The following is a 114221-nucleotide window of genomic DNA, read 5'->3' as shown; positions in this document are numbered from 1 at the left end:
CTGGACGTCGAGCGCGGCAGGCTCACCCACGTGCTGGTCAACTCCTGGATCGGCGACGTGCCCAGCGTCAACATCTACATCGGCAACAAGTTCAACGAGGGCGGCTACCTCAAGACCAGGCTCTCCGGTGACGTGATCCGCGCCTACCCCTACGAGCCGTGACGCCTCGTCGTGTGACTGAGTCCACGGGGCCCGTAGCGCCCGTCGGGCGGCGTGCTGCGGCACGATGGCCCGCATGAAGACGAACCCCGGCAACTTCTTCGAGGACTTCACCGTCGGGCAGGTCATCGACCACGCCACGCCCCGCACGGTCACCGAGGGCGACCGGGCGCTCTACGGTGCGATCTACCCGACCCGCTTCGCGGTCCCGTCGTCGGCGGAGTTCGCCGCGTCGGTCGGCCTGGCAGACCAGGAGCGAGGGCACCCGGTCGAGGAGCTGGTCGGCTTCCACGTCGCCTTCGGCAAGACCGTGCCGGACGTCTCGCTCAACGCCGTCGCCAACCTGGGCTACGCCGAGTGCCGCTTCCACGTCCCGGTCGTGCCGGGCGACACCCTGCGCACCCGCTCGGAGGTCATCGGGCTGAAGGAGAACTCCAACGGTCGCACCGGCGTGGTGTGGGTGCGATCCACGGCGACGAACCAGCGCGGCGAGGTCGCGATCGACTGGGCGCGCTGGGTGATGGTGCACAAGCGCTCGACGGAGTCGCCGGCGCCCACCACGGTGGTGCCCGACCTGGCGCCCGCCGTCGAGGCAGCCGACCTGGTCGTGCCCGCCGGCCTCGACTTCTCGTCGTACGACGATGTTGCCGCCGGCTCCCCGCACCGGCTCGGCGACTACGAGGTGGGGGAGCGCATCGACCACGTCGACGGCGTGACCCTCACCGATGCCGAGCACATGATGGCGACGCGGCTGTGGCAGAACACCGCCAAGGTGCACTTCACCACCGACGCGCGCCCCGACGGTCGGCGGCTCGTCTACGGCGGCCACGTGATCTCGCTGGCCCGCGCGCTGTCGTTCAACGGCCTGGCCAACGCCCAGCTCGTCGCCGCGATCAACGCCGGCGCGCACGTCGCGCCGGCCTTCGCCGACGACACCGTCCACGCATGGTCCGAGGTGCTGGACACGGCGACGCTCGAGGCGCCCGGTGTCGGCGCGCTCCGGCTCCGGCTCGTCGCGACCCGGGGCCGGGACGAGTCCATGACCCTGCGCTCGGAGGACGGGACGTACGCCGACGGCGTGCTGCTCGACCTCGACTACTGGGCGCTCATCCCGCGCTGAGCAGGTGCTCGGCGAGGGCGTCGAGCGCCGCGCCGAGGTCGCTCGCGGCTGGCAGGCCCAGCCGCTCCAGCACGGTGCCGGCAGCGGCCATCAGCTCGGCCTCGCTGACCTGGTCGGGAGTCCGGCCGTCGGGGGCCAGCGCCGGGAGCAGGTCGTCGAGGTCGCCCACCACGTCGTACGGGCTCGCGCGCAGCGTGGCAACGACGCTCGCGGCGGACTCCTCGACCCACGCGACGTGGTTGTCGGGCACGGCGAAGGAGTCACGCGGGGCGCTGCCCACGAGCGCCGTCGGCACGAACGAGCCCTTGACGTGGCGTGAGTAGGCCAGCGTGCGACGGTCGCGGGGGACGGCGTCGTTGACCCGACGGAGCAGCTCGGCCTCGACCACGCCGAGGGAGTCGTTGGGCCTCCGGGCAGCGGTGTCGAGACCGGCGACGTCGAGGCCGAGCACCGACGCCGTACGCACCCAGAGCTCGTCGCGCGGCGCCCCCGGAGCGGGTACGACGACCACGTGCACGCGCTCGCCGGGAAGGCCGGCGGACCAGACGTCGAGGATGCCGGGGACATCCTGGTAGCGCCAGAACTTCTGGTCGCCGTCCTCGCGCCGCACGCTGCCGAGGAACTTGCGGTAGGGCATCCGGGCGCCCATCTTGACCCGCTGCTGCCACGCCGATGGGAGCACCCGCCCGAGGTCGCGCGCCGTGACGAGCACGTGCACCTCGTCGGCGGCGGACCCCAGGTCGGCGAGCGCCGCCCGCGCTGCGGCGGCCGGGGAGTCGGCGAAGTGCTCGTTGCTGACGAGGACGTCGCCCGGCCACGCGCTCGTCTCCTCGACGATCCGGTCCCACACGTCGCGGTCGCGCTCGCCCAGGTCGTCGACGACGGCGCTCATGCCCTTGACGAGCGCGGCCGCGGTGAAATGGTCGCGGCGCCGGCGACCGGGCAGCAGCAGCCCCCGGTCGCGCAGCGCGTCGCGGTGCTGCCACCACAGGTCCTGGAGGAAGCTGGTCCCCGACTTCGCGGTCCCGACGTGGAGGAACGCGCGGCGGGCCATGGCGGCGACCCTACTCAGTGCTGATCCCGGCAGGGCAGACTCGCCCCGTGGCCTGGGACCGTGACTTCTTCTACGACCGCTACCCGCGCATCGAGGAGGCGTTCGGAGAGCGGCTCGACGAGAGCCTGTCGCCGCGCGGCCCGTCGGTGCTGCTCCAGGTGGTGCGCGAGCTCGACCTGCCGCCCGACAGCCGGGTGGTCGACGTGGGCTGCGGCGAGGGCGCGCACGCCTTCCGGCTCGCGACCCACTTCGGCTTCCGCGTGCTCGGCATCGACCCCGTCCAGCGACACCTCGACCTGGCCCGTGAGTCGCGCCGGTCGGAGGCGCCGGACATCGCCTCGCGGGTCTCCTTCGAGCGCGGCACCGCGACCCGCATCCCGGCGCCCGACTCCTCGATCGACCTGGTCTGGTGCCGCGACGTGATGGAGCACGTCGAGGACCCGGCGGAGGCGATGCTCGAGTACGCGCGCGTGCTGCGCCCCGGGGCGTACGTCGTCGGCTACACGACGGTCGCCACCGACCTGCTCGCCCCGGAGGAGGCCGACCAGCTGTTCGACGTGATGGGCGTCGTGCCGACCTCGGCCGACCCGCGCGTGCTCGACGACGCGATCGCCGGGTCCGGTCTCGAGGTCGTCGAGACGATCGACCTCTCCAGCGAGTGGGGCGAGTGGTCGCAGGAGCAGGACGGCCAGGCGGCGCGCTCGCTGCTGCACCTCGCGCGGCTGCTGCGCGATCCCGAGCGCTACCGCGGCGAGTTCGGTGACGCGGCCTACGACGTGATGGTGGGCGACTGCCGCTGGCACGTCTTCCGGATGTTGGGCAAGCTCGCCGGGCGCATCGACGTGCTGCGGCGATAAATACCCTCGACCCGGCTTGACGGGTTTGGCAGGGTGGCGGGGCAAGCAGATCCGCTTCGGATGGAGGACCCATGGCTGACCAGGACCCCAACGCAGACCTCAAGGCGAAGATGCGGGAGGCCCTCGATCGCAAGAAGGGTCATCACCACCCCGACGACAGCGCCGACTCGCGCGAGAAGGCGCACGGCTCGGAGGTCAACGACAAGAACGTCGCCAAGCCGATGCACCGCCGCAAGGCCGGTGGCGGCGGCGCCTGAGGCCTACTGCCCCGTCCGGGCAGGCGCGCCGGCGGACAGCTCGTCCGCCGGCGCGAAGGCCTTCGCCAGCCAGAACAGGGCGAGCACCAGCACCAGCGGGACGGCGAAGCCGATGCGCAGCGAGCTCGCGCCGACCGCTCCCGTCATCACCGCGCCGAGCAGCGCACCGGCGTAGTTGAACTGGTTGAACCGCGCGACCACCGCGTCCACCCGTGCCTGACGGGTGGCGGGATCCGCGTCCCGGCCGGCGAGCGCGGCGGCCGCCGAGAAGCTCAGCGGGGCGACGACAGCGACCCCGCAGCCGAGCAGCGTGAAGCCGAGGACCGCGACCGGCCACGACGGCGCCGCGACGATCACCGCCAGGGACACGAAGGCGACGAGGGCGCCGACCCGCAGCAGCCGCACGGCACCGACGCGCTCGGTGAGGCCGTCGCCCACGAGCCGCACCAGGCCGCTCGCCACGAGGTAGGGGAGCGTCGCCAGGGCGACCAGCTCCTCGGGGGCGGCGAAGACGTCGTCGAGGTAGACCGGTCCCCAGGTCGCCGCCGCGGTGTCGACCGTGTAGAACACGACGAGCGCCAGGCCGACCATCACGATCGCCCGCCACGGCACGTCGGTCTCGGTCGCCGTGGCCGCCTCGCCGTGGTCGCGGGCGAGGTAGGGCGCACCCGCCGCGAGCAGCGGGAGCACCGCGACGAGCGCGATCGCCGACCACGGGACGTCCGTGGTGACGAGGGTGAGGACCGCGCCGATGACCCCGCCCAGCGTCCATGCGCCGTGGCACGACGGCAGCACGACCCGGCCGATCCGGTGCTCGAGCGCGACGGCCTGCATGTTGCCCGTCGCGTCGACCAGCCCCAGCCCGACGCCGTACGCCGCCAGGCCGAGGACGAAGACCACCGTCGTCGGGGCGAGGATCGCGACGGCCACCGACCCCGCGACCACCAGCAGCCCGGCGCGCAGCACGACCGCGCTGTCGAGCCGCGGCGCGAGGCGCTCGGCCACGAGGGAGCCGGCTCCGGCCAGCAGCACCATCATCAGCAGCACGCCGGAGAGGGCGAGCTCGCCGAGGTCCCACCGGTCCTGGATGCGGGGGAGGCGGGTGGTGAGGCTGATGAAGACCAGGCCCTGGGTGAGGAACGCCGCCGCGATCGCCAGCCGTGCCCGGTGCAGGCCCGTGCTCACATCTGCACTCATGCCGAGCATCGTGGCAGGCCACCGGTCCGCCCGTGGCAGACTCGCGGGCATGGTCTCCGGAGTGCATCGCGAGCTGTGGATCGTCCGGCACGGCGAGACCGAGTGGAGCCGCGACGGCCGGCACACCTCCACCACCGACCTCCCCCTCACCGACGTCGGCGAGGAGACGGCCACCTCGCTGGCGCCGCGGCTGGCCGAGGTGTCGTTCGACCTGGTGCTGACGAGCCCGCGCCAGCGCGCGCGTCGTACGGCCGAGCTGGCGGGCTTTCCCGACGCGGTGGTCGACGACGACCTGGCCGAGTGGGCCTACGGCGACTACGAGGGCATCACCACCGACGAGATCCGCGAGACCGTGCCGGGCTGGTCCGTCTGGACACATGAGTCGCCCGGCGGAGAGACCGCCGACGAGGTGTCCGCGCGCCTGGACCGGATCGTCGATCGGGCGCGCGAGCACGACAGGACCCTGGTCTTCGCCCACGGCCACTCGCTGCGGGTCCTCACCGCGCGCTGGCTCGAGCAGCCGGCCGACGAGGGCCGGTTCTTCCGCCTCGACACCTCCACCGTGTCGGTGCTGGGCTTCGAGCGGGAGACCCCGGTGCTGCTGAAGTGGAACTCCTGACGTGCGGATCGACCTCCACACGCACAGCTCCGCCAGCGACGGCACCGACACCCCCGCCCAGCTCCTGCGGGAGGCGGCGGCCGCCGGGCTCGACGTCGTCGCGCTGACCGACCACGACGCGATGTCGGGCTGGGCCGAGGCGCAGCAGTCGGCCGACGAGGTCGGCATCACCCTCGTCCCCGGGCTCGAGATCTCGACGAACTTCCGCCATCGGGGCGTGCACCTGCTGGCGTACCTGCCCGATCCGGCCTACGCGCCCCTCGCCGACGAGCTGGACAAGGTGCTCGACGGGCGCACCTCGCGGACGCCCGCGATCGTGTCCGGACTTCGCGGGCACGGGATCGAGATCACCGAGGAGGACGTACGCCGCGAGGCGGGCGGCTCCGTCGCCGCCGGCCGACCGCACGTGGCCGACGCACTGGTGCGGCTCGGCGTCGTCGCGGACCGCACCGAGGCCTTCGCGACGCTGCTCAGCCCGGGCCAGCCGGGCTACGTCAACCGCTACGCGCCTCGGCTCGAGGACACGATCCCGCTCGTGGTCGGCGCGGGTGGGGTTCCGGTGATCGCGCATCCGTGGGGCAGACGGGGCGCGACAGTGCTCGACGCCGCCGCCCTCTCCGGCCTCAAGGACCTCGGGCTGGCCGGGATCGAGGTCGACCACCAGGACCACCCGCCCGAGGTGCGCACCCGGCTCCGCGCCATCGCAGCCGAGCTCGACCTCGTCGTCACCGGCAGCAGCGACCACCACGGCCTCGGCAAGGTCGACCACGACCTCGGGGTCAACACCACGGACCCCGAGCAGTACGAGCGGCTGATCTCCCTGGCGCGTTCGTGAACCTTCCCGACCGGATCCTCGTCTACGGGGTGACGGGCAGCGGCAAGAGCACCGCCGCCGTCGCCATCGGCGAGCGCACCGGCCACCCGGTGACCCTCGTCGACGAGATGACCTGGCTGCCCGGGTGGGTGCCGGTCCCCGACGAACGGCAGCGCGAGGTGATCGGCGAGATCGTCGCGGGGGAGCGGTGGCTGCTCGACTCGGCGTACGGCGCCTGGCGCGACGTCGTGCTGCCGCGTGTCGACCTCGTGGTCGGGCTCGACTACCCGCGCTGGCTCTCGCTCGCGCGCCTCGTGCGGCGGACCGTCACCCGGGCGGTCACGAAGGAGCCGATGTGCAACGGCAACGTGGAGACGTGGCGCAAGGTCGTGGCCCGCGACTCGATCATCGTGTGGCACTTCCAGTCCTTCGCCCGCAAGCGGCAGCGGATGCGGGAGTGGGCCGCCTCGCCCGACGGGCCGGAGGTGCTGCTCTTCACGCACCCGCGCGAGCTGGAGGCCTGGCTCGCGACCCTCGGCTGAGGTCGTAGCCTGCTCGCGTGCTCGACCACGACGAGATCGTCCGGCTCTACGGCCCGTGGGCGGCGCGGACGCCGCTGGACGCGGCGGAGCTGTTGGCGGGCTACGACCGGCCGTGGTGGATCGCCGGCGGCTGGGCCATCGAGGCGTTCACCGGAGTGCCGCGCGCCCACGGCGACGTCGACCCCAGCATCCCGCGCTCGGACGTCGGTGCCCTGCGACGCCACCTCGACGGTCGGCTCGACGTGTGGGAGGCGCACAGCGGAACCCTCCGCCCGCTGCTCGACGGTGACGACGAGGTCACCGACGAGTGCGAGAACCTCTGGCTGCGCCCGAGCGGCGCGGAGCCGTGGGAGTACGACGTCATCCTGATGCACACGACCCCGACGACCTGGACCTTCAAGCGCGACGCCCGGATCAGCCGGCCGCTGGCCGACATCCTCTGGGAGCGCGACGGCATCCGCTACCTCAGGCCCGAGGTGCAGCTGCTCCACAAGGCGCGGGCGCTGCGGCCGCAGGACCGGGCCGACTTCCACGCGTGCGCACCGCTGCTGGACGACGCCGCACGCACGTGGCTGGTGGACGCGCTCGAGCTGGCCCACCCCCATCACCCATGGCTGGAGTCGCTGCGCTGAGGTGCCCGGACGTCAGACGGACGTCGCGCGGGTTTCGGCCGAGCGCCGCACCATTCGTCGCTCGAGCCCGACGTCCTCGGGCTTGGTCACCCCGTCGAACCTGAAGCCCTGCCGCTCGTAGAACGCGATGGCCCGGGCGTTGCCGTCGAGCACCCAGAGGTAGGCGTCCGACGCCCCGATCGCCGCGTCGAGCAAGGCCGGCCCGACGCCGGTGCCGTACGTCGTCGCGCGGACGTAGAGCGCCATCAGCTCGAGCGGTGGGAGACCGACGTCGTCGTCCCGGCCGGTGCTTGTGCTCGAGAAGCCGACGAGCCGATCACCCGACCACGCCAGCAGGGTGGAGCTGGAGCCGGCCGAGGCGATGTTGCGCCACCGCTCGATCCGAGCGTCGCGACCCGCTCGCCGAGCAGCGAGGAGGTCCGCCGGCACCAGGTCGGCGTACGCCTCCTCCCACACGTCGAGGTGGAGGTCGGTCAGCGCCTCGGCGTCGTCGGTGCGGGCGGGCGCGATCCTGCTGCTCAGCGGCGCCCCATCGACTGGGTCAGCCGGAGCACCCGGTTGGGGATGGCCTTGGTCAGCACGGCGATCGTCTTGTACTGCGCGCCGGGGATCGAGTAGGCACGGCCCTTGTCGAAGTCCTCGAGCGACGTGTGGACCAGGAACTCCACGTCGAGCCACATGAAGCCGTCGCCGCGCTTGACCTGCATCCGCTCGTGGAACTCGGTCTTGGTGAAGCCCGGGCACAGTGCCATCACCTTCACGCCGCGAGGGCCGTACTCCAGGTGGGCCCACTCGGAGAAGGAGTTCACCCAGGCCTTGGCGGCGGAGTAGGAGCCGCGGGGGAGGAAGGCGGCGACGCTGGAGACGTTGATGATGCCGCCGTGGCCGCGCTCGGCCATCGCGCCGAGGGAGGCGTGGGTGAGCCGCAGCACCGCGGTGACGAGCACCTCGAGCATCGCGGTCTCCTCGTCGGCGGTGTTGTCGAGGAAGCGCTTCTTGAGCCCGAAGCCGGCGTTGTTGACCAGCAGGTCGACCGGCCGGTCGTGGTCGGCGAGGCGGGCCTCGACGCGGGCGAGGTCGGCGCGGTCGGTGAGGTCGGCAGACAGCACCTCGACCTCGACCTGGTGGGCGCGGCGCAGGTCGTCGGCGACCTGGTCGAGGCGCGCGGTGTCACGTGCGACGAGGACCAGGTCGTGGCCGCGAGCGGCCAGCTGGACGGCGTACTCGTGTCCGATGCCGGCGGTGGCGCCGGTGATGAGGGCGGTAGGCATGCGACCAGCATTTCAGGACACCGGCTGCGACCGCGACCCCGTCCTGCACAATGGGCCCCGATGAGCACCCAGACCCCGGCTTCCGTCACCCTGGCCGTCGCCAACCAGAAGGGCGGCGTCGCCAAGACGACCTCCGTCGCCTCCATCGGCGCCGCGCTCGCCGAGCTCGGCCACCGCGTGCTGCTGGTCGACCTCGACCCGCAGGCCTGCCTGACCTTCTCGCTCGGGATCGACCCGGAGGACCTCGAGGTGTCGGTGCACCACGTGCTCACCCAGGGGGTGGACCCCGCCGAGATCATCATCGAGACCGAGGACGGGGTCGACCTCCTCCCGGCGACCATCGAGCTCGCCCGCGCCGAGGCCGACCTGCTGACCCGCACGGGGCGCGAGCACGTCATCAAGGGGGCGCTGGAGCAGCTCGCCGAGGACCTCGGCGACGAGGCGTACGACTGGGTGCTGCTCGACTGCCCGCCGTCCCTCGGCGTGCTCACCGTCGCCGCGCTCACCGCCTCCGACGGCGTGCTCGTGCCGCTGCAGTGCGAGACGCTGTCGCACCGCGGGGTCGGGCAGCTGCTCGACACCGTCCACGACGTACGCCGCTTCACCAACCGCGGCCTCGAGGTCTGGGGCGTGCTGCCGACGCTCTACGACGGCCGCACCAACCACGCGCGCACGGTGCTGGAGACGATCAGCGAGACCTACGACCTCGAGGTCGTCGAGCCGCCGATCCCCAAGACGATCAAGTTCGCCGAGGCACCGGCCGCCGGCCGGTCGATCCTGTCGACGAGCCGGAGCAGCAAGGGCGCCCAGGCCTACCGCGAGGTGGCCAAGAACCTCGTCGAGCGGGCCTCCCGCCCCAAGAAGAAGGCGACGAGGAAGCCCGCTCGCACGAAGAAGTAGCTCAGCCCTCGGTCAGGACTTGGGCGCCTCGACCGACGAGCCGCCACGGGTCCGACGACGGTTGCGGTTGCGGCGGCGCGGGGCGTCGCCGGACTGCTCCGACGAGCCCGAGTCCGCGCGACCGGAGTCCGCGCGACCCGAGTCCGAGCGGCCCGAGTCGGAGCGACCGCCACCGGAGCGACCGCCGGAGCGCTCGCGCGGCGCGCGGTCGGCCTTGGGGGCAGGCGGGGCCGGGTCGACGATGCGGCCCTTGGTGCCCTCGGGGATGCCCTGGTCGTGGAACAGGTGCGGGGACGTCGAGTACGTCTCCTCGGGCGAGTCGAACGGCAGGTCGAGCGCCTTGTTGATCATCTTCCAGCGGTGCAGGTCGGCCCAGTCGACGAACGTGATCGCGGTGCCCGAGGCGCCCGCGCGGCCGGTGCGGCCGATGCGGTGGACGTAGGTCTTGTCGTCCTCGGGGCAGGTGTAGTTGATGACGTGGGAGACGCCGCGCACGTCGATGCCGCGGGCTGCGACGTCGGTGCAGACGAGGACCTGGATCTTGTCCTCGCGGAACCGGGCGAGGGCCTTCTCGCGCGCGACCTGCGCCATGTCGCCGTGCAGTGGCGAGGCCTTGAAGCCGCGCTCCTGCAGGTCCTCGGCGATCCGCTGCGCCTGGCGCTTCGTGCGGGTGAAGACGATCATCTTCTCGGCGTCCTCGGCCTGCAGGACGCGGCCGATGATCTCGGGCTTGTCGAGGTCGTGGGCCTGGTAGATGAACTGGGCGGTCGCCGGCACCATGGTGGTGTCGTAGGACGACTCGGCACGGATGTTCATCGGGTGCCGCATGTGGGTGCGGGCCAGCGCGACGATCGCGGACGGCATGGTGGCCGAGAACAGCATGGTCTGGCGGGTCTCGGGCGTCTTGGAGAGCAGCGTGATGACGTCGGGCAGGAAGCCGAGGTCGAGCATCTCGTCGGCCTCGTCGAGCACGAGCGCGTGCACGTGCGAGAGGTCGAGGGCGCGGCGGTTGGCCAGGTCGATGAGGCGACCGGGGGTGCCGACGACGATGTCGACGCCCGACTCGAGGGCCTCCAGCTGGGTGTCGTAGCCGACGCCGCCGTAGACGGTGAGGACCCGGAGGCCCAGGTCCTTGCTGGCGAGGGCGAGGTCGCTCGACACCTGGAGCGCGAGCTCGCGGGTCGGGGCGACGATCAGGGCCTGCGGCTTGCCCTGCGGCATGTCGGCGTAGGCCGGGTCGCTCGGCGCGACGCTGCGCTGGAGCACCGGGATGCCGAAGGCGAGGGTCTTGCCGGTGCCCGTGCGGGCCTGGCCGATCAGGTCGGTGCCGAGGAGGGCGACCGAGAGGGTCATCTCCTGGATGGCGAAGGGGGTGGTGATGCCGGCGCGGTCGAGCGCGTCACAGATCTGGGCGTGCACGCCCAATTCACGGAAGGTGGTCACGGAGGTCGCTTTCAAGAGGTCTCAGAGGAGAGTCGGATGTCCCACGCGTATGCGGTCAGCCACTCGAAAGGACCCTCTGGGGCTCTGCCAACCGCGCACATACAGGCGGCCACCGGCAGCATTCACCGGGGCTCGGTCCACATCATGCTATCGCTAGGCTGCGAACATGACTGAATCCCCCGACGAGGACTACCGCCGCGCCGCAGTCGACCTCCTCGGGGCGATCGCCTACGGCGAGCTCTCGGCGTTCGAGCGGCTCGTCGAGGACGCCAAGATGGCTCCGGGGATCGACGACAAGATCGCGATCGGCGCGATGGCCACGGCGGAGTTCGCGCACCTCCAGAAGCTCGTCGGCCGGCTCGCCGAGCTCGGCGCCGACCCGGCCGAGGCGATGCAGGCGTTCCGGGCCAGCTTCGACGGCTTCCACGCCCACACGGCGCCGTCGGACTACTACGAGGGCCTGATCAAGGCCTACGTCGGCGACGGGCTGGCCGCGGACTTCTACCGCGAGATCGCCGCCTACCTCGACCCCGAGACCCGCGAGGTGATCATCAGCTCGCTGGAGGACTCCGGGCAGACCGCCTTCATCGTCGAGCGGGTCCGCGCCGGCATCGCCGAGGACCACCGCCTCGGCGGTCGGCTCGCCCTCTGGGGCCGCCGCCTGATGGGCGAGGCGCTCACCCAGGCCCAGCGGGTCGCCGGCGACCGCGACTCGCTCACCGCGCTGCTGGCCGGGGGAGTGGACCGGCCCGGTCTCGACCTGGCTGCGCTCGGGAGGATGTTCAGCCGGCTCACCGAGCTGCACGCGGCCCGGATGGCCGAGCTGGGGCTCGACTCCTAGGTCAGGACGTACGACGTGACGAGGCCCCGCACCCGGACCGGGTGCGGGGCCTCGTGCGTGAGGTGCGGTGGGTCAGACGCGGGTGCGGCTGCCGCTGTTGCGTCCGGTGAGGGTCGAGGCGATCACGACGAGCACGGCGGCCGTGAGGATCGCGACGATGCCCTGGGTCCAGTCGAGCCCGTCGCTGCCGTCGCCGCCGAAGGCGCTGTAGATGACGCCTCCGAGGATCATGCCGCCGATGCCGCACACGACCGTGAGCCAGAGGGGGATGTTGTCCTTGTCGCCGGGGGCGACGAACTTGCCGAGGAGACCGACGATGGCGCCGACCACGATGTAGAAGAGGATGGTCAAGAGCATGGTTGCCCCACCTTTCATTGCCACGAAGCCTCCGTGGCCTGAGTGCCGGCAGGGTGTGCCGGCACTCCCATCATGACGCTCGCGCAGGGCGCGAGCAATTACGGGGCGCCCACAGGGGTGAGCGTGTCAATAGCCCCTTCGGGGCATCCGTCGACGGCAGGGCCAGCGGTCGGTGTCAGCGGAAGCCGACGGTGCTCGAGGTGGGGGAGCCCAGCTCGACGTAGGCGATCTTGTCGGCCGGCACCACGACGGTGCGGCCCTTGACGTCGGAGAGCCGCAGCACACCGTTGCCGGCGATCGCCTCGGTGAGGCGCTGCTCGACGTCCTCGGGCGTGCTGTCGGTGTCGACCACGAGCTCTCGCTGCGCGTTCTGCACGCCGATCTTGACCTCCACGGTGATGCTCCCTTGCTGGGTTGGTGTGCTGGGTGACGGGGGTGAAGCGATGTGTCAGTGGTCGTCGGTCATCGGGTAGCCGCGGATGCCGCGCCACGCCAGACCGGAGATCAGGGTCGCGGCGTCCTCCCGGGGGATGGTGCCGCCGCCCGCGAGCCAGAACCGCGCGGACACCTGGGCCATTCCCACCAGCGAGACCGCCAGCAGCTGCGACGGCTCGTCGGGCAGGCCCGTGTCGGTGCGGATCACGTCCGCGATCATCGACGCGCACTCCGTCGTCACCCGGTCGACGCGCTCGCGTACGTCGGGCTCGCTGGTGAGGTCGGACTCGAAGACCAGCCGGAACGCGCCCTCCTCGGAGGCGACGTAGCTGTAGAAGACCTGCATGGTCGCGGCGACGCGGTCCTTGTTGTCGGTCGTCGAGGCCAGTGCCGCCCGGCAGTTGTCGATGATCAGGTCGCACGACGTGTCGAGCAGCGCGAGGTAGAGGTCGAGCTTGCCGGGGAAGTGCTGGTAGAGCACGGGCTTGGAGACGCCGGCGCGCTCGGCGATGTCGTCCATCGCCGCCGCGTGGTAGCCCTGCGCGACGAACACCTCGAGTGCCGACTCGAGGAGCTGGGCGCGGCGCTCACGCCGGGGCATCCGGCCGCCGCGCGGACGCGGGGTGTCGGTGTCGGTGGTGCCGGTGGGCGTCACGTCGTGCTCCTGCTGCTGGGTGTACTGCTGAGTAGTGAGGGCCGAGCCTATCCGCCCCGCCGGACGCGCCGAGGGACCCGGGCGGCGAAGCGTGCCTGCGGTCCGGATGCCGGGACGTCGTACGACGATCGTTGGGTGCGGCGGGAACATGGATGGGGTCCCACTGGTTGTCACAGGACCAGCTCAAGACCGTGTCGTCCACGAAGGAGTCACCCCGTGTCGTTCCCGCCGCTCGTCGAGCCGGCCGCCGAGCTCACCACCGACGAGGTGCGCCGCTACAGCCGCCACCTGATCATCCCGGACGTCGGGATGAGCGGGCAGAAGCGCCTGAAGAACGCCAAGGTGCTCGTCATCGGCGCCGGCGGTCTCGGCTCGCCCGCCCTCCTCTACCTCGCCGCCGCCGGCGTCGGCACGCTCGGGATCGCCGAGTTCGACACGGTCGACGAGTCCAACCTCCAGCGCCAGGTGATCCACGGCGTCAGCGACATCGACAAGCCCAAGGGCCTCTCGGCGAAGGAGTCGATCGCCGAGATCAACCCCTACGTGCAGGTCGTCCTGCACGAGGAGCGCCTCGACAACGACAACGTGATGTCGGTCTTCGAGGGCTACGACCTCATCGTCGACGGCACCGACAACTTCGCCACGCGTTACATGGTCAACGACGCGGCGTACTTCCTGGAGATCCCCTACGTCTGGGGCTCGATCTACCGCTTCGACGGCCAGGCCAGCGTCTTCGCGCCGTCGCTCGGCGAGGACCTGCCCTGCTACCGCTGCCTCTACCCCGAGCCGCCCCCGCCGGGCATGGTGCCGAGCTGCGCCGAGGGCGGCGTCCTCGGCGTGCTGTGCGCGTCGATCGGCTCGATCCAGGTCAACGAGGCCATCAAGCTGCTCACCGGCATCGGTGACCCCATCGCCGGCAAGCTGATGATCTACGACGCCCTCGAGATGGAGTACCGCAAGCTCAAGGTCCGCAAGGACCCCAACTGCGCGCTGTGCGGGGAGAACGCCACCGTCACCGGGCTCATCGACTACGACGCCTTCTGCGGCGCGGTCTCCGACGAGGCCGCCGAGGCCGCGGCCGGCTCGACCATCTCGGTCAAGCAGCTCGAGCAGATGCTCGGCGAGCGCGAGGCGGGGGAGCGCGACTTCGTGCTCGTCGACGTCCGCGAGCCCAACGAGGCCGAGATCAACCACATCCCCGGCGCAGTGCTGATCCCGAAGGGCGAGTTCCTCAACGGCAACGCGCTCTCGCAGCTGCCGAGCGACAAGCAGGTCGTCATGCACTGCAAGTCGGGCGTGCGCTCGGCGGAGACGCTCGCGATCGTCAAGGGAGCCGGGTACGCCGACGCGGTGCACGTCGGCGGCGGCGTGGTCGCCTGGGTGACCCAGATCGACCCCAGCCAGCCCTCGTACTGACGCACCACCCCTCGCATGGCGTGGCCCACTCACCTAGGGTCACGCCATGCGTGCGCTCGGACCGACGTCACCCGCTGCGCGCGCGGTCGTGGCAGTGGCGGCCACCAGCTTCTTCATGGTGCTGGTCGCGTGGGCGACGCTGATCGGTCCCGACCAGGTCTTCACCGGGCCGGGTCCGCGCCCCGCGACCGACATGACGACGGCGGAGACGTGCATCCCGCTGCCGGAGACGACGGCCCCGGACGGCACGGTCACCTACGGGGTGCCCGACGACATCAACGAGCGCAACTACTGCGAGCCACCGGGCGCGAGCATCAGGGACTACCGCGACCTCGTGCAGGACCACCCGGCGCCCTGGTGGGTCAAGGTGCTGATCTACGCCTTCCTCATCGGCCTGATCGTGGTGGTCGTCGGTGGCGTGCTCGGGCTGCTGTTCCTCCTCGTGCGCGCGGCCCTCTCGCGACGAGCCGGCGAGCAGCGGGTCGATCTCGCGCTCACCGCGCTGGAGGAGCCCGAGCTCGCGGCTGCGGCGGTGGTCGAGGACGCGCAGGAGCAGGACGCGCTGCTGCGTGACGGTGACGCCCGCAACGCCATCGTCGCCACCTGGCACCGCTTCGAGGTCCAGGGCGAGCGCGCGGGTGTCCCGCGGCGCGCAGCCGAGACCTCGTCGGAGTACGCGCTGCGGTTGCTCGACCTCGCGGACGCCGACAGCGGACCGGTCCAGCGCCTCGCCGAGCTCTACCGCGAGGCCAGGTTCAGCGAGCACGAGATCACCGAGCGCCACCGGGCGGAGGCGGTGGACGCCCTCGCCGCGATCCGGCGCAGCCTCGGGGTGAGGGCATGAAGACCACCCCACGACGTTCTCGTCCCCCGCTTCGCTCCTCCCGACAACGCCTCGGGGACCCCGGATGAGCCGGCTGTCGAGCCGCTGGAGCGGCCGGGTCGGCGGCGGGGTGGTCCTCGCCGCGATCGGCTACGCCGTCGCCCTCTGGCTCGACTTCGAGCCCCGGCCCTTCCCGTACGCAGTCTGGGCCGTCGTCGTGATCGCGATGACGTACCTCGTGATCGACACCGCCGAGGCCCCGGTCTCGCACTGGCAGCACCCGATCCCTCGACGCTCCGACCGCGTCGACCAGGTCACCTCCGACCTGCGGGTGCTGTCCAGCCACCAGCACGCCGACCACCCCTCGGCGGCCCTGGCCGAGCGGCTGGTCGCCCTGGCGAGGGGCCGCGACCCGGACCTCGCCGCCGAGATCCAGCGCGAGCTCGCCGGCCGCGACCGCATCCGGCCCGCCGACATCGACACCATCCTGACCCGAATCGAGGAGTCCCGTGACCGACGCTGACCACGACCCGACCGCAACCGCCCCGGAGGTCCCGGCCGACCCCGCGGAGGTGGCCCGGTTCGCCGAGCGGGTCCTCGACGAGGTGGGCAGGGCCGTCGTCGGCAAGCGCGAGGCGTTGACGCTGGTCCTCGCCGGCATCCTCGCCAAGGGCCACGTGCTGCTCGAGGACTTCCCCGGCCTCGGCAAGACCCTGGCCGCGCGGTCGTTCGCGGGCGCGCTCGGGCTGGAGTTCTCGCGCGCCCAGTTCACCCCCGACCTGCTCCCCGCCGACCTCACCGGGTCCTACGTCTACGACCAGCGCAACGGCGAGTTCGACTTCCGGCCCGGGCCGGTCTTCGCGGGCCTCCTGCTCGCCGACGAGATCAACCGGACCCCGCCGAAGACGCAGGCCGCGCTCCTCGAGGCGATGCAGGAGGGGCAGGTGACGGTCGAGGGCCAGACCCACCGGCTGCCCAGCCCCTTCCACGTCCTCGCGACCGCCAACCCGGTCGAGTACGAAGGCACCTACCCGCTGCCCGAGGCCCAGCTGGACCGCTTCCTGCTCCGGGTCGCGTTCGGCTATCCGTCGGCTGGTGAGGAGCACGACGTCCTGCGGCGCCGGCTGGACCGCCAGCGCGAGGAGGTCGACATCCAGCGGGTGACCGATGCCGGGGGCCTCGCCGCCGCCCAGTCGGCCGTCGAGAGGGTCGCCGTCGACGACTCGGTCGCGCGCTACTGCGTCGATCTGGTCGGGGCGACCCGCTCGCACCCCGACGTGCTCACAGGCTCCTCGCCCCGCGGCAGCCTCGGGCTCGTGCTCACCGCGCGGGCCTGGGCCGCGATCCGGGGCCGCGACTACGTCGTGCCCGAGGACGTCAAGGTCGTCGCCCGGGCCGTGCTCGCCCACCGCATCACCATCAAGCCCGACCTCTGGATGACGCAGGCCTCCGGCGCCCGGGTCGTCGACGCGGTCCTGTCGTCGGTCGAGACGCCTCGCACCCTCGAAGCCCGCGGGGCCCGGTGACCTCACGATGACGTCCTGGCGGCCCACGCCCGCGCTCGTCCGGGCCTGCCTGCTGACCCTGGGCGGGGTGACCGGCGGCGTCGTGCTGGGCCAGGAGGTGCTGGTCGTGCTGGCCGCTCCCTTCGCGGTCCTCGCGGTGATGGGGCTCGTCGCTCGACCGCGCACGGCCCCCCGGGTGTCCGCCCAGCTCGACCACGTCCGGCTCCACGAGGGTCAGTCCACGACCTCGCGGCTCGCGATCGACGACCTCGAGGGGGTCGAGCACGTCACCCGCGTCGCCTTCGAGGCGCCGCACGTCGCCACCCAGCCGGCGTACGGCGCCGCGGGGGCGCTGGTCGAGGCGGACCTCCCGACGATCGTCTTCAGCCCGCGCCGCTGGGGCCGCCGTGCGGTCGGCGCCGAGCGGGTGGCCCTCACCTCTGCCTGGGCAGGGTGGGTCTGGGGTCCGCTCGACCTGCCGGAGCGCGGCTTCAACGTCCTGCCGCAGACGGCGCCGTACGACACCCGGGCGGAGGTGCCGCAGCCCGACGGGCTGGTCGGACGGCACCGGTCGCGGCGGATCGGGAGCGGCACGGAGTTCGAGGGGATCCGGCCCTTCGCCACCGGCGACCGGCTCAAGCGCATCACCTGGCCGGTGTCGCTGCGCACCGGAGAGCTGCACGTGATCACGACCCGGGCCGAGCAGGACGCGGGTGTGTGGCTGGTGCTCGACGGACTCGGCGACATGGGTGTCTCGGGTGGCATCGACGGGGCCGCGAGCACCCTCGACCTCACCGTGCGCGCGGCGTCGGCGCTCGCCGAGCACCACATCCGTACCGGCGACCGGGTGGGCATGCTGGTCGTGTCGGCCGACGGCACCCGGGTGCCGCTGGGCTCCGGTGCGCGGCACCTCCAGCGGCTCCAGGGCACGCTCGCCCGCGTCCGCGCGGAGGCGCGGGGTGTCGCGCCCGAGCGCCTCGACCTCGGGGCAGGCGCCGGCAGCGTCGTCTACGTGCTGTCGCCGATGTTCTTCACGCCGCTGGTGACCGCCACCGCGACCCTGCAGCGCGGTGGCGGGTCGGTGGTGGTCATCGACACCATCGGCGACGCGGTGGCCGCGCGCGACGGGGATCCTCGCGAGCTCGCGTCGCTGGCTGCCCGCATGCAGAAGATCGAGCGCGACGACCGGTTGCAGCGCCTGGCCGGGCTCGGCACGCCGGTCGTGCCGTGGCGGGGCCCCGGAACGCTCGACACCGTCCTGCAGCAGCTCGCGCGACGCGGTCGCGCGCCCCGGGTGCGTGCGTGATGGCGACGACCGGTGGACTCATCGCTCCCGGCACCACGCGTGCGGTGGTCGTCCTGCGGGTGCTGGTGGTCGCGCTGCCGTGCGTGGCGCTCGCCCTGGCGATCCCGGAGGTGCCGCACTGGTTCGTCCTGGTGGCGGTCCCGCTGAGCGCCGCGGCCTGGGCCAGGGTCCCCGACCACGCGGTGGGCATCGTCCCGCTGGTCCTGGTCGCCGGCTGGTGGGCCTCCCGCGGGGTCGTCGACTGGCGGGTGCTGGTGGTCGCCGTCCTGCTCCTCGCGGCGCACCTGTCCGCGGTGATGCTGTCCTACGGTCCGGGCGCCCTGCCGGTCGACCGGGGGCTCGTCCGGCTCTGGCTGCGTCGCGGCCTGCTCGCCCTGGTGCCGGCGCTGGTCGCGTGGGTCTCCGTGCGGGGGATCGACCCCTCGCTCGCACCGCCCTGGCTGTGGCTGACGACCGCATCGATGACCGCCGTCGTGCTGCTGGTGACGGCCCGGCTGACCCGGTCCGACGCGCGGTGACGACCACCCCCGAGGAGCGGGAGCTCTACATCGAGCTGGTGCTCCAGTGCGCCGAGTCGGTCCCGCGCGGCCGGGTGACGACCTACGGCGCCATCGCCGACGTGGTCGGCCACCGGCTCGGGCGCGGTGGACCCCGTCTGGTCGGCAACGTGATGGCCACCCACGGCGCGGCCGTCGCGTGGTGGCGGGTGGTCCGGGCGGACGGGTCGCTGCCGCCGTCGCACGACGAGGAGGCACGCCAGGCCTACCTCGAGGAGGGCACCCCGCTGCGCCCGAGCGGTGCGGTCGATCTGGGCAGTGCGTTCCACCAGCCGACCCTCCGGGCATGATGATCCCCATGCTCTACACGGTCGCGCACGGAGTCATCCCGCCGGTCGCGCGTGCCGTCTGGCGCCCCCGGGTCGAGGGCCTGCACCACGTGCCGACGTCCGGTCCCGTCATCGTGGCGAGCAACCACCTGTCGTTCTTCGACAGCGTGGTCATCCCCGTCGTGGTGCCGCGCAAGGTGGTCTTCCTCGCCAAGTCCGACTACTTCACCGGCACCGGCGTGAAGGGCACGCTCGTGCGCGCGTGGTTCGAGGGACTCGGCATGCTGCCGGTCGACCGCGACGACACCAGGGCCGCCATCGCCAGCCTCGACACCGCGCTCGCCGTGCTCGGCAAGGGCGAGGCGTTCGGGATCTACCCCGAGGGCACCCGCTCCCGTGACGGCCGGCTCTACCGCGGCCGCACCGGCGTCGCGCACCTCGCCCTGACCTCTGGCGCGCCGGTCGTGCCGGTCGGGCTGACCGGCACCGAGGACATCCAGCCCGTCGGTTCCAACCGCCCCCGCCTCGGCCGCGTCGACGTCACCGTCCGCTTCGGCGAGCCGATCCGGGCCGCGGGGGAGTACGACGGCGTACCCACCGGTCGCGCCCGCCGCGAGCTCACCGACCGGATCATGGCCTCGATCGCCGGGCTCACCGGCCAGGAGCTCGCCGGCGGCTACAACGAGCGCCCGGCCGACGCCTAACCTGCCCCGCCCCTCGTCGGAGTCCCCGCACGTGCGGGGAGTCCGACTGTTGGAGGGGGTTGCAACGGCCTCCAGGTGTCGGACTCGCCCACCCAGTACGCCGTTATGTCGCGGCCGGGACCTCGGCCGCCAGCGCCGCGAGGGCCTTCGGGAAGATCTCCGCGGGAGGGGTGACGAGGCCGGCACCGACCTGGCCGACGCCGGCGACGGCCCCGGCCATGCCGGTGTTGATCTGCGGCAGGATGCCCGTGCGGCACACCTTCGTCACGTCGATGCCGGTCGGGGTCCCCTGGAACTCCAGGACGGGCACCGACCAGCGGGGGTTCTCGGCGAGCGTGATCTCGTGCATCCGTCGCGTCGTCGCGAGCGCGTCGGGCACCGAGCCGCCGACCAGCCGGACGATCGCTGGGGCGGTCGCCATCGCGAAGCCGCCGATCCCGGCCGTCTCCGTGATCGCCGAGTCGCCGATGTCGGGGTTGGCGTCGTCGGGGCCGTAGTCGCCGAGGAAGAGGCCCTCCGCGACCTGCGCCGGACCGGTGAACCACTCGTCGCCCGTGCCCGAGACCTGGATGCCGAAGTCGGTGCCGTTGCGGGCCATCGCGACGACCATCGTCGAGCCGGGGACGCCCCGGCCCGCGTCGAGCGCGAGCTTGCAGGCGGGCATCGCGAGGTTGAGGAAGAAGTGGTCGTTGCCGCCGACGAAGCGCAGCACGTCCGCGACGTCCGAGCTGTCGAAACCGGAGGTCACCATCGCGGGGGAGAGGTCGCGCAGCAGCATCAGCGTGCCGGCGCGGTTGCGGTTGTGGGCCTCGTCGCCCATCTGCAGCATCTGGGTGAGGATGCCGGTGACGTCGGTGGCCTCCTCCGTGCCGCGGACCGCGGCCTGCAGCAGCGGGCCGAGCACGTCGCCCATCCAGCGCAGCCTCGTCAGCACCTCCGGGCCGTACGCGCCGTAGCGCAGCACCTTGCCGAGGCCCTCGTTGAGGGAGCAGTACGTCCGGGCGCCGGTGGCGCGGTCCTCGAGGACCCACATCCACATCGACGGCGTGACGACGCCCGCCATCGGGCCGACGGCGCTGCGGTGGTGGCACGGCTCGAGGCTGACGTGGTCGCCGGACTCGAAGAGGGCGACCGCGTCCTCGGGGTCGTCCACGAGTCCCTCGAGGGCAGCGCCGCCCATCAGCGCGCCGCGGAGCGGACCGGACGTACGGTCCCACTCGATCGGCGGGCCGGCGTGGAGGAACTGGCCCTTCTCGAGGCCGAGCACCTCGCTCGCCGGTGCCACGTCGACGAGGTGGGCGGTGACGCCCAGCATCGCTGCGACGGCCCGCGCGTTGGCATCGAGCCTCCTCGGGTCGGTGGCGACCCGGGCGAGGTGTTCCTGCGTGCCGGGCATCGGCGGTCGCCAGTCGACGCGCTCGACCTCGACGGCCTGGCCGGCGACGGCGTCGGCGAACATGTCGGCGCCGACGGTCACGACGGTGGTCTCGCTCATGCGCGGGCTCCTTCGATCAGCTGGATCGCACGGCGGGTGGCCGAGGCGTTGGAGACGTGGACCTCGGCGCCGGCCGCGGTGAGCGCCTCGACCTGGGCGGACAGGCCCTGCGGGTCGAGGTCGGTGCCGACGAGGCTGACGATGACGGGGATCGCCCGGTCCGTGCGCGCCGCGGTGATCGCCGGCCCGAGCAGGGCCGCCGGGTCGGGCTCGGCGCCGTGGCCGAGCACCAGGTCGAGCAGGATGACGCCTGTCGACGGGTCGGCGGCGGAGCGCGCGAGCTGCTCGTTGCGCAGCGTCGGGTCGATCATCGGGTGCGCGCGGCCCTGGGTGAGGGCGTCGTCGCCGAAGTCGATCATCACGTGGTCGTCGACCAGCAGCTCGTCCCCGAGGGCCAGCTCGTCGCTCAGCGGGATGTTGGACCGGATCGGTCCGAGCACCTCGGTGGCGATGAGCATCGACTCGTCGCACAGGGTGCCGCCGACGAAGAGGCCGCGCAGCAGCGGTCCGGTCGCCACGCCCGTGTTCCGGGTGCCTGCGACGGGCCACTCCGGCGCGGCGTGGCCGAGCCGGGCGAGCACCGCCTCGGCGACGGCGGTCAGGTCGCGCTGGCCGCGACCGAGCAGGCCGAGCTCGACGGGGGTGGCCAGCGTGTCGACGTAGGACGCGAGGTCGCCGGCCACCTCAGCGGCCGGTGGCTTGGAGACCACGACCACCAGGTCGACGTCGGGGTCGGCGTCGAGGCGACGCAGCGCCTCGCGGGTGGACAGGCCGCCCACGGCGGACGACAGGTCGCGGCCGCCGACGCCGAGCGCCCAGCGGACGCCCACGTCGTCGTACGTGGACCCGGCGAGGTGGAGGAGGGAGAGCAGCTGCTGGCAGCCGGTGCCGGACGCGGCGACGATGCCGATGCGACCGGGGCGGACGGCGTTGGCGAAGCCCAGCCCCACGCCGTCGACGACGGCCGTGCCGCAGTCGGGTCCCATCACGAGCGCGTGGCGGGAGGCGGCGTACGTCTTGAGCGCGACCTCCTCGGCCACCGGGACGTTGTCGCTGAAGACCATCACGTCGTGGCCCGCCTCGAGGGCGTCCATCGCCTCGACGGTGGCGCTGGCCCCCGGCACCGACACGAGCGCGATCGCGCCCGTGCTGCCCCGCCGAAGGGCGGATCCCGTGGTCCGCGCCGGGGCGACGGTGGTGTCGCCGGACGTCGGCCGGGTCGGGGCGAGCGCGGCGTCGACCGCCGCCAGCGCGGTGGCGACGTCGGCGCCGTCGTCGAGTCGCAGCGCGACGACCATGTCGTTGGGCGAGGAGGCGGGGATGTCGAAGCCCATCCCCTCGAGCACCTCGAGGTTGAGGCCGGTGGCCATCGCCACCTGCGCGGCGACGACGCCGGGGGAGGCCTGCACGGCGCGGCTGACCTGCAGCAGCGTCACCGAGTCGGCGTACGCGCCGCTGCGGAGCTCGACGTGGTCCTTCATGCGACAACCCTTCGGGACAGTTCGGTGGAGACGGAGGTGAGCGCCAGCGAGGCGCCGGTGAGCAGCCCGGCGCCCGAGGTGGCGCCGACGGCGAGCAGTGCGTCGCGGGCGGTCGGGGTCGGCTCCGCCAGCCAGGCGGACAGCTGGGGCAGTGCCTCGCCGCGGATCGCGCAGTCGATGAGCGTGGCGGACAGCAGGGTGGTGACGCCGAGACGACGGCGTACGGCACCCGCGAGCGCGGGGTCGGGGTCGCCGAGCGCGGCACGGGTGGCGAACCAGCCCGCTAGGACGTCGTCACCGAGCGGCGTGAGGCCCGGGCCGCGGCCGAGCAGCCGGTCGAGGTGAGCGGTCGTGAGCCGGCCGTCGCGGGGAAGGTCGAGCTGGTGCGACAGGAGGACCTCTTGTGCGGACGGAGGGTTCTCGTGCCGTCCGACGGTCGTGGCGCGCGGGTCGGCGAGGCGGGTGATCCGCAGCTCGTCGTCGCCGAGGACGAGGACACCGTCGCGGACGGCGACCGGGCTGCCGGCGTGGGCCACGAGGTCCGGCAGCGTGGACCACAGCGCGCAGGGGACGCGGGTCGCGGTCGCGGAGACCAGGCCGAGGCACCAGCCGTCGAGGTCGACGTAGATCGCGCTCGCGCTGGCGTGGACCACCTCGCGCGGTCCGGGCGCGGCCTCGAGGAGCCGCTGGCGCACGCGGGCCGGTGCGGCCACCGGGACCTGGCGGGGGATCACTCGTCAGACGCTATCGGCCCGTGTCACACTCCTCCGATGTGAGTTTGTGACAGGGAAGAGGCAGAAGTGGGCCAAGACTTGATAAGTGACCCCGAGGCTGTTGCGGCGCTGGAGCGGGCCGACGCGCTCCACACGGCGCTCACGCACATCGTGCTGGAGGGCGGCGACCTCGCCGCGATCGCGGAGGCCGTGGGCGACGCGCTCGGCTGCGGCGTGGTGTTCACCTCGACCGACGGCCGCGAGCGCGCGGCCCACCTCGACGAGGCCCAGCGCGAGGCACTCGCGGGCCACGACCTGGTCGACCCGTCGGGTCGGCTGCGGGTGGAGCGGATCGATTCCGAGGGCACTGCGGTGGGCGGGGGCGAGGCGCTCGTACGCCGGGTGGTGGCGGCCGGCGTCGACCTCGCGCGGCTGGTGGCGCTGCGCCTCGACGGCACGATCCACTCCTCCGACGTGCACGCGCTCGAGCGCGCGGCGATCGTCGCGGCGCTGCTGGTGACCCGCGTCGAGGCGATCACGGCGGTGGAGAACAAGTACCGCGGCGACTTCCTGCGCGACGTGTTCCTCGGCCGCGCCGGGGAGGACGACTACGTCGCCGAGCACGCCCAGGCCTTCGGCTGGCACCTGGACCGCCCGGTGATGGTCGTCGTCGCCGTCCTCGACCCCGACGCGATCGCTGCCCTGGCTCCGGGCCCCAACGAGCGGCGGGCGTGGCAGGACCGGTTCGCGAACGCGTGGCGGCAGGTGTGCGCGACGGTCGACGAGAGCATCGCGTCGGTGGCCTTCAGCCGCGAGGTCGTCACGCTCGTGCCGGTCGACCCGGATGCGGGGCTCGCCGACGGCCACGTCGCCGTCGACCGGATCGTCCAGGCCGTCCGCGGTGACCGCGGCGGCGGCCGGATCTCGTTCTCCGCCGGGGTGAGCCGGATCGCGACCGACCTGAGCGAGCTGCCGGAGGCCTTCCGGCAGGCGCAGCGGTCGGTGGAGATCGGCCGTCGGGTGCACGGCACCGGATCGGTGACCCGCTTCGACCAGCTCGGCCTGCACCGGCTCCTCGCGCTCGTGCCCGACGGCGCCGAGCTGACGGCGTTCGCCTCCGACGTCCTCGGCCCGCTCGCCGAGCGGACCCCCGAGGCCGCGGACCTGCGCGAGACGCTGCAGGTGCTGCTCGACACGAACTTCAACGTCGCGGAGGCCGCCCGCGCCCAGTTCTTCCACTACAACACGATGCGCTACCGCGTCGGCAAGCTGCAGCGGCTGCTCGGGCCGGTGGCCACCGACCCCCACCTGCGCCTCGACGTCGCCGTCGCGCTGCGGGCGCTGGAGATCGTCGGCTGACCTCCCTGCGCCCGGACGTCGTACGGACGGGGCGAGCGGTGGCCCCGTCCGTACGACGTCGCGAGCAGGGGGGTCAGGAAGCGGTCGGCGCCTCGGTGGCCGGCGGGTTCTCGGTCTGGCAGGTGGTGAGGCGCTCGGTGGCCTTGGCCAGGCGCATCTGCTGGGCGCGCTTGGTCACCTTGGTCTCGGACTTCGCGGCCTTGGCGGCCTTGAGGGCCTTCATCGCGGCGGCCTTCTCCTGGCCGACCTCGGCCTCGGCGACCGCGTCCTGCTTCGCCTCGACGCGCGCCTGCTGACGGGCGAAGACGGCGGTGACGCGCGCGAGGGCCTCGGTGGCCTTGTCGACCTTCGCCTGCTGCGACGCGCACGGGTCGGTCGCGGGAGCGTCGTCGGCGTAGGCGGTGCTGCTGAACGCGGCCAGGGTGACGGCGGCGGACGCGGCGGCGCCGGCGAGGCGGATGGTGAGGGACATGGGGACGGATCCTCCCGGTCGCGGCGAGCCCCTGCGGCCACACCTGTCACTGGATTCAGCGGCGGCCAGTCGGCGCCCGTTACGGCCGCACCGGACAAATCTTCGAGAAGCCCTGACGATTCCTTGAGAGAGTCAGCCGGCCACCGGCTTCGCGAAGAACACCCGCTCCAGCCCGTGCTCGCCGGCGCGGTGGGTCTCGACGTAGCCGAGCCGCTCGTAGAGCCGCTGGTTCTCCGTCATCGTCACGTGCGTGTAGAGCCTGATCCACCTCTGTCCCAGGGCGGCCGCGCGTCCCTCGGCGAGGGTGAGGAGCGCGCGTCCGATGCCCGTGCCGTGGTGCGCGGGGAGCACCGCGACGTTGTCCAGCAGCAGGGCGTCGTCCTCCTCGACGAGGAGCAGGTAGCCGACGACCGCGCCGTCGCGCTCGACCACCCACGCCTCGCTGTCGGCGACGGCCCGGTCGTAGTCGGTGTCCAGCGGCCCGGGCCGCAGGCCGTCCATCCGTTCGAGGTAGGGGGTGTACGCCGCCTCGGCGACGCGCGCCATCGACGTCGCGTCCGCCGGGGTCGCGCGACGCACGCCCGGGTGTCGTACGCCGATCCACTGCTCCGCGCCGAACTCCTCGAGCCGCGCGACCTCGGTGAAGCCGAGCCGACCGGCGAGGGCGCGGGACCGCACGTTGCCGACCTGCGTGCAGACGACCACCGGCTCGCCCAGGACCGCGTCCGCCCAGGCGAGGACGGCGGTGGCCGCCTCGGTGGCGTAGCCGTGGCCCCACGCGGACCGTGGTGTGACGTAGCTGAGCTCGAGGTCGGGGTGCTCGGCACCGGGGCGGGACGGGTCGCGGCGACCGAGCCCGACCCACCCGACGAAGACGCCGTCGTGCTCCAGCACGAACTGGCCGGGCCGGTCAGCCGGCACCTCCGGCAGCTCGGCGTCCAGCGCGGCCCGGTCCCGACCGCCGCCGAGGTGGCGGTTGACCTCGTCGTCGGAACCCAGGTCGAGGAACGCCTCCCGGTCGCGGGCCCGGGGCGCGCGCAGGACCAGCCGGGCGGTGCGGATCGGCGCGACCGGCCAGTCGTCGACGGTGAGAGGCACGGCCATGCACGCAGGCTAGTGACCGCGCCGAAGTGGTCCGAACCGCGCAAGAACTTGTCATCGGGACCGGCGTTCCTTCGGCAGATCTCGCCAGTGAGGGTGTGAGATGTAGCGCACTAGTTTGTGGCTTCTCGGGTAACCACCCCTGCGAAATCTGGAGGCCTGCACATGTCGATGTTCAAGTGGGACGTGGTCGATCCCGGCCCGGGTGAGGCCGTCGCGCCGCACCAGCGCCTGGCCTGGGGCAAGACCGTCGGTCTGGGTGCCCAGCACGTCGTGGCGATGTTCGGCGCCACCTTCGTCTTCCCGATCGTCATGGGGCTCAACGCCAACCTCGCCATCATGATGAGCGGCATCGCGACGATCTGCTTCCTGCTGATCGTCAAGGGCAAGGTCCCGAGCTATCTCGGCACCAGCGCCTCCTTCGTCGGTGGTGCCGCGGCGATCTACGCGCAGGGCGGCGGCCCGGCCGACGTCACCGGCGCGATCATGGTCTCCGGCATCGTGCTCGCCCTCGTCGGCGTGGCGATCCACTTCGCCGGCCCCGGCTTCGTCAACAACCTGCTGCCGCCCGTCGTCACCGGCGCGGTGGTCATGCTCATCGGCTTCAACCTCTGCCGCGTCGCGACCGGCATCTACATGCCGGCCGACCGCTGGGTCGCGCTGCTCACGATGTTCGCGGTGATCCTGATGGCCGTCGGCCTCAAGGGCTTCTTCGGCCGCATCGCGATCTTCCTCGGCCTCATCTTCGGCTTCGTGCTCTCCCTGCTCTTCGACGCCATCGGCGTCGGCGGGGTCGAGGGCGACCGCGTCAACTGGGACAACGTCAAGTCCGCCGACTGGCTGGGCTTCCCGCCGCACACCGCGGAGGGCCTCGTCGGCAACCAGAGCCCGTTCACCGGCGGCGAGAACTACGCGCTGGTCGGCTGGCACCTGCCGAGCCTGTCCATCACCTTCACGCTGCTGGCCCTGCCCGCGGTGATCGCGCTGGTCGCGGAGAACATGGGTCACGTGAAGGCCGTCTCCGGCATGACCGGGCAGAACCTCGACCCGATGATGGGCAGGGCCGTCGCGGCCGACGGTGTCGGCACCACGCTCGCCTCGTTCGTCGGCGGCTCGCCCACCACGACGTACGCCGAGAACATCGGGGTCATGGCGGCCACGAGGGTCTACTCGACGGCGGCCTACTTCGTCGCCGCTGGTGTCGCGATCCTGTTCGGCTTCGTGCCCAAGTTCGGCGCACTGGTCGCGACGACCCCCAGTGGCGTCCTCGGCGGCATCACGCTGGTCCTCTACGGGATGATCGGCCTGCTCGGCGCGAAGATCTGGGTGGAGAACAAGGTCAATTTCGCCAACCCTGTCAACCTTGTGCCCGTGGCTGCCGGACTGACGATGGGCATCGGCCTGGCCGACAACGCCTTCTTCAACATCACCTCGGACTTCCCGCTCGGCGGCATCGCGATGGGCACGCTGATCATCGTGTTCGGCTACCACCTCGCCCGTGTCGTCGCGCGGGCCGCGGGCACCGACCACGACGCCGGCGCCGTGATCGCGGTCGGCGACGAGGGTGCTCACCGGACCACCGGCCACGCCCACGACCACGCGCACGACCACGCGCACGACCACGCGCACGACCACGCGCACGGTGACCACTCGCACGACCACGCGCACGACCACGCGCACGACCACCCGCACACGCACGACGACGAGACGAAGTAGCCCGTGAAGCCAGCACCTTTCGCCTTCCTGCGTCCCGCCACCCTCGAGGAAGCCCTCGCGGCCCTCGCGGGGGAGCCGGGGGCGAAGGTGCTGGCCGGCGGTCAGTCCCTCGTGCCGCTGCTCTCCATGCGGCTGGCCGCGCCGTCGATGCTGATCGACATCAACGCCCTGCCGGACCTCGGCCACGTCACGCCCGACGCGACCGGGGTCCGGGTCGGGGCGCTCGCCCGGCACGCTCACGTCCTCGCGTCCGCCGAGGCGGCCGAGGTCCAGCCGCTGCTCGCGCTGGCGCTGTCCCACGTGGCGCACCCGACGATCCGCAACCGCGGCACCACCGTCGGCTCCCTCGTGCACGCCGACGCCGCGGCCGAGATGCCGATGGTGCTCCGGCTGCTGGAGGGATCGGTCGACGTCGAGTCGGTGCGCGGTCGACGTACGGTCCCGGCGGGGGAGCTGTTCGCCGGCCCCCTCGAGTCGACCCTCGCGCACGACGAGATCGCGGTGGAGGCGTTCTTCCCGGCCCTGCCCGCAGGTGCCGGCGTCGCCTTCCAGGAGATCGCCCGGCGCCACGGCGACTACGCCCTCGTCGGCGTCGCCGCGCTGGTCGAGACCGACGGCGGGGAGGTCACCCGCGCCCGCCTCGGCTACGTCTCGGTGAGCGACGTGCCCGTCGTCGTCGACGTCACCGACGCGCTCGACGACCCGGCCGCCGCCGCGCTCGCCGAGCTCGAGCCGGCCGACGACATCCACGCCACCGCGGCCTACCGCGCGCACCTGGTCAAGGTGCTGACCCCCCGCGTGCTGGCCGACGCGGTCCACCACGCCCGCCAACGATCGGCTCAGAAGGACGAGAAGGACATGGCATGAGTGCCCCCACCCCTGAGGAGCTCCACGACGTCCGGCTGCACGTGAACGGCTCCGTGCACGAGGTGCAGGTCCCGGCGCGGCGGCTGCTGTCCGACGCGCTGCGCCACGACTGCGGCCTGACGGGCACGCACGTCGGCTGCGAGCACGGAGTGTGCGGTGCGTGCACCGTCCTCGTGGACGGGGCGCCTGTGCGCTCGTGCCTGATGTTCGCGGTCTCGGCGGTCGACGCCGAGATCACGACGGTGGAGGGGTTGACCGAGGCGGAGGACACGCTGAGTCCCGTCCAGCAGGCGTTCTCCGACTGCCACGGCCTCCAGTGCGGCTTCTGCACGCCCGGCTTCCTCACCACGATCACCGCCGGCCTGAAGGACAACCCCGACCCGACCGAGGACGAGGCACGGGAGATGATCGCGGGCAACCTCTGCCGCTGCACGGGCTACCAGAACATCGTGAAGTCGGTGCTGCGCGCTGCGGAGATCGAGCGGGAGCGCGCATGACCACGAAGCTCTTCGGCACCAAGGTCCCGCGGGTCGAGGACCAGCGCTTCCTGCGCGGCCAGGGCCGCTACGTCGACGACCTGCTCACCGACGACCCGCGCCTCCTGCACGCCGCGGTGCTGCGCTCGCCGCACGCGCACGCGCGGATCACCGACATCGACGTCTCCGGGGTGCTCGACCTCGACGGCGTCGTCGCCGTCTGGACCTTCGACGACCTGACCGGCCCGATGGCCGAGCCGCTCCCGCTGCTCATCCCGCACCCGGCGCTGACCCACGGCCGTACGCAGTACGCCCTGGCGAAGGACGAGGTCAACTACGTCGGCGAGGCGATCGCCTTCGTGGTCGCCGTCGACCGCTACGTCGCGGAGGACGCGGTCGCGCGGATCCGCGTCGACTACGAGCAGCTCGAGCCCGTCGTCGGCATCGCCGCCGCCCGTGCGGCCGCCCGCCTGGTCCACGACGACGTACCCGGCAACGTCGGTGCCCGGATGGAGCAGGAGAACGGCGACGCCCGCGCCGCGATCGCCGACGCACCGCACACCCTGACCCTCGAGCTCGACGTCGAGCGCTCCGCCTGTACGCCGATGGAGGGCCGCGGCACGGTCGCGAGGTGGGACCCCGACACGTCCCGCCTCACCGTGTGGAGCTCGACCCAGACGTCGACCGGCGTGCGGGGCTGCGTGGCCGCCAAGCTCGGCCTCGACCTGGCGAAGGTCGACGTGATCACGCCCGACGTCGGGGGCGGCTTCGGGGTGAAGATCAACCACCCGTGGCCCGAGGAGCTGCTCGTCCCGCTGGCGGCGATGACGCTCGGCCGTCCGGTGAAGTTCACCGAGGACCGGCGCGAGCACTTCATCTCCTCCGCCCACGAGCGCGCGCAGGTGCACCACGTCGAGGTCGGCTTCGACGACGACGGCCGGGTGCTCGGCCTCAACGTCGAGTTCTGGCACGACCACGGCGCGTACACCCCCTACGGCCTCATCGTCCCGATCATCACCTCGACGCAGCTGCTCGGCCCCTACAAGCCGCAGAACTACCGCGTCGTCTTCGAGTCGCTCTACACCAACACCGTGATCGTCACGCCCTACCGCGGCGCCGGCCGGCCACAGGGCTGCTTCGTGATGGAGCGGACGATGGACGCGATCGCGGCCTACCTCGGCAAGGACCGCACCGAGGTCCGCAGCACCAACTTCATCCAGCCCGACGAGTTCCCCTACGAGCACGGTCTCGTCTTCCAGGACGGCCGCCCGCTGACCTACGACTCGGGCGACTACCCGGCGTCGCTGGCCAAGCTCAAGGAGCTGGTCGGCTGGGACGAGTTCGAGGACTTCCGTGCCGAGATGGCCGCCCAGGGACGGCGCGTCGGCATCGGTCTCGCGTGCTACGTCGAGGGCACCGGCGTCGGCCCCTACGAGGGCGCCCACGTGCACGTCGAGACCTCCGGCAAGGTGAAGGTCGCGACCGGCCTGACCACCCAGGGCCAGGGCCACCAGACCGCCTTCGCGCAGATCGTCGCCGACACGCTCGGCGTGCGGTTCGAGGACGTCGAGATCACCACCGGCGACACCCGCAAGATGCCGTACGCCGTCGGCACGTTCGCCTCCCGCGCGGCCGTGATGAGCGGCTCGGCGATCCACCTCGCCGCGCTGCGGGCCCGGGAGAAGGCGCTCCGGATCGCTGCCGAGGCGCTCGAGGCGGCGGAGGACGACCTCGAGATCGTCGACGGCGTCGTGTCGGTGAAGGGCACCGACGCATCCATCGACCTCGGCACCGTCGCCGTCCTGTCCAACCCGCTCCGCTACGCCTTCGACGAGGCGTCCAAGGCCGCGACGCAGTTCTCCGTCGGCGATCCCGGCAAGGCGCCGGTGGCCGAGGACGACGAGCCGGGCCTCGAGGGCAAGGACTTCTACTCTCCCGAGCGCTCGACCTTCGCCAACGGCATGCACGCCGTCATCGTGGAGACCGACCCCGACACGGCCGAGATCACGATCCTCAAGTACGCCGTCGTCCACGACTGCGGCCACCTGATCAACCCGATGATCGTCGAGGGCCAGATCCACGGCGGCGTCGCGCAGGGCGTCGGCGGCGCGCTCTACGAGCGGATGGCGTACGACGAGTCGGGGCAGCTGCTCAACGCGTCGTTCATGGACTTCCTGATGCCCTACGTCACCGAGGTCCCGACGACGATCGACATCGACCACCTCGAGACCCCCTCGCCGCTCAACCCGCTCGGCATCAAGGGCGCCGGCGAGGCGGGCGTGATCCCGTCGGCCGCCGTCTTCGCGGCCGCCATCGAGGACGCCGAGGGCTTCCCGATCACCGCGATGCCGATCTCGCCGTCCGAGCTCTTCGACCTGCGTCTCGCGCACGCCGACAACTCATTCGCTGGTTGAGGAGGGCGCCCCGCGCCCGTCTCGAAACCCCTTCCAAGGAGCAGACAGATGAAGTTCACCGGAGAGAACGTCCTGGACGCCCCCGTCGACCAGGCGTGGGACGCCCTGCTCGACCCGGCCGTGCTGGTCCGGACGATCCCGGGCTGCGAGCGGCTGGAGGCGACCGGCGACAACGCCTACGCCATGACCGTCACCGCGGGCGTCGCGTCGATCAAGGGGACCTATGCCGGCTCGTGCGAGCTGCGCGACCTCGTCGAGCACGAGTCGCTCGTGATGAAGCTCGACGGCGCCGGCGCGCCCGGCACGATCGGCGCGACCGTCAACGTCCGCTTCTTGCCGGAGGGCTCGACGACGCGTGTCTCGTACGACGCCGACGCCGTCGTCGGCGGGATGATCGGCGGCGTCGGGCAGCGGATGCTCACGAGCGTCTCGCGCCGGATGGCGGGGGAGTTCTTCGGCAACGTCGACGCCGCGATCGCGGGTGGGCCGGCGGCCGCAACTGCGGCAGTGGGCGCACCGGTCGCTGCTGCCGCCGAGCCGGCCGCCGTCGGCCAGGTCTTCACCGTGCCCGCGCCCGCCGCATCTGCCGCCTCGAAGCAGGAGTTCCTCACCGGCATCGCCGTCGGCGCCGGACTGGTCCTCGCCGGGGTGATCGTCGGCGGGATCTTCGGGCGTCGCCGGTGAGCGGCTCGCCCCTGTCGGAGTCCCCGCTCGTGCGGGGAGTCCGTCACTTGGAGGGGGTTGCAAAGGCCTCCAGGTGTCAGACTCGCCCTCCCAGCTCGGAGCGGAGGCCGGCGTGATCACCGTCGACTCGACCGCGCGCGAGCAGGCGGCAGCCGTCCGGGCGGGCGAGATCTCGGCGGCCGAGCTGCTCGAGCTGCACCTCGACCGGATCGAGGAGCGCAATCCCGAGCTCAACGCGATCGTGTCGCTCGACGCCGAGCGCGCGCGGGTGGCCGCCGCCGTTGCCGACCAGGCCCAGGGGTCGGGCGAGGAGCTGGGACCGCTGCACGGCCTGCCCTTCGCGGTGAAGGACACCCACGCGCTCGACGGGTGGCGTACGACGTACGGCTCTCCGATCCACGCCGACCACGTCGCCGACCACGACGACCTGCTCGTCGAGCGGATCCGCCGCGCCGGCGCGGTGTTCGTCGGCAAGACCAACGTGCCGGAGTTCGCGGCCGGGTCGCACACCTTCAACAAGGTCTTCGGGGTGACCCGCAACCCGGTGGACCCGAGCCGGTCGGCCGGCGGCTCGAGCGGGGGAGCGGCGTGTGCGCTGGCCTCCGGGATGGTCCCGCTCGCCGACGGCTCCGACATGGGCGGCTCGCTGCGCAACCCGGCCTCGTTCTGCGGTGTCGTCGGGATGCGGCCCTCGCTCGGCCGGGTGCCCGAGTGGCCGCTCTACAACCAGTGGGAGTCGACGTCGGTCGGCGGGCCGATGGCGCGCAACGTCGGCGACCTGGCGCTGCTCCTCTCCGTCATCGCCGGACCCGACCCGCGCGCCCCGCAGGCGCTCGGCGACCCCGGGACGGCCTTCGCCCCACCGCTCGCCCCGGCGCCTCTCGCGGGGCTCCGGGTGGCGACGAGCGTCGACCTCGGCGGGGCCTTCGCGGTCGACCACGAGGTCGCGGACGTCGTACGCGCGACGGCGGCGCGGCTGTCCGACGCGGGAGCCGCGGTGAGCGAGGCGCACCCGGACCTCTCGCTGGCCGACGACACCTTCCGCACCCTCCGGGCCTGGCACTTCCAGGCCAAGCTCGGTCGCCTGCTCGCCGAGCACCCCACGTCGTTCAAGCCCTCGCTCGAGGCCAACATCCGAGCGGGGGAGTCGCTGACCGGTGCCGACGTCGCGCGGGGATACACCCAGCGCACCGCCCTGTCGGAGACGATGCGGCTGTTCTTCGCCGACCACGACGTGCTGCTGCTGCCGACCTCGCAGGTGTCACCGTTCCCGGTGGAGCAGGAGTTCCCCGAGACGATCAACGGGCAGCAGATGCCGGACTACCTGGCGTGGATGCGGTCGGCCTACTTCATCTCCGTCACCGGGTGCCCGGCGATCTCCGTGCCTGCGGGCAGGACCCGTGACGGCCTGCCCGTCGGCGTCCAGCTCGTGGCGCCGCACGGCTCGGACCGGAAGCTGCTCGAGGTCGCGGCGGCCGTCGAGGACCTCCTCGCCTGACCCCGCACGACCGGGGCCGGGTGTGCACGAACCTGTGGACGAACATGTGCACAACCCGGGTGTGCTGGGGATGAACCACGGGCGATCTGTGCACGACGCGCCGGAACCCGAAGTATGTGAAAAAGAGCTGCGGAAAGCCCTTGCGCAGCTGTTCCCCGAGGGCATAGAACTCTCCCTACGCAGCCCCGCAAGGGGAGGCGGGATGGCTCCGGAAGGACGATCCACACGACGACGAACCAGCGTGCTGGGGAGGAGTCGCAGACACCGGGTGATGCGGTGACTGGGACCGGACACAGGGAGCGATCGATCAGGACATCACCAGAGAGATCACCTCGATGACCTGGACGCTTCGGCGACCTGGACATCACGAAGGGCCCTTGGCACTCATACTGCCGAGGGCCCTTCGGTCATTCCCGGCGCGTCCGCGGACCGGTGATCCCCCGGGCTGGGAGCATCCGCCCATGAGCGAGGTGGACGAGGGGGCGCCGGTCGAGCCCCCGGTGCCGGCCAGCATCTGGTGGTTCGCCTGGACGTTCGTCGTCGGGCAGGTCCTCGAGCTCGCCAGGCGGGGTGCCCAGTCCGAGGACGCCTGGATCCTGTCGGCACTGCTGGGTGCCGTCCTCGTCTCGTTCATCTCCCACGGCGTGGTCCGCGCGCGCTGGGTGCGCTTCTGGCTGGTCGTCGCGCTGATCGGGCTCGCCGGTGTGTTCGAGGTGGTCTCGCTGATCGACTCGCCGTCCGGGTGGACGGCCGCAGCCCTGGCGCTGACGATCGGCCAGGCGTTCCTGTTGCACCGCTACACGAGGAGCGACCTGTTCGAGCACCACAGGCAGCGCCGTGAAGGTGGTCCCTCGCTGGCTCCGCTCGTGGCGGTGGCCGCGCTGGTGGGGGTGCTCGGCGGCGTCCTCGGTGCCGAGCAGTCCACCTTCGGGCCGGGCGTCGACCAGACGTACGACGACGACCCGTTCGGTGACCCGTTCGGTGGCCCCTCCGGACAAGCGTTGTGAAGCAGGTCTTGCCGATGATCGGGCGTTTCGTCGGCAATCTGTGCCGTGGCAACGCGAGTGCCGGAATCGGTTGAATCGTGCCCATGACGCAGCGGCGGATCAGGATCGGGATCGACACCGGTGGCACGTTCACCGACGTCGTGGCCTTCGACGAGGACTCGGGTGAGCTGGTCACCACCAAGACCCCCAGCACGCCGGGCAACCCGGCGGACGGCTTCATCGCCGGCATCGAGAAGATCCTCGACATCGTCGGCGCCGAGGGCAGCGACATCACGGCCGTGTCCCACGGCACGACGGTCGCGACCAACAAGCTGCTCGAGGGCAAGGTCGAGGCGCTCGGCTTCATCACCACCGAGGGCTACGAGTTCATGCTCGAGATCGCCCGCCAGTCCGTGCCCGACGGCTACGGCAACTCCTACTTCTGGGTCAAGCCCGAGCGCATCGTCCCGGCCGACCGGGTGCGCACCGTCGGCGGTCGCCTCGACTTCACCGGGGCCGAGATCCGCCCGTTCGACGAGGACGCCGCCGTCGCCACCGCCCGTTGGTTCCGGGACCAGGGCATCACCACGATCGGCGTCTGCCTGATCCACGCCTACGCCAACGACGACCACGAGCTGCGGATGCGCGAGATCCTGCGCCGCGAGCACCCCGAGGCGGTCGTCTCGATCTCGAGCGAGGTGCTGCGCGAGTACCGCGAGTACGAGCGCGCGATGACCACGCTCGTCGACGCGGCGGTCAAGCCCAACGTCAGCCGCTACGTCACCAACATCTCCGAGCGGCTCGTGGCCGTCATCAGTAAGCACAGAACGGGCAACGTTCCGTTCTACGTGATGAAGTCCAACGGCGGCGTGCTGTCGGCCGACGAGGTCGTCCACCAGCCGATCACGACGGTGCTGTCCGGCCCGGCTGCGGGCGCCCTCGGCGCCGCACTGATCGCCAAGGTCGCCGGCTTCCCAAAGATCCTCACCTGCGACGGAGGCGGCACGTCGACCGACGTGTCCGTCGTCCTCGACGGCGAGCCGACGCTCACCACCGAGGGCACCGTCGGCGCGTACCCCAGCAAGATCCCGATGATCGACGTCGTCACCGTCGGCGCGGGCGGCGGCTCGATCGCCTGGCTCTCGCCCGAGGGGGCGCTCAAGGTCGGCCCGCACTCGGCCGGCGCCGACCCCGGCCCGCTCTGCTACGCCAAGGGCGGCACGCAGCCGACCATCACCGACGCCCACGTCACCCTCGGCCGGATCCCGCCCCACCTGCTCGGTGGCGAGATCCCGCTCGACGTCGAGGCCGCGCGCGCGGGCATCGCCGACCTCGCCGACCAGCTCGGCCTCGACTTCGAGCGCTGCGCCACCGGCATCCTCGAGATCTCCGCGTGGAACCAGGCCAACGCGCTGCGTCAGGTCTCGGTCAAGCGCGGCCTCGACGTGCGTGACTTCATGCTGACTACCTTCGGCGGCTCGGGGTCGCTCCTGGCCTGCCGGCTCGTCGACATCCTCGACCTCGCCGGTGTCGTCGTACCGCCCAACCCGGGCAACGTGAGCGCGTTCGGCCTGCTGACCGTCGACGTCAAGAACGACTACGTCCAGACCCACGTCGCCAAGGAGTCGGTGCTCGACCACGCGGCGGTGCAGGGGATCCTCGACGACCTCACCGGCCGCGCCCGCGAGGCGCTGGCCAAGGAGGGGTTCGAGCCGGCGGACCACCGCTTCCAGCGGACCATCGACGTGCGCTATGTCGGGCAGGCCTTCGAGGTGCGGGTCTCCGCGCCGGAGGGCACCGTCGACGCGGCGTACGTCGCGCAGGTGGCCGAGACCTTCCACGCTGAGCACCACCAGCTCTACGGCTACGACTTCCGCGGCGATGCGACCCAGCAGGTCGAGTGGGTCAACCTCCGCGTCACCGGCATCGGCCCGATCACGCGACCTGAGATTCCGACGCTGGCCAAGGCCGAGGGCGGCGTCGACCGCGCGCTGCGCGGCACCCGCCAGGTCTGCTTCGACCCCGACACCGGCTACGTCGAGACCCCCGTCATCTGGCGCACCGACCTCGGCGCCGGCGACACCTTCAGCGGCCCCGCGATCGTCGAGGAGTTCGGCTCGACGATCCCCGTCCACCCCGGCTTCGAGGTCGTGGTCGACGACTGGGCCAACCTCGTGATCCGGAAGGTCGTGTCCTGATGGCCGCCAACCCGACCAGCTCCGTCGACCCCGCCTACGTCACCGCCAAGCCGGTCAACCCGGCCGGCCTGCCGACGGCGTACGAGCACGGCGGACGCCTCACCCCGGAGGGGTCGAGCGTCGACCCGATCCTTGTCGAGATCGTCCAGGGCACCCTGGCCAGCGTCGAGATGGAGGTGGAGACCGCCATCGGCCGCACGTCGCGGAGCCCGATGATCCGCGACGCCCACGACTTCCGCGCCGGCATCCACGACCGCCAGCTGCGCAAGCTCACCGGCCGTTCCTACAGCGCGCTCGTGCACCCGATCGTGCGCGACTACCCGATCGAGGAGATGGTCGAGGGCGACGTCTTCTTCCACAACGACGTCTACGAGTCGGAGGGCGGCATCGGCCACCTGCCCGACCTCTGCGTCACCGTCCCGGTCTTCCACGACGGCGAGGTCGTGGCGTTCGTCCAGGCCTTCGGCCACCACGACGACATCGGCGGCGCGGTGCCGGGCTCCATGCCCAGCAACGCGACCACGGTCTACGAGGAGGGGCTGGCCGTCCCGCCGATCAAGCTGTGGGACGCCGGCGTGCCGAACAGGTCCGCGCTGCGGATCATGACGCGCAACTCGCGGATGCCCGACAGCCTCGCCGCCGACCTCGACGCCGAGTGCTCGGCCTGCCTGATGGGTGCGCGCCGGCTCGGTGAGCTGTTCGAGCGCTACGGCCGCGAGGCGATCGAGACGTCGTTCGACGCGATCCTCGACACCACGACCGAGACCTACCGCCGCGAGATCCTGTCCAAGATCCCCGACGGCACCTACGTCTGGGAGGACTACGCCGAGCACGACGGCGTCGACGAGCCGCAGCTGCACACGCAGCGGATCACGTTGACCAAGGTGAGCGACGCGCCCGCCGACCCGGAGAACGGGCGTCCCGCCGGGCCGCGGCTGATCATCGACTTCACCGGCACCAGCGCCCAGGCGAAGGGACCGATCAACCACTGTGGCGACTACGTCGGCGGGAACTTCCTCAAGAAGTGGCTCGCGCCGATCCTGCGCAACCTTGCCGACACCCCCGAGCGGATGGCCGAGCTCGACGTCAACGAGGGCATCGTGCCGCTGATCGAGATGCGCTTCCCCGAGAAGGGCACGCTCCTCACACCGATCCACCCCGGCCCGACCAACGCCCGCACCTTCGTGATCCTGCGGCTGCTCGGCGTGCTCGCCGGCGTCGTCGCCAAGGCGGTCGACGGCAAGATGCCGGCCGACCAGGAGACGATCCGCTACACCGGCGTCTACGGGAAGGACCTCGACGGCAACGACTACCTCATGCGCGAGGTGCTCGGCGGCGGATCCGGCGGGCGCTACTACGCCGACGGCGAGGACACGATCCACGTCGTGCCCGACTCGCGCAACCTGCCGACCGAGTTCACCGAGTCGCGCTTCCCATTCATCGTCGAGCGCCTCGGCCTCGCCGTCGACTCCGGCGGCGCGGGGGAGTTCCGCGGCGGCCTCGGCTACGAGAAGCACATCCGGATGCTCAAGGACGGCCACTTCATGTCCATCGCCGACCGCTCCATCCTCGCCTGCTGGGGCGTGCGCGGCGGCAAGGCCGGCATGCCGTTCCAGGTCGTCATCGACCCGGGCGGCCCCGACGAGCGCGAGGTCGACGCCCTCGCCGACGCCGAGGAGATCAAGGCCGGCCAACTCGTCCGGATCCGTACGACGGGTGGCGGCGGCTGGGGCGACCCGCTGTCCCGCGACCCGGAGTCCGTCGTCCGCGACGTGGTCTGGGGCAAGGTCTCGGCCGAGGCGGCACTCCGTGACTACGGCGTGGTGCTGACCGGATCGAAGGACGCTGGCGACCTGGCGTTCGACGAGTCCGCGACGACCGCCGAGCGCGGTTCACGCGCTGCGTGGAGCAAGGACGACGACGCCTTCTTCGACCGCGGTCCGGGCTACGCCTCGCTCGCCGAGGGTGCCGCGCACGCGGACGTCGACCGGATCTAGTCGTGCGGGTCGCGGTCCTGGGTGGGCACGGCAAGACCGGTCGCGCGGTCTGCGCCGCCCTCGACGACGCGGTGCCGCTGGGACGGGCCGAGTGGCCGGACCTCGCCCGGGCGCTCGACGGGTGCGGGGCGGCGTACGTCATCGCACCCAACCTCCACCCCGACGAACCGGCGTACGTCGCCGAGGTGCTGCGCGCGCTGACCGACGCGGGCGTCGGGCGGGTGGTCTACCACTCCGTCGCCTCGCCCTACGTCCCCGCGATGCCGCACCACCTCGGCAAGGCGGTGAGCGAGGACCTCGTCCGGCGCAGCGGGCTCGACTGGACGATCCTCCAGCCCGGCGCCTACCTGCAGAACCTCGACCTCACCGGACCCCTGGAGGTGCCGTACTCCCTCGACGTGCCGTTCGGCTTCCTCGACCTCGCCGACCTCGGCCGGGTCGCCGCGATCGTGCTGGGCGAGGACGGCCACGTCGGGGCGACGTACGAGCTCGCCTCCCGCGTCGCGATGGTCCGCGAGCTGGCGGCCGAGGCGGGCGTCGAGCCGCGGCAGGTGCCGGACCCGGGGACCCATCCGTGGCTGTCGGCGATGTTCGCCTACTACGACGACCACGGGCTGCCGGTCGGGACGAGGGTCTTGGAGGCCCTGCTCGCGCGGCCCGCGTCCTGACGGCAGTGGGGCGACAGTGATGCGACAGCGGGGAAGATCACTCCTGACATGTCACGGAGATCCTCCCCCTGATCGAGGTGGCGGCGGGGGAGCCACCCCGGGCCGCTAGGGTCCCGGCGTGCGAGTCCTCGGCATCGACGTCAGCCCCGACCTGGTCGCGAGGTGGTCGCGGTGGTTCGCGCCGGAGGCGCAGCCGTTCCTGGCCGACGACGCGCTCGCCGCGGCGGTCGGCGGGCGAGAGGAGGAGCTGACCGACGAGGTCCGCGACACCTTCTGCCTCTACGGCCCGCCGGAGGGGTTGCGGCACCTCTGGCTCGACGAGGAGCAGTTGCTGGCGCTGCCGCGGGTGCTCCGCGCCCGGCTGGTGCGCGAGCAGGTCGTGCACGAGCGCGAGGTGGTCCCGAGTGTCCGGGCGTGGGAGCACCTGGTGCCGCGCGCCCGGGAGCAGGCGGACGGGCATCGGTTCGTGTGGTGGCCCTCGCTGCTCGCGGGGCACGAGCGCGAGGTGCTCACGGCGTACGTCGAGGAGGGCCGGCGCGCGAGCCGCCACGAGGAGGTGCCCGACCAGGTCTGGGCAGGTGCGGGCGACCTGATGCCCGGCGCACGCCGGATCGCCGGCACCTTTCCCGCGGCGAGCGGCCCGAACTGCTTCGGCGCGGTCATGGCCGCGGCCGGGGTCCCGGGCGCGGACGAGGTCTGGATGCTGCGCGAGCCCTTCGAGGAGTGGCTCGCGGCAGCCACCCGTCCCGGCGGGCGTGACGACGGGCCCGGCACCGTGCTCGTCTGGCGCTCGCCGGACGGCCTCGTCCAGCACGCCGCGGTCACCCTCGGCGGTGGCTGGGTGCTGCACAAGCCGTCGCAGGGCTGGATGAGCCCGACCAAGGTGCTGACCGTGGTCGAGTGCCGCGCGAGCGCACGCGCGAACGGCCGGCGGCTCGAGCGCCACACGGTCGGAGGCTGAGCGGCGCGTCACTATCGCGCATCGACCGTTGCGCGGGACCGTCGCCCGCCGCGATGCTCCGAGCCATGGGACGGGGGCGGCGACAGGGGCTGATGCAGGCGAGCGTGCTCGCGCCGGTGCTGGTGGCGGTGCTGGCGGGCTGCGGTGACCGGACGGCGCCGGTGCGTGAGGACCCCGCTGCACCGCCACCGCCACCGCCCTCGCCCGCGGCCTCGCCGACCGCCATGCTGCCCGCGAGCGGGCCGGTGCGCGCCGTCGGCACCGTGCTCGACGACGGGGACGGACCCGAGCTCTGCCTCGGTGGCGTGGCGCAGTCGCTCCCGCCGCAGTGCTCCGGACCGTCGGTGGCGGGCTGGGAGTGGGACGCCCACCCCGACCACGAGTCGGTCGCCGGTGTGCAGTGGGGCGAGTACACGATGACCGGCGCCTGGGACGGCACGTCGTTCACACCGGGCGACGTGCGCGCCTCCGAGCCCGGCGACCTCCCCGCCGAGGACCTGTCCGAGCTGTTCGCGGCTCCGTGCGCGGAGCCGGACGGCGGGTGGCAGGCGCTCGACCCGGCCACGACCTCGGTCGCCGCCCTCTCGGCCGCACGGCGGGTCGCCGACGAGCTGCCCGACGAGGTGCTGACCTGGACGGACCGCTCGCCCAACCCGGCGTGGCGCGCGTACGTCGACGGCGACTCGGGCGAGGACGTCCTGCGGCGGCTCGAGGACCCCGACCTGATGGTGCTCGTGGTCACCGTGACCGACGACCCCGCGCGCGCTGAGGCCGCGCTGCGCGAGGTCTGGGGAGGTGCCCTGTGCGTGGCCCGCGTGGCCAACAGCGCCGCCCGCCTGCGGCAGGTCCAGCGCGACCTCCTCGACCTCCCGGGCTTCCTCACCAGCGGCGCGGGCAGCACGAGCAACACCCTCGAGCTCACCGTCGTCCTCGACGACGGGTCGATCCAGGCCTGGGCCGACGAGGAGTACGGCGCGGGCGTCGTCACCGTGTCGTCGGCGCTGACGCCCGCCGGCTGAGGCTCACGGCTCGATCAGCCCCGCCCGGATGGCGTACCGGGTCAGCTCGACGCGGTCGCGCATGCCGAGCTTGCCGAGGATGTTGGCGCGGTGGCCCTCGACGGTCTTCAGCGCGATGTGGAGGTCCTGGGCGATCTCGCGCGACGAGCGTCCCTCGGCGATCAGCTTGATGACCTGGTCCTCGCGCGCGGTCAGCACGGACGCGGGCACCCGCTCGCCGCGGCGCAGCCGGTCGAGGTAGTCGCGCACGAGCGTGCTCTCGGCACCGGGGTAGAGGAACGTCTCCCCGCGCATCGCCGCGCGGCACGCGCCGACGAGGTCCTCGTCGGCGACGGACTTGAGGACGTAGCCGCTCGCGCCGGCCTTGAGCGCGCCAAAGAAGTACTGCTCGTTGTCGTGCATCGACAGCATCAGGATCCGGGGCGGCGTACGGCGTCGGGCGATCTCGGCGGCCGCCTGCAGGCCGGTCATCCGGGGCATCGCGATGTCCAGGACGACCAGGTCGACCTCGGTGTCGCGGACGCGCTCGACGGCCTCGAGCCCGTCGGCGGCCTCCGCCACGACGGACAGGTCCGGCTCCTGCTCGAGGATCAGGCGTACGCCGCGACGGACGAGCGTGTGGTCGTCGGCCAGCAGGATGCGGATCACGGGACCGGCACCCGCAGCCGCACCGTCGTGCCTCGACGCGGCTGGCTGATCACCGACAGCTCGGCGCGCACGAGCGCGGCCCGCTCGCGCATCCCCATGAGTCCCGACCCCTCCTCGAGCCCCTCGAACCCGCGGCCGTCGTCGGTCACCTCCAGCACGACGGACTCGCCGTGGCGGCGCAGTGACAGCTCGACCGAGCGGGCGTCGGCGTGGCGGGCAGCGTTGGTGAGCGCCTCCTGCGCGACGCGGTAGACGACCACCTCGACCTCCGGGGTGAGCGTGGGCAGGCCCGGAGCGAACGACCTCCGTACGGCTGCCGCGCTGTGGTCGGCGAAGTCCGTGGCCAGCGCGGCGAGCGCGCTCGTCAGACCGAGGTCCTCGAGCACGCCGGGGCGCAGCCGCCGCGCCACCCGGCGTACGTCGTCGAGGCCGGTGCGGGCACTCTCCCGCACGGCGGCGAGCTCCGGGACGAGCGAGGCGGGCGCCTGGCTCTCGACCTGCTTGAGGCCGAGCAGCACGACGGTCAGGCTCTGGCCGACCTCGTCGTGCAGCTCCTGCGCGATCCGGTGGCGCTCCGACTCCTGGGCGGCGAGCGCCCGAGCGTCGCCGGCCCGCCGCTCCTCGGCGAGCCGCGCCAGGAGCGCGTTGACGCCCTGCGCGACCCCGAGGACCGGCCCGGAGCCCTCCTCCGGCAGGTGGGTCGGCTCGAGCCGGTCGATGTCGCCGACGCGCGCGATGAGCCGGGTGAGGGGGGCGAGTGCCCACCGGATCAGGAGGGCGTTGAGCAGCAGGATCGCGACGAGCCCGAGCGCGACCACCACGACCTCCGAGCGCACGGCGTCGGACGAGACGCTGGCGGGGGAGAGCACCAGCACGACCGCACCGAGCACGAGGACGACGCCGTTGATCAGGCAGATCGTCCAGAAGAGCGGGAGGTGCAGGCGCATGCCCCAGCCTCTCATCGCGACCCGGCGGACCAGATGGGGTGCGGACCCCATGGGTCGCGGCCGGGGCCCGCCGAAGACTGGGCGCATGCCCCCGCCGGACGAGAACACCGTCGTCGACCCGACCGGCACGGCCTGGGTCGTCTGGCTGGTGATCGTCGGGCCGGGGCTGCTGTTCGCGACCTTCGCCTGCGTACGTCGGGCAGGTCCCGGCGAGCTCGTGGTGGTCGTCCGGCACGGCCGGGTGGTCCGCGCGCGACGCGAGGGGTTCATCGCGCGGGTGCCCTTCCTCCAGACCTTCGCGACCGTCACCGCGGGGCCGCACGTCGTGCCGCTGGTGATCCGGTCCCGCACTGCCGACGGCGTCGACGTGGTCGCGATGGCCGACCTGACGCTGGAGGTGCAGCGGGTCGAGCCGGGCGTCGAGCACGTCCCGACCGCGACCGTCGTACGCGTCGCGGAGGAGGCGGTGGGCGCCGCGGTCGCGCAGGTCGAGGTGTGCTCGCTCGTCGACGACCTCGCTGCCCTGGAGTCGCGGTGGCCGTCCGAGGTCGGTCGCCGGCTGCCCGACGGCACGGAGGTGGCCGCCCTGGCCGTCACCGAGGTCGAGGCGAGGCTGACGTGAGGGAGACGCCGTACGTCCTCGAGGTCGCCGTCTCGGTCGCGCTGATCGCGTCGGCCATCGGGTTCGCGATCGGCCTCGCGATCGGCCGCGGCCGGCAGCCGCGCTGGCAGGAGAAGGGCAGCTTCGTGCACAAGGTGTCGATCGGCTTCGCCACCCTCGACCGCCTCGACGCCGTGCTGCTGCGCTTCGAGGTCGAGCCGGCGTCGCGCCTGTCCGGCGTCGAGGTCGGCGAGCTCCGGCTGCCGTCCGGGTCGTCGGTGGCCCTCGTCGCCCGCGGCACGGACGTGATCGTGCCGCAGGACCGCAGCGTGCTGCGGACCGGTGACCAGGTGCTCGTCGTCGCCGCCCTCGGACAGGTCACCGAGGTCGAGGACCGGCTGCGGTCGGTCAGTCGCTACGGCCGGCTGGCGGGCTGGGCCGCGTGATCCTGACCTCCGCCGCGCTGGCGGTCTTCATCGTCGCCTATGCCCTGATCGCGACCGAGCGCGTCCACCGCGTCGCCGCCGCGCTCGGCGGTGTCGCCGGCATGGTCGTCATCGGGCTCGTCGACGCCGAGACCGCCTTCTTCGAGGAGCACACCGGCGTCGACTGGAACGTCATCTTCCTGCTCTTCGGGATGATGATCATCGTCGGCGTCCTCAAGCAGACCGGCCTCTTCGAGTTCCTCGCGCTCTGGGCGGCCAAGAAGTCCGGCGGGCACCCCTACAAGCTGCTGGTCCTGCTCGTCCTCGTCGGCGCCGCGGTCGCGCCGATCCTCGACAACGTCACCTGCGTGCTGCTCGTCGCACCGGTCACGCTGTCGGTCTGCCGGCGGCTCGACCTGCCCTCGGCGCCGTACCTCATCTCCCTCATCCTCGCCTCCAACATCGGCGGGATGTCGACGCTGATCGGCGACCCGCCCAACATCATCATCGGCAGCCGGGCAGGGCTGAGCTTCACCGACTTCCTCGTCCACTCGCTGCCGCTGACCGTCATCCTGCTGGTGCTCTTCGTGGTGATGGCCCGGTGGTTGTTCCGCAAGGACCTCACGCGGATGGGCAACGTGCACGGGCTCGACGACCTCCGCCCGGCGGACGCGATCACCAACGTCCGGATGCTCCGTCGCTCGCTCGTCGTGCTGGTCCTGGTGATGATCGCCTTCAGCCTCCACACCGTGCTCCACCTCGACCCGTCCGTGGTCGCGATGATGGGCGCCGGCGCGACCGTGCTCGTCTCCCGCACCGAGCCCGAGGAGTTCCTCGAGGAGGTCGAGTGGGACACCCTTGCGTTCTTCATGGCCCTCTTCGTGCTCGTCGGCGCACTCGTGCAGGTCGGCGTCATCGGGGCGATCAGCGCGTGGGCGGCCGGGGCGATGGGGGACCGTGAGCTGCTCGGTGCGACGGCGCTGCTGTTCGGCTCGGGCATCATCGGCGCGTTCGTCGACAACATCCCCTACACGACCGCGACCGTCCCGGTGGTCGAGGAGATGGTCGCCACGACGGGTGCGAGCGGCGCCGACAGCCCGCTGTGGTGGGCCTTCGTCTTCGGCGCCGACCTCGGCGGCAACGCCACCGCGGTCGCCGCCGGCGCCAACGTCGTGGTGCTCGGGATCGCGGCGAAGGCGGGGGAGCCGATCAGCTTCTGGGGCTTCACGAAGTACGGCGTGCAGGTGACCGTGATGACGCTGGTCGTCGCGTGGGGCTGGGTCTACCTCCGCTACTTCGCCCTCGGGTGAGGTAGACACCTCCCATGCGCACCCTGGTCACCGGCGGCACCCGCGGCATCGGCGCTGCGGTCGCCCGGCGGCTCGCCGCCGACGGGCACGACCTCGTGCTCGGCCACGCCCGCGACGAGTCGGCCGCGGACCGGACGGCGTCGGCGTGCCGCGAGCTCGGCGTCTCGTGCACGACGGTGCGTGGCGACCTCACCACCGACGCCGGGATCGACTCCTTGTTCGCCGAGGCCGGCGACCTGACCGGTGTGGTCAACAACGCCGGCGCGACGCTGCACGTCGGCCCGCTCGCCGACACCCCACCCGACGTCGTACGCGCGACGGTGGACCTCAACCTCACCTCGGCGCTGCTGGTCGCGCGCGCGGCCGTCCGTGCCCTCGGCCGTTCGCACGGTGGCGGTGGCGGGGTGCTCGTCAACATCAGCTCCGGCGCCGCGACCATCGGCTCGCCGGGGGAGTACGTCCAGTACGCCGCCGCCAAGGCCGGTGTCGACGCGCTCACCCTCGGCCTCGCGCAGGAGGTGGCGGGCGACGGCGTCCGGGTGGTGGGTGTGGCGCCGGGCATCATCGAGACCACCATCCACGCGGACGCGGGCGAGCCGGGCCGCGTTGAGCGGGTCGGACCGCTCGTCCCGCTGGGTCGCGCGGGGTTGCCGGACGAGGTGGCGAACGCCGTCGCCTGGCTGCTGTCCGACGAGGCGTCCTACGTCACCGGCACGACGCTGCGGGTCGCGGGCGGCCGCTAGCGGGAGAGCCGCTCGATCTCGTCGACGACCTCGGCCAGTGGCCGCGTCGAGTCGATCGGGACGGCGTCGGCGGGGATGTCCTCGCGGGACCTGTGGAGCCGCAGCACCAGCGCCGTCTCCTCCGGGTCGCCGCCCCACTCGTCCGCCGGCCGGGCCGCGAGCCGCTCGACCAGGGTCGCCTCGTCCAGCTCGAGCACGAAGACCTCGTCGAAGAGGTCGATGAAGCGGGCGAAGTTGCGGGACCCGCCGCAGAAGTACGTCGCCGGGGTGCCGTGGTCGGCGACGATCCGCCGCACCTCGGCCACGTCCCACACGTGGTGCTCGTGGACGTGGCCGGGCAGCGGCTCGCCGGTGATGGGGTCGCCCTGGTATGCCAGCACCCGGTCCCCGTGCACGACGTGGTGTCCCCGGCGCTCGAGCTCGGTGGCCACCGTCGTCTTGCCCGCACAGGAGACGCCTTCGACGAGGTAGTTGCGCACGCCCATCGGCCCAGTATCAAGTATTGCCAGCGAAACCCTCTGTCGTTGGCCGAATCTGCCGTGGGGACGGAGTGGCCGCGATCACTACGGTTGCGCCATGAGGGTCCTGCTCGCGCTCGGCGGCAACGCGATGACGAACGCCGACGGCCGCGCGCGCCCGGAGGACCAGATCGCCGCCGCCCAGGTCGCCATGGCCGCGGTCGCCGGTCTCCTCGAGCACGACCACGAGGTCGTCATCACCCACGGCAACGGTCCCCAGGTCGGCAACCTCCTGGTGAAGAACGAGCTGGCCGCGGCCGTCGTACCTCCCGTCCCGCTGGACTGGTGCGGTGCGCAGACGCAGGCCACGCTCGGCTTCGTGCTGATGGACGCGCTCGACCGCGAGCTCGCCGTCCGGTCGGTCGACCGCCGCAGTGCCGCGGTCGTGACCCGCACGCTCGTCGACGCCGACGACGAGGGCTTCACCACGCCCACCAAGCCGATCGGCCGCCACCTCCCCGAGGCCGAGGCCAAGGTCCTGATGGGCCACGGCGAGACCTGGGAGGACCGCGGTGAGAAGGGCTGGCGCCGCGTCGTCGCCTCGCCCGAGCCGCGGGAGATCCTCGACGCGCCGGCCGTGCTCGCGCTGATCGAGTCCGGCTTCGTCGTGATCGCCAACGGGGGTGGCGGCATCCCGCACGTACGCCGTCCCGACGGCTCGCTCGTCGGTGTCGAGGCCGTCATCGACAAGGACCTCGGCGCGTCGCTCCTCGCCGACACGACGGGCGCCGACGTCCTCGTCATCGCCACCGACGTACCCCACGCCGTCGTCCGCTGGGGCCGTCCCGACGCCGAGCCGCTCGGCCGCCTCACCGTCGCCGAGCTGCGGGCGTACGCCGACGAGGGCCACTTTGCGTCCGGCTCGATGGGGCCCAAGGTCGACGCCGTCTGCCGGTTCGTCGAGACCACCGGCCGCACCGGCGTCATCACCAGCCTCGACCAGATCACCGCAGCGGTCGCCGGCGACGCCGGCACCGTCGTCGTACCCGCCTGACCCGTCCCGAAAGGAAACCGCATGCCCAGCGCCATCGAAGTCCGCAAGGTCCCGATCCACTCGGTCGCCGACGCCTCGGAGCTCACCAAGCTCATCGACGAGGGCACCATCGCGGCCGACCGCGTCTTCGCCATCATCGGCAAGACCGAGGGCAACGGCGGCGTCAACGACTACACCCGGATCATCGCCGACCGCGCCTTCCGCGAGGCGCTCGTCGCCAAGGGCGCCGACCCCGAGCAGGTCAAGGGCGTCCCGATCGTGTGGTCGGGCGGCACCGACGGCGTGATCAGCCCCCACGCCACCATCTTCGCGACCACCGACGTGCCCGAGGACGACCCGTCGCGCGAGGAGATGCGGCTCACCGCCGGCTTCGCGATGAGCGAGCCGCTCCTGCCCGAGGAGATCGGCTACGTCGCGATGATCGAGAAGGTCGCCGCCGGTGTGAAGGTCGCGATGGAGCGCGCCGGGATCACCGACCCCGCCGACGTGCACTACGTGCAGACCAAGACCCCGCTGCTGACCATCCACACCATCCGCGACGCCAAGTCGCGCGGCAAGACCGTGTGGACCGAGCACACCCACGAGTCGATGGACCTCTCCAACGGCACCACCGGCCTCGGCATCGCCGTCGCCCTCGGCGAGATCGAGATGCCCACCGACGCCGACGTCATGCACAACCGGGAGCTGTTCTCCTCGGTGGCGTCCTGCTCCTCGGGCGTCGAGCTCGACCAGGCGCAGATCGTCGTCGTCGGCAACGCGTTGGGCGTCGGCGGCAAGTACCGCATCGGCCACTCGGTGATGAAGGACGCGCTCGACGCCGACGGCATCTGGGAGGCGATCCGCTCCGCCGGCCTCGACCTGCCCGAGCGCCCCCGCACCGACGACCTCGACGGCCGGCTCGTCAACGTCTTCCTCAAGTGCGAGGCCAGCCAGGACGGCATGGTCCGCGGGCGCCGCAACGCGATGCTCGACGACTCCGACGTGCACTGGCACCGCCAGATCAAGGCGTGCGTCGGCGGCGTCACCGCCGCCGTCACGGGTGACCCGGCCGTCTTCGTGTCGGTCTCCGCGGCCCACCAGGGTCCCGAGGGCGGCGGCCCCGTCGCCGCGATCGTCGACCTGTCCTGATCCACCACCCTCCGCGGGGCCGGCAGCCAACTGTCGGTCCCGCGTGATGGGGTGTCGCCTGTGAGTACGACGACCCGCTACCGGCTGGTGGCCCCCGACCGCTCGGTCGTGGTGCCCGAGCTCGACGAGCACCAGCAGCGCGTCGTCGACCACGAGGGCGGCCCGCTCCTCGTCCTCGCCGGTCCCGGCACCGGCAAGACGACGACCCTCGTCGAGGCGATCGTCGACCGCATCGAGCACCGTGGCGCCTCGCCCGACGCGGTGCTCGCCCTCACCTTCTCCCGCAAGGCCGCCGAGCAGCTGCGCGACCGGGTGACCGCACGTGTCGCGCGCACGACGGCCGCCTCCTCGTGCTCGACGTTCCACTCCTTCGCCTACGCCCTGGTGCGCAAGTACGCGCCGGCCGAGCTCTACGAGGGCGCCATCCGGCTGCTGTCCGCACCGGAGGCAGACGTGGTGCTGCGCGAGCTGCTCCGCGACAACCCGGAGTCGGTCGTCTGGCCCGACCAGCTGCGCCGGGCCGTCGGCACGCGCGGGTTCGTGCGCGAGGTGCAGGCCGTGCTGGCGCGTGCTCGCGAGAAGGGGCTGGACCCCGCCGGTCTCCGCGCGTTGGGCATCGAGCACGACCTGCCCGAGCTGATCGCCGCCGGTCTGTTCCTCGAGCAGTACCTCACGGTCCTCGACAACCTCGGCGCCACCGACTACTCCGACCTGATCCGCCGCGCAGTGATCGAGGCCGAGACCCACCGCGACGAGCTGCGGGCCCGCTGGTCACACGTCTTCGTGGACGAGTACCAGGACACCGACCCCGGCCAGGTCGCCCTGCTCCGGGCGCTGGCCGGCGACGGCCGCAACCTCACCGTCGTGGGCGATCCGCACCAGTCGATCTACGGCTTCCGCGGCGCCGACGTCCGGGGCATCCTCGACTTCCCGGCCGCCTTCCCGACGAGCGCGGGCACTCCGGCGCCGGTGGTGGTGCTGCGACGCACCCGACGCTTCGGTCCGCGGATCCTGCTCGCCGCCGGTCGCGTGGCGGCCCGGCTCACGCTGACCGGCAGCATCAGCGCGGACGCGCGCGACGCCTTCCTGTCCCCGGAGGCCGTCCCCGGCCCGCAGGGCGACGGTCGCGTCGAGGTGATCACCTACGACACCGAGCGGGCCGAGGCGGAGCGGCTGGCCGACCTGCTGCGCCGCGCGCACCTCGAGGACGGCATCGCGTGGGAGCGGATGGCGGTCCTCGTCCGGTCGGGCCGCACCAGCATCCCGCCCCTGCGCCGCGCGCTGGCCGCGGCAGGCGTACCCGTCGAGGTGGCCTCCGACGACCTGCCGCTCGTCCGCGACCCGGCCGTCATCCCGCTCCTCGACGCGCTGCGTGCCGTGGTCAACCTCGACAACGACGACCCCGACTCACCCGACTACCTCGACCCCGGTCGGGTCGAGTCGCTGCTCCTGTCGCCCCTCGGCGGCCTCGACGCCTCCGACCTGCGCGCCCTCGTCCGCCGCCTCCGCACCCGCGAGAAGGAGCTGGCCGACCCCGACGCGCGCCGCACCTCGCGCGAGCTGCTGCGGCTGGCCGTGGTCGAGCGGGGCTTCCTCGACGGGATCGAGGGACCTGACGTGGAGCGGGCCGCGGCCCTCGCCGACCTGCTCGCCGAGGGCGCCCGGATGCTCACCGAGCGGGCGGGTGTCGAGGACCTGCTCTGGCACCTCTGGTCGTCGACGTCCTGGCCCGAGCGGCTCCGTCGCCAGGTCGACGTCGCCGGCGCCGGCGCCCGGCGGGCCCACCGCGACCTCGACGCGATCGTCGCGCTCTTCGAGCTCGCCTCGCGCGCCGTCGACCAGCGCGACCACGTCGGCGTCGGTGCGTTCTTCGCCAGCGTCGTCGCCCAGCAGCTCCCGGCCGACACCCTCGCCGAGCGCGGGGTCCGCGGCGCGGCCGTCCGGCTGCTGACCGCCCACCGCTCCAAGGGCCTCGAGTGGGACCTCGTCGTCGTCGCCCACGTCCAGCAGGAGGGCTGGCCCGACCTGCGTCGTCGGACGACCCTGCTCGGCGCCGACCGCATCGGCGTCGACGGTGCCGGGCACCCCGACCTCGTACCCCCGGTGACCTCGCGTGCGCTGCTGATGGAGGAGCGCCGGCTCTTCTACGTCGCCTGCACCCGCGCCCGCCGCCGCCTGGTCGTGAGCGCGGTGAAGTCGCCCGACGACGACGGTGAGCAGCCGTCCCGCTTCCTCGAGGAGCTGGGCGTGACGATCGAGCACCAGGACGGCCGCCCGCCGCGACCGCTGTCGCTGGGCGGACTCGTCGCCGAGCTCCGCCGCAACGCCGCCGACCCGCTCGTGCCGCCCGCCCTGCGTGAGGCCGCCGCACGGCGGCTGGCCGCACTCGCGGCAGAGGAGGTCGACGGCCGCCAGCTGGTGCCGGCCGCAGACCCGTCCACGTGGTGGGGCACCCGGAGCGCGACGCGGTCGGTCGAGCCGATCCGCGACCCCGAGCGACCGGTCCCGATCTCCGCCAGCATGCTCGAGTCGATCCTGGTCTGCCCGGCCCAGTGGTTCTTCGAGCGCGAGGCCGGCGGGGTGTCGGCCGTGCACCAGTCCGCCAACCTCGGCCAGGTCCTCCACGCCCTCGCCGAGCGGGTCGCCGACGGCGAGCTGCCCGCCGAGGTCGATCCGCTGATGGCCGAGGTCGAGGCGATCTGGGACCGGCTCGCGTTCCGCACCCCGTGGTCGCGCCAGCGCGAGCTCGCCCGGATCCGCAAGGCCGTGGGCCGCTTCGTCCAGTGGCACACCACCAACCCGCGGGAGTTCCTGGGCGCCGAGCAGCGCTTCCAGAGCGTCGTCGACGTCGACGGTCGCCCGGTCATGCTCACCGGTTTCGCCGACCGCCTCGAGATCGACGACGCGGGGCGCGTGGTCGTCGTCGACTTCAAGAGCGCCCGCGCGGCGCCGACCGGGCCTGCTGTCGCGGCCAACCTCCAGCTCGCCCTCTACCAGTACGCCGTGGATGCGGGCGCCGTCGACGAGGCGGCGGGCCGGTCGGTCGCCTCGGGCGGCGCCGAGCTGGTGCAGCTCGGCATCGACGACGAGTCCGCCGTCGCCAAGGTCCAGGCCCAGCCGGCCCACGACGACGCCGGCGCCGAACGCCTGGTCCTGCGCGCCGGTCTCGCCCGCGCCGCCCAGCTGGTGCGGGACGAGACCTTCCCCGCGGTGGCCGGCCAGCACTGCCGCGACTGCCCGTTCGTCGCCATCTGCCCCGCCAAGGGCGCCGGGAGCGTGACCGTCCAGTGACCGAGCCGCGCGACACACCCACCCGTGAGCCCCTCCGCATCGACACCCCCGAGGACCTGCGGGTCCTCATGGGAGCCGAGCACGCCGCCAGTGACGAGCAGTGGGCGGCGATCACTGCCCCGCTCCGCCCGACCGTCGTGGTCGCCGGCGCCGGCAGCGGCAAGACGACCCTGATGGCGCAGCGCGTCGTCTGGCTGGTCGCCACCGGCAAGGTCCGTCCCGAGGAGGTCCTCGGCCTGACCTTCACCACCAAGGCCGCCGCCGAGCTGCGCCACCGGGTCACGGCTGCGCTCGGCGCCGCCGGACTGCTCGACCGGTCGGTCGTGGCCGAGGGCGAGGACGTCCTCGAGCCGACGGTCGCGACCTACCACGCCTACGCGGCCGCGCTCCTCACCGACCACGGGCTGCGGATCGGCCACGAGCCCGACACCAGAGTCGTGTCCGACGCCTCGCGCTACCAGCTCGGCGCCCGGGTGATCGAGCGGTTCACGGGCCACATCGAGCTGCTGACCGACCATCCCGCGACCGCCATCCAGAACCTCCTCGCCCTCGACGGCGCGATGAGCGAGCACCTCGTCGACGAGGACGACGTACGCCGCACCGACGAGGAGGCACGCCGCGGATTCGAGCGTGCGATCGCCGAGGAGCAGGCCGGCAAGGCCCGCAAGACCTACCTCGAGCCGCCCGCGAAGGCGATCAACGCGATCGACCGCCGGGCTGAGCTGCTCCAGCTCGTCCGCGGCTACCGCACCCTCAAGGCCGACCTCGGGCTGATGGACTTCGGCGACCAGATCGCCCTCGCCGCCCGGCTCGTCGACGACCAGCCCGAGGTGGGCGAGCTCGAGCGGGCGCGGTTCAAGGTCGTCATGCTGGACGAGTACCAGGACACCTCCGTCGCCCAGGCCACCATGCTCGCCCGGCTCTTCGGCGGCGGTCACCCGGTGATGGCGGTCGGCGACCCCAACCAGGCGATCTACGGGTGGCGCGGCGCGTCGGTCTCCAACATCCTCAACTTCGCCGAGACCTTCCCGGCCGCCGACGGTGAGGCCGGGCGGCTCCCGCTGACGGTCAACCGCCGCTCGGACCGCCGCATCCTCGAGGTCGCCAACCGGCTGGCCGAGCCGCTGCTCGCGGCCTACGGCGACAAGGTCGCCCGGCTCCGCGCGTCCGAGATCGCGGGGGAGGGCCGCGTCGAGGCCCGCGTCTTCGAGCGGGCGTCCGACGAGCTGGCGTGGCTCACCGCATCGGTGCGCGAGGTCCACGAGTCGGGGACCGCGTGGTCCGACATCGGCGTGCTGAGCCGCGACAACGCGCAGGGCGAGGAGGTCTACGACACCCTCACGTCTGCCGGGATCCCGGTGGAGATCGTCGGCCTCTCGGGCCTGATCCGGCTGCCCGAGGTCGCCGAGGTCGTGGCGACCCTGACGCTGATGCACGACGTCACGGCCAACTCGTCGATGCTCACCCTGCTGACCGGCCCGCGGTGGGCGATCGGTCCACGCGACCTGAGGTTGCTGGCGATGCGTGCGGCCGAGATCGCCGGCGTACGCGGCCGCAAGGAGGCCGCATCCGTCGCCGACCACCTGCTCCAGATCGCCGACGGGATCGACGCCTCGGAGCTGCCCGCGCTGAGCGACGCCGTCGAGTCACCCGGCGAGGCGGCCTACTCCGCCGAGGCGCTCGACCGCTTCGCCCTCCTCGCCACCGAGCTGCGCAGGCTTCGGTCCCATGTCGGCGACCCGCTGCTCGACGTGGTGCGCCGGATCATCGACACCACCGGCGTCGACGTCGAGCTGGCGTCCGCGACCTCGCCCGCCGCGGCGGCGCGCCGCGACAACCTCGACCTCTTCGTCAAGGCGGTCGCGGAGTTCCAGTCCGTCGACGGCGACGTGACGCTCCCGGCGCTACTGGCCTACCTCACCGCCGAGGACGACCAGGGCAACGGCCTCGACGTCGCGACGCCGACCGCCGCCGACTCGGTCAAGCTGCTCACCGTCCACCGGGCCAAGGGCCTCGAGTGGTCGTCCGTCTTCTGCGTCGGCGTCGGCGAGACGAAGTTCCCGAGCAACCGCTCGCGCACCCTGTGGACCTCCTCACCCGCGGTCCTGCCGGCGCCGCTGCGGGGCGACCGAGCCGACCAGCCGCAGCTGACCGGCCACGACAAGGGCGCGCTCGACGCCTACCGCGCCGCCACCAAGGCCCACGACGCCGAGGAGGAGCTGCGCCTCGGCTACGTCGCGTTCACCCGCGCGGCGCACCACCTCTCGGTGACGTCCTACGTCTGGGGCCAGCGGGCGACGCCGTTCGGTCCCTCCGACTACCAGGCCGTGGTCCGCGACCAGCTCGAGGAGTGGGGCGAGCCGGTCGAGCACTGGCTGGACAAGCCGCCGCCGAAGTCGCCCAACCCCAACGACGACGTCGACCCCTCCCGCCCGTGGCCCGTGCCGGGCCCGGGGGAGGAGGCGAGCAGACGGCTGGCCGCCGCCGAGCTCGTCAGGCGCGTCGACCCGACCGCACCTGACGAGGACCTCGACATGGTCGAGGCCGCACGGGTCGCGGAGTGGGACGAGGACCTCGCGCAGCTGCTCACCGAGGCGCGGGCCGAGCGTGCCGCGATCGTCGACCTCGAGCTCCCCGACAGCCTGTCCGCCACCTCGGTGGCGCGCCTGCGCGACGATCCCGAGGCCTTCGCCCGCGAGCTCGCCCGTCCGATGCCGCGACCGCCCGCTCCCGCTGCCCGTTTCGGCACGGCGTTCCACGCCTGGGTCGAGCACCGGTTCGGCCAGCAGGCGCTCATCGAGCCCGACGAGCTGCCCGGTCGCGCCGATGCCGGGATCGACGACGAGGCCGACCTCGGTGAGGTGGTCAAGCGGTTCGAGGACGGCCCGTTCGGCGATCGTGCGCCCCACGCGGTCGAAGCACCCTTCGCGCTCGTCCTCGCCGGCCAGGTCGTCCGCGGCCGGATCGACGCGGTCTACACCGAGCCCTCAGGTGGCTTCCTCGTCGTCGACTGGAAGACCAGCCGCCACGAGACCTCCGACCCCCTCCAGCTCGCCCTCTACCGTCTCGCGTGGTCTGAGCTCACCGGCACGCCGCTGGAGGACGTCCGCGCCGCGTTCCACTACGTCCGGAGCGGCCGTACTGTCGAGCCCCCCGACCTGCCCGACCGCGCGGCGCTCGAGACCCTGCTCGCCCTCTGAGCCGTCGGCGCGACCTCCCCGCGCCCCTGTGCGTCGGTGAGTGGCGGCGAACGACAGTGCCGGGTTGGTGGGTGGCGGCATACGAACAGTCCCCGGGATGTTGGGTGGCGGCATACGACAGCGAAATGCCCTTGGGGGATGTCGTGTGCCGCCACCCAGCCGGGAGCGGGTGTCGTGTGCCGCCACCCAGCCGGGAGCGGGTGTCGTGTGCCGCCACCCAGCCGGGAGCGGGTGTCGTGTGCCGCCACCCAGCCGGGAGCGGGTGTCGTGTGCCGCCACCCAGGCGGACGGAGCGGAGGCCGAGAAGGATCAGGCCAAGGCAGCGGTGAGCGCGATCTCGACCATCTCGCCGAAGGTCTGCTCGCGCTCCTGCGAGGTCGTCTCCTCGCCAGTGACGATGTGGTCGGAGACGGTGCAGATCGCGAGCGCCTTGCGGCGGTACTTCGCGGCGAGCGTGTAGAGCCCGCTGGCCTCCATCTCGACGCCGAGGACGCCGTACTTCACCATCTCGCCGAGGAGCTCGGGGCGGGCGGAGTAGAACGAGTCGCTGGAGAAGATCAGGCCGACGTGGAACGGCGAGCCACCCTCGCGTGCCTCGGCCGCCTCCACGGCGCCGCGCAGCAGCCCGAAGTCCGCGACGGGTGCGTAGTCGAGGCCGTGGAAGGCGATGCGGTTCATCGAGGAGTCGGTGCAGGCGCCGGAGGCGATGATGACGTCGCGGACCGCGACGTCGTCGGTCACCGCGCCGCACGAGCCGACCCGGACGACGGACTGCACGTCGTAGTCCTTGAACAGCTCGTTGACGTAGATCGCCATCGACGGCTGGCCCATGCCGGATCCCTGGACGGAGACCGGCTGGCCGTTCCACGTGCCGGTGAAGCCGTACATCCCGCGCACCTCGCTGTAGCAGCGGGCGTCGTCGAGGAAGGTCTCCGCGATCCACTTCGCCCGCAGCGGGTCGCCGGGCAGGAGGACGGTGGAGGCGATGTCGCCGGACTGGGCGCCGATGTGCGTGCTCACGCCGCGCACGCTACCGACTAGCGTGGGAAAGCGTGAGCTCCGAGCGCCTCCTCCCGCACGCCGCACTGTCGGCCCACGCACACAACCGCATCGGTCTGCGCCGCACGGACCAGGACTGGCTCGACGAGCGGATGTCCGACCCCGCGACGCGGGTGCTGGTGGTGTCCGGCAACCGCCTCCGGCCCGTCGACGGCGCGGTCGACTGGGTCTCGCCCGACCAGGCGCCCGACGGCACGCTGGTGCTCCTCGGCGACCGGGACGACACCGTCCACGTCGCGGTCATCGTCAGGCCCGAGGACGCTCCCGGCGACCCGGCGGAGTGGGTGCCCCTGAGGGACGTGCTGACGCTGCTGGCGGACGGTACGCCGGACCAGGCGCCGCTCGTCATGCACGCGATCGGGCTGGCCGAGTGGCACCACGCGACGCGCTTCTGCCCGCGCTGCGGAGGCACCCTGGTCAGCCGGGCCGCCGGTCACGAGCTGCGGTGCACGCAGTGCGACCGTCCGCAGTTCCCACGCACCGACCCGGCCGTGATCATGGCGATCACCCACGGGGACGGTGACGACGAGGCGATCCTGCTGGGCCGCAACCGCGCCTGGCCGCCCGGTCGCTGGTCCACGCTCGCCGGGTTCTGCGAACCGGGGGAGACCCTCGAGGACGCCGTACGCCGCGAGGTCGACGAGGAGGTCGGCGTACGGGTCGGCGAGGTGAGCTACTTCGGCAGCCAGCCGTGGCCGCTGCCCGCCAGCCTGATGCTCGGCTTCATCGGGCGTGCGACCAGCACGGAGATCGACGTGGACGGCGCCGAGATCGAGGAGGCTCGCTGGTGGACGCGCGCCGACTTCGAGGCGGCGGGCCGCTCCGGCGAGCTCGTGGTGCCGCGCGGCATCTCGATCTCGTCATCGCTCATCGAGTCGTGGTTCGGCCGCCCGCTGGACGGGCCGGGCTGGGACTAGCCGGTCAGTCGCACTGGTCGCAGATGCCCGTGGCAGGCATCGCGATGAAGCAGCGGGGGCACAGGTTGTCGACGATCCGGTCGCTCGCGGCGACCCGGGGGCGCGGGGTGGCGCGCGGCGCCGCTGCTGCCCGCGGCATGCGCGGCGTCGTCGCCTTCGTTCCCGGGACCCGCTGGGGAGCCGGCGGCGAGTCGTCGCGGATCTGGAAGCCCAGCCGCGTCAGCGCCTTGCTCGCCCCGGCCGAGCCGCCCGGCACCTCGGCAGGCGTCAGCGTGTTGCCGGTCGCGAGTCCGTGGGCGATGCCCACGATCGCGGCCGCGTCGTACTCCCGACCGGCGTGCAGCAGCACGTGGGTCGACACGCCGCCGCGTACCAGCATGTAGTTGGATCCGCCGGCCTTGTCCCACGTCTCGATCGCGGTGAGGACATGGGGGCGGTCGATCGAGTTCAGCAGTGACACGACGTCAGGCTAACCCCGGTTGCTTCCCGGCCCTCAGGCCAGGGCCGCGAGCTTGTCCTTGACCGCAGCCACGGAGGGGTTGGTCAGGGTGCTCCCGTCGGAGAAGAGAAGGGTCGGCACGGTCTGGTTCCCACCGTTGGCCTGCTCGACGGTGAACGCCGCGTCGGGCTGCTGCTCGATGTCGACGATGTCGAAGGTGATCCCCTCGCGATCGAGCTGGCTCTTGAGGCGGTGGCAGTAGCCACACCACGGCGTGGTGAACATCGTGAACTGGTTCTCGGACATGCCTGGTCCAACGACGCCGTCGGCGCGGGCATTCCCGTGCGACGGGTCGCAGTCGGCCGGGTCCGGGCTGTGGAGAGCGGCCGGCCGGCTGTCGGTCGCGGCGCATAGGGTTGACGCGTTCGTCCACCCACCCCCGCCAGGAGCCGACGTTGCTCGATGCGCTCGATCCCGAGCAGCGACAGGTCGCCGAGGCGCTGCGCGGTCCGGTCCGCGTGCTGGCGGGTGCCGGCACGGGCAAGACGCGAGCGGTCACCCACCGCATCGCCCACGGTGTCGCCACCGGGGTCTACGCGCCCACCGAGGTCCTCGCGCTGTCCTTCACCACGCGGGCGGCGGGCGAGATGCGCGAGCGGCTGCGGGCCCTGGGTGCGCCCGGAGTGCAGGCCCGGACGTTCCACTCCGCCGCCCTGCGCCAGCTCCGGTTCTTCTGGCCGCGCGTCCACCAGCGTGAGCTCCCCGAGCTGACCCAGTCCAAGCTGGGCATGCTCGCCCTCGCCGCGCGCCGCCAGCGGCTCGCCACCGACCAGGCCACCCTGCGCGACCTCGCGAGCGAGATCGAGTGGGCCAAGGTCAGCAACGTCTCCCCGGACTCCTACGCCGCCCTGGCCAGGGCGCGCGGCCGCTCGGTCGCCGGGCTCGAGCCCGAGGTGGTCGCGCGGGCGTTCGGCGCCTACGAGGAGGTCAAGCGCGACCAGGGCCGGATGGACATGGAGGACGTGCTCCTCTTCGGTGCCGGCCTGCTCGCCGACAACGAGGCTGTCGCCGCGCAGGTGCGCCGCCAGTACAAGTGGTTCGTGGTCGACGAGTTCCAGGACGTCTCGCCGCTCCAGCACGCGCTGCTCGACCTGTGGCTCGGTGGCCGTGACGAGCTGTGCGTCGTCGGCGACCCGGCCCAGACGATCTACTCCTTCGCGGGAGCCGACGCGCGCTACCTCCGCGAGTTCGGCACGCGCTTCCCGTCGGCCACCAGCGTCGAGCTGGTCCGCAACTACCGCTCCACGCCCGAGGTCGTGGCCGGCGCCAACACGCTCCTGGCCGGCACGGCCAGCCAAGGCGTCGCGCTCGTCGCCCAACGACCCGGCGGCGCGAAGATCACCTTCCGCGAGGCCACCGACGAGGTGGCCGAGGCAGACGCCGTCGCCGACCGCGTCGCCGCGCTGCGTGCGCAGGGCATGCCTGCCAGCCGGATGGCGGTGCTGCTCCGGATCAACGCGCAGTCCGAGCGCTTCGAGGAGGCGCTCGCCGCCCGCGGGCTGCCCTACGTCGTACGCGGTGCGGCACGGTTCTTCGACCGTCCCGAGGTGCGGCAGGCGATCACCCTCGTCCGCGGTGCCGCGCGCAGCGGCGAGGCGTCCGGACCCGTGGCCGAGGCGGTGGTCGCCGTCCTGTCGCAGATGGGCCACTCCGTCCAGCCGCCGGAGGGCAGGGGAGAGGTGCGCAACCGCTGGGAGTCGTTGCAGGCCCTCGTCGACCTCTCGATCGACTTCGCGCGCGAGCAGCCCGAGGCCTCGCTCGGCGACTTCGTCGACGACCTCGACCGCAGGGCCGGCGAGCAGCACGCGCCGGTCGCCGACGCCGTCACCCTGGCCACGATCCACTCCGCCAAGGGCCTCGAGTGGGACGCCGTCTTCGTCGCCGGCATGCACGAGAAGATGATGCCGATCTCGCAGGCGCAGACCCCGGCCGAGGTCGAGGAGGAGCGCCGCCTGCTCTACGTCGCGATGACCCGCGCCCGCGACGAGCTCACCGTCTCGTGGGCGAGCGCCCGCGAGCCCGGCGGCCGCGGCAACCGCGGTGCGTCGCCGTTCCTCGCACCCCTGCTCGACGGGGTGCCCGGCGTCTCCACGCAGCGCCGTGAGCGCAGCAAGCGCAACCGCGCGGCGATGCACTGCCGCGAGTGCGGACGCCCCCTCTCGAGTGCCCAGGAGAAGAAGATCGGCCGCTGTGGCGACTGCCCTGCCTCCTACGACGAGGCGCTGTTCGAGCGGCTCCGCGAGTGGCGCCTGGCCCGGGCGGCTCAGGACAGCGTCCCGGCGTTCGTGATCTTCACCGACGCGACACTGCAGCTCATCGCCGAGCACACCCCGGCCGACGAGAAGGGTCTGCGGTCCATCAGCGGAGTGGGTCCGAGCAAGCTGACCAAGTACGGCGACGAGGTGCTCGCGCTGGTCGCCGACGGGTCCAAAGGATGAATCCGGAAACTTTTTGAAGTAATACCCACAAAATCGTTTGCCCCTGACGCGGAGCAGGGTCTAGCGTTCCTCTCACAACCCACGCGCATGGGATCCCTGACAAGGATCCGCGCCCTATGCCCCGAAGGAGGTGGCCCTGATGGAGAACTACACGAAGACGATGACGGCTTGGACGCCGTCCTTCGGCATGTCCACCCTCGGCCGCCCCTGCGCGCACTCGCGTGCACTCGGTGCCGGCGTGGTGGCTGTCCAGGGCGACGCCGCCATCGTTCGGATCAAGGGCGATTTCCCGGGTTCTCCTACCTGGAGTCCGTCGACATAGGTGACTCACCTACATCGGCAGCCTCCAGGCCGCGGAACCCGACACCGGGATCCGCGGCTTTTCTGTTTGTCCAGTCCATCAACACCCGCGATCAGGTCAACGAGTAGGAGGTGAATACACATGACCATCAGCGTTCTCGACCGCAACCGAGCTGCCGACGCCACCCAGGCACCCCTGGGAGCACTGCACGACGCAGCCGCCGGAGTGGATGAGGAGTTGCTGCCCTGCCGCGTCAACGACGCCGAGCTGTGGTTTGCCGAGTCCCCTGCGGACGTGGAGCACGCCAAGGCTCTCTGCGTCGACTGCCCCGTGCAGGCGCTGTGCCTCGACGGAGCCCTCGAGCGGCGTGAGCCGTGGGGCGTCTGGGGAGGCGAGCTCTTCCTCCAGGGCGTGGTGATCCCGCGCAAGCGGCCGCGAGGCCGGCCCCGCAAGTCCGACCAGGTTGCTCACGCGGCCGAGCAGAAGCAGAAGGACGGGGCCGCCGCGTAGGCGCCACCGCACACCTCCCACTCAGGAAACACAAGGAATCACGACCGACATGAAGACCTACCGAAACGGAAGCAACGACATGAATCTCATGCATGAAGAACTCGCACGCGCGCAAATGTCCGCGCGCCTGGGAGAGGCGCACGAAATGCGTCGTGGCCACCAGCTGGCCATGGCACGTCGGATGAGCCGCAAGGCCGAGCAGGCCGCGCAGCAGGCGCGTCTCGCCCTCGCCCGCGCGATCTGAGCCCTCGCCCTGATCGCGGGTGAGCACCACGAGCCGGTACGTCGTCACGGTGACGACGTGCCGGCTCGTCGGCATTTCCGCACCCGGGCGGGGTGTGACGGGGAGTAGCGTCGCTCGCGTGAACGACGACGAGACCGTCACGTGCAGCTACTGCGGGACCCAGGCGCCGGCGGCCGAGGCGTTGAGCTGGACGACGGCCGTCGAGCGCGGTCGTCAGCAGCGGTTCTGCGTCACGTGCTCGCGGGAGAACCTGCGGGCGATGGAGGGCAAGCTCGACAGCGAGTGGTGGTGAGCCCGTGCCGAGCGGGTCAGGCCGTGTCGAACCAGGCGCACCCGCAGTAGGGGTGGCGCTCCCACCGTCGCTCTGCCGGCAGCGGGTGGTGGTCGTGGCGCCACGACGTCAGCCACGTGTGCGGCGGCTCCCCGGCCGACCAGGCGGCGAGGTCGCGCGCAGCCGCGCCGGCTGCCAGGGCGAGCAACGGTCGCGGCATCTCCGGGACAGGTGTCGTCGGGCGGTCGTCGAGCACGGCCGCTGCGACGCACCGGGCGCACGGACCCACGCCCGGTGCCGCCCACGGGCCGACCTCGATCGCCCACGGCGTGACGCCGACGAGCAGGTGGGGGAGCGAGTCGACGCTCCAGCCATCGACGACGGCTGAGACCGTACGGCCGGGCGCGAGGGCGATCCCCACGGGAGCGGAGTCGTCCACGACGATCCCGGCGACCGCGAGGGCGGCCAGCACCTGCGTGTGCCACGCGGCCGGGCAGTCGAGCTGGGCGCGCCGGCCGACGGCGTACGGGCTGGGGGAGAGCGGGCGGGACATGCCACGGACGGTGCCAGACGCAGAGCCGCCGTGGAGCGTCGTGCACAGGGGAATTCACGTGCCACGAATGCAGCAGCGGCGCCACCCGGTGGGTGACGCCGCTGCTAGATGCTCAAGGGGTGAGTCTCACGCCTTGCCGAGGATGCGGTTCAGGTTGGTACCGCAGACCGGGCAGACGCCCTTGGCCATCTTGGTGCCCTTGTCGTTGACCTTGATCTCGCCCTCCGCCTCGCGCTTCTCCTTGCACTTGACGCAGTAGAACTCACCGCTCCAGGTCTCCGCCATGACGGCCTCCTTGCTTTGTTTCTTCTTGGTCGTCGCGACGGGGTTGTCGAAGGGGAAGCCCGCCGGGGAAAGCCGGCGGTTGCCGGCGATCCGTCGACGACCCTACGCCACGCGTGGCCCACGCTCACGCACCACACGCGCTGAGCGTGAAACCGGGTGATTCCACGCTCAGCCCGATCAGTACCCTCGGGGCATGCCCGCCGACCTCTCCGACCTTGCCCACCTGCGTCTCGAGCAGCCCTCCGAGGGGGTCGTGCTGCTCACCCTCGACAACCCCGACATGCGCAACGCGATGAGCGACGAGATGACCTCGTCGTGGGTCACGGCGATCGACGCGATCGCCGCCGACCCGTCCGTGCGCGCGGTCGTGGTCACCGGGGAGGGGAGTGCCTTCTGCTCGGGCGGCAACACGTCCTGGATCGCCAGCGAGCCCGACGCCAGCGTCGACCGGCTGCGGACGCGGATGCTGCCGTTCTACCGGGCCTGGCTCTCGATCCGACGGCTGGAGGTGCCGACCATCGCCGCGGTCAACGGCGCAGCGATCGGCGCAGGGCTGTGCCTCGCGCTGGCCTGCGACATCCGCTACGCCGCCGCCGGTGCGAAGCTCGGGCTGCCCTTCAACAAGCTGGGCATGCACGCCGGGATGGCGGGCACCTGGCTGCTGCCCGACGTGGTCGGCCCCGCCCACGCGCGCGACCTGCTCCTCACCGGTCGCGTCGTCGAGGCCGACGAGGCGCTGCGGCTCGGGCTGGTCTCGCGTGTGGTCGACCCCGGAGGGTTCCTCGACGACGTCCTGGACACGGCGGCCGGGATCGCCGCCACCGCACCCATCGCGAGCCGGCTCACCAAGATCGCGCTGGCCGACGGTGGCCACGGCGACTTCGAGTCCGCCCTGCAGTGGGAGGCGCTCGCCCAGCCGCTGACCCTCGCGACGGCCGACCTCCAGGAGGGGATCGCCGCGGCGAAGGAGAAGCGGGCGCCGCAGTTCCGCGGCCGCTAGCCACACGGGAACGAAGAAGGGGCCCCGCAGCCGTCGACGCCTGCCTTCCCCTGCTGACGTCGAGGAGCCGTGGGGCCCTTCTGAGGGAGCACGCTAGGAGGCGCACCGGCGCCGGTCAACGGGGCGGCGTCCACGCCTGTGGACAACGCTGTGGAGGCGGTGTGCAGAGGGCTCGATCGCCCGTGGAGGACTGCGCCTGCGGTGGGGAGAGCCCTGTGGGCGACACGCCTGGGCGGTCGTCGTACTGTGCGGGTGACCAGCGCGTACGGCGCGAGCGTGCCTGTGGAGGAGAAAAAGTGAGCGACCAGACCGCCCGGGGACCGGTCGCCACCCTGCGCCGGATCGCGTTCCTCATGGAGCGCCAGCGCGAGGAGAGCCGGCGGATCGAGGCGTTCCGCAACGCCGCGCGCACGATCCTGCCGCTGCCGGAGGACGAGGTACGCAGCCGGGCCGAGGCCGGCACGCTCACCGAGCTCCCCGGGATCGGACCCAGCACCGCCGCGGTGATCACCGATGCGTGCAACGGCGTGGTCCCCGAGCGGCTGGTCAAGCTCGAGAAGACCGCTGGCCCGCTCGCGACGGGCGGTGAGGAGCTCCGCGCCCGGCTGCGCGGCGACCTCCACTCCCACAGCGACTGGTCCGACGGCGGGTCGCCGCTGGAGGAGATGGCGATGACCGCGATGGAGCTCGGTCACGACTACCTCGTGCTCACCGACCACAGCCCGCGGCTCCGGGTGGCCAACGGCCTCAGCGCCGAGCGGCTGACCCGCCAGCTCGGCGTCGTCGACGCCGTCAACGAGCACCTCGGCGGCGCCTTCACCCTCCTCAAGGGGATCGAGGTCGACATCCTCGACGACGGGTCGCTCGACCAGACCGACGAGATGCTCGGCCGCCTCGACGTCCGCGTGGCGTCGGTCCACTCCAAGCTCCGGATGGACGCGGCGCCGATGACGAAGCGGATGATCGGCGCGGTGCGCAACCCGCACACCAACGTCCTCGGCCACTGCACCGGTCGGCTGGTCACGGGCAACCGGGGTGTGCGGCCGCAGAGCACGTTTGACGCGAAGGCCGTCTTCACCGCCTGTGCCGAGGAGGGGGTCGCGGTCGAGATCAACTCGCGCCCCGAGCGGCGCGACCCGCCAACCCGGCTGCTGGAGCTCGCTCGGGACCTCGGCTGCCTGTTCTCGATCGACTCCGACGCCCACGCGCCCGGCCAGCTCGACATGCTCGACTACGGCGCCGCCCGGGCCACCGAGGCGGGCATCGACCCCGACCGGATCGTCACGACCTGGGAGCGCGACCGGCTCCTGGAGTGGGCCGGCGCGCGGCTCTGACGCCCAGCGCGTCAGCGCGTCCACTGTGGGTGGCGAGGGTTAGGTTCGGGTCATGAGCTCGTCGTCGCCGACCGCCGAGGTGGAGGTGCGCCGTTCGCGTCGCCGCCGGCGCACCGTGTCGGCCTACCGCGACGGCGAGCGGATCGTGGTGCTGATCCCGGCGACGATGAGCAAGCGCGACGAGGCGACGTGGGTCGCCGACATGGTCAAGCGGATCGAGCGGCAGGAGCGGCGCAAGCTGCGCTCCGACGACGACCTGGTCGCGCGTGCCGCGACCCTCAACGACCTCTACCTCGGCGGGCTCGCGGTTCCGGCCTCGGTGCGCTGGGTGACCAACCAGCACGCCCGCTGGGGTTCCTGCACGCCGGGCGACCGGACGATCCGGCTCAGCGACCGGCTCCAGCAGATGCCGAGCTGGGTCGTCGACTACGTGCTGGTGCACGAGCTGGCGCACCTGCTCGAGGCCGGTCACACGGCCGAGTTCTGGGCCTGGGTCGACCGCTACCCGAAGGCCGAGAAGGCGAAGGGCTACCTCGAGGGATTCTCCACCGGGGCCCGTCTCGAGCCGCCCCCGGGTGTCGATCCCGAGTAGTTCTCCACGCCCTGGCAACGGTGGCCTCAAGGTCTCCCGGAGGTTCCCGTGAGGCCGGAGTAGTTGAACGATCCAGAACCTAATCTGGTCCAGACCGACCGGGGGCGTCAGCAGGCCCGGCCTTCTGTGCAACGTGGGGATCTCGTCGTGACCGGAACTACTCCGAGCCGCCGTCAAGTCGTGCGCGCCGGCGCGTGGACCGTGCCTGCGATCGCCGTGGCGAGTGCTGCGCCCGCGTTTGCAGCGTCGGGGGCCAACCTGTCGACCAGCAACGGCTCCGTCGTGCGTGCGACCGGTGGCAACCAGTTCCTGACCGCCACGATCAACCTGATCAACAACGGCACCGCCGCGACGACTGATCTCACGATCACATTCACCGTTCCCGGCCTCACCTCCGCTGCCACTGTCCCCGCCACCAACAGCGGTTGGAGCCAGACGGCGATCAACACGACTGCCGGGACGGTGACCTTCACGCGGACGGGCTCGCAGATCTCGTCGGGACCTCCCCCGGGGACGCTGAGCTCTGTCTTCACGTTCCAGCGGAGCCAGAACGGGAGCACGACGGTATACGTAGACGCCGATCCAGGGTCTGGCGGCGTGCACTACAACCCGCCGTCGGGCCTCGCCAGCAACTAGTCGCTCGGGCGCAGTCGCGCGACCGCATCCCCGATCAGCCGCCGCATGTCGGGGTAGATCTCCGGCAGCGCGTCGACCGGCCACCAGCGCACGTCGAGCGACTCCTCGCTGACGGCGTGGCGTGCGTCGCGCGGCGCCGTGGCGAGGAACCGTACGTCGAGGTGGTGCACCACCGTGCCGGGTGAGCAGAAGTGCACCTCGTGCTCGTCGAGGTCGAGCGGCACCGGGTCGAAGTCGAGGTCGGCGAGCCCGGACTCCTCGTGCGCCTCGCGCAGCGCGACGCCGGCGAGGGTGGTGTCACTCGGCTCGCAGTGACCACCGAAGGCGAACCACCCGTCCGCCTTCCGATGGTGGTTGAGCAGCACCGCGTCGGCCTCGGGCGTAAGCACGATCGTGCCCGCGGTGAGGTGGTCGGGCAGGCAGGCGCGGGTCATCGCGTCGGGCTCGGCGTCCAGGAGCGCGACGAAGCGGTCGCGGAGCTGCGCGTCCCGGGGCGTCGGCGGCTCCCACCCGGCCAGCACGGCACGGGCGTCGGCGTGGAGGGTCACCGCTCGGCGGGCCCTTCGCTGCTGTCGCCGCCGTCGAGCAGGTCGCGCAGCCCGGCATCGAACTCGTCCTCGGAGAGCGCGCCCGGGTCGACCGAGTCCTCGCGGAAGCCCAGCGGGTCGTCGAGGTCGGCGGCGGTCGGGAGCAGGTGCGGTGACATCCAGACGCCGTCGCGGGCCTCGGCTCCCTGGCGCGTGCGGAGCGACCCCCACAGCACGGAGGCGTCGCGCAGCCGGCGCGGCCGCAGCTCGAGGCCGACGAGGGTGGCGAAGGTCTGCTCGGCCGGGCCGCCGGCGGCACGCCGCCGTCGTACGGTCTCCTGCAGCTTGGCCGCGGCGGGCATCCGCTCGGCGGTGGCCTGGCTGACGACCTCGTCGACCCAGCCCTCCACGAGGGCGAGGGTGACCTCGAGCTTCTCGAGGGCGGCCTTCTGGGCCGCCGACGGCTCGGGGTCGAACAGTCTGCCGGACAGCGCCTCCTGCATCGCGGCCGGGTTGGAGACGTCGATGTCGCGGAGCTTGGACTCCATCCCGGAGGTGTCGAAGTCCATCCCGGCGCCGTACTCCGAGACCGCGCTGATCAGGTGGTCGCGCAGCCACGGCACGCCGGCGAAGAGCCGCTGGTGGGCGGCCTCGCGCAGCGCGAGGTAGAGCAGGACGTCGTCGGCCGTCACGTCGGGCACCTCCGCCGCGAACGCCTCGACGTTGGTGGGCAGGAGTGCCGCCTTGCCGGTCGGGCCGAGCGGGAGGCCGATGTCGGACGCGCTGAGGACGTCGCCGGCGAGGGCGCCGAGCCCGCTGCCGACCTGGTTGGCCACCATCGCGCCGCTGGCGCGGCCGAGCATCGCGATCAGAGGTCCGGCGAGCTGGCGCATCTCCTCGGGCATCGCCTGGCTCAGCGCGGCGGTGGCGGAGCCGGCGATCGGCTCGACGAGCACCTTCCACACGTCGATGGTCTCCACGATCCACTCGGCGCGCGACCACGCGGCCGTCGTGGTGACGCCGGAGGGGAACTCGGTGGTGGTGTCGAGCCAGTGGTCGGCCAGGCGTACGGCGTCGGCGACCGCGCTGGACTGCGCCGAGGTCACGGTCGGGTCGGGCCCCTGCGCGGCGGTGCGTCGGGCGAGGTCGATGACGGTCTCCCAGTTGATCGGACCGTCGTGCGGCGCGAAGAACGACTGCATCTGCGCCATCAGCGAGTTGAGGTCGGGCATGCCGCCGCCCGCGCCACCGAGGCCGCCCATCTGCGAGAAGATCTGCTCGAAGGGCGTGCCCTTGAAGGGGTTGTCGGAGGGGTTCTCGTCGTCGGGGCCCATGTGCCCAACCGTACCCACCGCGCCCAGCCGACGGTCCTACACTTCACCGCGTGACCGATGCCCCGTCCGACCTCGTACGACTCGTCGCGATCCGCGACACCCCGCTCGACGTGACCGAGGTCGTCGACGCGCTCGGCGACGACGGGGCCGGTGGGCTCACGTTGTTCGTCGGGCAGGTGCGCGACCACGACGGCGGCAAGGGCGTCACCGCCCTCGACTACTCCGCCCACCCGACCGCGCTCGAGCGCCTCGAGGAGGTCTGCCGCCGGGTGGCCGACGCCCACGACGTCCGGGGCGTTGCGGCCGTGCACCGGGTGGGCGAGCTGCGCATCGGCGACCTCGCCGTGGTCGTCGCCACGACCGCTGCCCACCGCGGCGACGCCTTCGCGGCGTCGCGCGACCTGATCGACACGCTCAAGTCCGAGGTGCCGATCTGGAAGCACCAGGTCTTCGACGACCAGAGCGAGGAGTGGGTCGGCACGCCGTGACGCCTGCCGTGGTGTCGTACGACGGACGCCTAGGCTCGCGGCGTGGAGATCCTGCTCTGGCTCGCGCCCGCCGTGGTCGTGACGGTCCTGGCGATGGTGTGGGTCTCCTGGGTCGGTCGGGACGGCCGCGGTGAGGTCGACCGCGACGTCGCCGTCGAGCGGCTGGGCAAGGCCCTCGGCAAGGAGCTCCCGGCCGGGACGCGGCGTACGTCCGCACCGGCGCGTGACCGGAGCACGGGCATCGCCGTGCGCCCCCGTCACACCCGTGGCCCCTCCTGAGCCGACCAGTTGCGTGCATTTGAGAGAGTTGCGCCCATGAGTCAGCGGACCAGGGCGGGGCTGCTCGCACTGAGCCTGCTGGCCGTGCTGTGGGGGATCACGTTCTTCGTGCCGCTGCCCTACGTCATCTACCAGCCCGGACCCACCGTCGACATCCTCGCGAAGGCCGACGGCCAGGAGACCGTGCAGGTCACCGGGCACAAGGCCTACTACGACGACGGCGAGCTGCGGATGACGACCGTCTTCGTCAGCACCCCGGAGGAGGCGGTCAACCTCGTCGAGCTGCTGAAGGCCTACTACTCCGACGACGACGCGGTCTGGCCGAAGTCTTCGGTCTACGCGCCCGAGGAGACCGACGAGTCCAACGACCGCGAGTCCGCCGGGGCGATGGTCTCCTCGCAGGACACCGCCGTGGCGGCCGCGCTCACCGAGCTCGGCGAGAAGCTCGACCCGATCGTCGACATCGTCGACGTCACCCCGGGCATGCCCGCCGACGGCGAGCTGAAGGTCCGCGACGTGCTGATCCGGGTCGGCGACACCGAGATCACCGAGGCGCAGGACGTCCTCGACGCGATCGAGGGCGCGCCGCGCGGGGAGCCCGTCCCGTTCGTCGTACGCCGCGACGGCAAGCGGATGACCGTCGAGGTCACGCCGGAGGAGATGGACGACGGCGCCTACCGGGTGGGCTTCACGCCCGGGGTCGGCTTCGACTTCCCCTACCGGGTGAGCGTCAACATCCCCGACCGCATCGGCGGGCCGAGCGCCGGCCTGATGATGTCGCTCGCCATCTACGACACCCTCACCCCCGGCTCCCTGACCGACGGAGCCGACATCGCCGGCACGGGCACGATCACCCCGTCGGGGAAGGTCGGGCCGATCGGCGGCATCCAGCAGAAGATCGCCGCCGCCCGCGACGCCGGTGCCGAGCTGTTCCTGGTCCCGGCCGACAACTGCGACGGCATCGGGGGAGTGGACACCGGCGACATGCGCCTCGCCAGGGCCACCACGATGCACCGCGCCGTCGAGACCCTGGCCGACTGGGTCGCCGACCCCGATGCCCCGCTCCCGAGCTGCAAGGACACTGCCTCATGACGACCGACGCACCCGACCCCTCTGGCGCGGACGCCCTGCCGGAGGACCCGGCACTGGCTGCGGCCGTGCTGGAGATCGAGGCGCACGTCGCCCAGGACGGCTGGGACCAGCCGGCCCGCCTCTACGCGCTGGTGGACACCGCCGCGCTCGTCGCGCAGGAGCCCGCCCTGGCGGCTGCGATGTCCATCGACGGTCCCGCCGACGACGGCTCCTTCACCTCGATCGAGCAGGACGGCCTCCCGCCCGGTCAGGCCCTCGAGGAGGCGTTGCACACGATCGCCTGGCCCGAGAGCGTCACCGGCTGTGCGGCGGTCATCGAGCGGCTGGTGCTCCCGCCCGACGTCGACGACGACATTCCCGACGACCCCACCGCGGCCGAGCTGTTCGCCCGTGAGCACCCCGACCGCCAGGAGGTGCGGATGGTGGCCGGCGTGACCCGCGCCGGGGCGTCGTACTGCGCCCTGCGGCTGCGCGCGCACGACGACGAGCAGTCGGTCGTCAACGGCACCGAGCTGGTGCCCGGTCTCCTCGACCTCCTCCACGCCACCTTCACCGACACTCCCGAGCAGGGGCAGGCATGAGCAATCCCTTCGACCGACCGAGCGCCGGCAGCGGCCCCGACGGCCCCCAGCGACCCACCGGCCAGCGACCGCCCACGGCTTCGCGCCGCCCGGGCGCGCTCGTCATCACGGCGATCGTGCTGGTCCTCGGCTTCATGGTGCTCAGCGGCTTCGCGTCGTTCTGGACCGAGCGGCTCTGGTTCGACTCCGTCGGCTACCGGGAGGTCTTCACGACCCTGCTGCTGACGCGCATCGGGCTGTTCTTCGTCTTCGCCGGCCTCATGGCCGCCACGGTGGCGGTCACGATGGCCCTGGCCTACCGCTTCCGTCCGGTGCTGTGGCCGGGGATGCCCGGCATGCCCGACGACGGGCTGGACCGCTACCGCGAGCTGCTCGCCCCGCGGATGACGTGGGTCATCGCCGGAGCCGCGATCGTCATGGGCCTCTTCGCCGGCGGCTCGGCGACCGGGCAGTGGCGCAACTACTCGCTGTGGCGGCACAGCCAGGACTTCGGGACCACCGACCCGTACTTCAACAAGGACGTCGGGTTCTTCGTCTTCGACCTGCCGTTCTGGCACTACGTCGTCGACTTCGTGATGGCAGTGGCGGTCGTCGGACTGCTGGCCTCGGTCCTGGTGAACTACCTCTTCGGTGGCGTACGACTGTCGGCGCGGCCGGGTGAGCGGCTCACCAGCGCCGCCCAGATCCAGGTGTCGGCGCTCCTCGCGGTCTTCGTGCTCGCCAAGGCCGTCGACTACTGGCTCGACCGCTTCGACCTCGTCACGAACTCGGGATCGATCTTCACCGGCATGGGATACACCGACGCGAAGGCGGTGCTGCCCGCCAAGGAGATCCTCGCCGGCATCGCCGTGGTGTGCGCGCTGCTCTTCCTCGCCAACATCTGGCGCCGCACGTGGCTGCTGCCGTCGGTCGGCGTGGCCCTGTTCGCGCTGTCGGCGATCATCCTCGGCCTGATCGTGCCGTCGGTCGTGCAGGCGATCCGGGTCAACCCCAACGTCCCCGACCGCGAGGGTCCCTACATCAAGGAGAACATCGACGCGACGCGTGCGGCCTACCAGCTCGACCAGATCGACGTGCGCAACCTCAGCGGCACCGGCGTGGTCGAGGACGGCCGGCTCGAGGCGCTCGACGGGATGACGAGCGGCATCCCGCTCGTCGACCCGCAGATCGTCAGCGAGATCTTCGAGCAGCAGCAGCAGGTGCGCGCGTACTACTCGGTGCCCAACGTGCTCGACGTGGACCGCTACGAGATCGACGGCACTGACCGCGCCGTCGTGCTCGGCGTGCGCGAGCTGGACCAGAGCGGCCTTGCGGCCAACGACCAGAACTGGTCGAACCTGCACACCGCCTACACCCACGGCAACGGCGTCATCGCCGCCTTCGCCAACCAGCGCCCCGAGGACGACTCCTCGCAGCAGACCGGGATCCAGTGGGCGGAGGGCGCGGAGGCCGACGAGGACACCCTCTCCCGGCTCGCCGGACCCGACGGCTACGAGACGCGCGTCTATTTCGGCGAGCAGAGCCCGTCCTACAGCATCGTCGGCCTCGACCCGGACGGGAAGGCCGTCGAGTTCGACCTGCCGCGCGGTGACCGCAGCGAGGAGGACGTCGCCACCACCTACACCGGCAAGGCCGGCGTGCCGATCGGCAACGTGTTCACGCAGCTGCTCTACGCCGTGAAGTTCAGCGAGCCCAACCTGCTGCTGTCGAGCCGCGTCCACGACAACTCCAAGATCCTCTACGACCGCAATCCGCGCCAGATGGTCGAGAAGGTCGCTCCGTGGCTGACGGTCGACTCCGACCCGTATCCCGCAGTCGTCGACGGCCGGATCCAGTGGATCCTGGACGGCTACACCGTCACCGACAAGTACCCGCTGTCGCAGCGGGAGTCGCTCGAGACGATGACCGACGACTCGCTCCAGGAGAACACCGGCTTCCAGACCCTCCCGACCGACGAGATCAACTACCTGCGCAACTCGGTGAAGGCCACGGTCGACGCCTACGACGGCACGGTCAACCTGTACGAGTGGGACGAGGAGGACCCGATCCTCAACGCGTGGGAGGCGGTCTTCCCCGACGTCGTCCAGCCCAAGGGCGACATCCCCGACGCGCTGATGGAGCACCTGCGCTACCCCGAGGACTTCTTCAAGGCCCAGCGCTACCAGTTCCAGCGCTACCACGAGACCTCGCCGTCGGCGTGGTTCGAGGGTTCCAGCCGCTGGGAGGTGCCGAGCGACCCGCAGCGCAACAGCCGCCTGCAGCCGCCCTACCGCCTGTTCACCGACACCGGTGAGGGCGACACCTGGTCGCTGACCTCGGTCTACGTGCCGCGCGACAAGGAGAACAACCTCGCGGCCTACATGGCGGTCAACAGCGACGCCACGAGCGACGAGTACGGCAAGGTGTCGGTGCTGCAGCTGCCCAACGAGCCCACGGGCGGACCGCTGCAGATCGCGAACACGTTCGCCACCAACGAGGACGTCAGCGCGGCGCTGCTGCCGTACACGACCGGTGACGCCGACCGGGTGCCCGGCAACCTCCTGACGGTGCCGATCGGCAACTCGTTCATGTACGTCCAGCCGGTCTACACCCGGCGTGACGGAGCGTCGAACTTCCCGATCCTCCGGTTCGTGCTGGTCTCCTACAACGGCAACGTCGGCATCGGCACCAGCCTCGCGTCGGCCATCGAGGACTCGCTCACCGGTGGTGGGTCGAGCACCGATCCGGAGTCGCCCGAGACCCCGACCGAGACGCCGACCGCGTCGCCGTCCGAGTCCCCGACGGCCGAGCCGACGACCCCGGCGCCGGGTGGCACCCAGGCCCAGATCCGTGACCTGCTGCAGCAGGCCGAGGAGAAGTTCACCCAGGCCGACGAGGCGCAGCGCAGCGGCAACAGCGTGAAGTGGGCCCGGCTGATGGAGGAGGGTCGCGCGCTGATCGAGGAGGCCGTCCGCCTGGCCGGCTGACCCCGATTTGGGCCCTCCCCGCCGCACCTGTAATGTTCTGTTCACCGACGCGGGGTGGAGCAGCTCGGTAGCTCGCTGGGCTCATAACCCAGAGGTCGCAGGTTCAAATCCTGCCCCCGCTACAAAGTGCACACAGCAGGTCAGAGGCGGCTTTCCGGAGAGATCCGGGAGGCCGCCTCTGACTCTGTCTCGGGCTGGGGCGAGCAGCTGCTGGTGGACCGGTCATCGGTGGACAGGGCACTGCCCACCCTCCTGCGTACGACAGAATGCGCTCGCCCCGACGGATAGGACCAACTTCCCACCATGGCTACTGACTACGACGCCTCGCGCAAGAGCGAGGAGGAGCAGAAGGAGGAGAGCCTCGAGGCTCTCCGCCTCGCTGCGACCGACAAGGACACCAGCTCCGGCAAGATCGACGAGGACGAGACCGAGGCTGCCGAGTCCTTCGAGCTGCCCGGTGCGGACCTGTCCAACGAGGAGCTCAGCATCGAGGTCGTCCCGAAGCAGGACGACGAGTTCACCTGCAGCGTGTGCTTCCTCGTCCACCACCGCAGCGCGCGCGTCTCGGAGGACCCGCTCGTCTGTCGCGACTGCGCGTAGTCCCTCACAGCGATTGTGAAAGTTTTCACAATCGCTGGTGATCCGGCGTTCGGCGAGTCAACGTGGAGGGGTGCTGAGTCCCGCGCTCGTCGACACCGTCCAGTCCCTCGTGGCCACCGCGGCCGAGCCCGCGGGGCTGATGCCGGCCCGCCAGCAGATGGCCCTGTCGCTCGGCTGGCACATCATCCTGGCCTGCTTCGGCGTCGCCTTCCCGGCGATCATCTTCGTGATGCACCTGCGGGGGATCCGGCGTGAGGACCCGGTGGCGCTCGAGCTCGCGCGCCGCTGGGCGAAGGTGTCGGCGGTGCTCTTCGCCATCGGCGCGGTCTCCGGCACGGTCCTCAGCTTCGAGATGGGGCTGCTCTGGCCGGGGCTGATGGGGACCTACGGCGACGTGCTCGGCCTGCCGTTCGCCTTCGAGGGGCTCGCGTTCTTCGTCGAGGCGATCTTCCTCGGCATCTACCTCTACGGCTGGGGCCGGATGCCGGCGCGGCGCCACGTCCTGATGGTCCTGCCGATGGCGGTCACCGGGATCATCGGGGCCTACTGCGTGGTCGCCGTCAACGCGTGGATGAACGTGCCGAGGGGCTTCCGCCTCGTCGACGGCGAGGTCACCGACGTCCAGCCCTGGACCGTGCTGTTCAACCAGCACGCGTTCCTCCAGTTCGCCCACATGTGGGTGGGCGCCTACATGGTGGTGGGCTTCAGCATCGCGGGCGTGTACGCCGTCGGGATGCTGCGCGGACGACGCGACCGCCACCACCGCCTCGGGTTCATCGTCCCCTTCGTCTTCGCGTCGGTGGCGGCGCTGACCCAGCCGTTCGTCGGGCACGTGCTCGGCTTCGGCCTCGACGAGCGCCAGCCGGCGAAGCTCGCCGCCTTCGAGCTCGCCGAGACGACCGAGAGCCCGTCCCCGCTGCGGCTCGGCGGGGTGATCGTGGACGGTGAGGTGCGTGGCGCGATCGACATCCCGGTGCTGGGCTCCCTGATCGCGATGAACTCGCCCACCGCACCCGTGCCGGGCCTCGACACGATCCCGGAGGACGAGCAGCCGCCGGTCAACCTCACGCACCTCGCGTTCCAGACGATGATCGGGATCGGCACCCTCCTCGCCGCCGGGGTCGCGTGGTTCTGGTTCCAGCGCCGGCGGGGCCGTGACCTGCTCGAGCGTCGGTGGTTCCTGCGCGCCGCGGCCGCCGCCGGTCCGCTCGCCGCGATCGCACTCGAGTCCGGGTGGATCGCCACCGAGGTCGGTCGCCAGCCGTGGATCGTCCATGGCGTGATGCGCACGCCCGAGGCCGTCGGCGACCACACCTCCGCGCTCTGGTGGCTGCTGGGGATCTCGACCGTGATCTACGCGGCGATGACGGCGGGGGCCGTGGTGGTCCTGCGGTCGATGGCCCGCCGCTGGCGTGCTGGGGAGAGCGACCTGCCGAGTCCGTACGCCCCTCCGGTCGAGGAGGTGCGGCAGTGAGCCTGGAGGTCGGGGTCGCGGCGGCGATGTTCGTCGGCGTCATCGCCTACGCCGTGCTGGGCGGGGCGGACTTCGGGTCGGGGTTCTTCGACCTGACGGCCGGCGACAGCCGCCGCGGTGCAGAGCTGCGGACCCTCGTCGACCACAGCATCGGGCCGGTCTGGGAGGCCAACCACGTCTGGCTGATCTACGTGCTGGTGATCTGGTGGACCGGCTTCCCCGAGTCGTTCGCCGCCGCGATGTCGACCCTGGTCCTGCCGCTGCTGCTGGCGCTCCTCGGCATCGTCCTGCGCGGCGCGAGCTTCGCCTTCCGCAAGTACTCCGCGACCCTGGGACAGGCGCGGTTGTTCGGGGTCGTCTTCGCCGTGTCGTCGATCCTCACCCCGTTCTTCCTCGGCACCGTCGCGGGCGCCATCGCCTCGGGCCGCGTGCCGTTGGACGGCGCGGGGGACCGGTGGTCCTCGTGGCTCAACCCGACGTCGCTGTTCGGCGGCGTGATCGCGGTCGGCACCTGCGCGTTCCTGGCGGGCGTGTTCCTCACCGCCGACGCCGACCGCAGCCACCGGCAGCGGCTGACCGAGGACCTGCGGACGCGCACGCTGGTCGTGGGGCTGGCGACCGGTGCCGTCGTGTTCGCCGCGCTCGTCCCGATCCTCGAGGACGCCCCGGTCCTCGGCGAGGGGCTCACGGGCCGCGCCGCCCCGCTCGTCGTGCTGTCGGCGGTCGCCGGGTGCGCCACCCTCCTGCTGCTCGTACGCCGTCGCTTCCGCGCCGCGCGCTGGACCGCCGTCACCGCCGTCGCCTCGGTGGTCTCGGGATGGGGCGTGGCCCAGTACCCGTGGCTGCTCGTCGACGAGGTGACGATCGTCGACGCCGCCGGCGCGTCCGCGACCCTATGGGGACTCGTCGTCGCGGTCGGGCTCGCGGTCGTCGTGGTGGTCCCGCCGCTGGCGTACCTGCTGCGGCTGACCCAGACCGAGGAGTGGACCCGGCACTGACCTCCGGGGTTTTCGCGGGTCCGGTTGATACAAGTAGGTGCAAGCAGTGACAGTCTCCGCCTCCCAGCGGGATCGTGCGCCATCCGGCGCAGCTCGAAAGGTGTGCCCGTTGTCCCGGATCCCGACCCTGGTGCTCGCCGCCTCCCTGGTGCTCGGCACCGCGCTGGCAGGCAGCACGACCGCGTCAGCGGTCCAGCAGACCTCCGGCGCCTCGACGCAGCAGGTGGCCGTGAAGAAGCAGGCGCCGAAGCCGCCCAAGGGCTGGCGGAAGTGGGACGCGCCCCGCGGACCCTTCTTCAACGACCCGCACCTGGCGAAGGGCCACTTCACCATCGAGAAGAAGCTCGTCCAGACGATCAAGCACACGCCTCAGGGGTCCTACATCCGGATCGCGGTCTACTCGTTCGACCGGGTCAACGTCGCCGACGCGCTGCTCGCCGCCTACCGGCGCGGCGTGAAGGTGCAGATCCTCCTCAACGACCACTGGGACACCGGGGCGATGAAGAAGATCCGCAACGTGATCGGCACCGATCGCAAGGCGAAGAGCTTCATCTACAAGTGCAAGGCCAGCTGCCGCAGCGCGGCCAACGAGTTCAACAACCTGCACTCCAAGCTCTACCTCTTCAGCCAGGCCGGCAGGACCACGGACATCGTCGCCACCGGATCGCACAACCTGACGCGCAACGCCGACATCCACCAGTGGAACGACCTCTACTTCATGTCCGGCGAGCACGAGATCTTCCGCCAGTTCGTCGGCCTCTTCAACGACATGAAGAACGACTACAACACCCGGCAGGACCCGCTCTTCTTCTGCGGTGTCCCCACCGGGGCCACCTGCGACGACTCGGTCGACAAGCACACCGTCTGGGCGTTCCCCCGGGTGAGCGGGCCGAAGAACGACCTGGTGATCGACACCCTCGACAAGGTGCAGTGCCTGACCCCTGACGCGGAGGGCAACGTCGTACGCACCAAGCTGGCGCTGTCGATGCACACGATGCGTGGCAACCGGGGCAACTACCTCGCCGCGGCGATCCGCAAGAAGTGGGCGCAGGGGTGTGACGTGCGGGTGATGTTCGGGCTCATCGGCTACCACACCAAGGGTGTCATCGCGGCGCCCACGGCCCGGGGCCGCATCCCGCTGCGCTCGACCGGGATGGACTACAACCTCGACGACAACTTCGACCTCAACAGTGACGGCGTCGACGACCTGATCCTCGACTACTACAGCCACCAGAAGTACCTCGTCATCCAGGGCACCTACAACGGCGTCCCCGGCACCGAGATGACGATCACCGGGTCGTCCAACTGGGCCAGCCTCAGCACCGCCAACGACGAGATCTGGCTGACCATCCGGGGCGCGAAGGTCGCCAAGAAGTACCTCGCCAACTACGACTACCAGTGGAACAGCCCGCGGAACACCCGCAACGCCTACACGACCTCCTACGCGAACTTCCGCGTGAAGCGCGACGGCCGCTGGGTCACCGAGCGCCGCAAGGTCACCACCCTCACCCCGGAGAACTACGCGACGGGTCTCTACTGGGAGGACGACTGATCCACCCCCACGGGGGTTGACCGGCCCAGTGGACAAGTGTTCACTGGGCTGATGTCGACCAGCACCGTCCCGTGGGACCGGGTCCGCCGAGCGGGCTCCAAGCTCACCACGCCGCTGCATCCCGACGACTACCTGCGCCTGCTCAACCCGCTCTGGACCTCGCGCGAGCTCCGGGGCCGAGTCGAGAAGGTGGTCCCGGAGACCGAGGACGCGGCGACGCTGGTGATCCGGCCGGGGTGGGGCTGGCGCTGGGACCACCGCCCCGGGCAGTACATCGGGATCGGCATCCCGGTCGACGGGAAGTTCCAGTGGCGCTCCTACTCGGTGAGCTCGCCGACCAGGCAGCGTGGCCGGACCATCGCCATCACCGTCCGGGCGATGCCCGAGGGCCTGCTGTCGTCCCACCTCGTCAACGGCCTCGAGCCCGGCACGATCGTCCGGCTGGCGGCGCCCGAGGGCGACTTCACGCTGCCCGATCCGCCACCGGCCCGCATGCTGTTCCTCGTCGGGGGCAGCGGCATCACGCCGGTGATGTCGATGCTGCGCACCCTCGACCGCCGCAGGAGCATGCCCGACGTGGTGCTCCACTACTCCTCGCCGACGCCGGAGCGGATGATCTTCCGCGACGAGCTGCGCGCCCTCGAGGCGGAGCACGACGGCCTCCGGCTGCACCAGCTGCACACCGACACCGACGGGATGCTCGACCTCGCCGACCTCGACGCGATCTGCCCCGACTGGCGTGAGCGCGAGACCTGGGCGTGCGGGCCGGCACCGATGCTCGACGCGATCACCGAGCACTACGCGGACGCCGGTCTGGAGGACCGGCTGCACGTCGAGCGGTTCTCCCTCGAGCTCGGGGGAGAGGGCGGCGAGGGCGGGACGCTGACGTTCCGCAACTCCGGCAAGACCGTCGAGGTCGACGGGGCCACGACGATCCTCGAGGCCGGCGAGGGGGCAGGTGTCGGGATGCCCTACGGCTGCCGCATGGGCATCTGCCACACCTGCACGGTCACCCTGGTCTCGGGCACGGTCCGCGACCTCCGCAACGGCGACGACTACGGACAGCCCAACGAGCAGGTCCAGACCTGCGTCACCGCCGCCGTCGGTGACTGCACCTTGGACATCTAGGAGAGGAAGCCGTCATGGCCATCGCCGACGTCACGGAGTACACCCACCTCAGCGAGGAGGACGTGGAGCAGCTCGGTCGCGAGCTCGACGCCATCCGCGCCGACATCGAGGAGTCGCGCAACGCCGCCGACGCGGCGTACATCAACCGGCTGATCCGCCTCCAGCGCGGCCTCGCCGCGGGCGGCCGGGTGGCGATGCTCGCGAGCTCCTACAGCAAGCGGGCCGGCAGGCCTGCGCTCGTCGCGGGCGCAGCCATGCTCGGGGTGGCCAAGATCCTCGAGAACATGGAGATCGGCCACAACGTCATGCACGGCCAGTGGGACTGGATGAACGACCCGGAGATCCACTCGAGCAACTGGGAGTGGGACACCGCCCAGCCGGCCGAGCAGTGGAAGCACTCCCACAACTACGTCCACCACCAGTTCACCAACGTGCTCGGCCACGACAACGACATCGGCTACGGCATCCTCCGGATGGCGCGTGAGCAGAAGTGGCACCCCGCCAACCTCGGGCAGCCGGTCTACAACGCGCTGCTGGCCGCGCTCTTCCAGTGGGGCGTTGCCCTGCACGACCTCGACATCGAGCGGATCCGCAAGGGCGAGAAGGACCCGAAGGAGATGAAGCGCCAGCTGCGCCAGATCCTCCGCAAGGGCCGCAACCAGGTCCTCAAGGACTACGTCGTCTACCCGGCGCTGTCCGGCCCGGCATGGAGGTCGACGCTGAAGGCCAACGCGGCGGCCAACGTCACCCGCAACCTGTGGTCCTACGTGATCATCTTCTGCGGGCACTTCCCCGACGGGGCGCTGCACTTCACCGAGGAGGAGCTCGAGGACGAGACCCGCGCCGAGTGGTACCTGCGCCAGATGCTCGGCTCGGCCAACTTCGAGGGCGGCCGCACGCTGCACGTCCTCAGCGGCAGCCTCGGCTACCAGATCGAGCACCACCTCTTCCCCGACCTGCCCAGCAACCGCTACCCGGAGATCGCGGTCAAGGTGCGCGCGCTCTGCGAGAAGTACGACATCCCCTACACGATCGGGCCACTGCACCGGCAGTACGGCCAGGCGCTGCGCACGATCATCAAGCTGTCGGTCCCCAACAGCTGGACGACCAGCGACCAGCCCGAGCCGCCGAGCCCGGTGCGTGACCGCAGGCGGAAGTCCGACGCCGAGCGGCCCTCACGCCGTCCCGAGCTCGGCGCCTGGTCGCGCAGCCCGCGGGAGCGGAGCGCCTGATGGACGCGGCTCCCCGCTCGTTCGACGAGCTCCCCACCGATCCGGCGTACGGCGTCCCGGTGCCGTTCGCCGCGGGCACGGAGGCCGGCGCCACGATCGGCGCGCTCGACAAGCGCCGTGTCACGCAGTGTGCGCTCAGCCGGGTCTGCGGCGTGTGCGGCGCGACGCTGGGTCGGCCGCTCGCCTTCGTCGGACCGCGCCGTGAGCTGGACCGGCTGTCGTTCCACTTCCCGCCGACCCACGTCGACTGCGCGGAGTCACTGCTGGAGGCGTACGCCGACGTGGTCGACCCGGTCCTCGGCCAGGTCGCGCCGCCCGGAGAGTGGGTGGTCGTGACAGCGGCGAGCTTCGAGTTCGTCCGGCCCGGTCGCGACGACGTCGACCGCCGCCCGGTCTTCCGGCCGAACGGTCCGGCTCTGGCCGGGATCGCCTGAAAGAAGCCGCTTCGTCTGCCATCATGCAGCGGACCGAGGAGGCGGACATGGGAGACCCGACGCTCGACACCCACGTCGACCGTGGGCGCGACGAGCTGCGCCTCGTGCGCCGGCTGCTCGACCAGCTGCCGGCGCTCGTGGCCTACTGGGACGCCGACGGCCGCAACGTCGTCGCCAACCACGCCTATGTCGACTACTACGGCATGGACCCCGCCGACCTCCGCGGGATGCACATCAGTGACCTCCTCGGAGACGAGCTCTACGCGCGCAACCTCCCCTACATCTCGGGCGCACTGGCCGGTCGCGAGCAGATCTTCGACCGCACCCTGGTGGACCGGCACGGGATCACCCACTACATGCAGGGCTCCTACGTCCCGGACATGGCGGGCGACGTCGTGCGGGGGTTCTTCGCCCTGCTCACCGACGTGACACCGCGGGTGGAGGCGCAGCGGGCGATGGACCAGGCCGAGTCGATCGCCCGTCTCGGCAGCTGGGAGCTCGACGTGTCCACCGACCGGGTGACGTGGAGCCGCAACCTCTACGAGATCGTGGGCCTCGACCCGGACGACGACGCGCCGCGCACGCTCCCGGTCCGGATAGTGCACATCCACCCCGACGACGAGGACCGCGTGCTCGCCACCGTCGAGCGGGCCGTGGAGACCGGCCTGTCCTATGCGTGCCACTACCGCATCCTCACCGTCGGGGGTCACGAGCGGGAGGTGGTGAGCACCGGCCGACCCGTGCGCGGCCACGACGGGCGCGTCACCCGGATCAACGGCACGATGCAGGACGTCACCGAGGCCAACGCCGCCGCCCGGCACCTCGCCCAGGTCAACGACGAGCTGCGTCGGGCCAGCGAGCTCAACGCCGACGTGCTGGCCATGCTGGGCCACGACGTACGCACCCCGCTGACCGTCGTCCTCGCGAACCTCGAGGACCTCGAGCACGGGTGGGCCACCCTGGACGACGACCAGCGACGCCACCGCGTGTCCCGGGCGCGGGCCGCCTCGGAGCGGCTGGCGGCACTCGTCGAACGGATCCTCTCCCTCGCCGCGATCGACGGGAGCACGATCGCCCCGGTGCGGGAGGACCTCGACCTGGCGGCCGAGGTCGCCGAGGTCGCCTCGGAGTCGGCGCTCCCGGGACACCCGGTGGTCGAGGTCGTGCCCGATGCTCCGTCGACGATCTCCTTCGACCGGGTGCACCTGCGCCAGGTCCTCACCAACCTGCTCACCAACGCCTACCGCTACGGCGAGGAGCCCGTGGGGATCTCGGTGTCGCGCGAGGCCGACCGGGTGGAGGTCGCGGTGACCGACTCAGGCCCCGGGGTGGCGCCCGATGAGGTGGGGTCCCTCTTCACGCGCTTCGCCCGCACCGGTCTGCGCCAGCTCGCCGCCGGCGGCACCGGCCTCGGGCTCTACCTGGCCGCTCAGCTCGCCGAGGCCAACGGCGCGACGCTGACCTACCGGACGGACGGGACCGGAGGCGCCCACGCCTTCGTGCTGAGCATCCCCCTTCCCGTCACGTGAGCCGCTGCGCTCGGCGCCCATCCCGGCGGCGACGACGAGGACGATGCCGGCCACGGCCAGACCGTTCGGCACCTGGCTGAGGGCGAGGAACCCGATCACCAGCGCGAGGGCCGGCTCGAGTGCCATCAGCGTGCCGAACGCGCCGGTGGTGAGTCGTCGCAGCGCCATCAGCTCCAGGGCGAACGGCACCACGGGCAGCAGGATCGCCAGCCCGAGTCCGTACGCCAGCAGCTGCGGCGTGAGGTGGTCGACGACTCCCGGCCCGGCCACGAGGGTCGCGACGAGGGCCGCGACCGGCATCGAGATGGCGAGCCCGCCCAGTCCGCTGACGGCGTCGCCGACGCGCTGGGTGAGCAGGATGTAGGCCGCCCAGCACGCCGCCGCGCCGAGTGCGTGGGCGACGCCGACGGGGTCCGCGTCGCCTGTCCACGGCTGGGTCAGGCAGACGACGCCGGCGGCGGCGAGCAGTGCCCACGCGCGTCCGGTTCCCCGGCTGCGCACGACGGCGACGGTCAGTGGGCCGAGAAACTCCAGGGCGCTGGCGGTGCCGAGCGGCAGCCGCGCCACCGCGCCCATGAAGAGGATCGTCACGCCGGCGGTCACCACGCCGAGCGCCGTACCGGCGACGAGGGCCTCGCGGCTGTAGTCGCGCACCCGGGGGCGGACGATGACGAGCAGCAGGATGCCGGCCCAGGAGAGGCGCAGCCAGGCGGCGCCGGACGTGCCGATGTCGTCGATCAGGCCGACGGAGGCGGCGAGCCCGAGCTGGACGCACAGCATCGAGGCGACGGCCATCGAGGTGCCGGTGCGGGCGGGGGAGCGGGTCATGGGATCAGTGAAGGTGATCGCATCGTTCGCGTCCACGTGAGTTTTGTGGACAGTTCGTTCACCGAATCAGCACAATGGTGCGATGGACGTCCGCCGCCTCCGCATGCTCCTCGAGCTCGCCCGACTGGGCTCCATGCACGAGGTCGCCGACGCCCTCGGCACGACGACGTCGAGCGTCTCGCAGGGCATCGCGGCACTGGCGCGCGACGTCCGCAGGCCCCTCGTCGAGCCCGACGGTCGCCGCGTCCGGCTGACCCCAGCGGGCCGGCGGCTCGCCGACCACGCCGTGACGATCCTCGCCGCCGTCGACTCCGCTCGGCTCGACCTCGACCCGGGCGCCGAACCCGTCGGCGTGCTGCGGGCCGCCGGGTTCGCGTCGGCGATCCGGACCTCGTTGCTGCCGGCGGTCGACGACCTCCGCGCGTCCCATCCCGGCATCGACGTGCGGATCCTCGAGCACGAGCCGCCGGAGTCCTTCGACCTGCTCGCGCGCGACGAGGTCGACTTGGCCCTCGTCTACGACTACGACCTCGCGCCCGCGGAGTGGCGCGACGACCACCAGGTCACGGCGCTGTGGACGCGCGAGTGGGGAGTGGGCGTGCCCACCCGGGACCGCGGGCTGGCGATGGCCGACCTCGCCGACCGCGACTGGATCGTGAACTCGCGGCACTTCGCCGACGAGCGCGCGCTGCGCTCGCTGGCAGCCCGGGCCGGCTTCGCGCCGCGGGTGGTGCACCGGATCGACTCGCTCGAGCTCGTCGACGACCTCGTCGTCGCGGGCCGCGGCGTCGGTCTGCTGCCCCGCGGTCGCGCGTCACGCCGGGGAGTGAGCGTGCTGCGGCTCGGCGACGGCGGCGTCCACCTGCGGGCGTACGCCGTCACTCGATGCGGGCGCGATAGCTGGCCGCCGCTGCGCGCGGTGGTCCGGCGGCTCTCCGCTGCCTGAAAACTTGCGCGCAGGTGAAGAAACAAACCGTAGTGAGCGATCGCAAGTTCTCGACGTCTCATTCGGAGGCGTTGTCCGTGATGAGGCCAAGGTGAACACTAGGGTCGCGCCATGTCGATGAAGTTGTCGGGTGGCCCCGCCGCTGAACAGCCGGTGTTCGCGATCCGTGAAATTGAGATCGCCAACGTTGGAGGCATCCGGAGCAGCCTGTCCGTCGCTTTTCACGAACTTCATACTCCGACGCTCTTCTACGGTGGCAACGGGGTCGGCAAGACGACATTGCTCGAAGCCGCGTCATTGCTCGGCCATGTTCCGTGCCTTCCGATCCAAGAATGGAATGGCTCGGTCACGGCAAGCCTTCTTCGGCGCTCGCTCGGCGAGGCCGGTGCGGAAGCAACATGGTGGGGCGACGCGCTACCGAAAAGCGGCGAAGACGCGCGGTCGTACATGACTCGGTTTTTGGAGGAGGTCCAACCGTACGGTTATGGAGCGATCCGCCTCGAGGTCAACAATCGCGGCCTGAACGAGTTCGTCATCTTGGTTCGGCCCACAGGCGCGCAGGCGCCCACGCTCACCGCCCCGCTGTCGCGCAGGGAGGGAAGCGGGGAAGAAGATGACGTGCACCTAGAAGAGTCCTTCGTGGTGGTTCGGTTCGACGACGCGTCGGGTTTTACCCGCCTCAACGAGCAGTTGTTCCGCGGCCGAACCTTTTTCGTCGGGAATCAATACGTCTCAGCTGACTCGCTGCTCGAGCGCAGGCACATTGATCTCTCGACTGTGACGGGCTCGCGTCGTGTGTCGTATGTCAATACCGATCTCAACGACTTTGGCAGAGGGCGCGACCTGAGGGAGTCGCCCAAGATGCTCAAGGAGGACTTCGACAAGCAAGTGCGCCAAAGGTTTGAAGCGCCATTCCAGGGCCGTGATTACCACGCCAAGGGGAGATTGAACTCATACCTGGCGATGATCCTCCCCGGCTCCCCGGGGAACTATTCAGACGCACGCGCTGTCGGCGACGGTCTGCAGATTGACACCTTCGCTCTGGATGAGCACGGAAAGACCGACTTCTGGGCCACTCGGGGCGACGCAGGCGGAAAGTTTCGGCCCAACTTTCTGAGCGCGGGGGAGAACGAGGTGCTCTTTCTACTGCTGATGTGCCTCGAAAACTCCAGTGACCCGGATCGCGACGTCTTCGGCGTCCTCCTACTTGACGAACCTGACCTTCATCTCGCGACAGCTAGCCGGATCCGGTTCTTCCGCGCCATCTCGGACATCTGTTCTCCGGGGACTCAGGCGGTTCTTGCATCTCATTCCGAGTCATCCATGCATGCGTTCACCAGGCCCTTCAGCGGAAGAATCTCGCAACGCGTGCGGGTGCTGTATGTGTTCCGAGACGCCAACGGTGACCGGCAAACGCGCGCCATCCACGATCCGAAGTACATCGGTGCCCTGTCGCCGGTCCGATATCGGATCGGCGGGATCAAGCGACGCATCGAGAGACCCATCTCGCCTCACTACGGGAGTTGGCTGCGGCGCTCAGCTGTGAGTGGGTGGTCATGGGTCATGACCGCAGTCGTCCTGGCGATGGCTGGAGCAGCAGGGCTGGCCGTCGTCAACGACATCCTTGACGTATTTGGCGTGCTGGAGTTCGACGAAGTGGAGTGGATCCACAGGCGTGTCCGCACTGTTTATCTCGTTGGTGGCGCCTGCGCGCTCGTATACCTCGTGCTCGCCGTAGCAACCCTCATCGAACGCTTGGTCGCACGGAAGTCGAAGCACGAGTTCGGTACGAGATCGTGGTTGGTGGGACTGGGCTTCGCCGTACTCACCGGATCGACAGTTCGCCTCGTGTGGCTCCTTGGGGAGTGGCTGCTGACCTGATGACGCGATTCAGAACTGCACGCTCGCGTCAGCGCACCAGGCTGTTGCCGTGGACCGCCGCGAGGCGGGCCTTGACGCTGAGCAGCGTCTCGATGATGAGGTCCTCACGGCCGTCGCCGAGGCGGCTGATCGGCACGGCGACGCTCAGGGCGTCGACGGCGTGGTGGGTGAAGGGCAGCGCGACGCCGAAGCAACGCACGCCCATGCACGACTCCTCGCTCTCGGTCGCGTAGCCCTGGTAGGCAGCGCGGTCGATGATCTCGAGGACCGCGTCCTTGTCGGTCGTGGTGTTGGGCGTGATGGCGTTGATGTGCTCGGGCACCATCGCGCCGCGGTCCTCGACCGGCATCTCGGCGAGGAGCGCGCGGCCCAACGAGGTGGCGTAGGCGGGGAGCCGGCGGCCGACGGCGGAGTGCATCCGCAGCGGGTGCACCGACTCGCGCTTGGCGGTGTAGATGACGTCGGCACCGTCGAGGCGGCCGAGGTGGACCGTCTCCTCGGTGGCGGCGGCCACCTCGTCGAGCACGGACGTGGCGCGCGCGAGGACGGGGTCACCGTCGAGGTAGGCCGAGCTGACCACGAGGGAGTGGATGCCGAGCTGGTAGACGCTGCCGGTCGGGTCGGTCTGGAGCCAGCCACGGTCGACCATCGTGCGCAGGAGCGCGTGGAGGCTGCTCTTCGGGATGCTCAGCCGCGTCGAGAGCTGGAGCTGGGTGCCGGGTCCGTGGGCGGCGATCTCGTCGAGGAGGTCGAGCGCGCGCGCTGCGGACTTTACCGGACCGGCCGCCACGGGTGCGGCGATCTCCTGCTGCTGGACGGCTGGACTCATGGCGTGCTCCTGGTGTCGGACGGGGCCCCCAGCCCCGATGGTCTCAGCGTAGCCCAGTTCACGTACATGGACCACAATTCAACCCCTTGACCAGTGACGGGCGTCACCCTTATGGTTCTCGCGGTTCACGAATACGAACGCAGTTCACAAAACAAGGGGTTTCCGTTGATCCAGGTCCGATACTCGTCAGCTCCGACCAGTGCGGAGACTGCCACCACGGCGGACCTGCGCGACAGCTTCCTCGTCCAGGACCTCTTCGTCGAGGGCGAGGTGCGCGCCACCTACACGCACGAGGACCGCCTGCTCGTCGGCGGCGCCGTCCCCGGCACCGGTCAGCTCGACCTGCCGGCCTGGACGGAGGTCCTCGGCACCGAGACCCACCTCGCCGGTCGCGAGCTCGGCATCATCAACGTCGGCGGCGCCGGGCACGTGCTGGTCGACGGCGACAAGCACGAGCTCGAGCACCTCGACGGCCTCTTCGTCGGCCGGGGGAGCGAGGTCGCCTTCGCGGGCACCGAGGCCGCCTTCTACTTCGTGTCCGCCCCGGCGCACGCGTCGTACCCCAGCCAGCTGCTCAGCCACAGCGAGGTCGAGCCGGTCGCCCTCGGCTCCTCCGACGCGGCCAACGAGCGCAGCCTCTTCCGCTACGCGTGGGGCCAGGAGCTCCAGACCGCGGTGCTCCAGTTCGGCGTCACCGTGATCGCCAACGGCTCGGTGTGGAACACCTTCCCGCCGCACCTGCACCCGCGCCGCACGGAGATCTACTGCTACGTCGACCTCGCCGAGGACGACCGGGTCTTCCACTTCATGGGTCAGCCCGGCTCCACCCGTCACCTCGTCGTGGGCAACCGCGAGGCCGTCATCTCCCCGCCGTGGTCGATCCACTCCGGCGCCGGCACCGGCTCCTACGCCTTCATCTGGGCGATGGCGGGCGAGAACAACGTCTACACCGACCTGAGCCCCGTCGCGGTGGAGGACCTGTGACCTCGTCCCCCTTCGACCTGTCCGGCCGCTGCGCAGTGGTGACCGGTGCCAGTCGCGGCATCGGGCGGGCCATCGCGCTCGGCCTGACCCGCGCCGGTGCCGAGGTCGTCCTGGTCGGCCGGCCGGGCAGCAACGACGCGACCCGCGAGGAGGTCGTCGGGCTCGGTGGCAAGGTCGACGTCGTCGAGCTCGACATGGGCGACCTCGCCGCCGTCGAGCAGGTGGGCGCCGAGCTCGCCGCCTCGCGCGAGGTCGACGTCCTGGTCAACAACGCCGGCACCATCGACCGCCAGGACACCGTCGACCTCGCCCGCGACGACTGGGAGCGCGTGCTCGACGTCAACCTCAACGGCGTCTTCCTCCTCACCCAGGCAGTCGGCCGCACCATGGTCGCCCGCGGCCACGGCAAGGTCGTCAGCATCGCCAGCCTGCTCACCTTCCAGGGCGGCATCCGCGTGGCGTCGTACGCCGCCAGCAAGCACGCCGTCGCCGGCCTCACCAAGGCCCTCGCCAACGAGTGGGGCCCGCACGGCGTGCAGGTCAACGCGATCGCGCCCGGCTACATCGCCACCGACAACACCACGGCGCTGCGCGAGGACCCCGACCGGGCACGGTCGATCCTCGAGCGGATCCCCGCCGGCCGCTGGGGCAGCGCCGACGACATCGCCGGCACCGCCGTCTTCCTCAGCTCGTCCGCAGCCGACTACGTCAACGGCCACGTCCTGGTCGTCGACGGCGGCTGGATGGCGCGCTGACGCAGCTCCTCCACACCACAGTCCGCACACAGCACCACCCTTCCTCGGGGCGCACCACATCTCGTCCAGCTCAGTCCCACCGCCGTTCCCGGCACCGAAGAGAATGAGGATCACCATGAAGTCCATCTCCCGACCCACTGCCGCTGCCATCGGCCTGACCCTGGCCGCTGCTGCCCTCGCGGGCTGCAGTGAAGAGGCAGGCGGGACCGGCGGCGGCGGTGCCGAGGCCGGCGGCTGCGCCCCCGAGGACGTCGTCCTCGTCGGCCAGGTGCGCAACGAGTCCAACCCCTACGAGGCCGCGTGGCTCGACGGCGGCGACGCCTTCGCCGAGCAGGTCGGTCTCTCCCAGGACCGCCTCACCTACGACGGCGACTCGACCAAGCAGCAGGAGCAGATCACCCAGCTGCTCGCCGGCGACACCGAGTGCCTCGTCATGAACATCCTGCCCAACGGCGACTCGGACACCCTGCCGATCGTCGAGGGTGCGCAGGACGCCGGCGCCTACCTCGTCACCCAGTGGAACAAGCCGGCCGACGTCAACGTCACCGACTACAGCCAGTGGCTGAGCCACATCACCTACGACGGTGTGACCTCCGGCCAGCAGATCGGCGACGCGCTCGCCGAGGCCATCGGTGGCTCGGGCGGCATCATCGCCCTCCAGGGCATCCTGGACACCGGTGCCGCCAAGGACCGCTTCGCCGGTCTCGAGGCGTCGCTGGAGGAGAACCCCGACGTCGAGCTGCTCGACCAGCAGACCGCCAACTTCTCGCGTGACGAGGCGCTCGCGGTCACCAAGACGCTGCTCACCAAGCACGGCGACGACATCAAGGGCATCTGGGCCGCCAACGACGACATGGCGCTCGGCGCCCTCGCCGCGCTCGAGCAGGCGGGTCGTGACGACGTCGCGGTCGTCGGCATCGACGCGGTCCCGGACGCGCTGACCGCCATCGGCGACGGCTCCATGACCGCGACCGTCTCCTCCGACGGCCCGTGGCAGGGTGGCATCGGCCTGGCGATCGGCTACTGCGTGGCCACCGGCGAGCTCTCCGTCGACGACATCGCCGACGAGGACCGCGCCTGGTTCGCCGAGCAGTTCCTGATCACCGGCGACAACGTCGGCGACTTCACCTCCCCGGAGGTCGACGCTGCCGACTTCGAGTGCGACAACGTCTTCAGCCGCTCGCAGGGCGCCATCTCGTGACCATGACATCCCCCGCCAAGGCCGACCCCGACGTGGTGGTCCCGCCGCGCCCCCGGCCTCGGCGGGGGGTGTCGCTCCTCGACGCAGGTCCACCGATCGCCCTGGTCGTCATCTTCGCGGTCTTCGCGGCCCTGAGCTCCGACTTCCGCACGGTCGGCAACCTGCAGAACATCATGGACGCGGCAGCGGTGCTCGCCGTCGTGGCCTGCGGCATCACCTTCGTGCTGATGATGGGGTCGATCGACCTCTCCGTCCCCGGCGTGATGGGTGCCTCCGCGATCGCGGTCGCGCTCCTCGTCGCCAACAACCGCAACGGCAACGACTGGGGCCTGCTCGGGATCCTGGTCGCGATCCTGCTCGGAGCCGGCCTCGGCCTGCTGAGCGGGATGGCGCTGGTCAGCCTGAGGGTCCCGTCGTTCATGACCACGCTCGGCGTCTCCGCGGTCGGGCTGGGCGTCGCGACCCTCATGTTCGCCGGCGTGCAGCCCAACATCGACGACGAGATGCTCCACGGCTGGGCGGTCCACCGCTTCCTCGGCCTGGCCTACCTCACCTGGATCGCGGTCGGCTGCGTGCTCGTCGGCTGGCTGATCCAGCGCTACTCGCGCCTGGGCCGCTATGCGTACGCCATCGGCGGTGCCGAGGAGGTGCTCGCGCTCTCCGGGGTGAAGGTCGCCCCCTACAAGGTCGCGGTGTTCACCCTCGCCGGTGCCTTCTACGGGCTCGCCGGGGTGATGGTCACCAGCCAGCTCAGCGCCGGCCTCGTCCAGGCCGGCAAGGGCTACGACTTCGCGGCGATCACCGCCGCGGTCGTCGGCGGCACCCTCCTCACCGGCGGTCGCGGGGGAGTGCTCCACTCCGCGGTCGGCGTGCTGCTCGTCACCGTCCTCACCAACGGCCTCGTCCAGGTCGGGGTCAGCCCCTACTGGCAGGGCGGCGTGCAGGGCCTCATCGTCGTCGCGGCCGTCTCAGCCGCCGTCCTCCCCCAGCGTCGTAGGAACCAGGTGACCAAGTGAGCGCCGTGACCACCCACCCGCAGGAGAGCCCTGCCACCGTCAACGCCCTCGAGGTGCGCGGCCTGGTCAAGCACTACCCGGGCGTCAAGGCGCTCGACGGCGTCGACCTGGTGGTGAAGCAGAACGAGGTGCTCGGCCTCGCCGGCGAGAACGGCGCCGGCAAGTCCACCCTCCTCAAGGCCCTCGTCGGGCTGGTCCGTCCGGACGCCGGCGAGATCTGGGTGCGCGGCGAGAAGGTCAGGCTGCGCAGCGTCGTCGACGCGGCCGACCACGGCATCGGCATGGTCTTCCAGGAGCAGTCGCTGGTGCCCAACCTGACGGCCGCCGAGAACATCGTCCTCGGCAGCGAGGGCGCGGGCGTACGCCGCGGCGTCTACCGCTGGGACACCATGCGCAGGCTCGCGCAGGAGCAGCTCGACAAGATCGGCTCCCACATCGACCCCCTGGCCCGCACCGACTCGCTGTCGTTCGCGGAGCGCCAGATGGTGGAGATCGCCAAGGTGCTCCGCATCGAGGAGCGCACGTCCCACCCGCCGGTGATCATCCTCGACGAGCCGACCTCGGTGCTGGAGTCGGCTGAGATCGAGACGCTCTTCACGCAGGTACGCCGACTGCGCGAGTTCGCGTCGGTCGTCTTCGTCTCGCACCGCCTCGACGAGGTGCTCGACGTGTGCGACCGCGTGAGCGTGCTGCGCGGCGGCCAGTCGGTGGGGGAGGTGCCGACCGCCGGCGCCGAGCCGGCCGACCTGCACCGGATGATGATCGGCTCCACCGGCTCCGACGATCACTACCACGACGGTCTCGCCGAGCGGTCCGACGAGCCTGCCCGCCCGCGCCTGGTCGTGAAGAACCTGTCGGGCAGGACCTTCCGCGACGTCGACCTCGAGGTCCACGCCGGCGAGATCGTCGGCATCGTCGGCGTGCACGGCTCGGGGCGCGAGGACGTGTGCCGGGCCCTGTTCGGGGCCGAGCCGACGCTCGCGGGCGAGGTCACCCTCGACGGCGAGAAGCTCGACCTGTCCGGCACCCGCGGCGCGGTCGCCTCCGGCGTCGGCTACGTCCCCGCCGAGCGCAAGATCGAGGGCATGGTCGGGCCGATGTCGGTCGCCGACAACATGATGCTGACCAAGCAGAAGGCGCGCTGCACCGGGCCGATGGTGGTCCCGAAGAAGCAGGCGACCCTGGTCGACACCTGGATCGAGCGCCTCTCGATCCGCACCCCGCACCGCGGCACCCAGATCGGGCGGCTGTCCGGCGGCAACCAGCAGAAGGTCGTCCTGGCCCGCTGGCTGGTGGCCGGCGACATCCGTCTCCTGCTGCTTGACCACCCGACCCGCGGCCTCGACATCGGGGCCCGCTCGGAGGTCTACCGCCTCATGCGCGAGCTCGCCAACAGCGGCGTGGCCACCGTGCTGCTCGCCGACAGCCTCGAGGAGGCCATCGGCATGTCCGACCGGATCATCGTGATGAACGACGGTCGCGCGACCAAGGAGGTCTCCTGCCCCTCGGGCGGCAAGCCGACCCCCCTCGACCTCGTCAAGGAGATGGTATGAGCACCCCGGTCATCGCAGACCCCGTCGCGAACCCGGCGGCCGAGCCGGCCGTCGTCACGGGCGCCCCCACCGCCGCCCAGCGCGTCACGTCGTTCATGCCGGTCATCGCGCTGGTCGCGCTGCTCGCCGCGCTGACGATCGCCGACCCGGACTTCCTGACCCAGCGCAGCCTCACCGCGGCCGTCCGCACCTCGGCGCCGCTGGTGGTCCTGGCCGCCGGCGCCACCCTGGTGGTCCTCTGCGGCGGCATCGACCTCTCGATCGCCGCACTCTGCTCGCTGTCGACCGTCTTCTTCGCCATGTGGCTGCCTGACCTGGGCGGGCTCACGATCCTCGCGGTCGTCGCCGCGGCCGGCGCGATCGGGGCCGTGCAGGGCATCGCCCACGTCGTGCTCCGGATCCCGTCGTTCGTCGTGACGCTCGGCGGCATGAGCATCTTCTCCGCGATCGCGCTCGTCATCTCCGACGCCGGCCCGATCCGCGTCATCGACCGCGACGCCACCGCGTGGCTCAACCTCTACGTCGCGGGCTACGTCCCGATGTCGTTCTTCGTCGCGGTGCTCGTCGTCGCGGTGGTCTCGCTGGTCATCAAGCTGACGCCGCTGGAGAGCTTCGTCCGCGCCACCGGCTACTCCGAGTCGGCCGCACGCCTGGCCGGAACGCCCGTCGACGCGGTGAAGGTCGCCGCGTTCACCGTCTCCGGCGCCTGCGCCGGCCTCGCCGCCGTCATGCTCGCCTCCCGCAACTTCAGCGGCAGCCCGACGATGGCCGACAACCTGCTCCTGCCCGCGGTCGCGGCCATCGTGGTCGGCGGTACGGCGATCACCGGGGGCCACGGCTCCCTGTGGCGCAGCCTCACCGGTGCCCTCGTCGTGACGCTGCTGCGTGTCGGACTCCCGATCGTCGGCGTCCCGTCGGCGTGGGAGCAGATCCTCTACGGCGCGATCATCGTCGCCGCCGTCGCGCTCACCCTCGACCGATCCAAGGTGCTGATCATCAAGTAGCCACCCACCCGACCTCCCGACGTACGACCACCCCGAACCCTCCCGGAAGGCCTCTCATGTCCACCGAGTCCCCGCTCCTCCCCGCCGTCTCCTCGTTCCTCTCCTCGCCGCGCCAGCTCCTGATCGACGGCGAGTGGGTCGACGCCAAGGACGGCCAGACCTTCGACACCGTCAACCCCGCCACCGAGGACGTCCTCGTCCAGGTCGCCCAGGCGTCGGCCGTCGACGCCGACCGCGCCGTCGTCGCCGCGCGCAACGCCTTCGAGGCCGGCTCGCCCTGGCAGCGGATGACCCCGCGTGAGCGCTCCCACCTGCTCTGGCGCATCGGCGACGCGATCGACGAGCGCGCCGAGGAGTTCGCGCAGCTCGAGTCGCTCGACAACGGCAAGTCCCTCGCGTCCGCACGCGGCGACGTCGGCGTCGCGGCCGAGCTCTTCCGCTACTTCGCGGGCTGGGCCACGAAGATGGAGGGCACGACCATCCCGATGTCGGTGCCCGGCCGCGAGTTCCACGCCTACACGCGCCGCGAGGCGATCGGCGTCGTCGCCGGCATCGTGCCGTGGAACTTCCCGCTGACGATGGCCGCCTTCAAGATCATCCCCTCGATCACGGCCGGCAACACCGTGGTGCTCAAGCCCGCCGAGCAGACGCCGCTCACCGCGCTCTACCTCGGCCAGCTGCTGCTCGAGGCCGGCGTGCCCGCCGGTGTCGTCAACATCCTGCCCGGCTTCGGCGACGCCGGCGCGGCGCTCGTCGACCACTTCGACGTCGACAAGGTCGCCTTCACCGGCAGCACCGAGGTCGGCAAGAAGATCGCGGCCGGTGCGTCGAAGAACCTCAAGAAGGTCTCGCTCGAGCTCGGCGGCAAGGCGCCCAACATCATCTTCAACGACGCCGACCTGGAGGCCGCCATCGCCGGCGCCGCGCTTGCCGGCTACTTCAACGAGGGCCAGTGCTGCGTCAACGGCTCGCGCCTCTACGTCCAGCGCGACGTCTTCGACGAGGTCATCGCCGGTGTCGCCGAGGCGGCGAAGGCGATCCGCGTCGGCGACGCCTTCGACCCGGCCACCACCATGGGCCCGCTGGTCTCGCAGGAGCAGCACGAGAAGGTCATGGGCTACGTCCGCGGCGCGGTCGCCGACGGCGCCACCCTGGCCGCCGGCAGCGCCGACGCGGCCGCCGACAAGGGCTACTTCTTCTCCCCGACGCTCATCACCGACGTCACCGAGCAGATGGCCGTGCAGACCGACGAGATCTTCGGCCCGGTCATCACTGCGATCCCGTTCGACACCGAGGACGAGGTGGTCGCCGCGGCCAACAACACGGTCTACGGCCTGGCCGCCGGTGTGTGGTCCAGGGACCTCGGCACCGCCCACCGCGTCGGCGGCAAGCTGCGCGCGGGCACGGTCTGGCTCAACACGTGGCACGCCGACGACGTGACGCTGCCGCGCGGTGGCTTCAAGCAGTCGGGCTGGGGCCGCGAGCTCGGGTCGTTCGGCCTGGACGACTACACCGAGCTCAAGACCGTCATCGCCGAGCTGCGGTGACGGCCACAGACGTCCTGGGCGGTCACCGGATCGTGCCGGTGGTCGTCCTGGACGACCCAGCCAAGGCGGACGCGCTGGGAGCCGCCCTCGTCGAGGGCGGCCTCCCGGTCGCCGAGGCGACCTTCCGCACGCCCGAGGCCGCGCAGGTGCTGCGTCGCCTGGCCGAGCGCGACGACCTGGTCGTCGGGGCCGGCACGGTCCTCACCGCGCGCCAGGTCGACGAGGCGCTCGAGGCGGGTGCCCGCTTCGTGGTGTCGCCGGGCCTCAGCGCGTCCGTCGTACGCCGGTGCCAGGACGCGGGTGTCCCGGTGATTCCCGGGATCACCACGCCCAGCGAGATCATGCAGGCCCTCGACCTCGGCCTCGACACCGTCAAGTTCTTCCCGGCCGAGGCCAACGGCGGCCTGCCCACGATCAAGGCGCTGGCCGCCGCCTTCCCGCAGGTGCGCTTCATGCCCACCGGCGGCATCACCGTCGACAGCGCGCCCGCCTACCTCGCGCACTCGTCCGTCGCCGCCGTCGGCGGCAGCTGGATGGTCGCCGGGGACCTCCTGGCGCACGGCCGCTGGGACGAGGTCGCGGCACGGTGTGCCGCGTCGACCGCCCTCTACGACTCTCTCCAGCCCGAACTCCGAGGAGCCCCCGCATGATCGAGACCCGTCCCGCCGAGGAGTGCGAGCTCGACATCGTCGCGCTCGGCGAGGTGATGCTGCGACTCGACCCGGGGGAGGGCCGCATCCGCACCGCCCGCCGCTTCGAGGCGTGGGAGGGCGGCGGGGAGTACAACGTCGCCCGCGGCATGCGCAAGGTCTTCGGCCTGCGCGCCGGTGTCGTGACCGCGCTCGCGGACAACGAGATCGGCCACCTCGTGGAGAACCTGATCATGCAGGGCGGCGTCGACACCTCGGCGATCCGCTGGGAGCCGTACGACGGCATCGGTCGCACCGTGCGCAACGGGATCAACTTCACCGAGCGCGGCTACGGCGTCCGGGGCGCGGTCGGCGTGTCCGACCGGGCCAACACCGCCATCGCCCACATGCGGCCCGGCACCGTCGACTGGGACGACCTGTTCGGGCGTCGCGGTGTGCGGTGGCTCCACACCGGCGGCATCTACGCCGCGCTGTCGGAGAACACCGCCGCGGTCGCGGAGGAGGCGATGGCGGCCGCCCAGAAGCACGGCACGGTCGTCTCCTTCGACCTCAACTACCGCCCCAGCCTCTGGGCCGGCATCGGCGGCCCGGAGTTCGCCCGTGACGTCAACACCCGCCTGGCCGGGCACGTCGACGTGATGATCGGCAACGAGGAGGACTTCACCGCTTCCCTCGGCTTCGAGGTGGCCCACGTCGACGAGAACCTCAGCTCGCTGCCGATGGACAGCTTCGAGGCGATGGTCGCGACCGTCGCGGAGAAGATGCCGTGGTTCAAGGTGATCGCCACGACGCTGCGCACGGTGCACTCGGCCAGCGACAACGACTGGCAGGCGATCGCCTGGTCGCCGGAGACCGGCGTGCTGGCCTCGACCCCCCGCGACCACCTCGGGATCTTCGACCGGGTCGGTGGTGGCGACGGCTTCGCGTCCGGGCTCGTCTACGGCCTGCTCGAGGGGGAGCCCCTCCAGCAGTGCCTCGAGCTCGGTGCCGCCCACGGTGCCCTCGCGATGACCACCCCCGGCGACACCTCGATGGCGACGGCCGCGGAGGTCCGCGCGCTCGCCGGCGGCGGCAGCGCGCGCGTGCGCCGGTAGCCCGGCAACACCCCACCCCCAGACCAGGTCTGGGCGGTCGACCCCGTGCGGGGGACTCGACCGCCCAGGCCTGTTTTCATGTACGTGAACTACAAGCAAAGCCTGTTCAGGATTATGGACAGAGTTCTTGACTCTGTGTGATGGGCGTCATACGTTCTCCTTCGTCTCGTGAGCGCAGACCGCACCCGCCGCCCGCCGAGCTCCGCACCGCCGAGCCCAAGGGAACGCTGATGAAACTTCGATCTTTCCGCCACTTCGTGGCGACGACCATCGCCCTCGCGGTGGCCCTCCCGCTGTCCGCGGCGGCCACCACCGCGCCGGCCGCCGCAGCCGCGGCCGACGACGACGTGCTGCGCGTCCTGCTCTTCTCGAGCGGCGACGGCGTGCACGGGTCGGTGGCCAACACCCGCGCAGCAGTGAAGGAGATGGCCGACGCGCTCGCGCTCGAGTACGGCCTGGACAACAACACCGGCGACCCGGCCCAGGCCGTCGCCGAGGTCCAGGACACCACCAGCGCGACGGCCTTCACCCCGGCGAACCTCGCGACCAAGGACGTCCTCGTCTTCGCGCACACGGCCGGCGTGCTCTTCAACACCGACCAGCGTGCGGCGCTCAAGGCCTACATCGAGGGTGGCGGCGGCTTCGCCGGCATCCACTACACGGCGTGGTCGCCCGACCAGACCGAGCACGACGTGAACCCCTTCTACCGCCGCCTCGTCGGCGCCGCCGCGACCGGTCACCCGGAGCCCGCCGGCGGCCAGCGCGGCACGGTCACCGTCAGCGACGGCACCCACCCGCTCACCGCGGGCCTCCAGTCCCCGCTCTCCTACACCGACGAGTGGTACGAGTGGGACGTCAACCCCTCGCAGGACGTGCGCACGCTGGTGACGGTGGACGAGTCGTCGTACCCCGCCGGCACCGAGGTCGGCGAGGAGGGCACCACGCACCCGGTGACCTGGTGCCAGAAGATCGAGCAGGGCCGGTCGTGGTACTCCTCGCTGGGCCACCACGCGTCGGCCTACACGGCTGCCAACGACGGCGGCAACGCCAATGACAACGACGCGGACGACTTCGTGCGCCTGCAGCTGCGCAGGGGCATCGCCTACTCGGCCGGCCTCCTCCCCGCTGACTGCTCCCCGCCCGCCAAGGACGATCAGGGGTCGTGGAGCGGCGTGACGCCGTGGCCGCTGGTCCCGATCAACGCCGCGCTGACCTCCGACGGCAAGGTCCAGTCCTTCGGCTCGGTCTCCTCGGGCTGCACCGACAACAACCCCTACGACTGGGGCGGCAACGACTGCGTGACGCAGGGCGGCCAGATGGAGATCGACATCTGGGACCCCTCGGTGATGCGGACGGCGGCCACGGCGGCGTCGGGCCTGCTGCCCAACGCGACCTACACCGACCTGTTCTGCTCGATGCAGGTGCAGATGCCGCACCGTCGCTCCACGATGACGGTCGGCGGTGACGACGGCCTCGGCGGCAACGCGCCCAACGACTCGGCGATCGGTGTCACCAGCTACTCCACCAACTCGGGCCTGCGCAACGAGGCCCCGATGAACTACCCGCGCTGGTACCCCACGGGCACCACCACGCCCGACGGCTCCGTCGTCGTCCAGGGCGGCGCGCTCAAGGGCGGTCCCGGCGGTCCCGGTGTGCTCACGCCGGAGATCTACCGACCCGACGCCGGCAGCTCGTGGAAGCTCCTCACCGGTGCGACCAGCGTCCAGGCGTACGGCAGCGGCGGCGGCGCCGCCAACGGTGGCGAGAACCGCTGGTGGTACCCCCGCTCGTTCGTCGCCCCGACCAACGGCAAGCTGTTCACGATCACGGGCACCCAGATGTTCGAGCTCGACCCGTCCGGCGACGGCGCGATCACGATGCGCGGCGGCCTCGGTCAGGGCACGCCCGGCAACCAGGGCAACCTCGGCAACCCGGTCGGCGCCACGTCGACCGCGACGATGTACCGCCCCGGCAAGATCCTCCAGGTCGGTGGCGGCACGTGGTCCAACGGCGGCGGCGGTGCCGGCGCCCGCGCCGGCCTCACCGTCGACATCAGCGGTGGCACGGACACCCCGGTCGTCGCGGCGACCCAGCCGATGAAGTACGCCCGCCACTGGCCGACCTCGACCGTGATGCCCGACGGCAACGTCATCGTCACCGGCGGCTCGCGCGACAACAACGGCAACGGCGGCTACGTCACCAACGCCGAGATCTGGAACCCGGACACGGGCGTGTGGAAGGAGGTCAAGATCCCCTACGAGCACGCCCGGCTCTACCACTCGATCGCCCTGCTGCTGCCCGACGGCCGCATCATGATCGGCGGCGGTGGCACCCCCGGCCCGCGCAACTACACGGACGTCGAGTACTACTCGCCGGCCTACCTCTTCGACGGCAACTCCGCGGCCACACGCCCGCAGGTCACCAACGCGCCCAAGAAGGTCGGCTACAACGGCACGTTCACCATGACGTCCGACAGCCCGATCAGCCGGGTCACCCTGGTCCGCAACGGATCGGTCACCCACGGGTTCAACAACGACCAGAACTTCCAGGACCTGGCCTTCACGCAGAGTGGCGGCACGGTCACGATCACCTCGCCGACCAACGGCAACTACGCGCCTCCCGGCGCCTACATGGTGTTCCTCTGGAGCAGCACCGGCACCCCGTCGATGGCCAAGATCGTGCAGATCGACCCGCAGGTGAAGATGGACTCGCCGGCCCCCAAGGTCGTCGACCAGTTCGAGTACCCGCGGCTCCCGGTCGGCTGGCAGTCCGACAACGTGCCGACCAGCTTCGAGGTCGCGCCCGGCAACGGCCGGATGTCGCCGTGGGAGGTCCAGGACCAGGTCCAGCTGATCCGCGCCAAGGCCGCGGGCATGGGCGGTCTCGGCCTCACCGGCTACCACCTCGCGATGGGCACGACCGGCAAGCTGACCCGTACGCTCCAGGGCCTCGACGTCGGCCAGGACTACCGGCTCTCGATCCGCTACGCCCGTGACAGCCGGTCCGCCGGCACCGCCCCGGGCACGGCGAACCTGACGGTCGGCGGCCTCTCGGCCGATCTCTCCGCGGGCACCGACCTGTCCTCGCAGAACGCCTTCGGCACCTACGTCGGCACCTTCACCGCGACCGCTCGCCGGATGCCGCTGGTCCTCACGGCCGGCAGCTCGGGCGCCGGGCTCGTCGTCGACGACCTCGTGGTCGTGGGCTCGCGTGCCGGAGCCACCGAGGTCCCGATCCGCTTCCGGTTCGAGGAAGGCACCGGTACGACGGCGGCCAACACGGGCACCGACCAGACCGTGGGTGCGGCGACCCTGACCGGCACGACGACGTGGAACGCGAACGGCGTCGAGGGTGGTGCGGTCGACCTCCTCGGGGGCGCCAACACCAACGCCGTCGACCTCCCGGACAACGTGCTGCAGGGTGCGACCGACTTCACCACCTCGTTCTGGGTGCGTCCAGACGAGCAGCCGACCAACTGGGCAGGGCTGTTCCACATCGGGACGGGCACCGGCAACACCGGCGGCTACTTCCAGATCCAGACCGAGACCCGCGCCGACGGCGACACCGGGCTCGCGGCGACCTTCAAGGGCCCTGGTCTGGCGAGCCCGACCAACCCGGAGGAGCGGATCCGCGCGACTCCGGCGCGGGACCTCACGGTCAACGCGTGGAACCACGTCGTGTTCACACGGGCCGGCGCGACCGGCACCCTCTACCTCAACGGCAGCCAGATCGCCCAGAGGACCGACCTGACGGTCGAGCTCCCCGAGGTCGGGGCCAACACCGAGAACAACTGGCTGGGCCGCAACGGGTTCCCCGACGCACCGCTCAACGGCCAGATGGACGACGTACGCCTCTACACCTCGGCGCTGACCGCGTCCGACGTCGCCGGCATCTACGCCGACGGCACCGCGCTGAACACGACCACGACGGTCAGCGTCAGCCCGGCGTCCCCGTCACCGTTCGAGGCGCCGATCACGGTGTCCGCGACGGTCAAGGACTCGGCCAACGCCAACCCGGCGGGCACCGCCGAGCTGTGGATCGACGGCGCCCGTGAGGGCGGCGCGGTCGCGGTCGCCAACGGCGCGGTCACCTTCCCGGAGGTCACGCTGGCACCCAAGACGCACCAGATCGAGGTCCGCTTCCTCGCGGACGCGGGCTGGCGCGACTCGACGGGCACCGTGTCGCACACCGTCGCCAGGCCCCCCGTGGGCGAGGGCGTCCCGGTGCACTACAAGTTCGACGAGGGCAGTGGGACCACCTCGGTCAACTCGGGGTCCGACCCGGCCATCGGCAACGCCGTGCTCCAGGGCAACGCCGGCTGGGTGCCGTCCGCGAAGTTCGGCGCCGGCGTGAACCTGCCCGGTGCCGGGCACGTCCAGCTGCCGAACGACATCACGGTCGGCATGGACGAGGAGATCACCGTCTCGACGTGGATCCGCCCGACCGCCCTGCCCAACTGGACCACCCACCTCCAGATCGGCAAGAACACGACCGAGTACCTGCTGCTCCAGTCGTCGACGATCAACGGTGACCGGGGATTCGCGGCCACGCTCCGGGTCGACAACGGCGCGGACCAGCGGATCCAGCTGCCCGGCGACGCGGACCTTCCGCTCAACCAGTGGACCCACGTGGTCCTGACGTTGGGGCCCTCGCCCACGGGCGGTGGCACGACCGGAAAGATCTACTTCGACGGCGCGGTCGTCGCCTCCCGGGACAACATCCCGATGGACATCGGCGACGTCGGAGCGGGCGGCACCACCGCCAACTTCATCGCCAACGGCAGCTACAACGACCCGCGTCCGACCGAGCAGGTCGACGACTTCCGGATCTACGGCTACGAGCTGAGCGCCGCCGACGTCGTCGAGCTGTTCGAGGAGAAGCCCAACGCTGCACCCGCCGGTGTCGCGGACTCGTACTCGACGGTGCAGGACGTGGCGCTGAGCGTCCCGGCTCCGGGGGTCCTGGGCAACGACACCGACGCCGAGGACGACACCCTCACCGCCGGTGACGTCACCCAGCCCGCCCACGGAGTCGTGTCGCTGGCCGCCGACGGGTCGTTCACCTATGCGCCCGACGAGGGCTACAACGGCACGGACACCTTCACCTACCGGGCCGGCGACGGCACGTCGACGTCGGCCGCCACGACGGTGACCATCACGGTGACGGAGGTGCCCAACACCGGGCCGGAGGCCGCGGACGACGCCTACGACACCGTCGCGGGCGAGGCGATGTCGGTCGCGGCACCGGGTGTCATGACCAACGACACCGACGCGGACGACGACGCCCTGACGGCGACGCGGACCAGCGACCCGGTCAACGGCTCGGTCACCCTCCAGGCCGACGGGTCCTTCACCTACACGCCCGACGAGGGCTTCGTGGGCAGGGACCGGTTCACCTACACCGTGAGCGACGGCGTCATCACCTCGACGCCGGCGACCGTCACGATCACCGTGCGGCCCGCAGGCGGTACGGGCGGGGGCGGTACGGGCGGTGGCGGCGGTGGCGGTCCTCTCACCTCGGCGGTGGCGGGAGCCGCGGCACCGTTCACCTACGGCAAGCTCGGCACCGTGGTGGCGAGCGTCGCCCCGGCGGCCGCCACGGGCAAGGTCGAGGTGCTCCAGGGCAACGACGTGCTCGCCTCGGGTGCCCTGGAGTCGGGCCGGTCCGCGATCGTGCTGCCGGCGAAGAGCCTGCAGCCCGGCACGCACCGCCTCACCCTCCGCTACGTCGGTGACGGCGGTCACCGGGCCTCGTCCTCCACCCTCGAGGTCACGGTCGCCCAGGTCGTGCCCCAGATGGCGGTGAAGGCGCCGGCCAAGGTCACGAAGGGCAAGCGCGCCACGGTCAGGGTCGTGCTCCGGGCCCCGGACGGCGTACCGGTCACCGGCGACGTGGTCGTGGCGGTCCGGGGCGGCAAGAAGATCGCCGGCACGCTCAACGGCGGACGGGTGTTCGTGCAGCTGCCCAAGGCACGCGGCAAGCGGCTCCGCCTGACCGTGACCTACGAGGGGAGTGCGCTGGCGGAGTCCACCAGCGAGCGGCTCGCCATCAGGGTCAAGAAGAAGCGGTAGTCGGACAGGACGGGCCCGGAGGACCACCTCCGGGCCCGTCCTCGCCAAGTCAGCCTGTCGAACCGTTGTCAGATATGTGAACCACCGGTAGCGTGAGCACGTCACCGGACCCGGACCACGAACCCCAGAGAGGGACGACCCCCATGCCCAACATCACCGTCGAGCTCCTGAAGGGCCGTTCGGTCGAGCAGCGTCGGGACTTCGCTCGTGCCGTCGCCGACAGCGCCGTGGAGATCCTCGGCGCCCGCCGCCAGGACGTCCGCATGGTCTTCACCGAGATCACGGCCGACATCGTCGCCAACGGCGGCGTGCTGGCCAGCGAGGACGACAGCCGCGCCGGCGTCGTCGCCGCGCTCGCCGACGACTGAGACGGCGCAGGACCTCCCATGCCCCGCCCCCGCACCCGGGTCGCCGCCACGGCGGCGGCCCTCGCGGCGCTGGGGCTCGGGCTGGGCACCGCCGCCCCCGCGTCGGCACACGTGGGCCTCGACGCCACCACCACGGAGGCGGGCGCCAGGACGCTGCTGACCCTGGAGGTGCCGCACGGCTGCGAGGGGTCGGCAACCACGGAGGTCGCAGTGCGGGTGCCCGACGCTGTGTCGGACCTCGCCGTCGAGGACACGCAGCGCTGGGCGGCGACCGTCACCGACGAGGCCGTCACGTTCCGGACCGACCGGCCCCTGCCGGACGGCACGCGCGACCAGGTCTCCTTCTCGGTCCGGCTCCCGGACGAGGTCGGTGCCGAGCTGGTGTTCCCGGTCGTGCAGCGCTGCGAGGTGGGGGAGTCCGCGTGGACCGAGGTCGGTGAGGACGCCGCCGCCCGCGCCGACCTCGAGATGCCGGCGCCCGTGATCGTCGTGACGGCGGTCGACGGCACGACCGTGCAGGACGCCGTGATGTCCTACGGTGCCGCCGGCCTGGTCGGCGCCGCCTGCCTCACCAGCGGCGCCGTGCTCCTCGTCCGGCGTCGCCGCACATGAGGCGGTTCCTCGCCGGCCTGCTCCTGGCGCTGACCGCCGTCCTGGTGCTGGCGCCGGCGCCGCCGGCGGCTGCGCACGCGACCCTCATCGCCACCGACCCGGCCGAGGGTGCGGTCCTCGAGACCGCGCCGGAGCAGGTCACGTTCAGCTTCAACGAGTCCGTGATCGGGGTGCCGGCAGGGATCACCGTCTTCGACGCCACCGGCACCGAGATCGCCTCGAGTGCCACGGTGCGCGACGCCCAGCTCATCGTCTCCCTCGACGGCGAGGTCGACGAGGGCACCCTCGTCGTCGTGTGGCGCCTGGTCTCGGCGGACGGCCACCCGATCGGTGGCTCGCTCAGCTTCTCCGTCGGCGCTCCCAGCGACGTCGTCGACGTGCCCACGTCGTCCGACACCGACACGGATGCGCCCGTGCTGCTGGGCGTGGTCCGCTGGCTGGCCTACGTCGGCCTGCTCGTCGCCGCGGGCGTCGCCGGCTTCTCGGCGCTCTTCCTGCCGCTCGACCCCGCGGTCGAGGGCGCCCGCCGTCGACTGCGCAGCACGGTTCGTCTCGCCGCGGTCGTCGCGGTGCTGGCGTGGTGGGCGGCGGTGCCGCTCGTCGCGCTCTACCAGCTCGGGCTCGCTGCATCGGCCCTCGGCGACGGGTCGACGTGGTCGGCACTCGCCCTCGGGGAGTACGTCGTCCCGGCCGCCGTCACCGTGGGGCTCGCGCTCACGCTGGGTGCGCGCCGCGGCCTCGTCCTCGGCGGCTGCGCGGTCGCGCTGGCCGCGCCGTCCCTCACCGGGCACACCCGCGCCACGTCGCCGGAGGCGCTGGTCATCGCGGTCGACGTGCTGCACCTCGCCGCCGGCGCACTGTGGCTCGGGGGGTTGGTGGCGCTCGCGCTCGTGCTGCGCGACCTGTCCGGGCGTGGAGAGACGGCAGCCGTGGTGCTGTCGCGGTTCTCGACCTGGGCGGCGGGCATCCTCGCGGTGCTCGTCGTGGCCGGCTCGGTGATGGCGTGGCGCGTGGCCGGCTCGCTCGACGCACTGCTCGACACGACCTACGGCACCCTCCTGATCGTCAAGATCCTCGTCGTCCTGGTGGCGGTGGCGATCGCCGCGTGGAACCGCTTCGCCCTCCTGCCGCGGTTGCGCGGCGCAGACCGTACGGCGGAGCGCACCACCGCGGCCGCGTCCGTGGTGCGGACGACGTACGCCGAGGCCGCGGTCCTGCTGGCCGTCCTGCTGGTGACCGGGTTCCTGGTCGACCGCAGCCCGGAGCCGACGGTGGCCGTCGCGTCGTCCTCGACGGGGACCGGCTCGGACTCCGTGCAGCTCGACGACATCACCGGGGAGGTCACCCTCGAGCCGCTCGGCGTCGGGCCGGCCACCCTCACCCTCACCATGACCGACGAGGCCGGCCAGCCCGCAGAGGGCCACGAGGCTCCCCGGATGAGCCTGTCGACCGACGACGTCGACCTGGGCGCCGTGTCGCTGACCAACCTCGGCCCGGGCATCTACTCCGGCGACGTCGTGCTGCCCACCGCGGGCACATGGGAGGTCCAGGTGTCACTGCGCACGACGGAGTTCGACAACCCCGTGCAGACGGTGACGTTCGAGGTGCCCTGAGCAGGGTGTGAGCCCCGCGTCAGCGCTCGGCGACCTCGTCCTCCGAGAGGCCGAGGGCGGGCGCGAGGACCGCAGCCTGCTTCGATGGCGCCTTCCTGGCGGCTGCCTTCTTCGCCGGGGCCTTCTTCGCCGCAGCCTTCTTCACGGGAGCGGGCGCCGGCTCGTCGAGCGCCGCGTCGATCTCCGCGACTCCGGCCGGCAGCGACGGGGTGGGATCGGACTTCAGCGGCACCTGACTGGCCGGGACCTTGGTCGCAGGTGCCGTCGTGGTCGCGGGGCCCGTCGCCGGCGGCGGGGTGCGGGTGGGCTCCATCGGGTCGGGCACCACCACGGCCGGGGTCGGGCGCGCCTGGGTCTGCCCGGTGGCCTGCTCGGCAGCCCAACCCACCAGGCGGACCGTCGTACGCACTCCGGCGCTCGCGACCGCGAACGCGGTCCGGGCCGGGAAGGTGATGACGGCAGTGGCCTTGCTGATGTGGTGCACGGGAGTCCTCTCGTCGGTGTGCAGGTCCCGTACCCCACCGTAGGAGGTCCAGACACACGGCAGACTTTCGGCCGCTGCGGAGGCTCGCCGGTCAGCCGGTGAGGGACGTGGCGTGCCAGGGCTCCATGGCCATGTGTCGTCCTACGCCGTCCTCGTAGTAGCGGAACCGGGTCAGGACCACCGCGTCGAGGGTGACCTCGTGGTCGAGCGATCGCCGGTGCCGCCCTCCCCAGTCGACCAGTCCGGCCGGGTCCGCCACGGGTGCTGCGAAGTGCAGGATGCTGGCGTACCAGATGTCGCGCTCCTGCCACTGGTCCTCGAACCACGCGAGCGGGCCGAGCGCCATGCGCAGCCCCCGCATGAGCTCCCACGGTGCGTCGTCGACGGGCTCGGCCTGCACCATCACCCCGCTGGCGGTCAGCGTGACCCCGGTGAGCCGCAGGGTGACCGGTGCCGACGTCCGGCCGACCTGCTCCATCGCCGTGATCCACGCGCCGGTGATCCCGTCCGCCGCGGACGCGGCGTCGCGGTAGGGCTCGAGCGCACGCACCGTGAGGTGGCTGGCGTCGGGTCGGCCGGTCTCGAAGTGCCCCGGACCGGCGTGGACCAGCGCCTCGGCCATCAGCTCGGCCATCGCGTCGCGAGCCGGCGGGTCGGGGACGGCGACGACGCTGACCGGCCACCGCCCACCGTCGACCGGCGGCTCGTCGCGCCGGTGCTCGCCCGCGAGCAGGGCGGGCACGGCCTCGTCGAAGAGTCGGTCGAAGACCGGGTTCGTCGTCGGGTCCGGGCTCATGGGCGGCTCTGCATCTCCCACGCGAGGTCGATGGCGGTGCGCACCGCCGCATCCTCGACGCGGTCGAGGTAGGCCTCGACCTTGTGGTGTGCCTCCATCCGAGGAGGCACGCCGAAGCCCTCCGGACAGCTCGCGACGACCGACTCACGCTTGCTGAGCGGGACCCGGACCACCAGCGTGTCGGGCTCGTCGAGCCGCGCGACCAAGCGGTCGCGGACGTACCACGCCGGGCGTGCCTCGGTCCCCTTGCGCTTGACCTGCGGGAGCGCCTCGACGTAGCGGGCGACGTCGTCCGGGGTCACGCGTGCAGCCTAGGCCGACTGCTCCCGCAGCAGCCACCAGGCCGCGAGCCACGCAGCGCCGCCCGCGACGAGCTCCACGTGCAGCTCGACCATCGCGAGGGCGAACATCGTGGTGATCGCCACGGTGCTGAGCGCGTCCTGGAGCATGGTGGCTCAGCGACCCGCGGGCACACCGGCGACCACGGCCGCCCGACGACGGGCGTCGAGCGCCGAGGAGCGGCGGGAGAGCCGCTCGTCGAGCACCGCCGCGGCCTCCGCGTTGCGGTCGGCCATGGCGAGCGCGAAGACCAGGGTGTCCTCGACGACCTCGCGCTGCGCCTTGCTGCCGCCGAGCGGCGCCATCGTGGCGACGACCGAGGTGAGCGTCGCGGACGCGGCGTTCCAGCGCTCCTCGACCACCGAGACCAGGCCGGCGCACAGGGGCGCGACGACGTCGCGGAAGACGCGGTCCTCGTGCCGCGCCGACTCGTCGGCCAGGCGGGAGAGGGCGGCCGCATCGCCGTCGGCGGCGAGCAGGACAGCGCTGTGCATCGCCGCGAACGGCGTCGGGGGAGCGGTGAGCCACTCGGTCGGTGCCTGCGCGCGGACCTCACCGACCGGGAGGTCGTCGGTCCACGCGCCGGTGACGCGACCGCGCCACAGCAGCGCGCCGCTGTCGACCACCACCCGGCTCCCGCTGACGACGGAGGGCGCGAGCTCGCGGGCGTAGCGACGGCGTACGGCCTCCACGTCGTCCTGCATCAGCTCGTGGAGGGCCGCGTGCCAGGAGAAGTGCGAGCGGTGGTTGGCCTCGGGGCCGCGCGAGCGGATCCACTCGTCGAGCCAGGCCAGGCCCGCGACGTGGTCACCCGTCTCGTAGAAGACGTGCGCGCGGGCGTGGACCGCATGCCCGGAGGCGGGCTCGACCGAGAGGGCGTAGGACGCCAGCTCCTCGGCCTCGGCCCAGCGCTCCTGGTCCTGGCGGACGAACGCGAGCTGGCCGGCGTACCACCAGTCGTCGCCGTAGGAGCGGCCGAGCGACTCGACGAGCGCGGCGGTCTGGCTACCGCTGGTGAGGCCGCCGAAGGCCACCGTCGGCACGGCGACGCTGACGGCGAGGGCGTCGCGCGGGAAGAGGCGGACGTGGCGCAGCAGGGCTGCCGCGCCGGTGGCCTCGTCGGTGCGGAGGCGGGTGGTGACGGCGTCGAGGAAGGAGCTCTCGCGGTCGTCGAGGTGGCGCTCGGCGGCGGCCCGGTGGGCGGCGCGCAGCGAGGCCTGCCAGTGGTTGTTCGTCCCCCACTCGTGGCCCAGGAGGGCTAGCGCGGCGTGGGCCTGGACGAAGCCCTCGTCCTCGGCGACCGCAGCAGCAAGGCCGTCCTCGACACCGTCCTGGAGCCGCAGGAGCCGACCGAGCGCGGCGTTGTAGCGCTCGGCGGCGTCGGCGCTGGTGGACAGCGTGAGGCCGTAGGGGTCGACCGGCCGGCGCCGGGACTCGCCGTGCATCGAGCGGCTGACGACGCGCGCGACGTCATAGGCCTGCTCACGGATCTCCGGCATCGCGGTGGACTCCCACAGGTTGCCGCGGCGCAGCGAGCCGACGGCGAGGAAGGGGAGGTGCTCCGGCAGGGTGCCGAGGATCCGGCCGTCGTCGGCGGTGTCGATGCCGAGCCCGGCGGGGCCGGGGCGGACGAGTCCGGTCTGGGCGAGGCGCGTCATCAGCGGGTCGGCGGCGATGGAGCCGACCGGACCGGTGCAGTTGACGACGGCGGCGACGCGGAGCTCCGTGCCGTCGTCGAGGGTGACGTGGAGGGCGTGGTCGCCCGCACGGACGGCGGCGATGGTGCCGCGGTGGCGCTGGAGCCGGCCGGCGGTGGCGATCGCGTCGAAGCGGCGGGCGGTCGCCGGCGCCATCCGGTGGCGGTGCACGTCCCAGCTGCGGGCGTCCTCGGCGATGAAGCGCCGCTTGTCGGCCTCCGGCAGGCCGCGCCACAGCTGCGCGGTCACCGGGCGGAGCCCGTCGATGGCGGCGCGCCAGTCGCCGGTCGCCTCGACCGTGGTGTCGACGTGCGCGGCGATCGTGGACCGCAGCGCGTCGAGGTCCTGGATCCGGGTGACGCCGGGCGGCGGCGGCACCGGGGGAGTGGTGGGGAGGACGTGCGGGTGCGGCACCGCGTCGGTGCGCGAGACGACGTGGACCGTGCGGTCGGGCCGGTCGGCGCTGATCACGAGGTCGACCATCGTGAGGCCCGAGCCCAGCATCAGCACGTCGCCGACCTCGGGGATCGGCTGCGTCCACGGGTCGGCGATGAGCCGGGGGTCGTCCGCCAGCTCGGCCGGCGCCCAGCCGGTGCCCGGCTTGCTGCTCGTCGCGAGCACGACGGCCCGCGCCTCGATCCGGTCGCCGTCCGAGAGCTCGACGACGAAGCCGCCGCCGGCCTCGGAGATGTCGACGACCTCGGCCTGGCGGCGTACGAGCCGGGCGTTGCCGGGGAACTCGGTCGCCGTCGTGAGCAGGCTCTCGACGTAGCGGCCGAAGACGGCGCGCGGTGCGAACTCGTGCGGCTGGAACTTCGGGTCGTGGTGGTTGCGCAGCCAGCGCAGGAAGTGCTCGGGATCGCGCGGGAAGGCGGTCATGCCAGAGGCGGGGACGTTGAGGAGGTGACGGTCGTCCGTGGTGGAGTATGCCTGCCCGCGACCGGTCGTCGGCGCCGGGTCGACGAGCTCGACGCGGAAGCGCGAGGACAGGGCGGTCACCAGGTGGGTCGCGACCAGCGCACCGCCGGCGCCGGCGCCGACCACGACGACCCGACAGTCACCCTCGTTCGTCACCATGCCGTCGCTCCCGTCGCTCATTGTCCACTGACTTACTTGACTAACGTAGCAAGCAGGGCATCCCGGACGCGAGTCGGCGAACGGCGTGGCGCGGCACCTCCGCGCAGGTGCCGCGCCGCCGGTTCACTGGTCGAGCAGCTCCTCCATCCGGTCGATCTCGGCCGTCTGGCTGCTCTCGATCGAGTCGGCGAGCGCCACGGCGTCGTCGGCCAGGCCATCGGCCTGCTCGTCCTGCGCCATCTCGATCGCACCCTCGTGGTGCTCGACCATCATCTGCAACCACATCTGCTCGAAGGCGATGCCGGAGGCGTCCTCGAGCGCGGCGAGGTCGTCGGGGTCCATCCCCATCCCCGTTCCGCCGCCCGTGTCGTCGGACATGTCGCCCATGTCGTGGCTGTTCACGTGGTCACGCGAGGTCTCCGGGACGTCCTCGCCCCAGGCAGTCAGCCAGTCGGCCATCTGCTCGATCTCTGGTGCCTGCGCGGCGCGGATGTCCTCGGTGAGGTCGGTCATCTCGGGCGAGAGCTCGCGGCCCTGGGTCATGTCGACCATCACCAGGGCGTCGGCGTGGTGCGGGATCATCTCGGTCGCGAACGAGACGTCGGCGTCGTTGAAGCGGTCGCCGTTCGAGGCGGTGCGGACGGCGGCCGGCCGTTCGTCCGTCGTGTCATCGCCACAAGCCGCGAGGGTGGTGGCGAGGAGGAGTGGCAGCGCGGCAGCGGTTGCGAGGCGCGCTCGCATGGTGCGGTGTGCGGACATAGGTGTCTCCTTGTCGGTCGGTGTCCGTCTGGTGGTGGGTCGGTGCCTGCGTGTGCGCAGGCGCGACCCTCCTCAGCAGCGGAGGACCGACAAGGCGTGGAGGTCCGGTGGTGCGGGAGCCCGGACGACTCCCACGGCGCGCGACGCGACGGTGGTCGCCCGCGGCAGGAGCGCGAGCAGCCCGCGACCGGGACGGGCGAGGGCGAGCAGCGCGATCGCGGTCGTCGCCAGGGCAGCCATGCAGAGGCCGAGGACGGACATCGCGTGGTGGTCGCCGCCGTGCGCGGTCGGGGGCAGCGCGGAGCCCGCGGCCTCGCCGTGCGCGTCGAGCACATGGTGCGTCCCGTGCATCCCTGACGGGGAGGGTGGCTCTGCAGCCGCGGCATGGGTCGCGAGGCCGTGCATGGCGAACAGCGCCAGCAGGGCGGCCACCGCCCACCACGTCCGGATCACGGCCCCAGCCTAGGTCTGCCTCCTCATGATCACGCGCGGGAACCCGGCGGAGGTGGCGTCGGTGCGGGCCGCGAGCGTGAAGCCGGCCTGCTCGAAGACGGCACGCGTGCCGACGTAGGCCATGGTCAGGTCGACCTTCTCGCCCTGGTTGTCGACGGGGTAGCCCTCGACGACCGGCGCGCCCCGCTGGACGGCGTAGGCCACCGCGCCCTCGAGCAGGACGTGCGAGATCCCGCGACCGCGGTGGCCGGGGCGGACCCGGATGCACCAGACCGACCACGCGTCCTGGTCGTCGACGTGCGGGATCTTGGTGGAGCGGGCGAACGGCAGGTCGGCACGCGGCGCGACGGCTGCCCAGCCGACGACCTCGTCGCCGTCGTAGGCGAGCACGCCGGGCTTGGTCCGCTTGCGGGTCAGCGCCTCGACGAAGTCGGCACGGTCCTGCCCGGCCAGCTCGCGGTTGTCCCTGGCCGGGATCCGGTGGCTCAGGCACCAGCAGACGCTGGACGTGGGGTTCTTGGGGCCGACCATCGTGCGCACGTCGTCGAAGCGGGCGTGCGTGGCGGGGTGGACGACGATCCCGTCGGCGCGGGCGAGCGGAGTGGTGGCCATGCGGCCACGCTAGGGGTGTTGACTGACACCGTGCGTCGCATCGGACTGCTGGGCGGGATGAGCTGGGAGAGCACCGCGCTCTACTACCGCCTCCTCAACGAGGACGTCCGCGACCGGCTCGGCGGCTTCCACTCCGCCCGCCTGGTGCTGGCATCCGTCGACTTCGCCGAGGTCGAGGCGATGCAGGTCGCGGGGGACTGGGAGGCGGCCGGTCGGCTGCTGGCCGCTGAGGCGCGCGGGCTCCAGGCGGCCGGAGCCGAGTGCGTGGTGCTCTGCACCAACACCATGCACAAGGTCGCCGACGCGATCGAGGCCGCGGTCGACGTCCCGCTGCTCCATCTCGCCGACGTGACGGCCGACGCGGTCCGCGCGGCCGGTCTCGACCGGGTCGCCCTGCTCGGCACCCGCTTCACCATGGCGCAGCCGTTCTACGCCGACCGGCTCCGCTCGCACGGCATCGACGTGCTCGTGCCGGAGCGCGACGACCTGACGCTCGTGCACGACGTCATCTACGACGAGCTGGTGCTCGGCGTGGTGCGTGAGGAGTCCCGGTCGGCGTACGTCGACGTGGTGCGGCGGCTGGTCGGGCGGGGCGCGGGGGGAGTGGTCCTCGGCTGCACCGAGATCGAGCTGCTGATCGGCCCCGACGACGTCGAGGTCCCGGTCTTCGCGACCACCGCGCTGCACGCGCGGGCCGCGGTCGACTTCGCGCTCGGCTGAGCCCCGTCCCTCAGCCGATCCCCACGACGTGGTGCAGCCACGCGTCGAGCCGCGCGACCTGCTCGGGCTGCCGGAACATCTGCGGCTTGCCGGGCGGCGGGAGGTAGCCGACGGTGTCCATCACCAGCCAGAACGGGTGCATGGCTTCCGGCGCGTGGGCGGCGTACTCCTCCAGGAAGGCGACGGCCGGCTCGATGTCGATCATCACCGCAAGGTTGGAGGCGGCGTGGGCCGCGTCGAGCCACGCCGGGCCCGACGAGGTCTCCACCCAGTCGACGACGCCGCTGATCGCGCCGTCGGCCCAGAGCAGGTTGCGGTGGCCGAAGTCGCGGTGCAGGAAGGTCGGCCCGAAGTCCGGAGCCGTCCCGGCCAGCACCTCGAAGGCGCGCTCCCACGAGCCGGGGTGCTGCGTCCAGGTCGGCACGACCCACTTCGCCTCCCACGCCCACGACTGGTAGGTCCGGAACGGCTCGTCCGGGCGGAGCGCGTGGATGTCGGCGAGGAGCGCGGCCATCGCGGCGACGTCCGGGTCCTGCTCGGCCGGTCGCCCGGGGAGTCGCGACATCAGGTGGGCGGCCACGCCGCAGGCGCTCCCGTCGGCGTCGAGCGCGATGCTCGTCGGAGCCGGCACGCCCGTCCCGGCCAGGAAGAGCTGGGCCTCGTGCTCGCGGGTGGTGAGCTCCGCGCCGTGGGTGCGCCACGGCTCGTTGGTCATCAGCCGGAGCACCGTCGCGGCGCCGTCGTCGTGGGTCAGCGCGAGCATCCGCGACGTCATCCCGCCCTCGAGCCGCTCGTGGGAGACGACCGGTGACCCGACCTCCGAACCTGCCCAGGCGAGGGCGCCGTCGACGTCGATCACGGGGCGACGCTAGCGCCTCCGCTCAGCCCTGCGCGGGCCAGAGGGAGTGGTAGGCGTTGATCGCCGGCTGGCCTCCGAGGTGGGCGTACAGGACGTGCGAGTCGCGCGGGATGTCACCGTCCTTGACGAGGTCGACGAGCCCGGCGAGCGACTTCCCCTCGTAGACCGGGTCGGTGATCATCGCCTCGAGCTGCGCGCCGAGCGCCATCGCCTCCATCGTCGACTCGACCGGCACGCCGTAGAGGTCGCCGGCCCAGCCCTCGAGCACGGTGACCTCGTCGTCGCGCAGGTCGCGGCCGAGCTCGATCAGCTCCGCGGTGTGGCGGGCGATCCGCTCGACCTGGTCGCGGGTCTTGTCCAGGGTGGCGCTCGCGTCGATGCCGATCACCCGACGGCGTACGCCGGTGAGGTCCTCGAGTGCCGCGAAGCCGGCGATCATCCCGGCGTGCGTCGACCCGGTCACGGTGCACACGACGATCGTGTCGAAGGTGATGCCGAGCGCCTTCTCCTGCTCGGCGACCTCGAAGGCCCAGTTGGCGAAGCCGAGGCCGCCGAGGCGGTGCTCGCTCGCGCCCGCCGGGATGGCGTACGGCGTACCGCCGGCCTCCTCGACCTCGCGGATCGCGTCCTTCCACGAGTCGCGGATCCCGATGTCGAAGCCGTGCGGGTCCAGGCGCGAGTCGGCGCCCATCATCCGGCTCAGCAGGATGTTGCCGACCTGGGTGTTGGTCGGGTCGTCCCACGGCACCCACTTCTCCTGCACCAGGCGGCACTTCATGCCGAGGTGCGCGGCGACCGCGGCCACCTGCCGGGTGTGGTTGGACTGGTAGCCGCCGATCGAGACGAGCGTGTCGGCGCCGCTGGCGAGGGCGTCGGGGACGATGTACTCCAGCTTGCGGACCTTGTTGCCGCCATAGGCCAGGCCGCTGTTGACGTCCTCGCGCTTGGCCCAGACCTCCGCGCCGCCACCCTGGTCC

At 71.9% G+C, this 114221-nt stretch carries 110 protein-coding genes, 1 tRNA gene and 2 pseudogenes (2 of these 113 running past the window's edge); 77 read left to right on the top strand and 36 right to left on the bottom strand.

Annotated elements, in window-relative coordinates:
* Together JI751_RS20700 and JI751_RS20695 are read left to right on the top strand one after the other, a co-directional pair.
* A protein-coding gene (locus JI751_RS20700; RefSeq protein WP_201940774.1) for a DUF1707 SHOCT-like domain-containing protein crosses the window boundary here: on the top strand, positions 1–162 show its final stretch. The gene continues 708 nt to the left of window position 1, outside the view; the window shows 162 of its 870 coding nt (coding positions 709–870); its start codon lies beyond the left edge, outside the window; it ends in the stop codon at positions 160–162.
* Positions 163–235: 73 nt separating this feature from the next.
* Positions 236–1279, top strand: coding sequence for a MaoC family dehydratase (locus tag JI751_RS20695; RefSeq protein ID WP_236666641.1), 1044 nt, complete (start codon positions 236–238; stop codon positions 1277–1279).
* On the opposite strand, the gene JI751_RS20690 is transcribed toward JI751_RS20695, so the two are convergent.
* A complete protein-coding gene (locus JI751_RS20690; protein ID WP_201940771.1) occupies positions 1266–2333 on the bottom strand; it encodes a hypothetical protein in 1068 nt (355 codons plus the stop codon). The genes JI751_RS20695 and JI751_RS20690 overlap by 14 nt on opposite strands.
* A 47-nt stretch (positions 2334–2380) precedes the next feature.
* Here JI751_RS20690 and JI751_RS20685 point away from each other — a divergent pair, with 47 nt between their 5' ends.
* The gene (locus tag JI751_RS20685) at positions 2381–3190 is read left to right on the top strand and encodes a class I SAM-dependent methyltransferase (protein ID WP_201940770.1); all 810 of its coding nucleotides are present in this window, start codon (positions 2381–2383) and stop codon (positions 3188–3190) included.
* Positions 3191–3261: 71 nt separating this feature from the next.
* Entirely contained in the window at positions 3262–3447 is a 186-nt protein-coding gene (locus JI751_RS20680; RefSeq protein ID WP_201940768.1) for a DUF5302 domain-containing protein, read from the top strand.
* Positions 3448–3450: 3 nt separating this feature from the next.
* Here JI751_RS20680 and JI751_RS20675 read toward each other — a convergent pair whose 3' ends face one another.
* On the bottom strand, positions 3451–4644 hold the full coding sequence (locus JI751_RS20675; RefSeq protein ID WP_201940766.1) for an MFS transporter: 1194 nt from the start codon (positions 4642–4644) through the stop codon (positions 3451–3453).
* Positions 4645–4693: 49 nt separating this feature from the next.
* Between JI751_RS20675 and JI751_RS20670 the strand changes: the two genes are divergently transcribed.
* Genes JI751_RS20670 through JI751_RS20655 form a run of 4 tightly spaced genes read left to right on the top strand, consistent with a single transcriptional unit; the run spans position 4694 to position 7251 of the window.
* A complete protein-coding gene (locus JI751_RS20670) occupies positions 4694–5263 on the top strand; it encodes a histidine phosphatase family protein (RefSeq protein ID WP_201940764.1) in 570 nt (189 codons plus the stop codon).
* Position 5264: 1 nt separating this feature from the next.
* Positions 5265–6098, top strand: coding sequence for a PHP domain-containing protein (locus tag JI751_RS20665; protein WP_201940762.1), 834 nt, complete (start codon positions 5265–5267; stop codon positions 6096–6098).
* On the top strand, positions 6095–6619 hold the full coding sequence (locus JI751_RS20660; RefSeq protein WP_201940760.1) for a P-loop NTPase family protein: 525 nt from the start codon (positions 6095–6097) through the stop codon (positions 6617–6619). Before JI751_RS20665 ends, JI751_RS20660 begins: the two co-directional genes overlap by 4 nt.
* Before the next feature lie 17 nt (positions 6620–6636).
* Positions 6637–7251, top strand: a complete 615-nt coding sequence (locus JI751_RS20655) for a hypothetical protein (protein ID WP_307814433.1) — start codon at positions 6637–6639, stop codon at positions 7249–7251.
* 12 nt (positions 7252–7263) lie between these two features.
* On the opposite strand, the gene JI751_RS21315 is transcribed toward JI751_RS20655, so the two are convergent.
* On the bottom strand, positions 7264–7680 hold the full coding sequence (locus tag JI751_RS21315; protein ID WP_372440625.1) for a GNAT family N-acetyltransferase: 417 nt from the start codon (positions 7678–7680) through the stop codon (positions 7264–7266).
* 89 nt (positions 7681–7769) lie between these two features.
* Positions 7770–8522, bottom strand: a complete 753-nt coding sequence (locus tag JI751_RS20645; RefSeq protein WP_201940758.1) for an SDR family NAD(P)-dependent oxidoreductase — start codon at positions 8520–8522, stop codon at positions 7770–7772.
* A 60-nt stretch (positions 8523–8582) separates the two neighbouring features.
* Between JI751_RS20645 and JI751_RS20640 the strand changes: the two genes are divergently transcribed.
* Positions 8583–9422 carry a ParA family protein gene (locus JI751_RS20640; RefSeq protein WP_201940756.1) on the top strand — a complete coding sequence of 280 codons (840 nt, stop codon included), beginning with the start codon at positions 8583–8585 and terminating at the stop codon, positions 9420–9422.
* A 12-nt stretch (positions 9423–9434) separates the two neighbouring features.
* On the opposite strand, the gene JI751_RS20635 is transcribed toward JI751_RS20640, so the two are convergent.
* Positions 9435–10865, bottom strand: a complete 1431-nt coding sequence (locus JI751_RS20635) for a DEAD/DEAH box helicase (RefSeq protein WP_372440624.1) — start codon at positions 10863–10865, stop codon at positions 9435–9437.
* A gap of 166 nt (positions 10866–11031) precedes the next feature.
* Between JI751_RS20635 and JI751_RS20630 the strand changes: the two genes are divergently transcribed.
* Positions 11032–11706 carry a ferritin-like fold-containing protein gene (locus JI751_RS20630; protein WP_201940754.1) on the top strand — a complete coding sequence of 225 codons (675 nt, stop codon included), beginning with the start codon at positions 11032–11034 and terminating at the stop codon, positions 11704–11706.
* Between the two features lie 72 nt (positions 11707–11778).
* Here JI751_RS20630 and JI751_RS20625 read toward each other — a convergent pair whose 3' ends face one another.
* The 3 genes from JI751_RS20625 to JI751_RS20615 all read right to left on the bottom strand — a co-directional run bounded on the left by JI751_RS20625 (position 11779) and on the right by JI751_RS20615 (position 13303).
* Entirely contained in the window at positions 11779–12063 is a 285-nt protein-coding gene (locus JI751_RS20625; RefSeq protein ID WP_201940752.1) for a GlsB/YeaQ/YmgE family stress response membrane protein, read from the bottom strand.
* Positions 12064–12238: 175 nt separating this feature from the next.
* The gene (locus JI751_RS20620) at positions 12239–12457 is read right to left on the bottom strand and encodes a DUF3107 domain-containing protein (protein ID WP_201940749.1); all 219 of its coding nucleotides are present in this window, start codon (positions 12455–12457) and stop codon (positions 12239–12241) included.
* A 54-nt stretch (positions 12458–12511) separates the two neighbouring features.
* On the bottom strand, positions 12512–13303 hold the full coding sequence (locus tag JI751_RS20615) for a TetR/AcrR family transcriptional regulator (protein WP_236666640.1): 792 nt from the start codon (positions 13301–13303) through the stop codon (positions 12512–12514).
* 66 nt (positions 13304–13369) lie between these two features.
* Here JI751_RS20615 and moeZ point away from each other — a divergent pair, with 66 nt between their 5' ends.
* From moeZ to JI751_RS20575, 8 genes are all read left to right on the top strand, one after another.
* A complete protein-coding gene (gene moeZ, locus JI751_RS20610; protein ID WP_201940748.1) occupies positions 13370–14569 on the top strand; it encodes an adenylyltransferase/sulfurtransferase MoeZ in 1200 nt (399 codons plus the stop codon).
* A gap of 46 nt (positions 14570–14615) precedes the next feature.
* Entirely contained in the window at positions 14616–15413 is a 798-nt protein-coding gene (locus JI751_RS20605; RefSeq protein WP_201940746.1) for a DUF4129 domain-containing protein, read from the top strand.
* Between the two features lie 64 nt (positions 15414–15477).
* The gene (locus JI751_RS20600; protein ID WP_201940744.1) at positions 15478–15915 is read left to right on the top strand and encodes a hypothetical protein; all 438 of its coding nucleotides are present in this window, start codon (positions 15478–15480) and stop codon (positions 15913–15915) included.
* A complete protein-coding gene (locus JI751_RS20595) occupies positions 15902–16918 on the top strand; it encodes an AAA family ATPase (protein WP_201940741.1) in 1017 nt (338 codons plus the stop codon). Before JI751_RS20600 ends, JI751_RS20595 begins: the two co-directional genes overlap by 14 nt.
* A 7-nt stretch (positions 16919–16925) precedes the next feature.
* A complete protein-coding gene (locus tag JI751_RS20590; protein ID WP_201940739.1) occupies positions 16926–18203 on the top strand; it encodes a DUF58 domain-containing protein in 1278 nt (425 codons plus the stop codon).
* Positions 18200–18721, top strand: a complete 522-nt coding sequence (locus JI751_RS20585; protein ID WP_201940737.1) for a hypothetical protein — start codon at positions 18200–18202, stop codon at positions 18719–18721. Before JI751_RS20590 ends, JI751_RS20585 begins: the two co-directional genes overlap by 4 nt.
* The gene (locus JI751_RS20580) at positions 18718–19050 is read left to right on the top strand and encodes an MGMT family protein (protein WP_201940735.1); all 333 of its coding nucleotides are present in this window, start codon (positions 18718–18720) and stop codon (positions 19048–19050) included. Before JI751_RS20585 ends, JI751_RS20580 begins: the two co-directional genes overlap by 4 nt.
* Complete coding sequence (locus JI751_RS20575; protein WP_236666639.1) at positions 19047–19733, top strand: lysophospholipid acyltransferase family protein; 687 nt, start codon at positions 19047–19049, stop codon at positions 19731–19733. The genes JI751_RS20580 and JI751_RS20575 overlap by 4 nt, the downstream gene beginning before the upstream one ends.
* Positions 19734–19836: 103 nt before the next feature.
* Here JI751_RS20575 and JI751_RS20570 read toward each other — a convergent pair whose 3' ends face one another.
* Genes JI751_RS20570 through JI751_RS22045 form a run of 3 tightly spaced genes read right to left on the bottom strand, consistent with a single transcriptional unit; the run spans position 19837 to position 23443 of the window.
* Positions 19837–21228, bottom strand: a complete 1392-nt coding sequence (locus JI751_RS20570) for a YlbE family protein (protein WP_201940733.1) — start codon at positions 21226–21228, stop codon at positions 19837–19839.
* Positions 21225–22709 carry an AllF/FdrA family protein gene (locus tag JI751_RS20565; RefSeq protein WP_201940731.1) on the bottom strand — a complete coding sequence of 495 codons (1485 nt, stop codon included), beginning with the start codon at positions 22707–22709 and terminating at the stop codon, positions 21225–21227. Before JI751_RS20565 ends, JI751_RS20570 begins: the two co-directional genes overlap by 4 nt.
* Entirely contained in the window at positions 22706–23443 is a 738-nt protein-coding gene (locus tag JI751_RS22045; protein ID WP_201940729.1) for an oxamate carbamoyltransferase subunit AllH family protein, read from the bottom strand. The genes JI751_RS20565 and JI751_RS22045 overlap by 4 nt, the downstream gene beginning before the upstream one ends.
* A gap of 78 nt (positions 23444–23521) precedes the next feature.
* On the opposite strand from JI751_RS22045, the gene JI751_RS21305 reads away from it, so the two are divergent.
* Positions 23522–24781 carry a PucR family transcriptional regulator gene (locus tag JI751_RS21305; RefSeq protein WP_307814430.1) on the top strand — a complete coding sequence of 420 codons (1260 nt, stop codon included), beginning with the start codon at positions 23522–23524 and terminating at the stop codon, positions 24779–24781.
* Positions 24782–24854: 73 nt separating this feature from the next.
* Here JI751_RS21305 and JI751_RS20550 read toward each other — a convergent pair whose 3' ends face one another.
* Both JI751_RS20550 and JI751_RS20545 read right to left on the bottom strand, forming a co-directional pair.
* Positions 24855–25253 carry a hypothetical protein gene (locus tag JI751_RS20550; RefSeq protein WP_201940725.1) on the bottom strand — a complete coding sequence of 133 codons (399 nt, stop codon included), beginning with the start codon at positions 25251–25253 and terminating at the stop codon, positions 24855–24857.
* Positions 25254–25385: 132 nt separating this feature from the next.
* A complete protein-coding gene (locus JI751_RS20545; RefSeq protein WP_201940723.1) occupies positions 25386–26357 on the bottom strand; it encodes a GNAT family N-acetyltransferase in 972 nt (323 codons plus the stop codon).
* 162 nt (positions 26358–26519) lie between these two features.
* Here JI751_RS20545 and JI751_RS20540 point away from each other — a divergent pair.
* From JI751_RS20540 to JI751_RS20485, 12 genes and pseudogenes are all read left to right on the top strand, one after another.
* Positions 26520–27926 (top strand): annotated as a pseudogene (locus JI751_RS20540) (uracil-xanthine permease family protein); the annotation flags it as partial.
* Between the two features lie 147 nt (positions 27927–28073).
* Positions 28074–28937, top strand: coding sequence for an FAD binding domain-containing protein (locus JI751_RS20535; RefSeq protein WP_201940718.1), 864 nt, complete (start codon positions 28074–28076; stop codon positions 28935–28937).
* Positions 28934–29434 (top strand): (2Fe-2S)-binding protein, encoded by a 501-nt coding sequence (locus JI751_RS20530; protein ID WP_201940716.1) that lies wholly within the window; start codon positions 28934–28936, stop codon positions 29432–29434. Before JI751_RS20535 ends, JI751_RS20530 begins: the two co-directional genes overlap by 4 nt.
* A complete protein-coding gene (gene cutA / locus JI751_RS20525) occupies positions 29431–31827 on the top strand; it encodes an aerobic carbon-monoxide dehydrogenase large subunit (protein WP_201940714.1) in 2397 nt (798 codons plus the stop codon). The genes JI751_RS20530 and cutA overlap by 4 nt, the downstream gene beginning before the upstream one ends.
* A gap of 48 nt (positions 31828–31875) precedes the next feature.
* Complete coding sequence (locus JI751_RS20520; protein ID WP_201940712.1) at positions 31876–32511, top strand: SRPBCC family protein; 636 nt, start codon at positions 31876–31878, stop codon at positions 32509–32511.
* A gap of 73 nt (positions 32512–32584) precedes the next feature.
* On the top strand, positions 32585–34009 hold the full coding sequence (locus JI751_RS20515; protein ID WP_307814429.1) for an amidase: 1425 nt from the start codon (positions 32585–32587) through the stop codon (positions 34007–34009).
* Positions 34010–34470: 461 nt separating this feature from the next.
* Positions 34471–35016, top strand: coding sequence for a hypothetical protein (locus JI751_RS20510; RefSeq protein WP_201940710.1), 546 nt, complete (start codon positions 34471–34473; stop codon positions 35014–35016).
* An 83-nt stretch (positions 35017–35099) separates the two neighbouring features.
* On the top strand, positions 35100–37193 hold the full coding sequence (locus JI751_RS20505; protein ID WP_201940708.1) for a hydantoinase/oxoprolinase family protein: 2094 nt from the start codon (positions 35100–35102) through the stop codon (positions 37191–37193).
* A complete protein-coding gene (locus tag JI751_RS20500) occupies positions 37193–39190 on the top strand; it encodes a hydantoinase B/oxoprolinase family protein (RefSeq protein WP_201940706.1) in 1998 nt (665 codons plus the stop codon). Before JI751_RS20505 ends, JI751_RS20500 begins: the two co-directional genes overlap by 1 nt.
* Positions 39191–39192: 2 nt before the next feature.
* Positions 39193–39858, top strand: coding sequence for an SDR family oxidoreductase (locus JI751_RS20495; protein WP_201940704.1), 666 nt, complete (start codon positions 39193–39195; stop codon positions 39856–39858).
* Positions 39859–39976: 118 nt separating this feature from the next.
* Positions 39977–40819, top strand: coding sequence for a hypothetical protein (locus JI751_RS20490; RefSeq protein WP_201940702.1), 843 nt, complete (start codon positions 39977–39979; stop codon positions 40817–40819).
* 65 nt (positions 40820–40884) lie between these two features.
* A complete protein-coding gene (locus JI751_RS20485; RefSeq protein WP_201940700.1) occupies positions 40885–41838 on the top strand; it encodes a hypothetical protein in 954 nt (317 codons plus the stop codon).
* 3 nt (positions 41839–41841) lie between these two features.
* Here JI751_RS20485 and JI751_RS20480 read toward each other — a convergent pair whose 3' ends face one another.
* Both JI751_RS20480 and JI751_RS20475 read right to left on the bottom strand, forming a co-directional pair.
* Complete coding sequence (locus tag JI751_RS20480; RefSeq protein ID WP_201940698.1) at positions 41842–42486, bottom strand: response regulator; 645 nt, start codon at positions 42484–42486, stop codon at positions 41842–41844.
* Positions 42483–43433, bottom strand: a complete 951-nt coding sequence (locus JI751_RS20475) for a sensor histidine kinase (RefSeq protein WP_236666638.1) — start codon at positions 43431–43433, stop codon at positions 42483–42485. Before JI751_RS20475 ends, JI751_RS20480 begins: the two co-directional genes overlap by 4 nt.
* An 85-nt stretch (positions 43434–43518) precedes the next feature.
* On the opposite strand from JI751_RS20475, the gene JI751_RS20470 reads away from it, so the two are divergent.
* Genes JI751_RS20470 through JI751_RS20455 form a run of 4 tightly spaced genes read left to right on the top strand, consistent with a single transcriptional unit; the run spans position 43519 to position 46512 of the window.
* Positions 43519–44055 carry an SPFH domain-containing protein gene (locus JI751_RS20470; protein WP_201940695.1) on the top strand — a complete coding sequence of 179 codons (537 nt, stop codon included), beginning with the start codon at positions 43519–43521 and terminating at the stop codon, positions 44053–44055.
* The gene (locus tag JI751_RS20465) at positions 44052–44480 is read left to right on the top strand and encodes a TrkA C-terminal domain-containing protein (protein WP_201940693.1); all 429 of its coding nucleotides are present in this window, start codon (positions 44052–44054) and stop codon (positions 44478–44480) included. Before JI751_RS20470 ends, JI751_RS20465 begins: the two co-directional genes overlap by 4 nt.
* Positions 44477–45769, top strand: coding sequence for an ArsB/NhaD family transporter (locus tag JI751_RS20460; protein ID WP_307814427.1), 1293 nt, complete (start codon positions 44477–44479; stop codon positions 45767–45769). The genes JI751_RS20465 and JI751_RS20460 overlap by 4 nt, the downstream gene beginning before the upstream one ends.
* A 14-nt stretch (positions 45770–45783) precedes the next feature.
* Complete coding sequence (locus JI751_RS20455) at positions 45784–46512, top strand: SDR family NAD(P)-dependent oxidoreductase (RefSeq protein WP_201940692.1); 729 nt, start codon at positions 45784–45786, stop codon at positions 46510–46512.
* Here JI751_RS20455 and JI751_RS20450 read toward each other — a convergent pair.
* Positions 46509–46997 carry an AAA family ATPase gene (locus JI751_RS20450; protein ID WP_201940690.1) on the bottom strand — a complete coding sequence of 163 codons (489 nt, stop codon included), beginning with the start codon at positions 46995–46997 and terminating at the stop codon, positions 46509–46511. The genes JI751_RS20455 and JI751_RS20450 overlap by 4 nt on opposite strands.
* 91 nt (positions 46998–47088) lie before the next feature.
* Here JI751_RS20450 and JI751_RS20445 point away from each other — a divergent pair, with 91 nt between their 5' ends.
* Genes JI751_RS20445 through JI751_RS20430 form a run of 4 tightly spaced genes read left to right on the top strand, consistent with a single transcriptional unit; the run spans position 47089 to position 55643 of the window.
* Positions 47089–48024, top strand: coding sequence for a carbamate kinase (locus JI751_RS20445; RefSeq protein ID WP_201940688.1), 936 nt, complete (start codon positions 47089–47091; stop codon positions 48022–48024).
* 21 nt (positions 48025–48045) lie between these two features.
* Positions 48046–49152 (top strand): barbiturase, encoded by a 1107-nt coding sequence (gene bar, locus JI751_RS20440; RefSeq protein WP_201940684.1) that lies wholly within the window; start codon positions 48046–48048, stop codon positions 49150–49152.
* Positions 49153–49212: 60 nt separating this feature from the next.
* The gene (locus JI751_RS20435) at positions 49213–52443 is read left to right on the top strand and encodes an ATP-dependent helicase (RefSeq protein ID WP_307814425.1); all 3231 of its coding nucleotides are present in this window, start codon (positions 49213–49215) and stop codon (positions 52441–52443) included.
* Positions 52440–55643, top strand: a complete 3204-nt coding sequence (locus tag JI751_RS20430) for an ATP-dependent helicase (protein WP_307814423.1) — start codon at positions 52440–52442, stop codon at positions 55641–55643. Before JI751_RS20435 ends, JI751_RS20430 begins: the two co-directional genes overlap by 4 nt.
* A gap of 309 nt (positions 55644–55952) precedes the next feature.
* On the opposite strand, the gene deoD is transcribed toward JI751_RS20430, so the two are convergent.
* A complete protein-coding gene (gene deoD / locus JI751_RS20425) occupies positions 55953–56663 on the bottom strand; it encodes a purine-nucleoside phosphorylase (protein WP_201940683.1) in 711 nt (236 codons plus the stop codon).
* Positions 56664–56695: 32 nt separating this feature from the next.
* Here deoD and nudC point away from each other — a divergent pair, with 32 nt between their 5' ends.
* Entirely contained in the window at positions 56696–57619 is a 924-nt protein-coding gene (gene nudC / locus JI751_RS20420; RefSeq protein WP_307814422.1) for an NAD(+) diphosphatase, read from the top strand.
* 4 nt (positions 57620–57623) lie between these two features.
* Here nudC and JI751_RS20415 read toward each other — a convergent pair whose 3' ends face one another.
* Together JI751_RS20415 and JI751_RS20410 are read right to left on the bottom strand one after the other, a co-directional pair.
* Complete coding sequence (locus tag JI751_RS20415) at positions 57624–58079, bottom strand: ScoMcrA-related endonuclease (protein WP_201940681.1); 456 nt, start codon at positions 58077–58079, stop codon at positions 57624–57626.
* 33 nt (positions 58080–58112) lie between these two features.
* On the bottom strand, positions 58113–58364 hold the full coding sequence (locus JI751_RS20410; protein WP_201940679.1) for a mycoredoxin: 252 nt from the start codon (positions 58362–58364) through the stop codon (positions 58113–58115).
* A 149-nt stretch (positions 58365–58513) separates the two neighbouring features.
* Between JI751_RS20410 and JI751_RS20405 the strand changes: the two genes are divergently transcribed.
* From JI751_RS20405 to JI751_RS20390, 4 genes are all read left to right on the top strand, one after another.
* Complete coding sequence (locus JI751_RS20405; protein WP_307814421.1) at positions 58514–60556, top strand: ATP-dependent DNA helicase UvrD2; 2043 nt, start codon at positions 58514–58516, stop codon at positions 60554–60556.
* Between the two features lie 442 nt (positions 60557–60998).
* Positions 60999–61367 (top strand): WhiB family transcriptional regulator, encoded by a 369-nt coding sequence (locus tag JI751_RS20400; RefSeq protein WP_201940675.1) that lies wholly within the window; start codon positions 60999–61001, stop codon positions 61365–61367.
* Positions 61321–61611, top strand: coding sequence for a putative WhiB-interacting protein (locus JI751_RS20395; RefSeq protein ID WP_504739131.1), 291 nt, complete (start codon positions 61321–61323; stop codon positions 61609–61611). The genes JI751_RS20400 and JI751_RS20395 overlap by 47 nt, the downstream gene beginning before the upstream one ends.
* Before the next feature lie 118 nt (positions 61612–61729).
* Entirely contained in the window at positions 61730–61903 is a 174-nt protein-coding gene (locus JI751_RS20390; RefSeq protein WP_201940819.1) for a hypothetical protein, read from the top strand.
* A 16-nt stretch (positions 61904–61919) separates the two neighbouring features.
* On the opposite strand, the gene JI751_RS20385 is transcribed toward JI751_RS20390, so the two are convergent.
* Positions 61920–62435: a hypothetical protein gene (locus JI751_RS20385; protein WP_201940671.1), complete on the bottom strand. Its 516-nt coding sequence runs from the start codon at positions 62433–62435 to the stop codon at positions 61920–61922.
* Positions 62436–62561: 126 nt separating this feature from the next.
* The gene (locus JI751_RS20380; protein WP_090969683.1) at positions 62562–62720 is read right to left on the bottom strand and encodes a DUF5679 domain-containing protein; all 159 of its coding nucleotides are present in this window, start codon (positions 62718–62720) and stop codon (positions 62562–62564) included.
* A gap of 193 nt (positions 62721–62913) precedes the next feature.
* On the opposite strand from JI751_RS20380, the gene JI751_RS20375 reads away from it, so the two are divergent.
* From JI751_RS20375 to JI751_RS20365, 3 genes are all read left to right on the top strand, one after another.
* Entirely contained in the window at positions 62914–63720 is an 807-nt protein-coding gene (locus JI751_RS20375) for an enoyl-CoA hydratase/isomerase family protein (protein ID WP_201940669.1), read from the top strand.
* Positions 63721–64016: 296 nt separating this feature from the next.
* Positions 64017–65054, top strand: a complete 1038-nt coding sequence (locus JI751_RS20370) for a PHP domain-containing protein (RefSeq protein WP_307814420.1) — start codon at positions 64017–64019, stop codon at positions 65052–65054.
* Between the two features lie 52 nt (positions 65055–65106).
* On the top strand, positions 65107–65646 hold the full coding sequence (locus JI751_RS20365; RefSeq protein WP_201940667.1) for a M48 metallopeptidase family protein: 540 nt from the start codon (positions 65107–65109) through the stop codon (positions 65644–65646).
* A gap of 173 nt (positions 65647–65819) precedes the next feature.
* Here JI751_RS20365 and JI751_RS20360 read toward each other — a convergent pair whose 3' ends face one another.
* The 3 genes from JI751_RS20360 to JI751_RS20350 form a co-directional block, all read right to left on the bottom strand.
* A complete protein-coding gene (locus JI751_RS20360; protein ID WP_201940665.1) occupies positions 65820–66206 on the bottom strand; it encodes a hypothetical protein in 387 nt (128 codons plus the stop codon).
* Between the two features lie 72 nt (positions 66207–66278).
* A complete protein-coding gene (locus JI751_RS20355) occupies positions 66279–66830 on the bottom strand; it encodes an NUDIX hydrolase (RefSeq protein ID WP_201940663.1) in 552 nt (183 codons plus the stop codon).
* The gene (locus JI751_RS20350; protein ID WP_201940661.1) at positions 66827–68143 is read right to left on the bottom strand and encodes a zinc-dependent metalloprotease; all 1317 of its coding nucleotides are present in this window, start codon (positions 68141–68143) and stop codon (positions 66827–66829) included. Before JI751_RS20350 ends, JI751_RS20355 begins: the two co-directional genes overlap by 4 nt.
* A 50-nt stretch (positions 68144–68193) precedes the next feature.
* Here JI751_RS20350 and JI751_RS20345 point away from each other — a divergent pair, with 50 nt between their 5' ends.
* The 14 genes from JI751_RS20345 to JI751_RS20280 all read left to right on the top strand — a co-directional run bounded on the left by JI751_RS20345 (position 68194) and on the right by JI751_RS20280 (position 82496).
* Positions 68194–68631 (top strand): molybdenum cofactor biosynthesis protein MoaE, encoded by a 438-nt coding sequence (locus tag JI751_RS20345; RefSeq protein ID WP_201940659.1) that lies wholly within the window; start codon positions 68194–68196, stop codon positions 68629–68631.
* Positions 68632–68673: 42 nt separating this feature from the next.
* Positions 68674–68910, top strand: coding sequence for a hypothetical protein (locus tag JI751_RS20340; protein ID WP_307814419.1), 237 nt, complete (start codon positions 68674–68676; stop codon positions 68908–68910).
* A 36-nt stretch (positions 68911–68946) separates the two neighbouring features.
* On the top strand, positions 68947–70002 hold the full coding sequence (locus tag JI751_RS20335) for a YlbL family protein (RefSeq protein WP_201940657.1): 1056 nt from the start codon (positions 68947–68949) through the stop codon (positions 70000–70002).
* A complete protein-coding gene (locus JI751_RS20330) occupies positions 69999–70583 on the top strand; it encodes a PPA1309 family protein (protein WP_201940655.1) in 585 nt (194 codons plus the stop codon). The genes JI751_RS20335 and JI751_RS20330 overlap by 4 nt, the downstream gene beginning before the upstream one ends.
* A complete protein-coding gene (locus JI751_RS20325) occupies positions 70580–73549 on the top strand; it encodes a UPF0182 family membrane protein (RefSeq protein WP_201940652.1) in 2970 nt (989 codons plus the stop codon). The genes JI751_RS20330 and JI751_RS20325 overlap by 4 nt, the downstream gene beginning before the upstream one ends.
* A gap of 48 nt (positions 73550–73597) precedes the next feature.
* Positions 73598–73671: transfer RNA gene (locus JI751_RS20320), tRNA-Met, on the top strand.
* Positions 73672–73852: 181 nt separating this feature from the next.
* On the top strand, positions 73853–74149 hold the full coding sequence (locus JI751_RS20315) for a DUF4193 domain-containing protein (RefSeq protein WP_201940650.1): 297 nt from the start codon (positions 73853–73855) through the stop codon (positions 74147–74149).
* 70 nt (positions 74150–74219) lie between these two features.
* Positions 74220–75623, top strand: a complete 1404-nt coding sequence (locus tag JI751_RS20310) for a cytochrome ubiquinol oxidase subunit I (protein ID WP_307814418.1) — start codon at positions 74220–74222, stop codon at positions 75621–75623.
* Positions 75620–76621 carry a cytochrome d ubiquinol oxidase subunit II gene (locus JI751_RS20305; RefSeq protein ID WP_201940648.1) on the top strand — a complete coding sequence of 334 codons (1002 nt, stop codon included), beginning with the start codon at positions 75620–75622 and terminating at the stop codon, positions 76619–76621. The genes JI751_RS20310 and JI751_RS20305 overlap by 4 nt, the downstream gene beginning before the upstream one ends.
* A gap of 109 nt (positions 76622–76730) precedes the next feature.
* Entirely contained in the window at positions 76731–78173 is a 1443-nt protein-coding gene (locus JI751_RS20300; protein ID WP_201940647.1) for a phospholipase D-like domain-containing protein, read from the top strand.
* Positions 78174–78224: 51 nt separating this feature from the next.
* Positions 78225–79301, top strand: coding sequence for a ferredoxin reductase (locus JI751_RS20295; protein ID WP_236666637.1), 1077 nt, complete (start codon positions 78225–78227; stop codon positions 79299–79301).
* A 14-nt stretch (positions 79302–79315) separates the two neighbouring features.
* Positions 79316–80533, top strand: coding sequence for a fatty acid desaturase family protein (locus JI751_RS20290; RefSeq protein WP_201940645.1), 1218 nt, complete (start codon positions 79316–79318; stop codon positions 80531–80533).
* A complete protein-coding gene (locus tag JI751_RS20285) occupies positions 80533–80967 on the top strand; it encodes a hypothetical protein (RefSeq protein ID WP_201940643.1) in 435 nt (144 codons plus the stop codon). Before JI751_RS20290 ends, JI751_RS20285 begins: the two co-directional genes overlap by 1 nt.
* 47 nt (positions 80968–81014) lie before the next feature.
* Positions 81015–82496, top strand: a complete 1482-nt coding sequence (locus JI751_RS20280) for a sensor histidine kinase (protein WP_201940641.1) — start codon at positions 81015–81017, stop codon at positions 82494–82496.
* Positions 82497–82532: 36 nt separating this feature from the next.
* On the opposite strand, the pseudogene JI751_RS21300 reads toward JI751_RS20280, so the two are convergent.
* A pseudogene (locus tag JI751_RS21300) lies at positions 82533–83072 on the bottom strand (EamA family transporter); the annotation flags it as partial.
* 334 nt (positions 83073–83406) lie between these two features.
* On the opposite strand from JI751_RS21300, the gene JI751_RS20270 reads away from it, so the two are divergent.
* Positions 83407–84270, top strand: coding sequence for a LysR family transcriptional regulator (locus tag JI751_RS20270; protein WP_201940639.1), 864 nt, complete (start codon positions 83407–83409; stop codon positions 84268–84270).
* 111 nt (positions 84271–84381) lie between these two features.
* On the top strand, positions 84382–86151 hold the full coding sequence (locus JI751_RS20265; protein ID WP_201940636.1) for an AAA family ATPase: 1770 nt from the start codon (positions 84382–84384) through the stop codon (positions 86149–86151).
* Positions 86152–86179: 28 nt separating this feature from the next.
* Here JI751_RS20265 and JI751_RS20260 read toward each other — a convergent pair whose 3' ends face one another.
* Entirely contained in the window at positions 86180–86980 is an 801-nt protein-coding gene (locus JI751_RS20260) for an IclR family transcriptional regulator (RefSeq protein WP_201940635.1), read from the bottom strand.
* A gap of 165 nt (positions 86981–87145) precedes the next feature.
* Here JI751_RS20260 and kduI point away from each other — a divergent pair, with 165 nt between their 5' ends.
* From kduI to JI751_RS20195, 13 genes are all read left to right on the top strand, one after another.
* On the top strand, positions 87146–87964 hold the full coding sequence (gene kduI, locus JI751_RS20255; RefSeq protein ID WP_201940634.1) for a 5-dehydro-4-deoxy-D-glucuronate isomerase: 819 nt from the start codon (positions 87146–87148) through the stop codon (positions 87962–87964).
* Positions 87961–88719, top strand: coding sequence for an SDR family oxidoreductase (locus tag JI751_RS20250; protein WP_201940632.1), 759 nt, complete (start codon positions 87961–87963; stop codon positions 88717–88719). The genes kduI and JI751_RS20250 overlap by 4 nt, the downstream gene beginning before the upstream one ends.
* A gap of 115 nt (positions 88720–88834) precedes the next feature.
* The gene (locus JI751_RS20245) at positions 88835–89920 is read left to right on the top strand and encodes a sugar ABC transporter substrate-binding protein (RefSeq protein ID WP_201940630.1); all 1086 of its coding nucleotides are present in this window, start codon (positions 88835–88837) and stop codon (positions 89918–89920) included.
* 2 nt (positions 89921–89922) lie between these two features.
* On the top strand, positions 89923–90936 hold the full coding sequence (locus JI751_RS20240; RefSeq protein ID WP_236666661.1) for an ABC transporter permease: 1014 nt from the start codon (positions 89923–89925) through the stop codon (positions 90934–90936).
* Positions 90933–92489, top strand: coding sequence for a sugar ABC transporter ATP-binding protein (locus JI751_RS20235; protein ID WP_201940628.1), 1557 nt, complete (start codon positions 90933–90935; stop codon positions 92487–92489). Before JI751_RS20240 ends, JI751_RS20235 begins: the two co-directional genes overlap by 4 nt.
* Positions 92486–93493 (top strand): ABC transporter permease, encoded by a 1008-nt coding sequence (locus tag JI751_RS20230; RefSeq protein WP_201940626.1) that lies wholly within the window; start codon positions 92486–92488, stop codon positions 93491–93493. Before JI751_RS20235 ends, JI751_RS20230 begins: the two co-directional genes overlap by 4 nt.
* Before the next feature lie 56 nt (positions 93494–93549).
* On the top strand, positions 93550–95040 hold the full coding sequence (locus tag JI751_RS20225; RefSeq protein WP_201940624.1) for an aldehyde dehydrogenase family protein: 1491 nt from the start codon (positions 93550–93552) through the stop codon (positions 95038–95040).
* Positions 95037–95690, top strand: a complete 654-nt coding sequence (eda, locus tag JI751_RS20220) for a bifunctional 4-hydroxy-2-oxoglutarate aldolase/2-dehydro-3-deoxy-phosphogluconate aldolase (RefSeq protein WP_201940622.1) — start codon at positions 95037–95039, stop codon at positions 95688–95690. The genes JI751_RS20225 and eda overlap by 4 nt, the downstream gene beginning before the upstream one ends.
* Complete coding sequence (locus JI751_RS20215; RefSeq protein ID WP_201940620.1) at positions 95687–96784, top strand: sugar kinase; 1098 nt, start codon at positions 95687–95689, stop codon at positions 96782–96784. The genes eda and JI751_RS20215 overlap by 4 nt, the downstream gene beginning before the upstream one ends.
* 230 nt (positions 96785–97014) lie before the next feature.
* Entirely contained in the window at positions 97015–102855 is a 5841-nt protein-coding gene (locus tag JI751_RS20210; RefSeq protein WP_236666636.1) for a LamG-like jellyroll fold domain-containing protein, read from the top strand.
* A gap of 143 nt (positions 102856–102998) precedes the next feature.
* Positions 102999–103223, top strand: a complete 225-nt coding sequence (locus tag JI751_RS20205) for a tautomerase family protein (RefSeq protein ID WP_201940616.1) — start codon at positions 102999–103001, stop codon at positions 103221–103223.
* An 18-nt stretch (positions 103224–103241) separates the two neighbouring features.
* Entirely contained in the window at positions 103242–103835 is a 594-nt protein-coding gene (locus JI751_RS20200) for a YcnI family protein (protein ID WP_201940613.1), read from the top strand.
* Positions 103832–105448 carry a copper resistance CopC/CopD family protein gene (locus JI751_RS20195; protein WP_201940611.1) on the top strand — a complete coding sequence of 539 codons (1617 nt, stop codon included), beginning with the start codon at positions 103832–103834 and terminating at the stop codon, positions 105446–105448. The genes JI751_RS20200 and JI751_RS20195 overlap by 4 nt, the downstream gene beginning before the upstream one ends.
* Positions 105449–105467: 19 nt before the next feature.
* Here JI751_RS20195 and JI751_RS20190 read toward each other — a convergent pair whose 3' ends face one another.
* The 8 genes from JI751_RS20190 to JI751_RS20155 form a co-directional block, all read right to left on the bottom strand.
* Positions 105468–105932: a hypothetical protein gene (locus JI751_RS20190; RefSeq protein ID WP_201940610.1), complete on the bottom strand. Its 465-nt coding sequence runs from the start codon at positions 105930–105932 to the stop codon at positions 105468–105470.
* Between the two features lie 91 nt (positions 105933–106023).
* Positions 106024–106728, bottom strand: a complete 705-nt coding sequence (locus JI751_RS20185) for a hypothetical protein (RefSeq protein ID WP_201940609.1) — start codon at positions 106726–106728, stop codon at positions 106024–106026.
* Positions 106725–107030 carry a hypothetical protein gene (locus tag JI751_RS20180; RefSeq protein WP_201940608.1) on the bottom strand — a complete coding sequence of 102 codons (306 nt, stop codon included), beginning with the start codon at positions 107028–107030 and terminating at the stop codon, positions 106725–106727. Before JI751_RS20180 ends, JI751_RS20185 begins: the two co-directional genes overlap by 4 nt.
* 9 nt (positions 107031–107039) lie before the next feature.
* The gene (locus tag JI751_RS20175) at positions 107040–107177 is read right to left on the bottom strand and encodes a hypothetical protein (RefSeq protein ID WP_201940607.1); all 138 of its coding nucleotides are present in this window, start codon (positions 107175–107177) and stop codon (positions 107040–107042) included.
* A 6-nt stretch (positions 107178–107183) separates the two neighbouring features.
* Positions 107184–109862 (bottom strand): FAD/NAD(P)-binding protein, encoded by a 2679-nt coding sequence (locus tag JI751_RS20170; RefSeq protein WP_201940606.1) that lies wholly within the window; start codon positions 109860–109862, stop codon positions 107184–107186.
* 102 nt (positions 109863–109964) lie between these two features.
* Positions 109965–110600, bottom strand: a complete 636-nt coding sequence (locus JI751_RS20165; RefSeq protein WP_236666635.1) for a DUF305 domain-containing protein — start codon at positions 110598–110600, stop codon at positions 109965–109967.
* 72 nt (positions 110601–110672) lie between these two features.
* Positions 110673–111053, bottom strand: coding sequence for a DUF6153 family protein (locus JI751_RS20160; RefSeq protein WP_201940605.1), 381 nt, complete (start codon positions 111051–111053; stop codon positions 110673–110675).
* 9 nt (positions 111054–111062) lie between these two features.
* Positions 111063–111665 carry a GNAT family N-acetyltransferase gene (locus JI751_RS20155; protein WP_201940603.1) on the bottom strand — a complete coding sequence of 201 codons (603 nt, stop codon included), beginning with the start codon at positions 111663–111665 and terminating at the stop codon, positions 111063–111065.
* A gap of 30 nt (positions 111666–111695) precedes the next feature.
* On the opposite strand from JI751_RS20155, the gene JI751_RS20150 reads away from it, so the two are divergent.
* Complete coding sequence (locus JI751_RS20150; RefSeq protein ID WP_201940601.1) at positions 111696–112385, top strand: aspartate/glutamate racemase family protein; 690 nt, start codon at positions 111696–111698, stop codon at positions 112383–112385.
* Between the two features lie 10 nt (positions 112386–112395).
* Here JI751_RS20150 and JI751_RS20145 read toward each other — a convergent pair whose 3' ends face one another.
* Positions 112396–113244, bottom strand: a complete 849-nt coding sequence (locus JI751_RS20145) for a phosphotransferase family protein (protein ID WP_201940598.1) — start codon at positions 113242–113244, stop codon at positions 112396–112398.
* 22 nt (positions 113245–113266) lie between these two features.
* Positions 113267–114221: the 3' portion of a 1-aminocyclopropane-1-carboxylate deaminase gene (locus tag JI751_RS20140; protein ID WP_201940596.1), read on the bottom strand. The gene runs 86 nt beyond the window's last position; the window shows 955 of its 1041 coding nt (coding positions 87–1041); its start codon lies beyond the right edge, outside the window; its stop codon occupies positions 113267–113269.

The organism is Nocardioides baculatus, assembly GCF_016735675.1.
GTDB lineage: Bacteria > Actinomycetota > Actinomycetes > Propionibacteriales > Nocardioidaceae > Nocardioides > Nocardioides baculatus.
Note: the sequence above shows the minus strand (reverse complement) of the source record. Positions and strands in the feature narration are given on the sequence as shown.

Coding starts and splice junctions, on each gene's coding strand:
- JI751_RS20695 (WP_236666641.1), top strand. CDS start 236: ATGAAGACGAACCCCGGCAACTTCTTCGAGGACTTCACCGTCGGGCAG.
- JI751_RS20690 (WP_201940771.1), bottom strand. CDS start 2,333: ATGGCCCGCCGCGCGTTCCTCCACGTCGGGACCGCGAAGTCGGGGACC.
- JI751_RS20680 (WP_201940768.1), top strand. CDS start 3,262: ATGGCTGACCAGGACCCCAACGCAGACCTCAAGGCGAAGATGCGGGAG.
- JI751_RS20675 (WP_201940766.1), bottom strand. CDS start 4,644: ATGAGTGCAGATGTGAGCACGGGCCTGCACCGGGCACGGCTGGCGATC.
- JI751_RS20670 (WP_201940764.1), top strand. CDS start 4,694: ATGGTCTCCGGAGTGCATCGCGAGCTGTGGATCGTCCGGCACGGCGAG.
- JI751_RS20645 (WP_201940758.1), bottom strand. CDS start 8,522: ATGCCTACCGCCCTCATCACCGGCGCCACCGCCGGCATCGGACACGAG.
- JI751_RS20640 (WP_201940756.1), top strand. CDS start 8,583: ATGAGCACCCAGACCCCGGCTTCCGTCACCCTGGCCGTCGCCAACCAG.
- JI751_RS20630 (WP_201940754.1), top strand. CDS start 11,032: ATGACTGAATCCCCCGACGAGGACTACCGCCGCGCCGCAGTCGACCTC.
- JI751_RS20625 (WP_201940752.1), bottom strand. CDS start 12,063: ATGCTCTTGACCATCCTCTTCTACATCGTGGTCGGCGCCATCGTCGGT.
- JI751_RS20615 (WP_236666640.1), bottom strand. CDS start 13,303: ATGTTCCCGCCGCACCCAACGATCGTCGTACGACGTCCCGGCATCCGG.
- JI751_RS20605 (WP_201940746.1), top strand. CDS start 14,616: ATGCGTGCGCTCGGACCGACGTCACCCGCTGCGCGCGCGGTCGTGGCA.
- JI751_RS20600 (WP_201940744.1), top strand. CDS start 15,478: ATGAGCCGGCTGTCGAGCCGCTGGAGCGGCCGGGTCGGCGGCGGGGTG.
- JI751_RS20590 (WP_201940739.1), top strand. CDS start 16,926: ATGACGTCCTGGCGGCCCACGCCCGCGCTCGTCCGGGCCTGCCTGCTG.
- JI751_RS20575 (WP_236666639.1), top strand. CDS start 19,047: ATGATGATCCCCATGCTCTACACGGTCGCGCACGGAGTCATCCCGCCG.
- JI751_RS20570 (WP_201940733.1), bottom strand. CDS start 21,228: ATGAGCGAGACCACCGTCGTGACCGTCGGCGCCGACATGTTCGCCGAC.
- JI751_RS20565 (WP_201940731.1), bottom strand. CDS start 22,709: ATGAAGGACCACGTCGAGCTCCGCAGCGGCGCGTACGCCGACTCGGTG.
- JI751_RS20550 (WP_201940725.1), bottom strand. CDS start 25,253: ATGTCCCTCACCATCCGCCTCGCCGGCGCCGCCGCGTCCGCCGCCGTC.
- JI751_RS20545 (WP_201940723.1), bottom strand. CDS start 26,357: ATGGCCGTGCCTCTCACCGTCGACGACTGGCCGGTCGCGCCGATCCGC.
- JI751_RS20530 (WP_201940716.1), top strand. CDS start 28,934: ATGAGTGCCCCCACCCCTGAGGAGCTCCACGACGTCCGGCTGCACGTG.
- cutA (WP_201940714.1), top strand. CDS start 29,431: ATGACCACGAAGCTCTTCGGCACCAAGGTCCCGCGGGTCGAGGACCAG.
- JI751_RS20520 (WP_201940712.1), top strand. CDS start 31,876: ATGAAGTTCACCGGAGAGAACGTCCTGGACGCCCCCGTCGACCAGGCG.
- JI751_RS20510 (WP_201940710.1), top strand. CDS start 34,471: ATGAGCGAGGTGGACGAGGGGGCGCCGGTCGAGCCCCCGGTGCCGGCC.
- JI751_RS20505 (WP_201940708.1), top strand. CDS start 35,100: ATGACGCAGCGGCGGATCAGGATCGGGATCGACACCGGTGGCACGTTC.
- JI751_RS20500 (WP_201940706.1), top strand. CDS start 37,193: ATGGCCGCCAACCCGACCAGCTCCGTCGACCCCGCCTACGTCACCGCC.
- JI751_RS20485 (WP_201940700.1), top strand. CDS start 40,885: ATGGGACGGGGGCGGCGACAGGGGCTGATGCAGGCGAGCGTGCTCGCG.
- JI751_RS20475 (WP_236666638.1), bottom strand. CDS start 43,433: ATGCGCCTGCACCTCCCGCTCTTCTGGACGATCTGCCTGATCAACGGC.
- JI751_RS20470 (WP_201940695.1), top strand. CDS start 43,519: ATGCCCCCGCCGGACGAGAACACCGTCGTCGACCCGACCGGCACGGCC.
- JI751_RS20455 (WP_201940692.1), top strand. CDS start 45,784: ATGCGCACCCTGGTCACCGGCGGCACCCGCGGCATCGGCGCTGCGGTC.
- JI751_RS20450 (WP_201940690.1), bottom strand. CDS start 46,997: ATGGGCGTGCGCAACTACCTCGTCGAAGGCGTCTCCTGTGCGGGCAAG.
- JI751_RS20445 (WP_201940688.1), top strand. CDS start 47,089: ATGAGGGTCCTGCTCGCGCTCGGCGGCAACGCGATGACGAACGCCGAC.
- bar (WP_201940684.1), top strand. CDS start 48,046: ATGCCCAGCGCCATCGAAGTCCGCAAGGTCCCGATCCACTCGGTCGCC.
- JI751_RS20410 (WP_201940679.1), bottom strand. CDS start 58,364: ATGTCCGAGAACCAGTTCACGATGTTCACCACGCCGTGGTGTGGCTAC.
- JI751_RS20400 (WP_201940675.1), top strand. CDS start 60,999: ATGACCATCAGCGTTCTCGACCGCAACCGAGCTGCCGACGCCACCCAG.
- JI751_RS20385 (WP_201940671.1), bottom strand. CDS start 62,435: ATGTCCCGCCCGCTCTCCCCCAGCCCGTACGCCGTCGGCCGGCGCGCC.
- JI751_RS20380 (WP_090969683.1), bottom strand. CDS start 62,720: ATGGCGGAGACCTGGAGCGGTGAGTTCTACTGCGTCAAGTGCAAGGAG.
- JI751_RS20375 (WP_201940669.1), top strand. CDS start 62,914: ATGCCCGCCGACCTCTCCGACCTTGCCCACCTGCGTCTCGAGCAGCCC.
- JI751_RS20365 (WP_201940667.1), top strand. CDS start 65,107: ATGAGCTCGTCGTCGCCGACCGCCGAGGTGGAGGTGCGCCGTTCGCGT.
- JI751_RS20350 (WP_201940661.1), bottom strand. CDS start 68,143: ATGGGCCCCGACGACGAGAACCCCTCCGACAACCCCTTCAAGGGCACG.
- JI751_RS20335 (WP_201940657.1), top strand. CDS start 68,947: ATGAGTCAGCGGACCAGGGCGGGGCTGCTCGCACTGAGCCTGCTGGCC.
- JI751_RS20330 (WP_201940655.1), top strand. CDS start 69,999: ATGACGACCGACGCACCCGACCCCTCTGGCGCGGACGCCCTGCCGGAG.
- JI751_RS20325 (WP_201940652.1), top strand. CDS start 70,580: ATGAGCAATCCCTTCGACCGACCGAGCGCCGGCAGCGGCCCCGACGGC.
- JI751_RS20315 (WP_201940650.1), top strand. CDS start 73,853: ATGGCTACTGACTACGACGCCTCGCGCAAGAGCGAGGAGGAGCAGAAG.
- JI751_RS20295 (WP_236666637.1), top strand. CDS start 78,225: ATGTCGACCAGCACCGTCCCGTGGGACCGGGTCCGCCGAGCGGGCTCC.
- JI751_RS20290 (WP_201940645.1), top strand. CDS start 79,316: ATGGCCATCGCCGACGTCACGGAGTACACCCACCTCAGCGAGGAGGAC.
- JI751_RS20285 (WP_201940643.1), top strand. CDS start 80,533: ATGGACGCGGCTCCCCGCTCGTTCGACGAGCTCCCCACCGATCCGGCG.
- JI751_RS20280 (WP_201940641.1), top strand. CDS start 81,015: ATGGGAGACCCGACGCTCGACACCCACGTCGACCGTGGGCGCGACGAG.
- JI751_RS20270 (WP_201940639.1), top strand. CDS start 83,407: ATGGACGTCCGCCGCCTCCGCATGCTCCTCGAGCTCGCCCGACTGGGC.
- JI751_RS20265 (WP_201940636.1), top strand. CDS start 84,382: ATGTCGATGAAGTTGTCGGGTGGCCCCGCCGCTGAACAGCCGGTGTTC.
- JI751_RS20260 (WP_201940635.1), bottom strand. CDS start 86,980: ATGAGTCCAGCCGTCCAGCAGCAGGAGATCGCCGCACCCGTGGCGGCC.
- JI751_RS20245 (WP_201940630.1), top strand. CDS start 88,835: ATGAAGTCCATCTCCCGACCCACTGCCGCTGCCATCGGCCTGACCCTG.
- JI751_RS20240 (WP_236666661.1), top strand. CDS start 89,923: ATGACATCCCCCGCCAAGGCCGACCCCGACGTGGTGGTCCCGCCGCGC.
- JI751_RS20230 (WP_201940626.1), top strand. CDS start 92,486: ATGAGCACCCCGGTCATCGCAGACCCCGTCGCGAACCCGGCGGCCGAG.
- JI751_RS20225 (WP_201940624.1), top strand. CDS start 93,550: ATGTCCACCGAGTCCCCGCTCCTCCCCGCCGTCTCCTCGTTCCTCTCC.
- JI751_RS20215 (WP_201940620.1), top strand. CDS start 95,687: ATGATCGAGACCCGTCCCGCCGAGGAGTGCGAGCTCGACATCGTCGCG.
- JI751_RS20210 (WP_236666636.1), top strand. CDS start 97,015: ATGAAACTTCGATCTTTCCGCCACTTCGTGGCGACGACCATCGCCCTC.
- JI751_RS20205 (WP_201940616.1), top strand. CDS start 102,999: ATGCCCAACATCACCGTCGAGCTCCTGAAGGGCCGTTCGGTCGAGCAG.
- JI751_RS20200 (WP_201940613.1), top strand. CDS start 103,242: ATGCCCCGCCCCCGCACCCGGGTCGCCGCCACGGCGGCGGCCCTCGCG.
- JI751_RS20195 (WP_201940611.1), top strand. CDS start 103,832: ATGAGGCGGTTCCTCGCCGGCCTGCTCCTGGCGCTGACCGCCGTCCTG.
- JI751_RS20185 (WP_201940609.1), bottom strand. CDS start 106,728: ATGAGCCCGGACCCGACGACGAACCCGGTCTTCGACCGACTCTTCGAC.
- JI751_RS20175 (WP_201940607.1), bottom strand. CDS start 107,177: ATGCTCCAGGACGCGCTCAGCACCGTGGCGATCACCACGATGTTCGCC.
- JI751_RS20170 (WP_201940606.1), bottom strand. CDS start 109,862: ATGAGCGACGGGAGCGACGGCATGGTGACGAACGAGGGTGACTGTCGG.
- JI751_RS20165 (WP_236666635.1), bottom strand. CDS start 110,600: ATGTCCGCACACCGCACCATGCGAGCGCGCCTCGCAACCGCTGCCGCG.
- JI751_RS20155 (WP_201940603.1), bottom strand. CDS start 111,665: ATGGCCACCACTCCGCTCGCCCGCGCCGACGGGATCGTCGTCCACCCC.